Below are 115,343 nucleotides of genomic sequence, written 5' to 3'. Positions count from 1 at the left end.
ATCGCGTGATTACCATCTTCTAATCCTTATATTAATCGCTTATTAGAGTTCTAAATCGACCTTGTTCAAGAATATTTCTATATTTCTCGAAACTGCGGGTCATCACCTACGATCACAATGTCTAACATATACTTCCGATTTCTTTTATTATGCATATACCTACTGACGAAATAAATGTAGAGTCATTATTATCTTTTTCTTCCATTTTAAATAAACCCTATAGTTATATTTATATACGAGCATAATTATTAATGTCCGTATATTATATACTTATAAAAACACCCATTTATATGTGTTTTTATTATATGTTTATTATTTATTTATTATTTATTATTCATTATTCATTATTCATTATTCATTATTCATTATTAGGAGCGTACTCATCAATATATACGAACTACCGACGTTAAATAGTCAATTTAAATAAACACCTATAGTTATATTTATATACGAGCATAATTATTAATGCCCGTATATTATATACTTATAAAAACACCCATTTATATGTGTTTTTATTATATATTTATTATTTATTTATTATTAGGAGCGCACTCATCAATACATACGAACTACCGACGTTAAATAGTTAATTTAAATAAACACCTATAGTTATATTTATATACGAGCATGATTATTAATGTCCGTATATTATATACTTATAAAAACACCCATTTCTATGTGTTTTTATTATACATTTATTATTTATTTATTTATTTATTATTAGGAGCGCATTCATAAATATATACGAACTACCGACGTTAAATAGTTAATTTAAATAAACACCTATAGTTATATTTATATACGAGCATGATTATTAATGTCCGTATATTATATACTTATAAAAACACCCATTTCTATGTGTTTTTATTATACATTTATTATTTATTTGTTTATTTATTATTAGGAGCGCATTCATAAATATATACGAACTACCGACGTTAAATAGTTAATTTAAATAGATAACAAGAACTGACTAATTCTGCTTTGGTGTTTTATTATTATACATTTTATGATCTATATCGCGTAATAACGCCTGCAATGATATCGTTCTCTCACGCCTCAATGAGATACCAGAAGATACAGAGACATCAAGCTTTTCACCCGTTTCTTTAATACTGAAACTGAATCGCTGTAAACGCGTAAATGAGTCAGAGACTTCAGGTACTATTTTATTGAGGGTAAGTACAAACTCGTCCCCGCCAATACGATATGCTTTTCCTGGCCAATAACGTTGAATATACTGAGCAAGTGCGACAAGCACTAAGTCTCCTACATGATGACCATAATTATCGTTAATACTTTTGAAATTATTAATATCCATATAGACAAAAACACACTCACTTTTAACCCCAGATTTGAATCTACGAGTCAGTGCTCGTCGGTTACCTAGTTTAGATAACAAATCTGTCGTAGTTTGAATATATAAATAATAGGTAAATAAAAGTAAGAACATAACAACGCAAGTAAAAGAAACCTGAGTAAACCGAATATATTTTTTTTTCTGCTAACAAAGCAGATTTCCAATCAGGCTGTAATCCATGAAAATTGACTATGTACTTCACATTAACGAGAGGAAACGCTTCAGAAAACAGCATCGCGTAATCTTTCCCCAGCGCTGTACGTTGAAAGGCCATAGATACACCCGTGGAGATTTCGGTAGATATAGATTTAGCCTGAGATACAGGTAGAATTCTACGCTCTGTTGTCATTAATTTATTGAAATTACCTTCCCCTATTGGGACGTAATCTACATCTCCATTAAGTAAAGCTTCAACCATCTTATCTTGGCTTGAAAATCTAGATAAAGGTTTTTTAGGTAATCGCTGTGTAATAACATCGTCGAAGTAATCAGCCTCTACAAGGCCTATCCGCTCACCAACTAATTCAGATAGTTGTTGATATTGATTTGTCTTATAACCAGCACGACTGATCAATAGTAAATTAGGTTTATAATAGGGTTCACTAAAATAGAATTTTTCTTTACGAGAATCAGTAATAGTCATCGCCCCTAGCATATCAATTGATTTTTTATCTAAGTCGTTATAAATATCTGCCCAGGGTTCATCAACGCCATTCACTAATTGCGTTTAGCATATGTTTACCATTAGATTGTTAAATGACTAGGATCGTATTTATTACGATTAATTATTAAAGTCCTGATGCTATGTTGCTTACCAATGCCCCCACTAACGCGCGCATCAACAACAATAGCTATATCACCAAGTTGGTAATCTGGTATGCTCAATCACTGGGGCACCAAAGATCAGAGCAATGCAGATTACTGAAGAATTAGAACCCCATCGTCGTTCATTGTATTGCGGTAGCATAGGTTATTTATCGGCACATGGGCATATGGATACCAGTATTACTATCCGCACTCTATTGTGTGATAGCGGTGAGATATATTGTTGGGCTGGCGGTGGTATTGTCGCAGACTCGGTAGGCGAAGAGGAATATCAAGAAACATTCGATAAATTAGCAAAAATATTACCTATACTTTAGCTGATTAATGGTAACGCATTGAGAAACAACTAAATCATTGTTTTTCAATGTTTAATTTATTCCGCTCGTTATGCATATAGTTACATTTAACTGTACAAAGTCACCTGTTGACCGCCATTTAATCGCCGTTATCCAGACTATGAAAATGTTTAATACAAACGCTGTGCAGTAATATTTCAGTGCAGGGGTAGGAAGTATTTCATTCACATATTTCATTAACGTCTTCTATCTTATATTTCGACAGAATGTATGGCTTAGAGTTGAACTTTAAATGGTATAGCTCGCATTACAGAAATCTATTCCTATTACTTTCTAAATATTCCCAAGCACTATGGATAAATACAACGAACCCAGAAGTGCCGAGAATAAAACTGAAATCAGTTAGATACTCATCTAATTCTACATTGTAATAAATGCTAATTGCGATCATTAAAATGCATATGATAAATCTTATATAGTGTTTTGATATTTTCTCTAGTAGTGTAGTTATACAAACAAATGACACTATTAGAATAATTGCGTTTAGCATATGTTTACCATTAGATTGTTAAATGACTAGGATCGTATTTATTACGATTAATTATTAAAGTCCTGATGCTATGTTGCTTACCAATGCCCCCACTAACGCGCGCATCAACAACAATAGCTATATCACCAAGTTGGTAATCTGGCATGCTATCCAATATTTTATCGAAAACATAACCCTTAACAGCCAACCCAGCAGCCCCCCCCAGCCAGTTTATTATATGGATAGATTGGAGCGACAACCGCAGCTCCAATAATGTTAGATGTTGTTTTAGCTAATTTCGTATTTTTTTTATTTTCGGATTCAGTAGTTGCAGTATCCATCGGCTCATATAAAGCAATATTCAATTCGCAGCGCCTATTACCAGCCAACATTTGATTATATATTTTAATTGAGAACTCTGTCACATATTTATTTAATTCTGTATTTTTATGGAATAGTGCGGTTCTAATTTTAGATAATTCAATTGGTGTCGTGATATTGACATTCCAAAGTCGGCGCGTTCGTCCTTTGTATGTTATTAATTTAGATTCCATCATTATCACCTACAATTACAGTAAAAGAACAATGTTATCATGTCACTACAGTTATAAAGCATGAAATTAGAATGGTTTACGCTTATCTCTTTTCTACGTTATGCCAGTAAATGAACTTGTTCTAAGTCATATCTGGACAACACCTTTGTGCTGAACCTTACATTACATTTTAAACGGGGTTTAACATGGGTTGGGGGAACTACAAACTCGATTGAAAGCTGTTGTAATTTTTAGGCGGAATTACATAATCAGTAACAAAAAAAGTGCTTATTGCTACGCAATAATGACTTACATCACCGCCCTAAAGGACAGTGTTTTCGTCAAAGGTGATAAAAATGCAATAAGAAAATCCAGTCAACAGCAGAGATGAAATAGTTCAGATATTGGAAGCAGCAATTAACTCATAACAAGAAACCTCAACTTAGTATTTTTAATCGTGCTTAGCTTTTATTGAATTTATCAACCCTCGCGCCCCACCTACTGCGCTAATTATTAATGATTGAGCAATATAGCCTATACTTTAAATGAGGTATCTAGTATTTTAGTTAATGAACATAATAAATCAGTGAATAAACTAAAGTACATTATTTCAAGATTATAGTACTTCATTTCAACTTAATGAGTTGCAAGGACGCGTATGGATATTAATTCTTTAACTTCACGTTTTGTACTGTCGCCTAGCAGTAAATCGGTGAGTAAATTATCCAAAATGTTTACGCCTGCGGCCGTGCTATTTCCTATTGTCGAACGAGAGCAAGAACTAAACCTAATTCTAACTCGTCGTGCGTCACATCTGCGCCACCACAGTGGTCAAATAGCGCTGCCAGGCGGTAAAACAGAAAAAACTGATAGTTCATCCATCGCCACCGCATTACGTGAAACCCATGAAGAAATTGGTATTCCAGCCAATAAAATTACTATTTTGGGAACACTGCCTAGTCGACCAACGATTAGTCTCTATTATGTCACCCCAGTCGTTGCCTTGATCGACAGTGATTACCAATCCAAAATTGATCCCAATGAAGTCGATGAAATTTTTGAAGTGCCGTTATCTTTCCTGCTCGATGATGAAAATCATATTATCGAAAAGAGTTTATTTAAAGGTAAGTACCGTGAAGTGACTTTTATGCCTTGGGGTAAATATCCGATATGGGGTACAACAGCGGCAATAATTAAAGATTTTTCGAAACACATTAGTTCGAATTGAACGTTAAAACCACGCCGTGAAGCGTGATCCTAAATAAAAACTATAGCCAAGTCCGAGGTTCTGAAACAACATCAACTAACGCTTGTTGCGCTTCATTCTGCGGTTCTAGATCATCATAGTGCCAACTGGCAAGCGGAGGCATAGACATCAAAATAGACTTCGTTCTCCCCTTGCTTTGCAGACCAAAAATAGTGCCACGATCAACAATCAAATTAAATTCCGCATAACGGGTGCGACGGAATAATTGGAACTCGCGTTCTTGTTCTGTATACGGCTGATTTTTGCGTTTAGCAATAATTGGCGCATAAGCTTGTGTATAACCCTTAGCAACAGATTCAATAAAGCTTAAACTTTTCTCAATATCCCACTGATTCAGATCATCATAAATAATACCACCAATACCACGATACTCTTCACGGTGTGGCATATAGAAATATTCATCTGCATCTTGTTTAAACTGTGGGTACAGCTCATCACCAAATGGAGCGACAGCATCACGCGCCACGGTATGAAAATGACGAGCATCATCTGCGTACAAATGAATTGGCGTTAGATCAAAACCACCTCCCAACCACCAATGCTGTTGACCGTCATTATCAGTCACCATAAACATGCGTACATTGGCGTGACTTGTCGGTGCATGCGGGTTACGTGGATGAACCACTACCGACACGCCCATCGCTTGATATGACATACCTGTAAATTGCGGACGTTTAGCCGATGCAGCCGCCGGTAATTTATCACCGCTTACCATCGAAAAGTTTACACCCGCGCTTTCATATACTTCACCGTCGCGTAATACACAACTAGTGCCCTGACCAAGATGACTAGTCCAATGATCAGCGATAAACTCGCCGTTGGTTTCTTCAGCCTGAAAAGCCGTGATAATTGATTGTTGGATATTACGAAAAAATGATTCTAGGTCATTAATACTAACTGACATAACTACCTTGCTTATCACTTAAACAGCAAACATTGAGGCCGAATGCTATCTAAAAATATGATTAATAAAAATACACTCACACAGATGAGTATGAAAAGAAATCCAATTGCTTTAGCTTAAGGTTCATCCCTCAGCCAAAGCAATTGGAAATATTATGCAGAGATCTCAGCGTAGAGATCGCAAAATTGCAGTGTCACTTTATGCTTAGGCGCACAATTGATCAAGGGCTGAGAAATATTATGTGATTCTTTTACTTTCACGGAGCTGTGGATCAGGGTATTTAAAATCGGTAAATTTTCCGATCTTAATTCTGCAACCAGTTTTTTTGGTAAACTAGCTTGCCCTTGGTACTGGTTAACCACAATCCCTTCTACCCGTAATTTATCATTATGATCTTGTCGTGTTTCTTCAATATTGGCTAATAAACTATATAAACCACGACGTGAGAAATCATCACAATCGAAGGGAATTAAACAAGTATCCGCGGCAATCAAGGCCGACAAACTATAAAAGTTAAATGCTGGCGGTGTATCGATATAAATTTCATCGTAATCACGCCTTAATTTCACCATAGCATCACGCAATTTATAGATTTTATGTCGTTGTTCTAATTTAACAATCAATTCACCAAGCAATTCTGACGCTGGCATAATGGCAAGATTAGAAAATGCCGTCTGCGCGATAAAGTCATGATAAGGTCGCCCTTTCATAATAATATTTAATGTCTGCTCAAAAAACTCAGCAGCACTAAAATCAACCTTATAATCATTTCCTAATAAATAGGCACTGGTATTACATTGACTATCTAAATCGATAATAAGCGTACGCTTGCCTTCTGATGCAGCGATAGCAGCCAAATTACTACAGATCGTAGATTTACCTACGCCACCTTTTTGATTAAAAACAACACGGATCACGAGACACTCCCTTCTCTAATAATTATTTAATAGTTTAACTCTCTAACGTTGATTTACAGACTATCGACTCGACCTGATGTAACAGCAATAACTTCGCAAGTTCTTCTGGCGGTTCGATATCAGTAAATAGCTTATTAACTTGATTCACATTACCAATGTTAACCATAGCATTACGACCGAATTTTGTGTGATCAACAGGTAAAAATACCTCTTGTGAACATTCAATGATAGCTTGTGTCACGCGCACTTCTTGATAATCAAAGTCGAGTAATGAACCATCCATATCTAAACCACTGATAGTCACAATACCGAAATCCATTCTAAATTGCTTAATAAAGTCGACAGTTGCTTCACCAACAACACCTGCGTCTTTGTTACGCACTTCCCCACCAGCCACAATCACTCTAAAATCAGGTTTCTGCATCAAAATCGTCGCAACATTCAGGTTGTTGGTCACAATTCGTAAATTAGTATGGGTAAGTAATGCGTGCGCTAAGGCTTCCGATGTGGTGCCGATATCAATAAATAACGATGAACCATCAGGAATTCGCTCCGCCATCGCTTGTGCTATTTTCATTTTACCTTTAGCTGTTTTTTGTTTACGGTTAACGTATGAATCATTAACCACACTGCTTTCTAATAATGAAGCACCACCATGATGACGGCGAACCAAGTTTCTTTCAGCTAATTCATTTAAATCTCGGCGGATTGTTTGCGGGCTGACTGAAAAATGTTCAACTAAGACTTCAGTACTAACAAACCCTTCTTCTTTAACCAGCGAAATTATTTTTTGATGACGTGTATTTTGTCTCACATCTTTCTCCCTGCTACCCCTAATGTAATTATCGAAAGGGAGTTAAAATTTACACTTAGTTTATATCATATTTACACCCGTAAACCTGAAAAATAGCGTCAATAAACAAAGTTTAACCTCATTTTGAGATATACTAATGGCTGAACATCAATAATTTCAAGTTGCCATCAACAAGTTCAACATTGCAAGCAACGTCTATATTCAAGTAACTAAAATACAATGAGACTATAATAAATGGCTTCAGATCCCGATAAATTACTTAACAAGCATCCCGGATTAACCCATTCAGAACTCCAAAAAGTCACTTCTCATGTACAAAGAGAAAAAGACGAATGGTACCTCAATACAGTCATGATAGAAGGCCACAGCGTACCTTTCAAATTTAAACGCAAAAAGCCTTATAGATCATTAACCGGTGTATACGTCAATCTGACTTACTACCCTGAGGTCGAAGACGTCGCAGGATTCAAAATAGAAATTATGCATGTGGTCAGAATTAAAAAAACATAAGGTGTTTTTATGTAAGTATTGGTATGTATTTTTTTATATTGTGATTAGGCTTGTTGCAAGCATTTCAGCGAGTTACACTAGAGTAAATATTACTAAACTTAATGTATGATTCGAGGGAACGACCAGATGAGTAAATCTAAAATCATTGCAGGTATTGCAGCTGTCGGTATTATCTTTTATGCAACGGCCATTTATTGGAGCATTGAACCAGATAATTTCAGTCCAACACAAATCACGGAAGAGTTAACTAAAAACAATACTGATATTGCGGTAGGTTCTTACACCACCGCCACGCTGATTAAAACACTTCAAACATTAGATGACAAAAATGGCGGTTACCTCAGTAATTCAATATTACCACCTGCAGTTTTGATGGATAACATGCCATCATGGGAATATGGATTATTAGAGCAATCGCGTGATCTGATGTTAGTATTACGTCGTGACTTAAGCCGCTCACAAACGCAGTCAACTGAAAATAAAGACCTACAAAAAGCACACGGTTCGTTAAACGTTGGACATAAACGTTTATTCCCAACGAATGCCAATTCTGAATACAAAAAGACAATCGTTGAACTTCAAAAATACCTAGATAAATTAAATGATTCGCAATCACAAAATGCACAATTTTATGCGCGTGCAGATAACCTTGCTGAATGGTTTAAACAAGTAGAAAAGCGTCTTGGTTCATTATCACAACGTTTAAGTGCGTCAGTTGGTCAATACCGTATCAATACTGATTTATCGGGTGATCTTGGCGCTGAGCAATCCACACTCACAGAGTCAGGTTCTACCGTTAAAACACCATGGTTAGAAATCGATAATGTATTCTGGGAAGCACGTGGCTCTTCTTGGGCACTATATCACTATTTAAAAGCAGCACGTATTGACTTTAAAGGTGTACTCGAAAAGAAAAATGCCTTAGCAAGTGTTGATCAAATCATCCTTGAACTAGAAGCATCACTTCAGCCTGTAAACAGCCCTATGATTCTAAACGGCGCTGGTTTTGGGATGTTTGCTAACCACTCTCTGGTAATGGCAAACTACCTTTCTCGTGCTAATGCAGCCGTAATTGACCTACGCAGATTACTAGAACAAGGTTAATAACGAACTTTGAGTATCATTAAGCCTGTAACAGTGTTACGGGCTTTTTTGTGTCTGAGATTCATGACAAACTACAGATTCATAAACCATTTATTATGCGTTAAGCACAACGCAACGTGGAGATATCAGCAATGCAAACAGTATTAATTACCGGCGCTTCAACAGGGATCGGTTATCACGCTGCTGTCACCCTGAAAGCGGCAGGTTATCGTGTTTTTGCAACGGCGAGAAAGACGCAAGACGTGACGAGGTTAATTGCTCAAGGTTTTGAAAGTGTGCAACTGGACTTAAGTTCTACAGCCTCTATTACTGCTGCGGTCGCACATATAATCCAACTCACCGATGGCAAGATTGATGTGCTGTTTAATAACGGCGCTTATGGTCAACCTGGCGCTGTCGAAGATTTACCAACAGATGCGTTGCGTGTTCAATTTGAAACCAATGTCTTTGGCTGGCACGAGCTAACCACACAAATTATCCCATTAATGCGCGCCAATGGCCGCGGCCGCATTATTCAAAATAGCTCAGTTCTAGGTTTAGTGACGATGAAATATCGCGGGGCATACAACGCAAGTAAATTTGCGCTAGAAGGACTAACAGACACGTTAAGACTGGAGTTATTAGATTCCCCAATCAAGGTATCACTTATTGAACCCGGCCCTATTGTAAGCCAATTTAGAGCCAATGCATTGTCAGCCTTTCAAGCCAATATTGATATCGAAAATAGTATCCACAGTGCTGATTACCAACAACAAATTAGTCGGTTGGGTAAAAAAGACGTCAGCAACCAGTTTACTCTAGGCCCAGAAGCCGTCACCAAAGCACTTATTCATGCTATCGAAAGCAAAAATCCGAAAGTCCGTTATTACGTAACCTTTCCAACCTATTTATTTGCCTTGTTAAAACGTATTTTACCCTTTAGAGTATTAGATAAAATATTAGCTAAATCAGGCTAACATTCCCCTATTAATAGACTCAACCTTGGAGTTAACATGACAACTAGTTCAGCATATGAAGAGTTATCTAAGCACTTTAAAAAGATACATAACCTAAGCCACTTATCTTCTATTTGTGGTTGGGATCAAGCTGCTATGATGCCAGCAGGCGGTAATGAAGCACGCTCTGAAGCAATGGCCGAACTAGCCGTCATGATCCACCAGCAAAGTACCGCACCACAACTTGCCGGCTTAATTAACCAAGCACAAGCTGAAAACCTGTCAAGTGAGCAACAAGCCAGCTTGGCAGAGATCGACCGTAGCTGGCAGCAAGCTAACGTTGTACCGGAAGAACTTGTCTCGGCAAAATCGTTAGCAGGCTCTAAATGTGAACACGCTTGGCGTACCCAGCGTAAAGAAAATGATTGGGCAGGTTTTGCTAAAAATTTAAAAACAGTCGTTGAGCTGTCACGTGAAGAAGCCAGTATTCGCGGCCAAGCAAACAACTGTAGTAACTACGATGCCTTGATGGATTTGTACGAACCGGGCATGACTAGCGCCCAACTAGACCCTATTTTTGATGATGTGAAGTCATGGTTACCAGAATTAACGCTCGCTGCCCAGGAAAAACAACGCAGTGACAATGTCATTATGCCAACAGGACATTTCCCGATTGCATCTCAGCAACAGCTGGGATTAAAAACCATGCAGATCCTCGGCTTTGATTTTAACCATGGTCGTCTTGATGTATCAACTCATCCATTCTGCGGTGGTGTATCTTCAGATGTACGCATAACAACGCGATACGAAGAAGATGACTTTACCCAGAGTTTGATGGGCGTTGTCCATGAAACGGGCCACGCACGTTATGAGCAAGGTCTACCAAAAGCATTGAACCATCTACCAGTAGGCCAAGCGCGTTCGATGGGCATTCATGAAAGCCAAAGCCTGTTATTTGAAATGCAATTAGGTCGTAGTAAAGAGTTTTTAACCTTACTGACACCAGAAATACAGAAGGCTTTTTCAGGTACAGATAAGGCTATTTATAACCCGCTTAATCTAAGTCAGTGCTACACACGAGTGAAGCCAGATTTTATCCGTGTTGATGCAGATGAAGTCACTTATCCTGCACATGTGATGTTACGTTATGAAATCGAACAAGCACTGATGAATGGTGATATTGAAGTGGATGATATTCCAGAATTATGGGCCCTTAAAATGCAGCAATATCTTGGTGTAGATACCAAGGGTAATTACCGTAATGGCTGTATGCAAGATGTGCATTGGACAGATGGCAGCTTTGGTTACTTCCCATCTTATACCCTTGGCGCTATGTATGCTGCACAGTTTATGGCGACCATCAAACAACAGATGGATGTACCAGCAATCATTACTAGCGGTGATTTATCACCTATCTTTAATTGGCTTAAAACCAATATCTGGCAAAATGCATCACTATTAAGCACTAATGATTTAGTCAAACAAGCGACAGGGGAAACATTAAACCCGGCCCACTTTAAAGCCCATTTACAGGCCCGTTATTTGTAATACTCATTTAGTTTAAATGAATAAACGATCAAAAGGCCGTAACATTAAGTTACGGCCTTTTTAGTTTTACTTACCATCATCTAACAGTTTCAATGCTTTTCGGTAGCTATTTGGGGTCACGTGCTTATACGCTTTAAACTGGCGATTAAAGTTGGCTTGATTAAAATAACCTACTTTTTCCATGATTATATTTATTGGTAATTGAGTGTTAACGAGCAGTTCACAGGCAACATTTAACCTAATTTTCATCAAGTGTTGTGAAAAACTTTCTTTATAATGTTTGAAGAAAAACCGTCTAATCGTACTCTCGCTAACATATAAATGGCGCGCTAAGTCTGCTTGATAAATAGGACGCTGAAAATTTTTAAGAAGAAACGTTTCTGCCTTTCTAAGCTTATTTTCAACGTGATTATCCGGATCACCTTGAGCGGTCTTTCTCAATAACAATGGCGTTTGCTGTTCATCATCAATTAAAAGCGAAAAAACACGCATTAAAGTTGCTAATTGCTCAACGGGATTGAGCAATAACACGTCATCTAGCAACAAGAAAACTTGTTCTGCAGTCGTCTGTGAAAACTGTATGCCTTTTTGCGCTTCGCTTAAAACAGAACGTAATGGTTTGAGTTCGCTGCAGCAATAAATTAACTGTTCGATCCATTCTTTTTTAAACCATAACACGTGCGTTTCACAACGCTGCGATATCGACAGTTTATCAGAGCAAAATGCATGTGGGATACTTGGCGCTAATAATACCATGTGATTATGATCGATATCGCTGCAATAGTTTCCAATAAGACTTAGCCCATTAAAATTGCGGTGTATGGCAATTTCATATTCTTCATGTTGGTGCCAATCAAATTTTTTTACCTCTTCCAATACTTTCTTATACCGCCAAGACACTCCAATACGTTGCGGCACCTTCTCAATATATTCTTTCATATGCTTGTCCTATAGAACAATAATACTGATTAGTACTAATAAGTAATAATAACGTAACTAATGAGCGAATAGTATTGCTATGTGGATGGGTAACACTCATGTGCTGTCGCCAATAGAGTAAACTTGAAAGTAAGTGAACGACTCAACTGGAGATAATAATATGAATGCTTTAATAAACAGAATTAATCAACTAATTATCGAAAACCGTAGTGAATGGATTGGACTAATCACCTATGAATACGGTATTGACAGTAATGATGCTCTCAAGTATTACGGATACACATCAATAGAAGATTATAGCCAAGACTTGATAAAATACTTTTCTAATAAACAGCACTGATTTAATCGAACAAGCAACAGGGTGATTGCTCCCGCCTGTTGCTTTCAATTTTAAATTATTTAAGAATCGTCTTATACTATTTTAACCACCTAGTGTTGCAGTCATTCCCGAGGTAGTCAATTCTACTTGCCAACGCGCATCCTCCGCAGTGGTATTTCCACTTAATTGAATCGGATATAGCGGCGTTGTAACTTTGACTAACATCGCAGGAAAAATTACATTCGTCGCGGTATTCGTTAGCGTTTTTGCTAACGCATTAGCACTGAGTATTTCTGTTTTAAATTCAGTACCGTGAAAATCACGCACTTCCCAATCACGCTGTCCAACCCAAGAAATATTATTTTTTACATGAATAGCCATATTGTATTCCAATTAAAGAGTTAACGAATTTATATTACCTCTAAATTGCAGGCACCAAAACAAATCTAATGCGTTGATTTTAAAGGTAACATCAAAATGTCGCTGTCATGATGACTATCTTTACATATTGTCATTATGACTATAGACTGTCGATAAGACAGTATTCAATATGGCTGACATTATGCAAACTAGCACTAAAGACCTTATCCATATCGCCTTAGATTTAACAACCAATATCTCTAGTCAGGATCGTTTCGAACGCCTACTTACAACAATGCGTAGACTATTCAAGTGTGATGCATCTGCGCTATTAGAGTTTAAGGGACTGCATTTCAAACCCTTAGCAATTAATGGCCTTAATGCTGACGTATTGGGCAGACAATTCAATATCAGTGAACACCCTAGATTAGAAGCCATTGCCAGAGCTGGTGATGTGGTCAGGTTTCCTGCAGACAGTTCTCTACCCGATCCTTATGACGCCCTGATTACCTCACATGAAGGTAATTTGCATGTACATGCCTGTGTCGGATTACCCTTGATGGCAAATCAACGCCTGATTGGTGCCCTTACCCTCGATAGCTTTGATCCCCATCAGTTTGATAACTTCAGCAATGATGAACTACGTACGGTGAGTGCGCTTGCAGCCGCGACACTTAATATTGCATTATTGATGGATAAACTGGAAAAAGCGGCAGGCGATATGACAGAATCAGATCCCGCCAAACATCAACCCCAAAGTAACACTGAAATTATTGGTCAATCCGCGCAGATCCAAGCCTTAAAAAAAGAAATAAGCGTGGTTGCGAGCACCGATATGACCGCCTTGATCTTGGGAGAAACAGGAGTTGGTAAAGAATTAGTTGCCACCGCAATCCACCAGCAATCTTCTCGAGCCGACAAACCTCTGATATACCTTAACTGCGCAGCTTTACCAGAGTCTATTGCAGAAAGTGAACTATTTGGACATGTAAAAGGCGCATTTACCGGTGCGATAAGTAACCGCAGTGGTAAGTTTGAATTAGCAGATAAAGGCACCCTATTTCTTGATGAAATTGGTGAGTTAACCCTAACTTTACAAGCAAAATTATTGCGGGTATTGCAGTATGGTGACTTACAACGTATTGGTGATGACCGAAACTTAAAAGTCGATACGCGTATCATAGCGGCAACCAACAAAGATTTAAAAGAAGAAGTACTTGCAGGTCGTTTTAGAGCAGATCTTTATCATCGCCTTAGCGTATTTCCCATTACAGTATCACCGATGCGCGAACGTGGCGAAGACATTATATTATTGGCTGGTTTTTTCATTGAACGCTGTCGCAGCAAACTGCAATTAAGCCACCTTAGCTTAAGCTCCACCTGCCAAGCTATACTGATGAATTATCCATGGCCAGGTAATATCAGAGAACTTGAACACAGTGTTAATCGTGCAGCGATCCTCGCCAAAGCAGAAGCTACAGATGAATACGTAATACTGCAGCCCTCGCATTTTAAGCTTGAGCATGCACTCGTTGAAGTAACTGATATGATTGAGCAACCGACAATGTCCGCCGCCAACATACCCGTCGATAATTTACGTGACGCGACCGAGCAATTTCAACGACAGTTAATCAATAACGCCCTTAAACAAAATAACAATAACTGGGCTGCAACTGCACGCCAGCTTTCTGTCGATGTTGGTAACCTGCACCGATTAGCTAAGCGGATTGAATTGAAACAATAACAATTGAAAGAGTAAAATTACAAAAGTAAAAAGGCCGCACATTTATATTAATAAAGATGTGCGGCCTTTGTTTTATTCACTTTACCTAACTGATATAGATAACTATTTCATCGGTTGTGATATTTGCTGTAATGACATATCACCCGGTGCAATAGCCAGCGTCATCCTCGCAATTCCACTTTCTGAATTAAACCCACTAAGGTTTAGAACAACATCCAATTTTATCTGTTCTAAATTACTTAACTCAATATTCATACGGCCATCATCTAAAAATGTTAGCGGCCCTTGTAGATGAACATTTTCCAAAGGATAACTGTGCAGGTTATGTGTAACTAAGCCACCTAATACACTCATAAATGGATTATCCATATAGATATCTAAATCAATTTTGAAATTAAGTCTGTTCTCTTCTTCATTCCAAATAATATAACCCGTTGGAACTTCTGTTTTACCATTCACAACCGAATACTTAGGACGCATAATCATAGTGCCAGTTGGTACTTCAGATTCAATAAAACCAATATTAAAGAAACCAAGCATGGCTGCAACGTTTACATTTGAGGATATCAATTGCTCAGCATGGACTTTCACTGGGATTCGGTTATTTTCAGCATCGTATTCACCTACTTCCGTCGGCATAAAACCGCTGATGAAAGTTTTAGCATAATCATCACTACAAGTTTGATCTAACTCACAACCAACTGTGGCTCTAACTAACGCCCCACTCGTCCCCAGTAGAGATAATTTCGCAAAATTACCACTGACAACCTCTTCTTTTATATCATCCCAACGATAATCACGATTGGTATCCGATGTTGGCATCATTAATGGATTAAACACTAAGTTATCAGCAGGCGCAGCACGAAATGGCATTAACATATCTGGACCGCCAAGATCTTCATGGCTATCAGGCTTTAACAAGGTTGTTTGTAAAGGATAACCTTGCGTACTACACAATACCTCACCCGTTGAACAATCAACGCTACCTTTGGTTTCACCTTCCGCAGAAATTAAAGAATAACGATATACGTTGGAACCTTGATCCTGCCAGTTATCGCTTGGCGAGAAAGTTAATATTTTATTCTCATAATTGAGCACTCCAGGAACCGTTTCAATACAGTTACCAATACCATTAGGTTCAACAATTTCGACACGGAACGAACCAGTATTACACGTTTCGCCTAAACGTATACTGGCTTCATCCATTGACTGGCTGAACGCCACAAAAATACTGCGGTCTTCTTGTAAACTAAATATATTTAACTTTTGATCTGTCTCTAAACCACCAGCACAACGACCTGCAATATCAAGGCCTAAATCTGTATCTTCAAAAGCACATGAGTAACCCGGTACCATACCTTCGACTATTGGGGCTGTGTAGCGAGCCGTAACCTCGTCATGCTCTTCAAACTCTGTACCCTGCTCTTTATTTGGGGTAGCAAAGCTTTGCCGTACATAAGTACTATTACCCGCAAGATCTTTAATTACACCAGTAACGGTATAATCCGTTAATGGGATTAAGCTATCTGTAGGGTCAATTATAATAGAAGCACCATCCTGTGAAATAAATGTTTCCACAGCACTACCATTTTCATCTTTAAGAATAAGATTCTGTAATGATGCTAAATCTAGCGGTTCGTTATAGGTAATTGTTACATTGTCACCTAAACTAAAATGAGCTGTGTTCACATTAGGGTAAGTGGAATGAAATACCGGAGAGAGAGCATCAAAAGCGGCGGGCGGGGTCTCAACTTCAGTATACGACTCCATATGGAATGAGACTTGTGCATGTGCATTATCAACACCTAAAATTTTCAAATCAATTTCACTGATAGCATCAATGATCATCGTTGGGCCTTCCGTTCTGACGGTCCCCATCAATTCAAGATGCATAATATTCTGGCTTAATCCGCCATTAGCTTTACCATTAAGCTTGCCATTTTCAAGATAACCATCGGTGGTCATCGCGACATCCATAAATAGATGTAATTGTTTTGGCGCATACTTATTATCTGAACTGGTATTATTAATTAAATAACCCGTCGCATCAGAAATATTAGTCATGCGAATATTACCGGTATCGAAACCCGTTGGAAATTCCCCCCCCACTTTAACCGTCAGGTTAGAACTATTTAAAATAGAACCTTTACGGATTACAAGGGGTGCAGACTCATCGAAATTACCCAAGTTAGCGAGTTCAGTAATTAGATCAGAATCAACATAAGTGGTGTCATTAGTACCAATCAATACTGATTTAATGGTTACCGCATTAATGAGTTCACCAGAATAAGGTGACTCCTGATAACCATTATTCAAGGTCACATTCATTGGTTTAAATGCATGGTCGCCCGAATCTAATACCGTAAATGTTTTTTCTAGACCCGCAAAGCTATTCCCTACCTTATCTTTAACATCACTACTGACGATTAATTCATACGTCGCATCAGCATCAAGATCAACCGTAGGATCGAATGTGATATAACGGCCTTTGGCAATTAAATCACCGGAAACTTGCTCTGTCGAACCGATTTTTTGGAATTTAAATGAGTCACCAGTGATCAAGGTTTTAATATCAATTTCGTTGGTCATGCGGAGACGTAATGATGTAAACGTCGTAAAGGGCAAGTCATCCGTTGGATAAAAACCGTTAGTATCCAATGCAAAATTAGCTGAATCTTTACCTAATCGAGTCGTGAACGTCAATGGATCTTGCACCGTTCTTTCTACGGTTAATTCTTTATTACCCTCAGCTTCATTAATCAAGCCTATTTCATAAATAACGGTATACTGTTCGCCCGTTTTAAGTGCGCGTTTTGGCTTAAATGCCAAACCATTCGCTTTTGGGTTTTCAGGATCTGTCGCAAAACTACCTTCAGTCACTTCGACCGAGGCCACTTCAACCACATTACCATTACTGTCTATTAAGCTAAAATCTTGTGTCGAAAAGCTATCTAATGGATGAGAAAATGATAACAGTACAGAGGTATTAACCGCGACATCACCTTGACCATTCGATGGGTATGAATAGAATTCATGTGCATCAAATAAACTTTTAGCACGACGTTTTGCTAATTCATCCCGGCTTTCTTCTGCCGTTAAAATTGGTTCTTTCACTTTTTCATTATCTTGTGGTTCAAGTCCACAACCAGCAAGCATGACGGCCGAGGCAACGAGGCCCCCCTTCACAAAAGAGCTAAAAAAAGAATTTAAACGAAAGTTAACTGTTTTCATAAAGCCCCCTTAAAATTTAGTCGCGAATGAAAGTGAAATAGTTGACACTGTGCCTTCTAACTCAACTGAAGAAGTGTTTGCATTATCATGATGTGAGATAGTGTGGTCTGTTGGATCAAGTACTTGTAGCTGATACGCAAAATCAATCTGCCAAGGATAAGCCGTTAAACTAGTACCTTTATGGAAATAAGAAAAACCAGCACCGACCACTAATTTGTCGGCGCTTAAATAATTCACATCCAACGTTGCTTCATCTGTATCTAGCGGGGATTTTTCATAACTGGCACCCGCCATTAATTTAAATGTATCGTTAAAATTTAGCTCGATACCTGCGCGTGGAATAATGATATCTTCAAAGCCAACACTCGCTTGATCCTTTACTGTGTCTTCTAACATCAAGTCATTCAAACCTGACCAATTTTGCTGCTCAGCACTGAACGCTAAACTGACTATTCCTGCTTTAATACGTACACCTGCAGAAATAATGTCTGGCTGGTATGCATCATATGTTAATAGATTGATGGGTAAATCGGATACCGTTTGGGTTATTGTTGCGGCCGCTTTAATATTTGCTTGACCGTAACTTTCACCACGAAAAGCGGCTGCAAACGCAATACCATTACCCGCACAACTCTTATCACTGCCACATGCCATGCGTCCTAAATCCAAGGTAATTCCTGCAATAGGGGTAATAGCAGGCTCAGCTGCAACCGCGACACGTTCATTACCTGACGCGGTACCATCCAACTCACTTTCTAGACTCATATCAGCATCAGCATGCAATGATACTTGCGCACCAGCACCAATGGTTAAGCCAGGCATAATTTGAATTGAACCCGATGCAGCAACAAATAATGGCTTCTCACCATAATTGACTAACTGACCAGTCTCTGATGTTGCCGAACTAAACGCCATCATTTCAGTACCATAATTTTCGATACCAGCAATCAGACCAAAATAAATGGGGTAAGAAAAATTAAAAAGGTTGGTTATATTAACATTCATACCCGAGAGTATCGGCTGCGTTGCTTCATCAAATATTTGATCGCCAGCAGTAATGTCCGGAGTGGCTGATAATAAACCAACATACATCTCGCCTTGATCCGTCACAGCGAGTGCTGATGGATTGTAATATGCCGCTGATGACTGTGAATTAAATAAAGAAAAAGACTGTGCAGAAGCAATATCAACAGGTGATAAGCCAAACGTTGTACCTAAGTTACCTAAACTCGCTTGAGCGGTACCTGCTGTCAGTGCTAATGCCACGGATACAGAAAGTAGAGAGATATTGTTAGAAATTGTCTTCTTAGTCATTGTTGCTAACTCCATTTAGCGAAACTAAAATAAGTATCCTCTAGTGGCTCCAGCCACAACAACGGAATACAGTCAAATGGTTGAACATGCCCGAATGGACACGTTGTCATTTTTCTAACTGCAAATGTACATTGATTAGCCTATCAAATGTCAGTACCTAACTCGTGTTATTTAGTTATTCAGCGTGTAATCAGGAATAAGTACTAATTCAGCTCCCATGCTCACTGTTTTACATACTGGTACTCATATACTCCTCCTGCATATGAATCTAATTTTCTTAATAAAATAATCATTACATTTTTTAAATTGGTATTTAATTAATAAAATATAACTCTAGTTTTTAGCGGGTATCAGCAATGTTTCAAAAAATTGCAATAAATGCAGTAACTGTAATTTCTGCACCTTCATACCGTTAGGGTGTGCACGTTAATGCTTAGTGCACTACGGATAATCGATTCCTTACAATAATAAGCTCTCACTACTAAATCCTATCTATACAACTTAATTAATTATTTATTTATTATTAATTAAACAAAACCACTTAATAAATAAAAAGTAAACAAAACATTAATTTTCATTAAAACTTGCAATCTTTTAAATCAATAAACGCTAGCATTTACACGCATATGATCATGTGAATATATAAATAACCACAGGCGGACATGTTTACGCATATGTAAATGGATATACGTAAACATGTAAACAATAATACGTAAGCACGTGAAAAAAACGTATGTAAGCATTTGAATACGTGAACTCCTAAGCATTTATAGGTAGGTATGTGCACTATTACTTATCAATAAACATCGTTATTTAATAAACATCGTTATTTAATAAAAATATAATTATTTAGTAATGATTATTCTTTTAATTTCTATAAAATGTTCCCAAATAAAAAGACAAGGTGTCTTGCACATCTATAAGGATAATTATGAACTATTGTGAAACTGTGACTACAAGGTGTATGCAGATTGGTAATGTCGAACTAAACCTACGTTCAGGTTTGTATTGTGACGTCGACAATAAGTTAGATATATCAACATATAAAAAACTAGGTAAAAGAGAATTATTATTACTCGACTTTTTACTTAAAAGCCCTGCCAATATAATAGAAAAAGAGTTAATCGTAAAAGCAGTCTGGTCTAACCGAATAGTGACCGATAGTTCATTAAATGTAACGGTTCATAATTTAAGACAATTTATAAAGTCTGTATCAAGTAATATTATAATAAAAAACTTTTCAGGAGTCGGTTATGTCTTATATAAAAATACAGAATCATAACTCTGTTACCATAAAAAACATTAATAACAATTCCTCTGCAGATTTTACTTTACTTACTCAATCAATTATCAACCCAAAAAACAAGCAGGTATTTGCACTAGAAGTAACAACCAGTTTCAATCACAACTCTAAAAAAAATATCAACACAGAAGAATTTTTTAAAACTATATCAGATGATTTTGTAAAAGAGTTAATTCTAATACAAATTGAAGAATTAAATATGTGTGAATACAAATTAAATTCGGAACGAATTATAGCATCAATAAATTGTCCATTCAGTTTATTATTTGACAGTGTATTTGTTAAAGAAGTAGTTTCTTTAAGTAAAGTTCGATTTGCATTTGAAATCTGTAACTTTAAAAGTAACACAATAACCGACAGTGCAAAGAGATCTATTCGTATACTAAAATCACAAGGTCATGAGCTATGGTTGGATAACTTTATGTCTGAAGAAATACCTATTGATGCATTGCATATATTACGTTGGGATAGAGTTAAAATTGATAGAACATTTATTTATAAACATATGAATAATCATTCAATCGTTTCAGCTTTATATCATTTTGTATCTAAAAATTCATTTAAGAATTTGATCTTTGAAGGAATCGAATCTGATTACCAGCACGATCAAATTGCAAAGCTGGATTGTCTTTGCCAAGGGTTTCTCTATTGTAAACCTTTCAGCTTAGAAAACATCCAGGACCAACAATTTGAAGCACACCTCGCTTACCAATATGGATAAGAGCAAATTCTAACGTGATGAAAACCTATATGGCAATATGACTATAAAACCCAGCCAAAATCACTATCATCAATTTACTTAACTATCACTCTAATCTGCACTTCATACTCATTGTTTTACATATTAGTACTCATCGGATTAACCAGTATATGAGTACAACTTCCTCATCATTATTTGCGACCAATGGAGTTAATCTTTTGAATAAAATACTGAACGTAATCTAATCGAAAGACATTATTCCATTCGTTAATTATATCAATGAAATACAGCTCCCTTTACCAAAACACAGGGGGAAACACATTCTGGCTTATGAAAGAAAAATCCTTGAAAATAATCAACACCCAATGATAACAATACTTTGTGATCATCTTGTAATTCAACCCCCTCAACTAACACTTTTGAGCCATATCCTTTAAATGCATCAATAAGAGCTTTAAAGTTTATATAAGAGCCACTTGCCTTATGAGATAGAAAGAAATCTCGACTAATTTTTACGATTTCAGGGTGACACATCTTATAACGTTCAAAATCAGACGCTTCATCACCGTAGTCATCAAGTGCTAGAATGTAACCATATTCCGATATCAACTTTGCACCACGAGCCAACTTACCTTCACAAACAGCACTGCTCTCTGTCACTTCAGCGACAACATTAGTTAAAGGAATATCAAACTCTTTAAGCATTTTATTTACATTCACAATAATTCGAGGGAAGTCAGATAAGCGTTCAAAAAAATCTGGCGTCAAATTGAGAAATATTTTATGATATTTTTTAAAAAATTTAGATGAGCGATAACTACATAAATGTAAACGATTAATTAAAAATAATAAATCTTGTGATTCATCATTATTTTTCAAAATCGAAAAAAATACATCTGGTCGAACTACTAGCCCACTATCTCTTAAACATATTCGAGCTAAAGCTTCATACCCAATAATATTCCCATCAACATCTACAATCGCTTGAAAAGCACTTCTAATAATATAATGATGAAATATCAGGCAGTATGCTTCCTTTACATCACAAAAATAAATTTTCATCACAACCTCTTCGAGATATATAGTCGGTGCTATCAATACGATTAATTACCATCATAAAACATAACATCAATATTAAATAAAGTTAATTATAACCTTATTTAATATCCATAATCATAATAAATCTACATTTAACAAACTTATAATTATTTAATAAAAAAACAATAAACAGCCATATTATTTCACGTAAAATAATTCTGTAATTTATAAATTACAATACGTATAATCACATAAGAGATAACGCTATAATTACCAACTTACTTAATTAGGTTTCAGACTTTGAATTTAATAAATGAGAATATTAAGTAATGTACGTAACAGATTAATAACTTCCATGAAATGATAGTTATCAATCTAGTTTCCACTGAATATTGAAGGTATATTGAAGGTATATTGAAGATATATTTAGCTAAGAGTATTACTGTATAAACCATAGCCATAACCACTTACATTGACTAAACTGTAGTGATTATTTTCATCATATTTATCAAGTAGTTTCCTTAAGTTGAATATTGCAACATTTAAAGAACTTTCTGTTACAACACGATCTTTCCAGACTGAATTAATCAAGGTTATTTTACTCACAACATCGTTCTCATTATGAAGTAGAATATTTAAGGCATTTAGTTCTCTTTTACCCACACGTTCAGTTTTAAAATTTGGTTTTTGGTGCTTTATTAACCCATTTTTGAGGTTGATGTTAATATAACCAATATTAACTTCATTCTTTGCAATATTAACTTCATTCTTTGATATATACATTATTCGAACAATCTACACTTTTAATTTAACAACTTTAGGGTTAGCGACAAGCTAGTAAAGACATTACCTTATAAATTAGATAAGTAAAGTTTAAATTACCATTTCGGGCGTCTGTTTCCGCCATTTTTCATTTTATATTGAAATCCTATTCCATTCGAATAGTCTATATGAAGAGACATTTACTCACACAATAAATCTATTATAAACATGTTCCTAAGTGTTTACGTTACTATTTCCATGACTATTAATTAGTTATATCATATAACAAATAGTATCAAGCTCATGAACAATTGCGGATACAGATAGATATATTTGATTGACCGTTCGGCTCGGTAAGCGATTTAAATTATCCAGCATTACCTTTAATTCGGTAGGAGTCATACCTATCCACTGTGGAAGATCACACCAGCCTGTGACCAACCAACTCATATCAGCATCTAAAATGGAACATAATGCAGGAAATTGCATAATTGTTGGTAAAGACTTTCCTTTTCCCCAGTTGTAGACTGTTTTTTCAGAAACGCCACAAAATAATGAGATGTCTTTATTTGATAACCCTAATTCCAATTTTCGTATATTAAAGCGACCACTAAAAGTTAGATTTTCTTGCACCTCATGTTTAACTTCTTCCACATGATGAAATGGACTACTTGTCGTTACTCTATTCATAAAACACTTAAATTTATGTACTTTATGCGTTGGCTCTTTATCCACAAAGCAATTAAAATTGTGCTTTTTATGAGCGCTATTATTGATACTAAAATTTAATGTCATCGCCATTTCAAACACACTACGGAGAACGTCGCCACGGTTTTCAATATTGATATTACGAATAGAAACAAGAAACTCAAAAAAACCAATAGGAAAATCATCAACCCATTGATATTTGTCTATACGCCCAGTGACCAACCAAGCGACCTGTGAGTGAAGGATAAAACAAAGAGATGGAATATATCTAAACTCTGGTATGCTCTTGTTTTTACACCAGTTATAAACCGTGCGCTCTGTCACATTACAGCATTTCGCAATGTCATAATAACTACAGCCCACATCCCGGCATCTTAATGCAATCCTTTCTCCTATTGTTAAATGCTCAGCCAGAGTATGAAGTACTTTATTATTTTTTTTCATGAGGAGATAAATGACCAAAATATATGGATTAAACTAACTTCACATGATAATAGTGTAAGTAAAAGTAAAAGTATTGTAAGCAAACTTAAGCCTGTATAATAAAGCGTAAGCAAGTGTAAGCAAGTGTAAGCAAGTGCAAGGTGGCGCAAGCACTTCTATCGATGTTAATCAATAACCAATGATTTTATTAAAGAATACTGTTATTAAAAAAAAGAAAAGGGTGTTGGTAATATCGCTCTAGCTCCTACCTTCTTTACCGCATCAACCCGCTGAATAAAATCATCGATATTGGTCATCCGCACACCTTTAACCGGTTTATTCTGATTATCAGCACTATTATTATCAAAAAAGTCTTCCCAGTGCCCTAGCACAATTGTATTTGGCTGTGTCTGTTGCAAAATAGCGTCGGGATAATCATCAACTTGATGAAATGCAGCAACACATAGAATCGCCATATCGACCGCTTTAGTATCATTCATCATTGGCATTAACCCGTCCGGAGAGTTGCTTGCCGCATCTTGATAATGGATACGATAGGCTGGCTGCTGTTGACTATCTAAAAAGTCGATGACATAGGCATAGGTTTGCCCCTCCTTCCAACCATAAGCAGTACTGGGTAATTCCGTTAATGCATCTTCATAGGTACCAGACATCACTTTAATACCCATGAAATGTGGTGCATGATCTGATTTTATAGGCATAAAACGAATGGTGTTATTACGGTTATATATCCACCTACCCGGTTGTTCACCTTCTGCAGCATAATCCGTAATATCAAATAAACGCTCATCAGCGATAACGGCAGTAACAATATTCGTCATCGTCGTTGAACCAACAGCGGTTGTCGTCGGCATATGCTGTTGCATAATATAAGGCACATCCATCAAATGATCATAGTGCGCGTGACCGACTAAAATAAATTCGGCTTGCTTTGCCTCTACAGGTAATAATTCATCAATGAGAGCATAGTTTGATTCAATCGGTAATGGCAAAGACACATTAATTAAGCCCGGATTGGTAAACGAAGGTGCAGTCATAATGCTATCGTCGCCATATTGAAATAAGTACCCCCCGACACCGAGATATTGGATATCGAGCTTTTTATCGCCACTGACTAACGGTTGCTCATTTATATTTCGAAACGATAAATTATCATGTAGCAATAAATCATCCACAGACGTAGCACAACCAGATAGCAACCCCGCCATAACGCTGCTGAAAAAAACTTTCAATGTATAACCCTCCATAGCACCATCCAATAATGACCTGACCCCTTAAATATAACTTCATTAAAATAACAAATTACGCGATATCGAAAACAGTTAATGCGCGTTTAATCTCACACAGATATCAAAATAGTACTTTGTATTGACGTTAATCTAATTCTTTTCGCACATGTATAGTTAAAGTAACTTGGGTATAACCCTTTCGAACATTGTCATTTTTCGTCATTATTGATACCTAACTTGTCATTTTGTTGGCAGTAAAAAGCCTTTATTGGTTGCTTTAATAGAGTCATAGCTTGTTAAGCAGTCTTAATCAAAAGGAAACTGACCATGAAAAAATCGACCTTCGCAAAAACATTACTTATTACGTCAATGGCATTCACGAGCATCTCAGCAAATGCTGCAGAACAAGAACCTCTAACAGCATGGGAAAAAGCAGGTGTATTTTCATCCACCATAATCGTCGGCACCATTGCAGGTGGTCCAATTGGCTTAGTACTCGGTGTTGCAGCCGGAGATTGGATTAATAATACCTGGGACAAATCAATTGAATCTGATCAGCTTATTTCAGAAAACCAACAGATAACAGAGAATCTATTGGCAAGTGAATTGCAGAATAATCAGCTGCAGCAAGATGTATTAATTTTGGACCAACAGATCCAGAAAATAGCAGAAACAGACGAGTTAAACCAACAATTGGTATTGGATGCATTACAGTTAGACCTACTCTTTGCGGTCAATCAAAGCGTGATTGATATAACGAATCAAGCACGGTTAACACAAATAGCAGATTACTTAATAGAAAACCCAACAATAAGCATCGTTCTATCTGGTCACGCGGACCCAAGCGGACAAGAAGAACTGAACATTAATTTAGCACAGCAAAGAGCAGTAGCAGTTCATGATCAGCTTATCTCGTTAGGGGTAAACGAGAGCAATATCCAAGTACACTCTTTTGGTGCAGAATTAGCCAGTTCTGATCTAGGAGATCTTATTCAATATCCACGAGATCGCAAAGTGAGTATCGAATTTATCGATAACCTAAAAAACAATTTACATGATAGTGCTGCAGATGAAATGGCCATGCAATTCTAACAGTCCAATAATAGTCAGCTCCTTACAATGAGGGCTAGTAATGATTAGCTAGCCCATTACTCTTTTCAAACTTAAATGCACTTGTTTTATACTGAAATATTCTTGTCCTATACTGAAATGGTCATCGCAAAATATTTAAGTGATATTTTATGATCTAAGTAACAGTTTACTAGCCCCAAGTGAGTATATTTAATAGTGTATTTCACGACTATTTCGTTAGTCCCATCTTAACTAGGAGCCTCATCATGACCATTAACAATATTCTTTGCCCAACCGACTTTTCAGATATAGCGAATAAAGCAATAAGCTATGCGGCAGAAATGGCATTAAAATATGATGCTACCTTGCATTTAGTCAGTGTGATTAATGAGATCCATGGCTTTGATAGCTTTCAGGTTCTTGCCATCACCCCAAATGATATTCACGAACACATGCTAAAGATAACGCAAGAAAAACTCGATGAATTAACCATTGATATTAAGCCAAGCATACCGCTACATACTGCTGTATTAGAGGGACACCCAGCAACGGAGATTACGCAAGCTGCTGTTGATTTTGATTGTGATATGATCGTTATAGCAAGTCATGGTCGTACTGGGTTAGAGCATATCCTAATTGGCAGTGTCGCAGAATCTGTGACTCGCCATTCTCACTGCCCTGTCTTAATCGTGAAATAAAATAAACATGAACCCCATTAACTCAGATAATTTAATGGGGATTTTGATTAACTTAAATAACAACCTTACCTGCGATGATAGCTAAACGCGCTGCTGAAATAAGCGGCGCAGTGCCCGTTGCTACTTTTGTCGATAGTCGTTTGTAAATTGATGGGTAATTATTTGAAGTCAGGAACAAAGTTTGCCAATGTGTTGTAAGAAAATGCAGGAATAATCAATCGTCGCTGCCGTTTTCATTTATCACAGTAACTAGAAAATACACCATGAACCCCCAAATCTTCAAGCAGCCACGCTAAGCGCTCTAATAGTGTTACAAAAAGTCGCAACCATTAAAAATAGGTGAATTAAATAGGGTTAACTATTTGGAATTGCTATTTTTATCTTTAGTAAATTCACTAAACCAATTGGGTATTCGTTCTTCCAGCCAATATTTTGGATTTAAAATTGAGCCATATACAAAACCGACGTGCCCGCCATAGCGACTTAATTCGAATACTATATTTGCCGACATATCTTTTAGCTCTGGGATCACTTTTTTAGTTAAAAATGGATCATCTTCGGCATGAATAAATAATGTAGGCGTTTGGATCTTGTGTAAAAACTGCAAACTGCTGCATTGTCGATAATAATCCAGAGCATCTTTAAAACCATGTAGCGGCGCTGTCACACGATCATCAAATTCAACAAACGTATTTAATTTTTTGACTTGCTTGGTCGTCAAATTCAACGCTGTGCACATATCCAAATGCTCGAATTTACGTACTACACTGGCCTGCAGACGTTTAATCAATCGTCGTTGGTACGCTTTAGAAAAACCTTTTTTAATCCGCTCTGCACTTTCAGCTAACAATAATGGTGCAGATACAACAGATGCTGCTAATAATTGAGATTGCTTACCTGTTTGCGCCAAATAATGCGTTAACACACTACCTCCGAGCGAATACCCGACAGCAAATAACGGAGCATGAGGGTAGCGCTTAGCAATCAAACCAATGACATAACTTGCATCGCTTGTATCACCAGAATGATAAGCCCGTAATAAACGATTTGATTCTTCACTACAACCACGAAAGTGCATGACTAAACCAATCCAGCCAGCCGCACTGACCGCATGCATGATCCCTTTGACATAAGGCGACTCCACAGAGCCTTCAAGACCATGAAAAATAATAACAATCGGTTTATTACTTTCTACTGTTGGTAGAGCAGTCCAAGCAAGATCAAGAAAATCACCATCTTCAAGTTCTAATCTTTCACTAATTGTCGGAAACGTCAGATTTCGGCGGCTAATCGTCGGCAGCATTGTTTGTAAATGCGCATTACGAATCCACCACTGCGGCTGAAATTGGCTCGGTTGAAACATCTTTAAGTACCTTAAGTTAACCAATTGGTTGTTTAAACAACGCCTTGCATTTTATTGGATATTTTATAATAACACCACTAGGATATTTTATAATAACACTACACTCGTTTAATTGGGGTCCGCTTAGTAATTGATACCACCAAGGTTAATAATGTTGTAAACTGGAAATAATTTTACTTATAACCAGTGTCATTAATGAATTATATAGAACTTGAATCTTATTCTCGAAAATGGATATTTAATCATTCGTCGTTACCAGTTAATGCGGATGATTTAGCTAATATCAAGCCCTTTAGCAAAGCAAGGGCCGGTCAATTATGGAGCCAACTTATTAGCTCGCAATGTAACTTTACCGATCAGTTCAGTAAAGGCGACTGGCCACACGACCAAAATACTTGGTTGCAAGAAGTCGACTGGCAGCAAGCTTGGGACAATGATGATAGTAATGAATTACCTGAAGAAGTGCTCGCGCATTTAACTTGGGATGATAACAGTAAAGTTTATTTTTGTTATGAACGCTTTAATATGATTGAAACAAATTGGGGCACATTTAAACGTAACTGGAAAAACTTTTTGTTCTATGATGACGGTGCATTATTAATCTCGGCGAAACGTAAAGAAGCCCTTTCATTTAAAGAGAGCGGTACCGTATTAATTGGTACTCGGTCTCCTATCCAGCAAGCGAAATAAAGCGCCATTATGCATACTTCTTGTAGCTGTGGTTTAGCAATGCCCTTTAAAGATTGCTGCGGTAAATACATTTATGGTACCGCGATACCAGCAACCGCAGAGCAACTGATGCGTTCACGCTACAGTGCTTATGTAAACAATATCCCCGTTTTTTTAATGGCAACGCATCACCCTGACTTTATTGGCGATTTAAATGAAGACTTGATTGCAGAAACAGCCGAACATACCCAGTGGCTACGGTTAGAAATAATGATGAGCCAAGGTGATGAAGAAAGCGAAACAGGCATTGTCGAGTTCAAGGCGTGGTTTCAAGAAGGTGAAGAAGAAGCGTGTTTGCATGAACGCTCCAACTTCGTATTTCAAGACCAGCAGTGGTTTTATACCAATGGCGAATTAAACCCAGCGCCCCTAAAACAAGGCCGCAATGATCCTTGCTTATGTGGCAGTGGTAAAAAATATAAGAAGTGCTGTGGCTAGCCGTCATTGCTAAATACAATCAATATGGCTAACAGGCATACTAGAAATGAGTATTTCATTTAGTCATATAATATTAAACATCAAATAAAGTAGTAGATATTATGGAAAAGAAAATATTACTGGCCGATTGTCCCGATCAAAAAGGACTTATCTCGAAGATCACCAACATATGTTATAAACATCAGCTCAATATTGTCAATAACACCGAGTTTGTCGATAACACCCACAATCGATTTTTTATGCGTACCGAACTCGAAGGGATATTCAACGATGAAACCTTACTTGTCGACCTAGATAGCGCACTACCAACGGGGTCACGCCGTAAGCTCGTTTCTGCGGGTCGTAAACGTATCGTTATTTTAGTCACCAAAGAAGCGCATTGCCTTGGCGACATTTTAATGAAGAATTATTACGGCGGTTTGGATGTTGAGATCGCTGCTGTTGTAGGTAATTACGATAACCTTGCTGAATTAACAGAAAAATTTGATGTGCCTTATCACACAGTTTCTCATCTCGATATCACCCGAGAGGAACATGAACAACGTATCATTGACACAGTATCAAAATACCAGCCCGATTATGTGATTTTAGCTAAATACATGCGTATTCTAACGCCTAATTTTGTGGCTGCATTTGAAAACAAAATCATCAATATCCATCATTCATTTTTACCGGCTTTTATTGGCGCACAGCCATACAAACAAGCGTTCGAACGTGGTGTGAAAATTATTGGTGCAACAGCCCACTATGTAACAAACAACTTAGATGAAGGACCGATTATTTTACAAGACGTCATTCATGTAGATCATAAATACAGCGCCGAAGATATGGCGCGATCAGGCAAAGATGTAGAAAAATCAGTACTCAGTAAAGCATTACGTCTAGTGCTTGAAGAGCGCGTATTTATTTATGAAAACCGAACGGTGGTATTCTAGCTCACTTTCGATTCCATAAACTAGGGATGGATCCATAAATTATTTTGGGTCCATCCCGGCCTCCTTTCAGATATCCCTTTACAGCAATCACTAAATTGTTAATATTAATAGCTTATTCATCATTTAATGGCTCATTATGTTAACAATTATCTTTACGGCCTTACTCAGTAGCATCTTAACTGCACTTGCTTTTTTATATGTATTCAATAACGTAATTAAGCCCTATTTAGCCACACAAATCACCTTAATAAAAACAGAAGCAGAAGCTACGATCAGTCAAGCATCACCCCAAATAAGTAAAGACATTGCGGACGCTATCGAAGCCAAAATTGCAGAAATACAACCTGAATTAGAAGCGCATATAAAACAAGAATTAGATCAAATTATTGATGAGTTCTTACCCCAACTCAGTAAAGAAGTTGAAGATGGTGTCGATAATTCCTTTAAAAAGTTTATTCCGACCATGATGGGCTCAGCTGCAGCAATGCCGGCAGAAACGATTCTCAAAACGAGCTCGACATTACTCAGTACCGGTATTGGCATCTTACGAAGTGTCACTCCAGATATTAAAAAGTAGTCATTTTCAGTCATCATTGAATGATGCCGTCATTCATTGAGTCAAGAGTCTCATCACGTGATCCAGTTTGCATTTAAAAACGTCATATTTGCAACTGGATCGACCTGCCTATAAACAAAAGTAATGTAAACTGGATTTTTCATTACCGTAGTTTAATTAAATATGTTTCTAAACGAATTCTATTCTCAAAAAGACAGCTATTTTCGCTTTACTCAACAACAAGCTAGTCGATTTGCTAAAACTGTAGCTAACGATTATAACAAGATCCATGATGTGGATAATAAGCGCTTTTGTGTACCAGGTGATTTACTTTTTGCTGTTTCTTTGGCTAAGTTCGGCTTATCAGAAACGATGAAGATTAATTTTACCGGGATGGTAAAAAATGACGTAGATCTGCAATTTTCACCACTATTAAACAATAAAACAGCGATAGTGAATGCTGATGAACAGGCATTTATGGAGTTAGAGCTCGGCGGAAACACATCTTATGATGAAGAAATTATCAGTAAGATCATTAAAGAGTATGTGCAATTTTCAGGAAAGAATTTTCCTGACATAATGGTGCCGCTCATGCGCAGCGAAAATCTCATGTTTAACCCTGCTCGTGCATTAATTATGTATAAATGCATGCAAATAAACCTAACACGTGTCGACGTTAAAAGTATTGCGCTGAAGTTTGATGAAGCGATCATCAGCGTACAGGGTAAGCGTGCAACCGTCACCTTTAAATTTGATTTCTACGAAGGTGACGAAAAAGTCGGTACTGGCCAAAAAGAAATGCTATTAAGCGGCTTGATCCAATATGAAGAATCTGTAATGGATGGTGTCATTGCCGATTATCAAGCTGCAAAAACCAAGTACCTTTCTGCAGCAAGCTAGTCACCTATTTAATGTGGTCGAGCGGTAATACCGTTCGACTTAAAACATTACGTAACATAAAGCTCGATCTCACGCCCGTTACTCCTTTAATCCCCGTTAGTTTTCCTAACAGTAGCTCTTGGTAATGTTCCATATCTGGCACAATAACCTTTAATTGAAAATCAGCATCACTACCGGTAATAATACAGCACTCCATCACATCAGGAATAGCGGCGATCTCAGTTTCAAAATTCTCAAAGCGTTCAGGTGTATGTCGATCCATACTAATATGGATATAAGCCGTCAGCTTTAAACCAAGTTTAGCTTGGTTAAGCAAGGTGACATGTTTATCAATTAAGCCTAACTCTTCTAAATGCTTCACACGTCGGGAACAAGGCGACGCTGACAAGCCAATTTTATCCGCTAATTCTAAATTACTGATCCGGCCATTTTCTTGTATTAAATTAAGAATTAACTTATCTGTTCTGTCTAATTTCATTTTCATCACCCTATTTCATCTTTTACTTGTTTTGTATTACCTCTAAATTAAAAATAGAGACTACAAATAGCGCACGATAATACACCTAGGGTTAATTATTGCCAATTATCATTATTACTACAAATGTAATTGCTAAAAAACTCACTATTAGTGCAAACATCGCAACCACATTCCCCATCAACCTCGCTATACTAAACCCAGTTAAAGATAACGCCACAGCTGATTAGCAGACACCTTAACCCAGGTCGATGCGGTGATAGAAGTACCCTTCTTGCGACCAATCAGGCACAACTTCTTATCCAGGATAATCTTCACCACAAGTGACCGGCAATATTAACGCAAAAATAGGCATCCTAAACGGTGCCTTTTTTGTATCTAATTTTGACCTCTATTAGACCTTCAATGACAATTTAGCTACCACTTTCAAAGACTAGCCTCTATAATTGACAAAGTAATTTCAATTTCAATAACAGTCATTTCGCTATACCGCGTATAATAAAGCACTTTATCATTTCGTATTACGTACATTTCGCGACTCAGTCTGTATTAGCCAGTCACAAAACACAGGTAAATTTCAATGCATTATGCAAACATCACCGGTTGGGGTAAATGCCTACCTCCCGCAACGCTAACAAATCATGATCTCAGTACTTTCCTCGAGACTAATGACGAATGGATCCAATCACGCACAGGCATGCAAGAACGCCGTATCTCACATGTAAGTACATCAGAATTGGCCTATGTGGCTGCGTGCCAAGCTATTGCAGCTGCGGGTATTGATGCATCAGAGCTTGACGGTATTTTCTTTGCGACTTGTACTGCCGACTGCACACTGCCAAGTGCTGCATCAAAAGTACAAGCCAAGTTAGGCGCGACCAACGCAGCTGTATTTGATATGAATGCTGCGTGTACAGGTTTTGTTTATGGCTTAAGTACGGCAAATGCATTTATCCAAAGTGGTCAAATGAACAAAGTTTTAGTGATTGGTGCTGAACGTATCAGTTATTTCCTTGACTGGACAGAACGCAGCACCGCAGTACTGTTCGGTGACGGTGCTGGTGCCGTAATTCTAGAATCAAGTACTGAGAAGCAGGGTATTTTAAGTAATAAAATTGGCTGTGATGGCGATGCAGGCCATATTCTATCGGTTCCTAACTTTGGTACTGACAGAGCCCGTTTCAAGAATGTTGATGGTCTATTTGACTTCAATTTCGAGGGTAAAGAAATCTTTAAACGCGCCGTAACACGCATGGGTGAAGCATCTGCAATTGCGCTTGAAAAAGCACAAATGACACCAGAGGACGTTGATTTTATTATTCCTCACCAAGCTAACTTACGTATCATTGATTTCTTAGCGAAACGCATGGGCGCAAGTAAAGAAAAAGTCATGGTTAACGTGCATAAGTACGGTAACACTTCGTCTGCGACTGTACCGATTGCGCTTTGTGAAGCATTAGAAGAAGGCCGTATTAAGGCAGGAGATAATGTGCTACTTGCTGCATTTGGTGGTGGTCTAACTTGGGGTGCTACGATGATAAAATGGGGTGAACGAGTCACGCCTGTCGCAACATCAGAAGCGGCTCTACCTGAGTACAATGGTACCGCTTTGGATCTAATCCAAGATGCAATTAAAGGCTGCCAGGATGCTAAATTAGCCCGTGAATCACAAACCGATTAATATATAGCTAGCGCGTTGATGAATTAACTTATTAACTTGTTAAAAGAACAAAAAGCCAAGTGGATGAAAATCATACGCTTGGCTTTTTATATTGATGATATATAGTCAAACGACTTACATTCATATCTCTAGATTCGAGCTACTTACACTCACCTTCTGAATAACCACTAATGCTAGTATCTGCACATGCACCACACGCGTTACCGAATGTTTTCAATTCACCCGACGCAGTTGTACCACATACTGGGCGGTAATCCATCGTACACATTTGTGGACGTTCATCAGGGCAGCTATGACTGTAACTTGGTAATATAGGTAATGGTTTTGCTGTTTCAGCCGTGATTTCAGTGTTACTACACGCTGCGAGGCCAAATACCGTTAACGACAATAAAATAATTTTTTTCATTTTTATACCTGCTAATCGTTTATTATTGCTGCTTATTTATATCTACATTTATATCTACATTTATATCTACATTTATATCTACATTTATATCTACAATAGTGGATTAAATAAATAAAATAGGCTTTCCAAAAACCGTTGTACTCGACTTCGTTGTCGCCACTCGGTTAAACAAATTTTATGTGAGTGTGCTATATAAGATAGTTGTAATTGATAAAGTTCGGCAATAAAAGGGGATTGATCTATAAGTAATGTGACCTCAAAATTGAGCCAAAAACTACGCTTATCCAAGTTAACCGTCCCCACCAAACATAATTCATTATCCACAAGAATACTTTTGGTATGCAGCAGCCCATCCTGATATTGGTATATTTCAACACCGCAAGCTAACAATTCATCAAAAAAACCTTTACATGCATAATCCACCATACGAGAGTCATTTTTTTCTGGCAGAATAATTTGTACCTTAACACCACGCGCACTGGCCGTTTTAAGTGCCGCCTGTAACGCTTCATCAGGCACAAAGTAAGGGGTCGTTAGAATTAATGATTTTTGTGCTGAATAAATTGCTGAAACCAACACTTGATGAATATTATCATAATCAAAATAAGGACCTGATGGAATCACTTGTACTTGGCTGTTCTCTTCAAAGACCGAGCTTTCCTTGTACTTAGAAATAGTGCTATTAACTAAACTTTCTCCAGTTTCCATTTCCCAGTCCCATTCAAGTAATGAACCAGTAATAGGAATAATCGGCCCTTGCATACGGATCATAATATCAACCCACTCACCCACGCCGGCATTTTGTTTAAATACTTGAGGATCGATCAAGTTCATGCTCCCGGTGTAACCAACATTACTATCAATAGCAATGAGCTTGCGGTGCATACGTAAATCTTGACGATGGAAGAATATCCGCATTGGCCCTACAGGTAACACCTCGACAAGATGGATACCTGCTTGCTTAAAGCATTTAGGCCAATGGCTTTTGAAGAACGCAGAGCTACCTACAGAGTCGAGCATGACCCGACAATCAACACCTCGTTTTGCGGCATTAATCAATGCTAACGCCACCAGGTCAGCTTTACCACCAAGCGCCCATATATAAAACTCTATATACACGACGTTAATGGCACTATTAATGTCAGCCGTTATCTGCTCAAGAATACAGTGAGGACTGGTTAATAACGTCAATTTATTGCCTCTTACGCTAGGCATTTGAAAACGACTATAAATCAGTTCACGCAACGGAGTAACCAAGGCGCTGGTATGACTGCCTTTTTTAACTCGATAGGGTGCTGCGCACTGGTTAATTCGTTGCGTAAAAGGCCCTAACATCGCCTCCGCTCTTTGTACTCTTTTTTTGCCTAAATACAACTCACCAAAAATAACATACACAATAACGCCAGCAAACGGTAACGTGTAAATAACAGCTAACCACGCCAACGAAATACTCGCAGATCGCCGTTTAGTAATAACCCGAAATGACACTAATATAATGATTACTGCATGCAAAAAAACGAGCAACAAGGTAATAAAATTAGTGAACGAATCCCAGCTATACATTTTTATTTTCAATCCAGTTTTTCAAACGTTTCACATCATGCAGGTATTCGGTATTAATTTGTTCAACCCAATCATCGATATTCTCCCACCATGTAGGCTGCTCTGGTGATTGTGCTAATTGTGATACCTGCTGTATACGTACTAATCCAATCGAACCTGCCGCGCCTTTGATCTTATGTGCTTCATCAACAATCGCATCTTGGTCTCTGGCGGTTAAATTCGAGTTCAATATTGCTAAATAATGAGGCATTGTTTGTTCAAATAAACAAACACTTTGTAATAAAAGCTCCTTACCTAATGTATCAAGATATTGTTGTAATAAATCAATATCAAGATATTCTTCGAGCATTTCCCGCTCATCAGCGAGGGCGGCAGGTGTATAGTTAACCTTCGGTTTTTCACCTTGTTCGACACTGTGCAGTAAGCGCGTGATCACGCCAGTCACAGCGTTAATAGACAGCGGTTTACTTATTGCGTCGTCCATACCTTTCTCAATGTATTCTTGACGATTATTGATCACATTTGCAGTGAGCGCGATAACTGGAGGTAACTCCAACGCGGTATTTTCCCGTAATACTTTAATAATTTCAAATCCAGAAATATCAGGTAAATTAATATCAAGAAAAATTAAATCATAGGTGTTTTCTTCCGCCATTTGGATCGCACTGCGACCATCGACAGCAACTTCAACAGTATGGCCTAATTTATTTAATATCGCCGTACATACAGTAACATTCAGCTCGATATCTTCGACAAGTAATATCAACAGTTTAGTTTGCTCACTTTCAACAACCGAACTACTTTGTAAACTGTCCACCCCATCCACATCAAATTCAATCGTAAAACAAGCACCTTGACCTAGCTCACTGCTCACCCAAATATCGCCGCCCATCGCCGTCATGAGGCTTTTTGCGACAGACAATCCAATACCCGTTCCGGTTGCCCGTTTACTTCCCTGTTCCTGATAATACATCGCAAATATTTTATCTTGGCCTTCTGCCGAAATACCAATACCGGTATCCTCAACCTCAAAGGTCAAACCAATTTTATTATCTGCTTCCTCACTGGTAAACACCCGAATGCTCACTTCACCCGAATCGGTAAACTTCACCGCATTAGACACCAAGTTCCACAATACTTGACGCAATCGAGTGCCGTCAGCATTAATAAAGTCTGGGATATCACCAAATACATCAAACTCTAAAACCAAGCCTTTTTGCTCGGCTTGAAGCAGGGCTAGCGTTTTTATATCATTCAGAAAACTTCTAAATTCAATCGGTTGATTTACGATTTCAAACTTACGACGATCAAATTTGTCCAAATCAATAATATCATTAAAGATATTACCCATAGTTTGGGCACTCACATAGATCGTATTTAAATGCTGACGTTGCTCATCGTTAAGCGAACCATCAAGTAAAATCCGGCTTAAACCAACAACACCATTTAAAGGGGTACGTAATTCATGGCTAATGGTCGAAATAAATGTGGTTTTGTCGCGGCTGGCTTTCTCTAGCGCATCTTGGTATTTCTTACGTTCGGTAATATCGCGGCCATAACCAAGTACGCCGATATATTCATTTCGTTGCCCAAAAAAGGGCACTTTCCGCAATTCAAAGCAGGCCTTGTGACCATCAGGATATGTTAACCATTGTTCATAGGTTTCTGGTAATTGAGTGCTCAATACGGCTTTATCTGTTGCCGCGAACTTAGCCGCAATCTCAGTATCAAAAGCATCAAACGGCGTCAAACCAATAAGCTCTTTTTCAACTTTACCCGTTAACGCTTCCATCGATAAATTACAGCCAGAAAACTGCCCACGCTCATTACTGTAATAAACGAGATCGGGAGAACTATCAATGAATGACCGCACTAATGCCGAGCGTTCTTCGACAACTAATTGTGCTTGTTCACGCTGAAATACTTCATTCTCTAAGTCTTTGAAGGCTTGGTTTCTATCTGCTTCTGCTTTTTTACGTTCTTCAAACTCATCATTAAGTTCAATTAGATTAACTTGTAATTCTTGCTGAAGCTGCAAGTCTCGAGCGCGCACTTCTTGCAGTTTGTACACCATTTTACTCAGGCGTTTGCGCGAGTCCTCAAGTTGTTGCACGACAATCGAAAGGAAGAATACCACCCAAGGCGTCACGACACTCGCAAATAAAATTGCGGCATATAAATCGTCAAGTTTAACTTCTCCACGTAGGATATAATTAATACTTGCTTGTATCGTAATAGAAAAGAAAATAACCGTGGCGGCAGAAAAAATACTAAACCGAATAACACCTAACTTAGTAAGCATATCAACATAATATTGAGCCCAAGCTCTGATTTTCATCATGGTTTATCCATATAAAATTATCTAGAATATCCATAATATACGACAGGTTATACGCAAACCATAGAAAAATTAAGGTTTTAATAAATCAAAATCTAATTCCTGTATGTCATTATCATGACTTAACTCTTGATACACCGAATACTGATTTCGTCCATTTTCCTTCGCGATATATAATGCCTTATCCGCATTTTCAAGTAATTGTACTTCCGAACTTTCAGATACTGGGCACATAGTTGCAATACCGATACTCAGTGTGACATGTTTTGCCGCTTTAGAATAAGCATGCTCAATACCTAAACCTTCAACAGCAGTAATGATCTTACTGGCAAGGCGAGTTGCCCCCTCTTCATCGGTATTAGGCAAAATAACAGCAAACTCTTCACCACCATAACGCGCGACTAAATCAGCCCCACGATGTACTTGGTCATTCATCACTTGGGCTAACTCAGTCAATACAATATCGCCCATTGGATGACCGTAATTATCATTATATAACTTGAAACAATCGACATCGCAGAACAATAAAGACATCTGTTTCACTTCTCGATGATGAGTTGACCAATAATGCTGTAGTTTATTATCAAAGGTGCGTCGATTCGCCACTTTTGTCAGAGCATCCGTTGAACTCAGTTCATCGAATTTCTCAATGGCTTGCTCAAGATCATGCTCAATACGCTTACGTTCAGTTAAATCTCGATAGATAATTAAAATACCACTTTCACCGTTAGTATTATTTACATAGCGCTGCTTACATATTTCATACCAACGCGGGTTTTGCTCTGATAGATGCAACAACTCTTCATAGCGAACAGATTTACCATCCAGTAATAATTGGTTTTCTTGCTCAAACAGCCACGATCTTTTATCAATACTAATCAAGTTTTCTCTATCCATGCCAATCAAATCCGCATGTTTAACACCAACGACTTCACAATACCCTTCGTTCGCACCCACAAATTTTCCATTGCAATTCATAAACGCAACGGGATCGGGTGTCGCATTAATGACTGAGTTTAATAAGCTATTATTACGGCTAAGCTCAGCTTCTATACGTAAGTGTTCACTATTTTCATTAAGTAATCGCTCATTCAGTTCCATCACTTCCGTTCGGTCATTAGATACAGTTAAGATAGCGACCACTTTTTTGTGTTCATCATACAAAGGGGATTTAATGGTTTGTAATAACATATTATTATCATCGACTGTGCTCCATTCTTCATATTTTTCAACTTTACCCGTGAGGACCGTTTTCTCATAAGAATGAATTTGAGCCAGCTTGGAGGCGCTATAAAAATCGTGTTCAAAATGGCCATTCACTTGCTCTATTGATTGGTCGAATTGAGCTGCCCATGATGGTGAACAATTAAGAATTAATCCATCTAAGGTTTTAATATGAATAAAAGCCGAATTGGAGAGAAATAAGCTATTAATGATTTGACCATCCATATCCCAAGGCGAAATAGCAGAAGAGTTTGTACCAATATGATCGATCTGACACAACCAAGCCCGGCGACGTTGATATTTGATTTGTACCGCGCTAAAGCGTAACGTCTTTTTTAGCTGCTTAATATGGAAAACATCATTAGTGACCGTAGTCTCATCAACTCGGTGGGATAAACGCTCGAAGCAACATTGTGCAATAATATTACTGGTATTATTCTCTTGATCGAAGATAGTCGCGATTGCAGAATTAGAATAAAGTATCGTGCCTTTTTTAATATCAAGAACAAGAGTGGGCGTTGCAGAAAAGGTCAATAATGATTGGCAAGTCGTGAGTTTTCGCAATAGCGTTAAAATAACAAGGATGCTTATCAATAAGGTAGTGACAACCAACCAAAACGTCATACCGACCAAGGTACTTGTTGAAAGTCCAGTAATATCCTGCCACCAACTGAATATTTCAGTTATAAAAAATCGATAATTTAAATCCATATTTTACCTAAGATCCATCTCACACAGGTAAACCATACAACACCAAAATTAGATCTCTGTAAAGCAGTTATAATTAAAACTACAGCGACCACCCACTTTTGTTTTTAATACTTTAGTACCAAGCAGCATAAACCAAATAAATCAGTACATTACGATTAAACAGTAAGATAAATACTCAGTGACAAGATTAAAAACTATGAAAACAGAGGTAAAAAATTACACAATGTCATATTGCCAAAATAAAAACCCATTTATTAAGTAATCATCAGTATTTTGGCCAGTTTATTATCCAATATCAAAACAAATGGACCATTTACATGAAAAGGTGATAAGTAGCTCAGAATACATTTTTAGATTGACCTAAGTATTAATTCTGGTAAATTTGGCAGGTTAGCCAATTTTCGGCTTTTGGAAACTTTAACGATTTATCTATTTTTTTATGTATTTTGTACCCGTGAGTAGAAGCTCTATTGGGTGTACATAGTTTAGAATTTAGTAAATTGAATGCAAGGGAGAAGTGCAATGTCAGTCTATGACCCGTCGCTGGAAAAAGACAACTGTGGTTTTGGTTTAATTGCCCATCAAGAAGGTGAAGCTAGTCACAAGTTAGTTCGCGTCGCGATTTCATCATTAGACCGTATGCAACATAGGGGCGGTATTGCGGCAGATGGAAAAACAGGAGATGGCTGTGGTTTGCTAATGCAAAAGCCTGACGGGTTTTTCCGTGCTATTGCGGCAGAAAATGATTGGAATCTCGGAAGTAACTACGCCGTTGGTATGATGTTCTTAAATCAAGACACGGATAAATCAGCAGCAGCAAAACAAATCATTAAAGAAGAACTCGAGCGCGAAACACTGAATGTTGTTGGCTGGCGTGAAGTCCCTCTTGATACGAGCGTACTCGGTGAAATTGCAATGTCATCATTGCCACAAATTCAACAAATCTTTATCAATGCTCCCGCTGGTTGGGCACCTAAAGATATCGAGCGTCGTTTATATTTAACTAAACGTCGTATCGAAAAACGCATTACAGATGATAGCGATTTCTATATTGCCAGCTTGTCAAACCTAGTCACGATCTACAAAGGTTTGTGTATGGCGGGTGATCTGCCGAAGTTCTTCTTAGACCTTGCCGATCTTCGTATGCAATCTGCAATTTGTTTATTCCACCAACGATTCTCAACAAATACATCGCCAAAATGGCCGTTAGCACAACCATTCCGCTTTATGGCGCACAATGGTGAAATTAACACGATCGAAGGTAACCGAGAATGGGCTCGCGCACGGAGTTATAAATTTAGCTCGCCATTACTCCCTGATATGCACGACGCGGCACCGTTTGTTAATACCAAAGGTTCAGATTCATCATCAATGGATAACATGCTCGAACTCTTCTTAGCCGGTGGTATGGATATTTTCCGCGCTTTCCGTCTATTAGTGCCGCCAGCATGGCAGAATCATCCCAATATGGATGATGATCTACGCGCATTCTATGATTTTAACTCAATGCATATGGAACCTTGGGATGGCCCAGCGGGTATCGTACTAAGTGATGGTCGTTATGCAGCTTGTGGGCTAGACCGTAATGGTTTACGTCCAGCACGTTATGTACGCACAACAGATGGCTTCATAACCGTGGCCTCTGAAGTCGGTATATGGGATTACACTGCTGATGAAGTTATCGAAAAAGGCCGTGTAGGCCCAGGCGAATTATTAGTTATCGATACTGAAACAGGGAAATTATGGACCTCTTGGGACATTGACCAAGAATTAAAAGGCCGTAATCCTTACCGTGAATGGTTAACTAATAATTCAACGAGACTGACACCATTTGAAGTATTACCAAAAGAAGCAATTGGTATGCGAACTTTTAATGATGAACAATTAGCAACATATCAAAAACAATTTGATTATAGTAGAGAAGAGCTCGATCAGATTATTCGTGTTCTAGGTGAAAATGCGCAAGAAGCGACAGGCTCTATGGGTGATGACACTCCGATGGCTGTACTTTCAACTAAAACACGTTCGCTGTATGACTACTTCCGCCAAAAGTTCGCGCAAGTAACCAACCCGCCAATCGATCCATTACGTGAAAACCATGTCATGTCATTGGCAACTTGCATCGGTCGTGAGCACAATGTATTTAATGAAACAGATGGTCATGCGCACCGCGTACTATTTAATTCACCAATACTACTATTCTCAGATTTCAAGCAAGTCACAGAATTAAGTAACGAGTTCTATAAAACAGCAAAAATTAACCTCTGCTTTAACGGTCAAAATGAGACCTTAGGACGCGCGGTTGCACGTATTACTGCAGAAGCAGTTGAACTTGCTACTTCAGGCGCAGTGCTATTAGTACTAACAGACCGTACGTTAGCGAAAAATCAGCTACCTATTCCAGCAGCAATGGCTGTTGGTGCAGTACAAACAGCCTTGGTTGAAGCTAACTTACGCTGTGATACCAATATTGTTGTAGAAACAGCAAGTGCCCGTGATCCGCATCATTTCGCCGTATTACTTGGTTTTGGTGCAACGGCTGTTTACCCATATCTTGCTTATGAATCACTGCGTAAACTAGTTGAAATAGAGACCATCCCACAAGATATTGCAAAGACATTATTAAACTACCGTAATGGTATTAATAAAGGCCTGTACAAGATCATGTCGAAAATGGGTATTTCTACCATTGCCAGTTACCGTTGCTCACAACTGTTTGAAGCCGTAGGTTTAGCCGATGAAGTTATCGAGTTATGCTTTAAAGGCACAAGCAGCCGTATCAAAGGCGCTGACTTTAGCGATTTCCATATCGACCAACAGAAACTCAGTAAATTAGCATGGACAAAACGTAAACCGACCTCACAAGGCGGTCTACTGAAATATGTTCACGGTGGTGAATACCATGCTTATAATCCCGATGTTGTCAGTACATTACAAACAGCAGTACAAAGCGGTAAATATGAAGACTACAAGCAGTATTCAACAGAAGTAAATGAGCGCCCTATTGCAACCTTGCGTGATATGTTACAGCTGAAAAAATCAGAAAACCCAATTGCGATTGATGATGTTGAACATGAAGATAATCTGTATAAACGTTTTGATACCGCAGCAATGTCAATCGGTGCATTAAGCCCTGAAGCACATGAAGCACTTGCTATTGCGATGAACACCTTAGGTGGTAACTCTAACTCGGGTGAAGGCGGTGAAGACCCACGTCGTTTTGGTACTTTAAAAGTATCTAAAATTAAACAAATCGCGTCTGGCCGCTTTGGTGTAACACCGCATTACTTAATGAATGCAGAAATCATTCAAATTAAAGTAGCACAAGGTGCAAAACCAGGTGAAGGAGGCCAATTACCGGGACATAAAGTAACAACTGAAATTGCTAAACTACGTAATTCAGTACCCGGAGTCACCCTTATTTCACCACCACCGCATCATGATATTTATTCAATTGAAGATTTATCACAGCTGATTTTTGATATTAAACAGATCAACCCATCTGCATTAGTATCCGTTAAATTAGTATCTGAACCAGGTGTTGGTACGATTGCGACAGGTGTTGCAAAAGCGTATGCCGATTTAATTACCATTTCAGGTTATGACGGCGGTACAGCTGCAAGTCCGATTACCTCTGTTAAATATGCAGGTAGCCCTTGGGAGCTTGGCTTGGCAGAAACACAACAAGCATTAGTTGAAAATGGCTTACGTCATCGTATCCGCTTACAAGTCGATGGTGGCCTAAAAACCGGTCTCGATGTTGTTAAAGGTGCGATTCTTGGTGCCGAAAGCTTTGGCTTTGGTACTGGACCAATGGTGGCCTTAGGTTGTAAATTCCTGCGAATTTGTCACCTAAACAACTGCGCGACAGGTGTTGCAACACAAGACGACAAATTACGTCAAGATCACTTCCATGGTCTACCGGAAATGGTCATGAACTACTTCAAATTTATTGCTCAAGAAACCCGTGAAATAATGGCATCACTTGGCGTAACTCAGTTAACCGATTTAATTGGTCGTACTGATTTATTAGTGCAACTAGACGGGCTCACTGATAAACAACGTAAAATTGATTTATCTGGTATTACCTATAAACCAAAGCCAAAAGAAGGCTTAGGTATATATTGCCAAGCAACCAACGAACCGTATGATAAAGCAGAGCTTAACGAAGCTTTAATTGCGCATTACTTAGAATCAATCACTGAAAAATCAGGGTTATCAAGTAGCTTCCCAATTAAAAATACCGATCGTTCAGTTGGTGCCCGTCTGTCTGGTGAAATTGCAAAACAGCATGGTAACCAAGGTATGGCATCGGATCCTATCACAGTAAACTTTACAGGTACTGCCGGTCAAAGTTTTGGTGTATGGAATGCTGGCGGATTAAACCTTAATCTGACTGGCGATGCCAACGATTACGTAGGCAAAGGCATGACAGGTGGGCGTATTGTTATTCGCCCAGAACCTGGTTCAGCGTTTAAAACACACGAAGCGGTTATCGCAGGTAATACTTGTCTATATGGCGCATCAGGTGGCGAATTATACGCAGCAGGCTTAGCTGGCGAACGTTTCGCGGTACGTAACTCTGGTGCAAATGCTGTAATCGAAGGTATTGGTGACAACGGTTGTGAATACATGACGGGTGGTATTGTGACAGTCCTAGGTGATACGGGTGTTAACTTTGGTGCTGGTATGACAGGTGGTTTTGCTTATATTTATGACCTAAGTGGTCAATTAGCAAGTAAACTTAACAATGAACTAGTGGAGCAACATGCAGTAACGGATTACCCAATGCACGTTGAACACCTTCGCGGTATTATCATTGAACACCTTGCTCAAACATGTAGTCAACATGCGCAAGACCTGCTTAATGAATTCGATACGGTGATAAGAAAATTCTTTATTATCAAGCCTAAATCAGCTGATATGAACGCATTACTTGGCCATAAATCACGCTCTGCTGCAGAGCTACGTGTCCAGGCTCAATAGGAGGGATCATGAGTAATAATGTATTTCAATTTGTCGATGTACAACGCATTGATCCAGATAAAAAAGCGTTAAAGATCCGTAAAGTGGACTTTATCGAAATTTATAAACCGTTTACAGCGAACCAAGCAAAAATGCAAGCGGGTCGTTGTTTAGAATGTGGTAACCCATACTGTGAGTGGAAATGCCCTGTACATAACTACATTCCAAACTGGCTAAAATTGGTTGAAGAAGGTCGTATTATTGAAGCTGCAGAGCTTTGTCATGAAACCAACAGCTTACCTGAAGTTTGTGGTCGAGTTTGCCCACAAGATCGTTTATGCGAAGGTTCTTGTACACTAAATACAGATTTCGGTGCGGTTACTATTGGTAATGTTGAAAAATACATTACCGACGAAGCCTTTAAGATGGGCTGGCGCCCAGACATGTCTAAGGTTGTTCGCAATGATAAAAAAGTGGCTATTATCGGTGCGGGTCCAGCTGGTCTTGCCACTGCAGATATCTTAGTCCGTAATGGTGTAACACCCGTCGTTTATGACCGTAACCCAGAAATCGGTGGTCTATTAACGTTCGGTATTCCAGCATTTAAGCTTGATAAAAGTGTAATGACTCATCGCCGTGAAGTATTCACAGAAATGGGTATCGAATTTTGCCTTAACACTGAAATTGGTAAAGATATTCAATTCAGTCAATTAGTGGCAGAGTATGATGCTGTATTTGTTGGTGTTGGTACGTATAAATACATCAATGGTGGTTTTGACAACGGGGCTGCACAAGGTGTTTATGACGCCCTACCTTACCTGATTGCAAATACGAATAATGAACTCGGCTTTGAAAAAAGTGCTGATGAATTTATCAATTTAAAAGGTAAAACGGTCGTTGTCCTTGGTGGTGGTGATACGGCGATGGACTGTGTTCGAACTGCGGTTCGTCAAGGTGCTAAAAACGTTTATTGTGCTTATCGCCGAGACGAAATAAGCATGCCAGGTTCTAAGCGCGAAGTTAAAAATGCCAAAGAAGAAGGCGTTAAATTCTTATGGAATTTACAACCACTTGATATTGAAGTTGTTGGCGATAAAACCACAGGCGTTAAAATGGTGAAAACCCGTTTAGGTAAGCCAGATGAAAAAGGTCGTCGTCGTGCCGAACAAGTGATTGGTTCTGAGCACGTGCTAAAAGCCGATGCGGTTATTCAAGCATTTGGTTTCCAACCAAATCCGGCACAATGGTTATTGGATGAGGGTGTAACAACAAATAGCTGGAATGGCATTATTGCACCAGAACAAAGCGACTTCCCATTCCAAACCGCAAATCCGAAAATCTTTGCTGGCGGAGATGCTGTTCGAGGGTCAGATTTAGTCGTAACAGCGATTGATGAAGGTCGCCGTGCTGCCGAGGCAATACTCGACTACTTAGACGTTTAAAGATTAAAGAGTTAAACGCTTGAAATTACATATCTAATTAAAAACGCTAGCATTATTAATGTTGGCGTTTTTTTATTCTTTATTTTAAGCTATAAAAATCGACAATATATTTAATTATAGACTGATTTTTTATATTATATCCGTCACCTTAAAGACATCAATGGCTTAATATTAGGTAATAATGAATTCGCTTAACGCCCTCAGAACAACGAAATTAAAGTTGATTAGACTCAGAATCGCTTTCACTTTTTTAAGTATGCTAGTTAGCGTACCGAGCTTTGCTGCGCAAGAGATAATTTTAGGCGATTATATTAAAACAGAATCCCCCCACCCTGTTACCGAGCCGACGAGCATTGAGACCAATATCTCCGTGAATACAGACGCGGTTACCACCACTGAAAATAGTCAAGAAATCATCCTCGCGGATAGCTTAGGTACAGATGAAGACTGGGTCTGGTTAAAATCGGGAGAATTCTTAATTGGGAAAATTGAAGATCTCTATAATGACAAACTTGCTTTTGATAGCGATGACCTCGGCGATTTAAAAATTAAATGGAAAGACATTAGCCGTATTAATAGCCGCCAATTATTTACCATTTTAACCGTTAACGGGAGGGTTATCACAGGTACGATTGCACTTGAAAATGGTGTAATGACGATCAGTAACAATCGTCAACATAAAATTAATCAAAAAGACCTTATGACCCTGATCGCAGGCCCCGAAACCGGTACCAATATCTGGAAAGGTAAGGTAGCCTTAGGGGCAAACCTAAGCTCGGGTAATACCAATAAACTAGAATATAATACCAATGTTGAGTTTTCTCGTCACACCACAACATCACGAATTAAAACCTCATATACCGCGATCATTGGCGAGACCAATAATGTGCAAACCGATGAGAGCCATCGTTTCCTAATGACCTACGATGTTTATAGTGATAAAGATCTTTTTTTCCGACCAATTGATTTAAACTTATATCGCGATCCGCTACAAAATGTAAACAGCCAGATCGATCTCGGTATGGGTATCGGTTATCAATTTATTGACGACGGCGAGCAAGAGTTGGAAATGAACTTAGGTCCTTCTTATTTATATACGAAATATGAACATACTGATGCAGAACTCAATAAAAGTGATGCCAGCCTCGCTCTATCCTTCGGTCTCGATTATGAACGTGAAATACATGACAAGATTGATTTGGAATTAAGTTATAAATTGATGGCAACAGAATCTGACCTTGGTGGACTCCGACAAAATACGAAATTAAACTTTGATATTGAGCTCACTGATGTACTTGATTTCGAAATTACATTTCTCTGGGTCCGAATCAATAATCCCCCACCCGATATTGATGGCTCTCCATTAGAAAAAAATGACTTTCGACTTACGTTTGGCTTAGGTGTTTCTTTTAATTAATACCTTGGTGACCAATTCATACCGCAACAAAACTGTGCTAGCATTACATTTTTCGAGATAGATTAGAGACAACGATGAAAATTGGTATTATTGGTGCAATGGAGCAGGAAGTTGAGATCCTGCGCGAACAACTAGAAAACGTAACAACATTTACTCAAGCTGGCTGTGAATACTATAGCGGATCACTTGCAGGTCATGATGTAATTTTAAGTAAATCAGGTATTGGTAAAGTTGCTGCAGCTGTAGCGACAACATTACTGCTTGAACATTACAAACCTGATTACATTATCAATACCGGTTCCGCAGGCGGTTACGATAAAACGCTTAAAATTGGTGATGTAGTGATCTCAAGTGAAGTGCGTCACCACGACGTTGACTTAACTGTGTTTGGTTACGAAATAGGTCAATGTGCACAAAAACCTGCTGCTTATATCCCTGAGCCACGTCTTGTTGAAGCCGCTAAAAAAGCGATCTCAGCAGACAGCGACATTAAAACTATCGAAGGTTTAATTTGCACTGGTGATAGCTTCATGGCTGATCCGAAAAAAGTAGAAGAAGCACGTACTAACTTCCCTACAATGGCAGCAGTAGAAATGGAAGCAGCAGCAATTGCGCAAACATGTCACCAGTTTGACGTACCTTTTGTTGTGATCCGTTCATTATCAGATATTGCAGGTAAAGAATCTCCAACATCATTTGAAGAATACCTGGTTGTTGCCGCGAAGAACTCATCAGCAATGGTAGTAAACATGTTACACGAGTTAAAATAACATGAACTTGGTCATGGATTGGACCAGTTTGCAGTCAGTGTTTATATTGCTGACTGCAGTCGTCATCGCACGCTTACCACTCTGCCCACCTCACTTTCACCCTACGCAACTTTTAAACCTATTCTTTAACGCCATTGCGGATAAAGTAAATAATGCACAACGCAGCCACCAGCAACAATATATTGCAGGTAACCTTGCGCTCATCACCATGCTTGGATTTATCTTAATTATCGCAGCCGTCATTCAATTTATTGTGATTGAACCCATCTTATTTGAGTTCGTACTATTACTGTGTTTATTGCAATGGGAAAAAATAAATTTACCTGAAATTGATTTAGGTAACCTCGAAAAACAAACTATCATAAGCCAAATACAGCCTCGGACATTACGCGATTTAGACCCGTTATCCTTGCTCGGTTTGCATAAAGCCAGTATTGAAAACCTGTGTCTACGTAATAGCTATCAGTGGTTTGCCGTTATATTTTGGTATATCAGCGTTGGTATCTGGGCCGCGATTATTTATCGTGTAATTCAACTAATGGCACATAACTGGAATAGTAAACTAGCCGTTAATCGTCATTTTGGCCGCCCTGCAGCATTCTTACTACACTTACTTTCAGCGCCTAATCATATCATTCTCGGATGCACATTACGCAGCTTACAACGTGCGACAAGTCCGTTAGCAAATTTAAACAAACAGGCAAAGAAATGGCATCACTTTAGCAGCGGCTTTTTATTATCAAGTTTTGCCTATAGTCTCGCAATTCAATTAGGTGGCCCACGAAAATACCAAGGTACAATGTACCGGTTTAGTCAGCTTGGTCATACCGAACCCGCACAGCGCGATGATATCAACCGAGCACAACAAAAACTGACGTGGGCATTACTCGTCTGGTTAATTTTTATCAGCGCGATCTATCTGCTTATTTCAATTAGATAGTCTTACGATAGTCAATTTTACTTTCCAACATCATGAGAACTTATGTCTTTTTACGCACGGCTCATTACGCTAGTTATCATCCCACTTGTCGTATTATCATTACCGGTTCAAGCATTACCTTTACCAGAACAAGAAAAGTACCCACAGCGTATCGTATCGCTCTCACCACATACTACAGAGCTGGTTTTTGCCGCCGGTGCTGGTGATAGGCTGATCGGTGTCAGTGCTTACTCTGATTATCCTGAAGAGGCCAAAGCATTGCCCATTGTCGCTAGCTCGCAACAAATAAATATCGAAACGATACTCGCGCTTGAGCCCGATATGATTATTTACTGGCAACAAGGCAATTCAGCGGCCGATATCAACCGACTCAAAAAATTTGGGATCCCCGTCTATGCATCAAAAACGGGGGGATTAGCCGATGTTGCCACACAAATACAAAATCTTGGTGAAGTCTTTGGTACACAAGCGATTGCTAACCCAGTCAGCAATAGATACCTTAAAGCCTTAGATCAACTACGTGAAGATTATAAGAATAATCCCAAACAAGATCTGTTTTATCAAGTGTGGGCAACGCCATTAATGACAGTAGCCAGTGATCCTTGGTTACAAGAACAATTCGCCCTGTGTGGGTTTAATAATGTATTCAGTGACAGTCCTGTTCCCTATCCAGTGATCAACATTGAGCAAGTACTCGTGAAACAACCCGCGGTGATCATCGCAGGTACAGTCAACGACAGTGAATTACAACAGTGGCAAACTTGGAAAAGCATCCCTGCGGTTAAAGATGGTAATATATTTAGAATTAATCCAGATGTATCTCACCGTTTTTCTCCCCGCGTACTGACAGGAATAAAAACACTCTGTGATATAGCGCTTCAAGCGAAAAAATAATCCAAAATAAGCATGAATATTGCCATAATTCAAACAGCTAACTAAAATAGTAACAATACCAACTTTGGTATTGTTACTATTTTAATTCTTATCGATGGCAATCACTTATGGCACTGTTTACAACATTATTAATTGCACCATATCAACTAATAGCAAGCAACAGATGAGTGCGTGGGCATGGTTATATCGATTTTATGATATTTTCTGGCGTAAACGAATTTACTTGCTGATCCCAATATTAACGATGCCCCTGATTGGCTATCAAGTTGGCCGTAGTATTCCAGATAGCTATCACTCTCATACCACCATTTTACTGCAAGAACGCAACCTGCTAAATCCGTTCTTAGCCGAATTATCACTGCCCCTTAATATTCAGTCTCGATTTAAAACCATTAATATTCTCGCTAAACGTAAGTCAGTATTATTAGAGGTAGCAAGCCAAGTTGGGTTAATTAAATCAAGTGATTCAACAGAACAGCAGCAAGCAATCGTTGAGAAAATAAAAGCGTCATTAACGCTATTTCTCACGGGGACAGACTTAGTCACTATTGAAATGGTATGGCCGGATCCACAACAATTAAGCGTGATACTCGACGTGGTCAGTAATCAATTTATTTTACGATTAACTAAGCCCAACCAAGATGTCGCATTAAACAGTAAAATTTTTCTTGCTGAGCAACTAAAGCAACAACATAAAGTATTATTACGAGCTGAAAAATCCCTTTTTGACTATAAATTTAAACATGCCGACATCATTCCTGAGTTATATGCTGCCAGAGAGTCGGAACAGATTCACATCACAAGTACGATGAAAGATAAAGAGCAAGCATTAGCCTTGCTACAATCTAAGTTAACGCTATTAACAAAGAAACTAATCCTAACCAATCCCGCAGCTCAGTTTATTGATAATAAAATGAGACAGCTCGAAACATTAAAAATCCAACAATTAGCACATTACACAAAACAACACTCGCAAGTTAAGTCAACAAACCGACAGATATCTCGTCTACAAGAGCAAAGACAAGAACTCCAATCTAAAATACAAAACCAGCAAGCGCTAGATTTACTGTTAAACCGTATTACGCGACTTACACATCAAGCATTAACAACCCAGGTAACACCGTTATTACTGAATGAACTAGATGATTATGAGTACTATAGAAACACCATCATGAAAATAAAGTTAGAATTGAAAACATTAGAAAAGCAGCATGCATATTTCCAAAAAAATCAAAATAAGTATTCAATTGTTGAACAAGAGTTACTACAATTACAACGTAATTTCACGACAACAAACACGTTTTATCAGAATCTACTCACGCGCTATGAAATGGTATCAATTAGTTATGATCTCAGCGAATTTGAGTCGACAAATACAGTTAAAATAATTACACCGCCTTTCATTCCCGAACAAACGATAAATTTATCCCTGCCAATTTATATTTTGTTGGGATTATTACTCGGAATAATACAGGGGATAGCGATTAGCTTAACCCTGTCGATAACGCAAGATACCTTATGGCATGAAAGTCGAATAGCTCACGTAACGGGTTTAAAAACCATTACACGTCTCCCTTTAATTTCATCATCAGGTCGATAAGTGATCTGTAAAATCGTTTTACCTTTTCCTAACGGATCTTCAGATATAACAATGTGTGGTATCGCCATATACTTAGGGCTATATCCTTCAAATGGTAATTTATCTTTCACCAAAAGAACAAAATTACCAAAACCTATACGTTCATAATCAGGATAATAAGACTGATAAAATTCAAGTACAGAAGCAGCACTTGCATCCACACTATAACTGGCTAATGGTAAACTTTCTATACGATTAAGATGCAAACCTTCTGGGACAAAATTTTGTAATGCTGCGCCGTCATAAACGGGTAAGAAATGGGGTGGTAATCGGAAGTTTTTATCTTTATTTTCCATTTTATCCTGTCTGTCTTTATCAACAGCATCCGTTTTTTTAGTCTGATGGTTCTCTAAAGACGCCTCATCCGAGCCCTGAAGAATGCCTTCGTTATACAGATCTAATAATGCCTGTTGAAATACCCGCTTAATGACGTCAAATATAATCACATCGGGCTGTTTAGCGGCAATAGCATCCATCTCAGTGGCGATAGTTTTAACCCGAGATGAATTAACAAACTGCCTATAATGACGGAGATCATTACATTGACGACAAAAATTAGTCAGTAAATCCGCGGTGGTAATTGTAATCACATCTCCCTGTATATATTCAGGAAAGATAAATAAAGATTCGAGGTTCAAACCATTACTTGAAAAGAGTTCCAAATAATAGGCTTCAGTGCTATTCGCAATATCGCTGTTATTAAGGCATAACTGATTATTAACGATGGGCTGTGATAATATTTCATCCAGATAAATTGGTTTATTTTGTAAATAAGGTGACGTAAGTTTTACTAAAATAGCACAATTATTCGCTATCGCTAATGCCGGTAATAATGCTGTCATCATCACGATTATTTTAAGCAACTGCATTTGATATCCTTATCTTGCAATTATTTCAAACATGATCAAATTAGAGAAAACATCCATTTCAACTCTAAACTTATCGCTTTGTTAGTCGGTTTAATTTAACAGTAATTCACACTAATCTTAACGATCAAGGTCACTATATTAACAATCACTAAAAATAAACGCCTTAAAATGCATTATCAATAGTTGCATATTAAAATTAATACGCTATATTAAAATTAGAAAATCGAAACAGCCGACCACTTTATTGGTCAAGCAGGTGTGATACATCGTATTTGGCTTTTCAATGCCGGCGTGCTTGGTTATCTCACTCTAACTTAGGGTTAGCGCTTTAGAAAAACAGCATTCAGAATTACAAAAAAGCTCACTACTAGCAGTGAGCTTTTTTGTGTTTGTAGACTAATATCAATAACGAATATCGCTAATGACTGTTTACCATAGCAACAAGCCGTATAGACATACCGCTTAATTCATCACTGACTTGCAGCAACTCAGCAATACTCTTATTCATCGCTTTTACGCTCAACTCATTCGTCTTAGTGACCAAGGTTACTGTTTCACTTGCAGACAATACACCCGTAATATTTTCATTAGTATTCACAGCATTGCTTGTCACACATGTAATTTGACCACTCATATTCGTTACCGCATCAATAATTTCAGCGAATGTTTCAGCATTCGTTTCAACGGCTTCATAACCATTGTTTACATCGGATGAACTTTTTTCAATGAGCAGCTTAATTTCATTGGCTGATTCCGTACTACGTTTTGATAGATTACGCACTTCATCTGCCACAACCGCAAATCCACGGCCGAGTTCGCCCGCTCTCGCGGCTTCAATCGCGGCATTGAGCGCAAGTAGATTAGTTTGATTTGCGATGTCGGTGATCACCATGATTGCCTTTTCAATCGCGTCATTACTCTCTTTAATATCAGACATAGAAGTAATCGTGGCAGTCATCGCCACCGAACTATTATCTGCTTGGTCTTCAACACGTTGCGAATCATTACTTACCGTTTGAATTATATCACTGGCATCACCAACGAGTAATGCTGTATGTTGCAGTAATTCATTAATATGCCCAGTTGCTGATACCTGCTCTCCAACACCATCATCAATGTCTTTTGCGTATTTCGACATTTCTGTTAAATGGCTGGTTAAGTCATTTGATGTCTGCACCAATTGAGTAACAGTCTCACTCACTTGATTAAATAATTGCTGTAATTCTTCACGACTTTGCTCCGCAGCATGAGAGGCTGATTCGGCCGCTTCAAGCGCCGTATTATTACTAGTAATGGCCTTGTCACGTAACTTACTGTTGTAGTGGTTAGCGAACCAAATAGCCAAAGGTGGTAAAAGCAAAGCAGAATAATGCTCAACCTTGGCATCTTTGGCCGATAAAACCAATTGTGGTAGTTCATAACCCGTATAATCCATCACCACCATCACCACATAAACGGAGACCATGATCACCGACCAGAAAAAACCTGATTTCGCATTAATTAATAAATAAGCAAAAATCGTCATCGCAGCAACCCACATGATTGAATGAGAAGCAGCCCCGCCAGTTTGAAACATCAGATTGGATAAATGAATCATGCCACCAAACAGCATGACGTTACCCGCAACAATAGGATTAACAGCCAGTTTAACTAAGCTAATACTACCTAAGAAGCCGATCAGCATAATAACCGACGTCGTCACGAGCGCTGCCACCTCTAAATTGTTCCATTTGATCGCGCTATAGCCACCAACAATGATCCCGACTAAAGCAAAGGTGATCACCCCCATGCTTTTAATTTTATCATCGTCAGTCTGTTGTTCACGCAGCAGAAACTGGTAAAAGTGGCTTAAAAATGATGACATCTATAATCCTTTATTTAAATAACATAGAGTATGGGCATGGAGCATTTAAGAAACTAACATGCTTCATACTCTAACGCCATGCTACTATTACTAAAGTGTTATATTTGAAGGCGTTTAGTTAAAATACATCGCTGCCGACAATAATGCTTGCGTATAAGCATGTTGCGGTTGATTGAAGACCGATTCTGTTTCACCTTCTTCAACAACCTTACCCGCTTTCAACACTAATATACGATGACTCACAGCCCGTACAACACTTAAATCATGGGTGATAAATATATAACTTAATTGATGCTGCTGCTGTAATTGACACAATAAATCTAAGATCTGTTTTTGTACCGTCCGATCTAATGCAGATGTAGGCTCATCTAAAATTAATATTTTTGGCTTTAGTACTAAGGCACGTGCGATTGCAATACGTTGACGTTGTCCTCCCGAAAATTGATGCGGATAACGCGCTAAGGCATCCGCAGGTAGCGCAACATCAACTAAGGCTTGCTTAACCGCTATTTCTATTTCAGCATCGCTGTGCTTACCCTGCACCTCTAAACCCTCACTGATAATCTGACGTACCGACATACGCGGGCTTAAGCTACCAAACGGATCTTGAAAGACGATTTGTAACGACTGACGATAAACGCGCATAGCGGTCAAATTTAGTCTTTGCAGATTAGTACCATTAAAATAAATATCTCCTTCACTCTCAATCAACCTCAATAAACCGAGTACCAAGGTGCTTTTACCAGAACCACTTTCCCCAACAATACCAAGCGTTTCACCTTCATTTAATTGCAACGAGACACCGTCAACGGCTTTAACATGATCGTAAGTACGCTGCCAAAGCCCTTTTTTTAGTGGAAACCAAACTTTGAAATCTTTGATCTGTAATAACGGTTTTGTAGATATCAACGTAGGCATGTCACGTTGTGGTTCAGCATCCAACAAGGTTTTGGTATAAGTATGCCGAGGGTCTGAAAAAATACGTTCAACAGCACCCGTCTCCACAATTCTCCCCTGTTTCATCACTGCCACGTCATCGGCCAAATGTTTAACGATATTCAGATCATGGGTGATCATTAATATTGCCATTCCCAATTTAGCTTGTAATGATTTTAACAATTCCAAAATTTGTAATTGCACAGTAACATCGAGCGCGGTTGTCGGCTCATCTGCAATCAATAAATCTGGTTCATTCGCTAACGCCATGGCAATCATCACACGTTGACGCTGACCGCCCGATAATTCATGCGGATAAGCGTCTAATCGTTTTTTGGGTTCAGGTATCGCGACTAAATCGAGTAATTCAAGACAACGTAACTGGGCTGATTTTTTATTGAGACCCTGATGTAAGAAGAGTATTTCTGATATCTGTTTTTCAATAGTATGCAAAGGATTAAGCGAGGTCATTGGTTCTTGGAAGATCATACTGGCCATATTACCACGTAGCGATTGCATCACAGCCCGGTCTTTGCCTATGACTTCTTTACCCATCAACTTAATACTGCCCGCGGGATAGCTCGCCGCAGGAAACGGTAATAACTGCAGAATAGATAATGCAGTCACTGATTTACCTGAACCACTTTCACCCACCAGCGCAAATGTTTTACCTTTCTCAATATTAAACGAGACGTGCTCAACGACTTGTTGTTGACCAAAAGTAATCGATAAATCATTGACTTCAAGTACCAGCGGTTTCGCTTCAGCGTTATTCATCACGCTCCCTTACGAGGATCAAACGCATCACGCGCCGCCTCTCCAATAAAGACTAATAACACCAAAATTACCGACATAGACACAAACGCAGTAATCCCCAACCAAGGCGCTTGTAAATTATTTTTACCTTGCTTAATTAACTCACCTAACGAAGGTGACCCTACTTCTAAACCAAAACCAAGAAAATCTAACGAGGTTAATGTGGTCAATGCACCTGTGAAGATAAACGGCATAAAAGTCATCGTAGCCACCATGGCATTAGGCAGAATATGTTTAAACATAATCGCACGGTGAGATTGCCCCAGCGCTTTCGCTGCAATGACATATTCGAGATGACGACCACGTAAAAATTCGGCTCGAACCACATCCACCAATGCCATCCAGCTAAATAGCAGCATAATACCCAACAACCACCAAAAATTAGGTTGCACTAAACTGGCTAAAATAATTAACAAGAACAGCATAGGCAAGCCTGACCAGATCTCGATAAAACGCTGGCCATAAAGATCTATACGACCACCAAAGTAGCCTTGTGTCGCGCCCACGGCTACACCTATGATAGTGCTAAATATGGTCAGAGTGATCGCAAACAACACTGATATACGAAAGCCATAAATAAGGCGCGCCAATACATCACGACTTTGATCATCGGTGCCTAATAAATTTTGACTGTCCGGCGCAGATGGTGCGGGTACCGTTAAATTGTAATTAAACGTATCATAGCTAAACCGGATCAAAGGCCACCACATTTCTCCTTGTTCTAAAATAATCTCTTGAATATATTCATCACGATAATCTGCGGGAATATCGAGTTCACCACCAAATTCCAACTCGCTATAATTATATAAAATAGGTAAGTAATAACTTTCTTTATAGCGTACTAATAACGGCTTATCATTCGCAATAATATCGGCACATAAGCTCAATAAGAATAACCCACTGAACAACCATAGCGACCAATAACCACGTTTATTATGTTTAAAGGTTTGCCAACGATTTAGATTCACCGGATTTTGTTTAATGCGATGCCACGTTGCGATCCAGCCCATTATGATTGCGCCTCAAAATTAATTCGTGGGTCAATCAGCATATAAGTAACATCACTGATTAACTTAATAATCAGTCCCATTAGCGTAAAAATATACAAGGTACCAAACACCACCGGATAATCACGATTAATCACCGACTCAAAACCCAATAACCCAAGTCCATCTAACGAGAAAATAATTTCAATCATCAAGGATCCTGTAAAAAAAATACTGATCAGCGCTGCCGGTAATCCAGCTATAACTAATAACATCGCATTGCGAAATACATGTCCGTATAAGACCTTATTTTCGGTCAATCCTTTGGCTCTCGCCGTGACCACATATTGCTTATTAATTTCATCTAAAAATGTATTCTTGGTCAGCAAGGTTAAGGTCGCAAAACTGCTGATCACTGAGGCCACAATAGGTAAGGTTAAATGCCAGAAATAATCTTTAATTTGCTCGAAGGTCGTTAATTCATCGAAGTTAGCAGAAGTGAGCCCACGTAAAGGGAACCAATCAAAATAGCTGCCCCCCGCAAATACCACAATCAGTAATAGCGCAAACAAAAAGTTAGGTATCGCGAAACCAATCACCACTGCACTCGAACTCCACACATCAAATAATGAGCCGTGTGAGATGGCTTTCTTTATCCCCAAAGGTATCGAAATAAGATACACCAAGATCGTGGTCCACAAGCCTAATGAAATAGACACAGGTAACTTATCCAATACGAGATCAATAACAGAGCTATCGCGAAAAAAACTATCGCCAAAATCAAATCGTAAATAACTTTTAAGCATCAACCAATAGCGTTCATACAAAGGCTTATCAAATCCATATAACCGTTCTAACTCTTTTATATATTCAGGATCAATACCTTGTGCGCCACGATACTGGTTACCACTATCATGATTTAAATTAACTTTCACTTCCCCCTGACTATTACCGTCAACACGACTGGTTGCTGACGATTCTATTCCTTGTAATTTAGCTAACGACTGCTCAACAGGTCCACCCGGCGCCGCTTGGATGATAATAAAATTAAGAGTGATAATACCCAACAGTGTCGGGATCATTAACAAACAACGACGCAGTATATAGATCCACATTTACCTAGTTCCCTTTACTGCTAGCGCTGTCTTTTTGCCACCAGCTATCAATGGCTAAACCATACTTAGGTAACTGTGTCGGACGCTGTATTTGCTGCCAATATGCTACGCGGTAACTGCTAATGTGCCATTGTGGGATCACCAAATTTTTCCACAATAAAACCCGATCAAGCGCTTTCGTCGCAGTAATCAAACTGTCACGGTCAGCGGCATTAATTACCTTAGCCACCAACGCATCAACAACCGGATCTTGTAAGCCAATACGATTGAGCGTACCAGGTACATTGGCAAACTCGCTGCCCCACATACTTAGCTGTTCATTACCTGGAGAGAGGCTTTGTGCTTGTATCAAGGTATAGATATCAAAATCAAAATTATTCAATCGATTCACATACTGCGACACATCAACAATACGGATCTCAGAGGCGACACCGATACGTTGTAAATTTTTACGAAATGGCTGAATAATACGTTCAAATGATGGGCTATAAACCAAAAACTCCAAACTTAATTGTTTACCGCTAGCATCCACCATTTTACCTGATTTCAACGTCCAGCCTGCTTGCTTTAACAAGCGAATAGCTTGACGTTGTTGCCTGCGTACACGACCATCGCCTTTGGTTTTATCCAGTGTATACATTTGGGTGAATAACTCTGTAGGTAATTGTGCTTTAAAAGGCGTCAGCAGGGCCAACTCGTCCCCTTCAGGGATACCCCTTGCTGCGAGTTCTGAATTACTAAAAAAACTATCCGAGCGCTTATACGCACCATAAAATAACGTTCTATTTGTCCATTCAAAATCAAACATTAAGCCTAATGCTTTACGTACATTGGGATCTTTAAATTTGTCTTTACGTAAATTAAACCAAAATGCCTGCATACCTTGTGGATTATGATGTTTGATCTCTTCCTTGATAATGTTACCAGAAGTAAATTGCTTACCTTGATAACCCGTAGCCCACTGTTTAGAGATATTCTCAGCTCTAAAATCAACGTCACCGGCTTTAAATGCTTCAAAAGCAATACTGCCATCTTTGTAATAATCAAAAATAATATGTTTAAAGTTATAACGGCCGCGATTTACGGGTAAGTCTTTCGCCCAATAATTATCATTACGTAGATATTCAATACTACGACCCGCATCAAATGCCTTCATCGTATAAGGCCCAGAACCGAGTGGTACATTAAATGTCGCTTTCGCAAAATCTTTACCTTGCCAGTCTTTCTCAGAAAACACAGGTAATTTTGCCAATATTAAGGCTAACTCTTTATTCTTGCTGTCTTTTAAATTAAATTTAATAACGGATTTACTTTCGATTTCAACACTGGTGACGTCTTTGTATTGCGCGCGTAATTGCGGGACACCTTTCTCTATCAATATATCAAAGGTAAATTTCACATCCGCTGCGGTTAACTCAGACCCATCAGAAAATCGAGCCTTGGGGTTTAAATGAAAACGAACCCAACTACGATCTTCTGGCACTTCGATGTATTCAGCCACCAGACCATATAAAGTAAATGCTTCATCGCTGCTTTGCAGCATCAAGGTATCAAATAAATATCCGGTACCACTCCCCGAGACGCCTTTAACAATATAACCATTAAAGTTATCAAAACTGCCCATAGCAGCACGCCGTAACGTACCTTCGCGTGGCGCCGTTAAGTTAACATAATCGAAATGGGTAAAGTCTTTACCGTAAGCAGGCTCGCCATGCATTGCAATTGCAGAGCGTAGAGACGCGATCGTAACAGCGGTAGCGGTTTGAGTCGATAATGAAAAGATAAGAAATAATAATGCAGCACTAAACGATTTATTCATGGCTAGATCCCTTTGCCCGATAAAAGTAGTCATTCAATTTACTTACTAAAATAATAGCATTTAACTGTAACTAACAAGTATATAGATGCGAAAGAGACAAAAATGTTCACCTTATATCCATATTTATTACATTAGGGTTATAACCTACACGTTGTAAATGACACCAAGCTATCCTTGCAGGCGTCGAACATAAAGTGCAAGGTTTTCGCCAGTGAGTGGCTTACTCGCATAAAAACCTTGATAAAAACTGCATTGCTGGCGTTGTAAAAATTCAAGCTGCTGGCGGCTTTCAACCCCTTCAGCAGTCACATTAAAGCCCATGTGTTTTGCCATCGCCAATACGGCTTCCACAATCGCCATATCGGACACGTTATAAGGTATGCCTTGGATAAATGAGCGATCAATTTTCAGCTCATTCGCTGGCAAACGTTTTAAGTAACTTAACGACGAATAACCCACACCAAAATCATCCACGGCAAAGCTCACGCCAATATTTTTCAAATCGGTCATTTTACGGATAGCGTCTTCTGCATGTTCAATAACCACAGACTCGGTGATCTCTAAGTTGAGTTGCATCGGATCCATACCAGTCTCATCCAATACCGTCAATACTGAATCAACAAAGTTATTATCATGAAATTGTCGGGTGCTCACGTTCACAGATAATTGCGGTACATTAACGCCTTGTAATTGCCATTCAACAAATTGACCACACGCAGCCTGTAGTACCCATATACCGATATCAATAATAAGATCGGTTTCCTCGGCAATCGGAATAAATTCGGCAGGAGATATTTGCTGTTTACCGCCTAAATGCCAACGCACTAACGCTTCAACACCAATAATCTCGCCACTTTGCACCATATGTTGTGGTTGGTAATGCAAAAACAATTCATTCTTATCAATCGCACTTTTCAGGCAATTGTAAATATGCAAACGCTTATCTGCTTTACGCTGCATTTTCACATCAAAGAAAGTGACTTTTTTGCGGCCATTTGATTTAGCCTGATACATTGCCGTATCCGCTTGTTTTAACAAATCAGCCGTTTCTTGATCTTTACTTGGAAATAGCGTTACACCAATACTGGCTCCGATATACAAAGCTTGCCCCTTATATAAATAAGGCTGGGAAATGCGCTCGATTAATTGTTCAGCGAATAGATTGGCGTGTTGTTCGGCATGCATTGGATTTTCAGACAAATCAGGTAACAAGATAACAAACTCATCCCCTCCTAAGCGAGAAATTAAATCTTGATCTCGTTGTATTTCTCTTAATCGCTGAGCAACTTCGACTAATATTTCATCTCCAACGGCATGACCTAGCGAATCATTAATGGCTTTAAAATAATCCAAATCAATAAATAATAATGCACCAATAACCTGATTATTGATTGCAGCTTCATAATGCGTATCAATTTTTTGATTAAGTAAGCGACGATTAGCTAATCCTGTTAATGCATCAAAAAAGGCTAAACTGTGGAATTGTAGTTGCGATTGACTCGCCGTTTCGACCGATAATGCACACTGTAATTCGTTTTCCATTAACCGTAAATTACGTTGTACTAAAGTAGCAATAGATTGGCAAAAAGAGGTGATTAACGTTGACGTACTATCGCGAACTTGCAAGCCTTTAAAATTAATTGCACCAATTAATTTATCGCCTTTAAACAAGGGGGAAACCAAATTAACCAAACTAAATTCATTACTATTATCAATTGGTTGGGTGACTATTAAGCCGTTATTAAGTTGTGAGGCCTCAGCGATACTGAATCCTGTATCAAGGTCGAGTATTGATATATGGCGTGGTAATAATAGCATCACGCCAGCAAAAACGTCCGTAAATAAATGGATGTTTACATCGACAATATTTAATGTTTTTTGAGTTTCATTAACAAGGTTATCGACAAATAAAATAAACTCATCGTGACCACTCCAATCTATGACACTTAACTGTAATAACACGTGGTCAAGGTGTGTAGCATCTGCAACAAGCTCATCACGTAAAGTCGTCATATTACATTTATTAATCATAATATTGATATCAGTAATTATTTAATTTTATTGTCAATAGGACTAGGCATAATGCCTAAGCATGAAGTAGAAGACAACGAATTTAACATAAATGCTCATAAATGCTTAATACGTCACACTTTTAAGGGCTTTCAAAAACTAAATTATTAAATGTGATACAGATCACTTTATTTAAACCTGAAAGTCGTATTCTGAAGTTGAACCAATTAAGGGTATTACACAAGGAGATGTCTATGACATTTGAAATAACCAGTAAAGAAATTAAAGTTACGGCTCCTATGCACGAAAAACTTGCGATGAAATATGCGAAGTTAGAACGCTTCAATATTCCAATGATTAATCCGCACGTAACGATTACGAAAGACAAGAATAACGTTAAAAAAATTGAGGCTAGCATTCATCTTCCTCAAGGCCAATTACTCGCAGTTTCTGAAGGAGAAGATCTTTACGCTGCTATTACGATTTTAGGCCAAAAGCTAGAGCGTCAATTAAATAAATACAGCGAGAAACACTCCGCGCACAAAAGCGGTAAAGAGCAGTGTCGCGCAGGTGTAATTAGTGGTGAAGAACTCCCTGTTGAAAAAATTTCTGACGATGAGTTAGAGCTCGCAGAATATTAACACAAAGACCAAAATTTCCTGATTCTCTCTTTATTAGAGGAACAACAAATAAGCGCAGCATAGGACTGCGCTTTTTTATTTCTATAGTTTGCTCCAGACACCTTGACTTTGCCCCGCTAGATAAATAAATTAAACAATCAATTATAAATAAATGTGCACTATTAGGCATATATCCAAATAACCTTATAGAGTACGCACAAGGATCCTATTTCATGGCAGACCTCAACGATATTAGAACTCGCATTACCACGCTTGATAATAATTTATTAAAACTATTATCCGAACGCAGAGAATTAGCCATTGAAGTGGCAAAAAGCAAGCAATCGACGAGTAAACCAGTACGCGATCAAGATCGTGAGCAACAACTACTAGTGCGTTTAATTAATCAAGGTCGTGAACTTGGTCTAGATAGCAATTACATCATGAACATTTACCATACAGTTCTTGAAGATTCAGTACTATTACAGCAAGCTTTTTTACAAGAAATTAAAAATCCAAATGCCGCTGTATCAGTCGCACGCGTTGCTTTTCTAGGTGACAAAGGCTCTTATTCAAACCTCGCGTGTAAAAAATACTTTGCGCGTCAAGATGACCGCTTAGTAGAATTAGGCTTCCCGACATTCCAACAAATCATCACAGCTGTAGAAAAAGGTCAAGCTGACTACGGCATGCTACCTATTGAAAATACCTCTTCAGGCAGCATTAATGATGTTTACGATCTATTGCAACACACAACATTATCGATTATTGGTGAACTAACACAGCCAATTGAACACAGTTTAATCACTACTTGTGATACTGACTTGTCAAAAATTGAAACCATCTATGCCCATCCACAACCGTTTGCGCAGTGTTCATTGTTTTTAAGTGCACACCCACATATTAAAATTGAATTTGTGGACAGCTCATCAGCTGCAATGGCAAAAGTAAAAGAGCTTAACAGCGAAAATGTCGCTGCAATTGGCAGTATTACCGGTGGTGAACTGTACGGTTTACAACCTATTCGCACCGGTTTAGCAAATCAAACTGAAAACTACAGCCGCTTTATTGTTGTGGCACGCAAGCCCGTTGATGTTGCGGTACAAATACCAGCAAAAACCACTTTCACAATGTCTACAGGCCAACAAGCGGGTTGCTTAGTAGAAGCCTTGTTAGTATTACGCGAGCAAAACGTCAATATGACGAAATTAGAATCACGCCCTATCCAAGGTAACCCTTGGGAGGAAATGTTCTATATTGATGTCGCAGCTAATTTACAATCCGAAAAAATGCAAAATGTAATTAAACAACTTACCCGTATTACCAACCAGCTAAAAGTATTAGGCTGTTATCCGAGTGAAGATGTTACCGCTACAGATGTACCTGAAGAACTACTATAGTTTTATAAGTTCATGATTGTAATTTAAAAGGCACATAAAAAAAGAGCATCATCGAGATGCTCTTTTTATTTGCCTTCAAAAAGATTAATTAAACTATTACGTCATTATCTACCCAAAGAACTGGCGGTTATCGTTTGCTTGTAACAATAGGTTGCGGCTTTCTTGCAAGAATTGCGTTGAATAATCACCAAACCAATCTGATACCATTTCGAACGAACGGATGAAGCCCTCTTTATCATTACGCTCTAACATCTCGGCAGCTTGCATGAAACGCTCTGCATAACGGCGGATCATCGCCACATTATTCTCTGACGCTAAAATAATGTCTGCATATAACGTTGGGTCCTGTGCAAACAGACGTCCTACCATAGCTAATTCTAAACGATAAATTGGCGAACTCAGGTCCAGTAATTGCTGTAAATCTGGATTTTCTTCTGCCAAATGTGCGCCATATACAAACGTTGTAAAGTGACGTAAGGCTTGGATCAAAGTCATCGCTTCATCATGTTGCTTCGAATCAACATCATAAATACGCGCGCCCCAGATCTGCATTTGCTCTAACAGCCACTGGTATTGATCTTTACCACGGCCATCACAACACACAATAACTTGCTTCGCCAAATTACCAACATCAGGGCCAAACATCGGATGTAAACCGACAACAGGGCCTTCGTGCGCATTCAGCATCGATTGCAACGGCTTATTCTTGATACTGGTGAGATCAGCCAATACGCAACCTTTGGGTAAACGGCCTAACTTCGCAATAATAGTTTCTGTTAGATTAATGGGTACCGAGACAACCACAAGCCCTGCATTGGCAAATAAAGTGTCAGCATTATCCCAATCACCTTGCTCAAGAATATCAACCTGATAACCAGACAGACGGAACATACGCACAAACAGCATACCCAACTTACCCGCACCACCGATAACCACAATACGTCCCAAATCGGGCTTTACGGTTTTGAAACCTGAGTCTTTTTCAGATGCATACGACTCACGCATAACACGGCGTAATACATCTTCAATCAGATCTCCAGGCACACCTTTTTCTTCCGCTTCTTCACGTCGTTTTTCCAACATAGCGGTTTCACGTTCAGGTACATAAATAGGTAAGCCATGCTCACTTTTTATTTCACCGACTTCAGCCACTAACGCTAATCGTTGCGCTAATAAGTCAACCAACTGCTGGTCAACATCATCTATTTTATCTCTTAACTTACCTAACGGATCTAGTTCCACTGACCATGCACCTCATGACGTCCTTGTCGTACTATTTACTTAGATATGTACGACCTACAGACTATGTTCTTTTAGCTAAACAGCCACTTAATTCAATTGCTGTTTCACGTAATAATGTATCTGTCGTATCCCAGTCGATACATGCATCCGTCACCGAGACACCGTATACCATATCCTCAATCGGTTGTTCTGACGATTGATTACCACCCTTTAAGTGACTTTCAATCATGACACCGATAATCGACTTATTGCCTTCTTGGATCTGGTGAATCACATTTTTAGCCACTAATGGCTGTAATTCGTGGTTTTTATTTGAGTTAGCGTGACTGCAATCAACCATCAAGCTTGGGCGTAAACCCGCTTTGACCATGTCTTGCTCTGCTAATGCAACAGCAACTGAATCATAATTTGGTTGCTTACCACCACGTAAGATCACGTGACCATCAGGATTCCCCTGAGTTTGGAGTAATGCAACTTGACCGTCTTGATTAATACCCATAAAACGATGTGAATGTGACGCAGACTTCATTGCATTAATTGCGGTTGATAAGCTGCCATCAGTACCATTTTTAAAACCAACAGGCATTGAAAGGCCTGAAGCCATTTCACGGTGAGTTTGTGACTCAGTAGTACGTGCACCAATCGCAGACCAAGAAAATAGCTCAGCAAGGTATTGTGGACTAATCGGATCAAGTGCTTCTGTTGCTGTTGGGATCTCCATTTCAGCAAGCGTAATTAATAATTTACGCGCATTGATTAAACCCGTTTCAACATCAAATGAACCATCCATGTGTGGGTCATTAATTGCGCCTTTCCAGCCAACTGTTGTACGTGGTTTTTCAAAGTACACCCGCATCACGATATACAGCTGATCGCCTAATTCGTCATGCAGAGCTTTTAATTTGTGAGCATATTCTAACGCAGCTTTATCATCATGAATTGAGCAAGGACCACACACCACGAGTAAACGTTTATCTTTACCAGCGATAATATTAACAATCGTTTCACGAGCCGTTTGTATATAGCCAAGGGCATGATTCGAAATAGGTAATTTAACTTTTAACTCGGAAGGCGTCATCAATACTTGTTCAGAACAAATATGCACATTATTTAAAGTATCTTTTTCCATTACGTTGCTCATATATCCTATTTATTATATACAAATAACATACCGTAGCAGAATGTGATTGCAAGTAATATTTTTGTATACAAAACGTGATGAAAGCCTACATACTTTCGAATGAAGGCTGTGCTAAGATACAACTCAGAAATTACCGCTATTTCATTAAAGCTAAGATTCCCAAGCAGTCAGGTTTGCAGCAGTCTAGTTTTATAGTATTGACATTATAATCAATATTAATGATAGTGACGTAAGCCCTTACACCGATCAATAATATAATTGTGGAAATAAAATAATGAGTAACCAGTTAGAACAGCTAAGTAAATTAACCACTATTGTTGCAGATACAGGCGATGTGGACGCAATTAAATTATACAAGCCTCAAGATGCGACGACAAATCCATCACTTATCTTAAAAGCAGCTGCATTACCGGCTTATCAACCATTAGTAGCACAAGCAATTGCTTACGCTAAAGAAAATGCAACGCCAGAAACACAAGTAGCGCTTGCATGTGACAAACTTGCTGTATTAATTGGTAAAGAGATCTTAACGACAATTCCAGGTCGTATCTCGACAGAAGTTGACGCGCGTCTTTCTTATGACACTGAAGCAAGTGTGAAACAAGCGTTATTACTGATCGAATTATATAAAGCAGTAGGTATTGAAAAAGAAAACATCCTGATCAAATTAGCGTCGACTTGGGAAGGTATCCGCGCAGCAGAACAACTTGAAGCAATGGGCATCAACTGTAACTTAACGTTACTATTCTCTTTCGCACAAGCGCAAGCATGTGCTGAAGCAGGCGTATTCCTAATCTCTCCTTTCGTTGGCCGTATCATGGATTGGCACAAAGCGAAAACGGGCGAAACATATGAAGGCGCTAACGATCCAGGTGTTATCTCGGTAAGCACTATTTACAACTACTACAAAGCATCGGGTTATAACACGGTTGTTATGGGCGCAAGCTTCCGTAACACAGGTGAGATCCTAGCCCTTGCTGGTTGTGATCGTCTAACAATTGCACCACAGCTATTAGAAGAACTACAAAACTCTTCAGAGCCTGTAACACAAGCTCTATTCTCAGAAGTTGAACAAGTCGCACCAAAAGCGAAACTAACTGAAGCAGCATTCCGTTGGGATCACAGCCAAGATCCAATGGCAGTTGAAAAACTAGCTGAAGGTATTCGTAACTTCGCTATTGATCAAAACAAACTAGAAGCGATGATTGCTGACTTATTCTAATTTGAATACGCTTTTTAATTGCTAACAAAAACGGCCAACGCATTACTCGATAAAGAGTACTACGTTGGCCGTTTTTTATTTAGTCAGTCTAAAAAGTGATTATACTTTTGGCCAAGCTAATGTCTCAGGCTGTGCATAAGCAACTAATGCTTCTTTACATGCAGCAGTCTCAAACTCTTTACCACTGAATTCGTCAGCAACAAAACTAAAGTCTTCACCATCAAGGGTAAACTGTAAGCAATAAGCGTGTAAGTAAGCACGATCGTATTTCCAAGCATCAGCACTTTGATACAGCGGGTCACCGCAAATAGGGCTACCTAGGCTGTTTAATGCAACGCGTAACTGGTGCGTCTTACCTGTGTGTGGTTTTAATACCACTAAACGCTTGCCATCACCGATGCTTTGCGTGAAGAACTGCGTAACAGCAGGGCTAGTTAGCGTTTTAGTTAAACGCCACATGCTGCGACGTGAACGTTCCATATCGCCTTTCACTAAACCTTGTTTTTTCTTTGGCTTGCTATCGATAACACCCAAGTAATATTTTTGGATTTCGTGCAATTCAAATAACTTCGCTAATTTAGCAGCCGCTTCTGATGATTTAGCCAGTAACAACAACCCTGATGTCACTTTGTCTAGACGGTGTACTGGAAAAACTAATCTGCCAATATCCTTTCTGACGATAGAACAAATACCATCAACGCCGTCTTCATCATGAAAACCAATGCCCGCTGCTTTGTTGATAACCAAGAAATCGTTATTCTGAAATAAAATGCTATACATTAAAAAAACCGATGCTGAAAATGAGGCCGAAGTGTACCCTAAATAAGCAATATACCCAAGCTACTTAAAGATGCACAACCAGCAAACCGGATGAAGAGTATATTCAAAGCATCAAATAACTTGGGTATAAAAATCATATCCACCAGCAACTATTGACGTTAAGATAAGTAATAGCGCTAGGATAAGTAACATTAATAAAAGAGGAACTTACTTGTGTCAGAGATCAAAGCTGAAATTGATATTTACTATTGCCGACAGTGTAACTGGATGTTGCGCTCTACCTGGCTTACACAAGAACTCCTGCATACTTTTGGTGAAGAAATAAGTAAAATAAGCTTACACCCGGACACAGGCGGTCGCTTTGAGCTCCATTGCAACCAGCAACTGATTTGGGAACGTAAACAAGACGGCGGTTTCCCCGAAGCCAAAGTATTAAAACAACGAGTTCGTGATATTATCGCCCCAGAACGCGACCTCGGCCACAATGACCGAACGGTAATATAGTCAATGACAACATCAATAGTTTCCCCCCCATTGACTGAACTTGAATTAACAGGGCAAGTAGAAAGTCATGTGATTGAACTACCGTCACAACCTAATCTTATTCACCAGCAAGTATTAGCTGCATTTCAACAGTTACAAGCGCGGGCAAAACACGCTGGATTCAATCTCGATGTAGTATCGAGTTTTCGCTCTTTTGAACAACAACTGCATATTTGGAATAATAAATTTAGTGGCCTAAGACCCATTCTGGATAATGACAGTCAGCCATTAGATCCAACTATACTTAGTGAAGAAGAAAAAGTATTCGCTATATTACGTTGGTCGATGCTACCCGGCGCAAGTCGCCATCATTGGGGTACTGAAATAGATGTGTGTGACTACAGCGCGTTACCTCAGGGTTATCAATTACAACTGGTCCCACAAGAATATGACGAAGGGGGCTATTTAGCGTCGCTTTCTGCTTGGCTAGATGACAATATTGCCGACTGTGGTTTCTATCGCCCCTATCGACAAGATCTCGGCGGCGTATCACGCGAGCCTTGGCATTTAAGTTACTTACCCATAGCAGTAGAAGCACAAAAAGAATACACATTAGCGCTAGTCATCGACACTATCCGCAATGCGGATATTCATGGTAAAACAGCTATTTTAACGAATATAGAACGTATTTATACCCAGTACATAAGTAACGTTTCAGCACCCAATTGATATCGAGCAACAATGCTCAATTACGATTAGATAACGCTCGCATAACAACAGGAGGATTTATGGTTTGGCTCATTATTCTAGTGGCCTTAGGTTTTATTATAGGGTCGATCATGGCGTTAAAATATACCGCAAACATGAAAATGAAGATACCAGAAGAAATTGAACACCAATTTAACAAAAGCTTACACCTTGATGCTGGTGAAAACGCCAAAGCATTGGCGGATGATGAAGACGAGCAGCAAGAATATAACAATGAATACCGTAACGAATACGATAAAAAACCAATGCCAGATAACGACAAGAAAGACACAGACAAATAACATTCAATAACTGCTATGTCACGATTACCTATAACAACATCGTAATAAAAAGGGCCTATGTACTGATACATAGGCCCTTTTTTATTCAATGACTAACACGCAAGGTGTGTAAGTGCGATTATTCAGCCGCTTTCTCGGCACGTAATACATCTGCCGCGTCTTTCAAACTAATAAATAATTGGCTCATCACTTCAGCTGACAAAGGTTGCTTATCGTCACCAAAGAAAGCAATTGAAGTATGCCCATTAATTTCACCGACTTGAATGCGGTAATCATCTTCCGCTAATGTCACGCGTGTGATCTTATTGTCAATCCAATAATCATCAGTTTGTTCGTCAAAGCTTATTAACATCGTGGCTGCCAGTTTATCTTCATCTTCAACCGTCATCCCTACTTTGTTTAATACCATTGGTAATAATTTCCAAGCATCATCAAACGGAATATTCAATGTAATAACAGGGTGTTTCTGATCAACAAAATCAATTTTAAGTTTCGATGCTTTTTGTTGTTCAGTTTCTTTGTTTTTACCCTCAATACGGTCAATTTCGTAATAGATATTAAGTAGGTTTAACATTTGAACAGCAAAACGACGGCTATCGCCTTTACTTAATACATTATCAACCTTAGTTCCATCTAAACGTTCTTCATGGTCAATCAAGTCCACTTGCAGACCCACAGTACGTTTATTTACTCCCGTTAATAGCGTGAACTTATAACGTTGCTTTAATTCGTATTCAGATACTTCTCTAAATTCATCAAAAGTATCGTAGTTAATTAACCAATCCGTTTCTAGTGTATGATTCACGTCATCGAGTTTAGCAATAGCGACTTTTTTATCGGCTAAGAAATTCGCTAACAATGTCCAGACCTGCGCAGAAATATCATCTTGTGAACTACGGCTATTAAACCAAACCGTGACATTATCACTGCCTTCTTGAACACGTACTAATGGTGATAACGCCAATATTTGTACCGGAGAACGTACATCAACAGCCTTACCCATAGGGTAATCTTCAGTCCCTTCGGCTAATTCAGGCACATCAAAACGCTGTGTATACAAAGGCGTATCAAGTCCGTCTGCAATCACTAACTCTGGTTTGACTGTTTGATTTAAATATTCAAATTCTTGATTTGCTTGACGTCTTGTATCTGTTCCTGAACAAGCACTGACTAAAATAGCACACGCGATAACGCTATAACGCTTCGCGATAGTCAAGCGGTGACCTGTTGATGACATAGTCATAGTATTAATATTCCCTAATTCAAAAATTTATGCGTCCACTGCAAGCGCGAGTGCCGCACTCACTTGAGCATGATATTGCTGATCTAATTCAATTAATGGCAACCGTAAATTAGCCGTTGTCGTCAAAGATAACTGTTTGCACGCCCATTTTACCGGGATAGGGTTAGCTTCGACAAATAAATCTTGGTGTAAACGCATTAATTTATTATTAATTTCAGTCGCTTCTTCGCGCAGTCCCGCTAATGCAAACCCGCACATACGGCTCATGGCATCCGCAGCCACATTACTGGTAACAGAAATAACCCCGTTACCACCTTGCAACATAAACTCACAGCCCGTTGCATCATCCCCACTATATAGTAAAAAATCATCCGGTAGGAAAGGCTTAAGCTGAGTCAAACGCATTAAATCACCGGTAGCATCTTTGATACCTATAATAGCATTAAGTTCCGCTAATCTAATCACGATCTCATCACTAATGTCACAACCTGTACGACTCGGTACATTATACAAAATCTGAGGTAAATCACAGGCTTCTGTTATCGCTTTGTAATGCTGGTATAAGCCTTCTTGGGTTGGCTTATTATAATAAGGCGTGACACAAAGTCCGGCAGTGACGCCTAGTTTGTGTAATTCTTGACTTAATGTAATGGCGTTTCGGGTACTGTTTGACCCTGAACCAGCAATAATAGCGATACGACCTTGCGCCATGTCCAGTACTTCTTTAACCACGGAAAGGTGCTCATCCTGGGTAAATGTGCACGACTCGCCAGTGGTACCTAACACTGCAAGCGCTGAAGTATTGCTCTGGATATGATATTCAACTAAACCTTGTAAAGAGCAAAGATCGACGTCTCCGTTGTCGAGCATAGGAGTAATAAGTGCGACGATATTACCTGTTAACATATTGGCCTTGTGATAACTAACTATAAAACACGTGGCATAGTAATAGTACCAGTCGGTTGTCGCAAGCATATTTTGGCTATATGCCTGACAACATCAATATGCTGGTTGATAAGCTTACGGATTGTTGCATCTTGAAGTTGCTTGGGTATATCATGCTCTACTTGTTTACTTTAATTTATCAGGAAGAAAATGACGCAAAATTTAGTTATCACCGCCCTTGGCAGCAACAGTCCCGGTATCGTACATAAACTGATTGGACACGTAAGTAATTGCGGCTGTAATATCGTTGATAGCAAATTGGCTATTTTTGGTAATGAATTTACCTTAATGATGCTTCTGTCTGGCGAATGGAATGCTATGATCCAACTTGAATCAAGCTTGCCATTAAAGAGCCAAGAACTCGATTTAATCACCATGATGAAACGCACCGAGCATCACGAACCGATTAGTTACGCTCATACCATTGAGGTAGAAGTGACAATCCCTGATTCAACAGGTCTTATCGAACAGTTCACCTTATTCTTTACCAAGAATAATCTTAATTTAGCGGGATTACGCTCAGAAGTATTAAGCAGTGATAAAAGTTTGGACGTGTTAAAAGCTAATTTCACTTTAAATACTACACATGGCTGCGATCTTGTACAATTAGAAGCCGAACTTGCAAGTCTGTGCCTGTATTTAGATGCCGATTATCAATTCATTGTTGAAAGTAAAACAACAACATCTTAAACAAAAAACGCGGTTAATCGCCAATATACTAACCGCGCCTAATCTTATTATCTCAGACGGTACAACATATTAATTCATCGATGATGACAAGTTTAGATTCACGTCCCTTACTTCCAACTTCTTACGATTTTTACGTCTCAATATATACGGCATTAAGAACATATATATCCCGGTTATCCACAGCATCAGTAAAATCACTGCAGCAGGTAAAAATAGCCATAATTTGGCATGTTCATGAAAAAATGAACCATCGTGTAACGATTCAATTAAATCTGAACGTCGATATTCCACTTGCAATATCTTACCGCTGATATTATCAATTTGGATTTCAACTTTGTTTTTAGCCTTTACTTTCACAATCCCTTTAGAAGGCCTAACATCCATACGACTTACGTTTTTCCAACTCTGAATTTCGGCCTCAGGTACTGTGCTAGCGATATCTAATATTTGTTGAAAAGATAATTGCGGCACTTTGCCTTCCCCTTTCATGCTCGCGGGTTGAACCCAAGTGAATTCTTTTTTTACTTGCAGTAATAATCCACTAATCAGCACAACCAATATAGGCAGCGCGATAATTGCCGCTCCCCAATAGTGCGTTTTACGGTTGACCCGCTTCCAATTTACTTTTTTCATCATACTTCCTTGTCATCGAATCTAGGCCAAAAATGCCAAACAACAAGAAGTGTAATGATAAGCATTGCTATTTGCAACTGTAAGATAGGTATTATGAAAGACCAGTAGATACCACAACTAAAATAGATAAATCTACACAATTCGAACCTACCAAAACAAACAACTACCAAGTCCAGTTTAAATGTGAATATAAACTAATACATACTCTCAATACGAAATTTAGGCCTGCTTATTTTATCCACCAAAAAACTATTTCTTAAACCAGCCTAACCTTTAACTCCCAATTTATTATTCGTACGGCTAAAAATATTCAAAATATTCAAAATATGTGCAAGTTCCTCTTCATTAAGCGAGGAATCATAAACATAAAAATTCAGACTATGCTAATAGGTTGAAACCTTTACTCTCACACTTCTGTATGCTTCCGCGGCATCTAAAGTGAGATATGCCCAGCCTTTACTGGCATGCACTGTAATTTTTTCACGATTACCACTATTGGTTGAGAATTGTTGATAGCTATCTTTTGATGCCCAAGTAACGCCACTATAATAAAGATTTACATCACCTTCACCACCTTCAGTACTAAAAAACAACGTCGAATCATCTTCGACATAGTAAGCAAAGTACTCAGTATCTTCAGAGGTAACACAAACTGCTTGACCTGCCGTTAACGTGCCGTCAGCATCTTCGCTAGCGCTACAGGTGTTATTCGGTAACTGAGGTGCGATATTACTAACCAATAGTTTTATGTGGGAAAAATCGACTTCTCCTTTGACCGTCAAGTATACCCAACCCGCAGACACATCCGCTCTGATCAGCTCATAATTCCCTTGCTGTACTGACGATAAAGTATAATTGGTATCAGTTGCCCATGAGCTGTCATTAAAATAAAGATCAGCATTACCACTGCCACCCTGCGTAGACAAATACAGGGTGCCAGCTTCTTCTACATAAAAGTAATAATAAGCTAAATCAGTACCAGACAGACCACAGATAGGTGTATTAAGACTTAAAGCACCATTCGCTTGTTCAGGAGTAATACACGCGCCTATGCTATTACCACCATTATTGTTATTACCACCGCTATTACTATTGCCAACTTCCGTCAACCAATAACTAAAATCTGAATTATAAATGTCACCAATAGATAACATATAACTGGCGTAGTTACTGAAGTTACCTTGCCGTAATTCATTCAAAATATTGTTAACTTCCGCAGCATGTTTTTCAAACATATAACGAACGGCTAGATAACCACCACGGTAAACTCTTTCCTGACCACTGTTGTAATCATTCATAAATAATTCATTTAATTGATAATTATTGTTCTTACCAACTTCAATTGCATCACTATTATCATCACCGTGTGATATGTACTCCGCAAGGCCTTCAATCCACCAGATAGTCGATTCTTTTGTTGAGTCGTTAAAATCACCTTTAATATTGTAGCGCCCATCAAGATAATGAACATACTCATGCTTAAGGTTCCAAACTTCAAAGCGCTCAGTGATCCAATCCGCTTCATAGGCAATAAAACGTGCTTGATTATTAGCAGCAGAAGGGTCACCCTCCAGATACATGCCACCGTTATCAGTACTAATACCAAAAATAGTACCCGCGTACTGTTTATAATTAGCAGAATCATTAAAGATCACGACTTCCAGAGTCGAATTATGATCATCCGTCACTGGTTGATAACCCGTATTAAGTTTTGCGTGGAAGTAAATCTCTTCCTTCGCCATTTGTTCACACGATTGCTCCAACTCACTCTGAATCATAGACTGAGCACGGATCTGAACTGTCGGACTACATGTATAACTTATAGGAAGGACTTCTTGCTCTAATTGTTTTTCATAACCACAGATATTGTATTCTTCACAATTACTGTAATAGTCCACCATTTCTGCAGCTGCTAACCAGATACCGGTTCCCCGACCACTCATACTATAATCACGAAGTAATTCAAGTAAGTAAGGTTTTACCTTATTTTGTACTGAAGGCGCATAGTTAAGCATACGCCCCAGCTCTTTCGCTGCATTGTTGATTAAATACTCATTATCTGTACCGATAAGATAATCCTGCTTATCAATAAACACTTTGAGGGCATCAACAATACTATTATCTTTTGCAAGATGTTCAGAAAAATCATCTGCCCATTGGCCTCGCCATAGGATAGTAAATACCGAGTTAACCGACGCACTCATATTGCGTGAATCATTCCAGCTATTATCAAAACGTGCCAGCATATCTTTCACAATATAAATAAAATCGGCATTGTGACCAGAACTATCCACCAACGTTAATACTTCAGAAAGCACTCTGCCGTGTTCATCTGTTACATCAATAAAATGTTCATTTTTGAAAAATTCATCTAATGCGTTCAAAGACGACTGCTTCATCTCATCGGAGTAATCACCGACAGCATCTCGTTGATAATATTGAACGTAGTAACCGGCCCTTAAGAACATCACTAAATTAAGAATGTTATTATCGTTATTGCCCTTGTAACAGCTACTCGCTGAACGGAAAGAATTCATAATTGTGAGCATATTATTTTCATTAAAAATATTGGCTGCATCGGAGTCAGTTACAGAAAATTGTTTATTAATACAGTCGCTGGAAATCCCAGTCACGTAATCGCTCAAACTCCTGCCTGTTCGGCTGCTAAATTCAGTTACGGAACAACTTTCATTAATATTTGGTATTGCTGCATCCGACAACATAGTAAACCGCTTTAGGCGAGGATAGGTTGTCAGCTCAGGTAATGTCATTGGGGGACGTTCGGTTACATTCTGCATCTGTGACAACGGTGGATGCTGAGTATTGACTATAGATAATTGGCTTTTTGATGCTATACCGCCTGCCTGAGCAAATCCGATAGCCATCAAACCTACAACAATTAACAAGAAATATTTTTTCATTACAAACTCCATTTACAATGCTGTTAATTAAAAATAAAAAACCTTATAAATACAAAGCCTTATTATTAATACATTGTTATTTAGTGATGCGGTAGCGGTAAAATGCATCTCATAAAGAGCTCATACCACTTTGGAGGTGCAATTGGATTGGATTGGATTGGATTGGATTGGATTGGATTGGATTTTATAATTTTTTAGTTCATGAAACCTAACAAGTAGTTACATTACAAATAGAGTATGTTTTAAACACATAGTTATAGATCTAAACATTGAAGCTCCCCTACCTCGCTTCGCGCCCGACAAGTCGGGGAAGGAAGGGGATTCTTGTCGTCAACGGCTTAAGCATTGCAATATTAAATTGCGTTAGTCTTCCAAAACCTCTTACAAAGCGTTTAACGTGTCGGTACTACCTACCGCCACAAATGACTTAAGCGGCTAGCCTTAACCCTTCTCTGTGGATATTGATAGCCGCATTTTCGTCCCTGTCGTGTACTGCTCCGCACTTGCAAGTCCAATTTCTAATCTTTAAAGACCACTTGCCAGAATGCAGCAACCCGCACTCATTGCACATTTTACTTGACGGAAACCACTGGCTAATAGCTGATACTTTACGCCCGTACCAATCCGCTTTATATTCTAATTGTCTTACTATTTCACCGAAATTAGCATCGTGGATATGTTTAGATAGCTTACGGTTCTTAACCATATTTTTGACCTTCAACGACTCGATGCCTATCACTTGGTTTTCGTTTATAAGTGTCGACGTCATTTTATGGGTAAAGTCTTTACGGCAATTGGCTATCTTTTCGTGAATCTTAGCAAGGGCCAATTTTTGTTTATTGAAGTTATTAGAGCCTTTCTTCTTTTTGGCTAATTTGCGTGATGCCTTGGCGAGTTTCTTCGCGTATTTATTGGTTAATCGTGGGTTATTGAACTTTGTTCCATCCGAACAAATCGCTAAGTCTTTAATACCGACATCAACACCGACGGTCTTGTTCACGACTGGTAGCTGCTTAACATCTTCTTTTACAAGCATTGATACAAAATATTTACCTGATTTTGTCTTCGATACCGTTAATGAACTGGGTGTGCCAGTAAATGTACGTGACCATTTAATCTTTAATGCTTGCTTCATCTTGGCGAGTGTTAACGATTGCTTGTCCGCGCTCCATTTGAAGCCGTTACTCATATAGCTAGCAGATTGATTACCGTGTTTATGTTTAAACTTAGGGTAACCAAAACCTGATTTAAAAAATGACTTAAAGCCTTTATCGAGATGCTTTAGTGATTGTTGCAATGGCACGCTAGAAACATCTTTCAGCCATATAAAATCGGGATTCTTTTTTAGTTGAGTGAGGTTTTTACTCCAATCGTTATAATTGGTTTTATTACCCAATTCGTATTGCGCTTTAGAGAAGCCAAGCGCTGAATTGTAAGCGAAACGAACACAACCAAATGTATGAGCAAGTATTGTTACCTGCTCATTGTTTGGGTAGAACCTGTATTTATACGCAATAAGTTTCAATTTTCAGCACCTTACATAACTGTATTTATATACAGCACTAAGTTCTAAACGTAGACTCTATGTGAACATATGTCAATATTAATAACAAAACAAAGTGCTTATTGCTACGCAATAATGACTTACATCACCGCCCTAAAGGACAGTGTTTTTCGTCAAAGGTGATAAATATAATCTAAAACTTCACGCTTCTTAGGCCCCTGAATACGCCACTGCATCGCAAGACTGTCTGGGGATAATGCAAACGAGGCATCGTAATTATCAGCCGCGCATTGATGTGACTGACGCGTGACTAATTCTCCTTGGCCATTTTCAATAATATCAAACAAAAATACCGGTTTATCCCAGCCAAATCGTAAATGGGTTAAGCGAATATAGTCGCCCTCGAATTGCCACAAATATTGATTGTGCATGGGTACTTTACGATCGGCTGATACGTAATAATCGCCACGCTCGATAGTTTCAACAATAGCACCCGATTCAGGCTTGCTAGGTTCTGTTTCACCACTACTGCGGCGTTTAATTAAGCCCTGCCCTTCACCTTGCCAACCCGTAACGGATTCATTGTCAGCGTTAACTTTAAAACTAAACCGGTTCAAACGATTAAGCAGAGTCCACAATTGCGTCAATGTTTGCACTGTTACCTCATTAAATAATATTTATCACTGTTTTATTAATACGCTAATGTCGATTGCCAATAGCCCCTTGTCGAGATGCAAAAACTCCCGCACAATAGCCACATACGATTTATTAATAGTTAGGACTCATATTCATGCAAACTTTAAAGTCTGGTGATAAAGCACCATCGTTTACTCTGATCAACCAACATAATGAAAGCATTTCTCTTGATTCATTCGCAGGCAAAAAAGTCCTAGCTTATTTCTATCCAAAAGCAATGACACCGGGTTGTACAACACAAGCGCAAAAGATACGTGATCATATCACAGCATTAACGGCGTTAAATGTAGAAGTCGTTGGCATTAGTCCAGATGAAGTGGTTCGCCTAACTAAATTCAGTGTTCGTGATGAATTAAACTTTAGTCTACTTTCAGATCCAGACCATGCAGTCGCAGACGAGTTCGGCATCTGGGGCCTGAAAAAGTTCATGGGTAAAGAATTTGATGGTATTCACCGTCTGTCTTTCTTAATCGATGAACAAGGTGTTATTGAACATGTATTCACTTCAGCATCGCTAAAAGCTGTGCCATTAGAAGGTGACTACAGCAAATTTAAGACTAAAGACCATCACCAAGTAGTATTGGATTATTTAGCCGCTAAATAATCGGTTAATGACATGCCTACCATTTGTAGAACTATAAAAGACCTCCTGTAAGGAGGTCTTTTATTTACAGTTTCAATACAAATATTATGTACCGCCATCTGCTGAGCTATGACTTAAAGTAATAAAACCATAAACTTAGCCTTAGAATGAAAGGTTAAGTTTACTCATCAACCAGCCCACTTAGAAAAATAATCTTTATTCCTTGCCCTAAATTAAAATACCCATAGAATCAGCTGTATATTTTTAATTAACAATTAACAATTAACAATTAAAAATACATAACAGGAATGCACACGTTTTCAAGTCTATCTTGATAAATAGGGCTTCCTATAATACAAATACTATATTTCAGGAGAAGTCTGCGTGTTTAAATTTCTACTTCCAGTTTTAATATTGATATCTTGGTTCGCTCAAGCTGAAGACAACGAGGCTCTAACAGTTGACCGTGCAGTATCACAAAATATCCAACTCGCTTTCCCAAACGATTATAATGTTGACCCCAAAATAGGTGACTTCGAAATCGTTAACTATATACTCATGAGTAATGACGCTGGCGAACGCTGGGCTGTAATTACACTCACTAATTTATCATCCGGTAATCGAGAGTTTAATAATGAGCACTTAATCGCTTTATTTGCTGACGGTAGCCGCATGAGCCCACTTCAATATAAATTAAACTTTAGAGGTCGAGAAACTCAGTCAATTACAGTCTCATTTGGAGAACATAAATTTCCAATATTGAGTATTTCCTCAAGAAATTAAATATAAAAACCTAATCAACTAATCCATTACGCTTCAAGCCACGCCTGACATTTTTGCACAATTTACCAACGCGGTTTAATTCATCAAATGTCGGGGCTGTGCCCTGCTTAACTTGGTCTTCCCAATAGCAAAGTTCACTATCGACTAATTCTAATAATTTTTTCGGACAGCCTTCGCAAGAGTCACCACAAATACTGGCCTCTGGTGCATAGAAAGGAAAAACGCCACGCACTTCTTCAATAAGATTTATCATTGCTAGAGAGAGATTAGGTTTTTGACTCATAATTTTTACTCATAAAGAGACCGACTCAGAACAATAAGGGAAGTTTTAACTGAGAATATCGTGATTTTGGAGGCGTGATTATAGCGCCTCACCTCACAAGACAATTTGATATTAGTCACTTCTAGGAGGGAAACTCAATAACCACTATTAACCGCATATCAACCGAAACGTCAAGAAAAGAGTAAACCAGTCAATAGCCCTTTAAACGCTATTGACTGGTTATAATATTAAACTTCTGCAGCGATTCGTTTAGGCCACGCGTTAAATACAGCTTTCACTAAGGTCGCTAATGGGATAGCAAAAAACACGCCCCAGAACCCCCACAAACCACCAAATAATAATACCGACATAATAATCGCGATAGGGTGTAGGTTCACCGCTTCAGAGAACAATATTGGCACTAACAAATTGCCATCAAGAGCCTGAACAACCCCATAAGCAATCATCATATAAGTGAATTCGGGCGTTAATCCCCACTGGAATAAACCCACGACTATCACTGGAACGGTCACCACGGCAGCACCAATGTAAGGAATTAATACCGAGAAACCAACCAATACAGCGAGCAGCGCCGCATATTGTAAATCGGTAAAGAAGAACACCAACCAAGTGCTAAAACCAACAATGATAATTTCAAATACTTTACCACGAATATAATTGGCAATTTGACCATTCATTTCGGTCCAAACTTCCATCGCCAGCCGACGATTCTGCGGCAATATTTTCACTAAACTGTTCACCAAAACACGCTTATCTTTAAGCATAAAGAACACTAATAGCGGTACTAAAATTGAGTAAATCAAGATCGCGGCAAGATCAAATAACGACGCAAAAGAAGCGCTAACAATCGCTTCACCAGACCCGACGATATGTTCCTGCAAAGTCAGTAACGCCGCTTTGATTAATTCTTCGTTAAATACATCAGGATTTTCTTTCGGCAACATCAGTAAAAATTCCTGACCTTCCTTAAGCATCGTTGGCATCGCTTTAACCAGATTCACACCTTGATGCCATACAGTTGGTACCAAGCCCAATGTGAGCATCACCATCATGGTGACAAATAACATTAGAATGATCACCGTGGCCCAGGTTCTGGATAACCCTAAACGCATTAACTGCATTAATGGCCAATCCAGTAAATAAGCTAACACAACAGCGACTAAGAAAGGTGTAATTAACCCGCCAATAAAATAAATAACCGAAAAGCCAAATACTAACAGGAGAAATAAAGTAACGGCATGCGGGTCAGAAAAACGTTCCTGATACCAACGAGATACGACAGAGATCATAAATTATTATTGCCTTAAAATTGAGTATTGTGCTGTGTTAGGGATAAATGCGGCGTTAGCTTCGTCACCTTAATACGTAACATTAATGGCGAGTTTTCTAACTCAGCGACGTCTTGACCAATACTGATTAAAAATTTAGGTATATCTTGACGAGAACCAGGATCGGTCAGTAATACGATGATTTCGGTGCCAAGCTCAGCTTGCTTTAACCATAGCTTCACTTTAATAAGTGGTAAAGGGCAAGCGTGGCGACTTAAGTCCAATTGCTGCATTATCTTTACCTACCTTACCTAAAAGGCCAAACTAGAAATTTGCAGCCATTATCAACTGTTTTCAAGCTATACACAACCAGCTTACGCTTTGAATATGAACTAGATAGAAAACTGAATACAAAAAAGCGGTTAACCCGAAGGTTAGCCGCTTTTGCGCATTCAACAATCTAATTTAGCGAGGCTAATTTAACAATTAGAAGCTGTAACGTGCAGCTAGGTGGAAATCGTCATCCATACCTTTAATGCCATTAATTCGGTATTCTGCAACAGTACGGAAGCTTTTGTTGAAGTCATAACGGACACCGAATACGAGGTCATCAACAGAGTCTGCTTTAGCCGATGATTTTGTGTCTTCAGTTTCTTGTGCATTATACAAAATTTGCGCACGTAATTGTTTATTTATCTTGTATTCAGCCGTTAGTTCGTAACCAGTATGGTCTTCACCTTCAGCTAAGAATTCAGAACCTTGAGAGTACGTAGCAGCTAATTTAACAGGACCCGTATTATAGCTAGCACCCACTAAGAAGATTGATGCGTCATAATCATCAGTTGGTGAACTCGCGTTATAACCAGCTGCCAATGTCAGACCAAAATCAAGTTTATATGCCGCAGCTAAACCGTATGCAGCATCACTTTTAGCATCATCTTGGTTATCATCAAGGCGGTATGACGCATCTAATTGTAGTTCGCCAAATTTGTTGCTGTATTTTAATAGGCTGTTGTCACGGTTTGTACCATCGTGGTCTTTACCTACCCCCAGATTGCCACCATATGCATTGCTATAAGCCGTATCAGTAATGTCTGATACTAATGTAACCGCACCATATTGACGACCGAAGCTGAATGCACCGACGTCACTCTTAAGACCAATATACGCTAAGCGGGTTTTCGTTTTTTCTTGTTTCTCGCCATCCGCGAGATCCCACTGTAGTTCATAACGACCAAATGCCGATAGTGAGTCAGAAATGTCTGATTTTAATTTAGCGCCAATACGGATGTAAGAATCATTACCATAATTAGCATTTTTGTCTTCACCGCTAAAGTCATGACCTGCATAAGCACGACCGTAGACGTTAACTGATTGACCGTTATCCTTATAAACTTCAGCTGCGCCAACAGTTGATGCGAATAAGCTTGGTAATACAAGTGCAAATAATGCTTTTTTCATTTTGAATTCCATCCCATTAAAAAATATAAAAATTTTGTTGAGTAGTTACTTTAAATTTAAGTTAATTCTAAGGATGAAATATGACAAAGATATGTGATAAACATGAATGAAAAATGTAAGATAAATGACAGCTTTATTACGCATTACAACAACGTAAGTATTACGTATTACAACAAATTAAGTTTTTCTACTTATCAAAGGTAACCACACCATGCAGAACAACAGGCTCAAGTATTTCCTTATCATCAGCTCACTATTAATGTTTACCAATATTCTTGTGGGTACATTAGGTGCGCATCTATGGCACTCTCAACTGGTATTGAATAACGGTGTTGCCAATTTTGCGACGGCGAGAGACTATTTATTTATTCATACTTTAAGCCTGTTATTTTTGGCTTTATTGGATAATAAGTTTGTCGCGGGACGATTTAATTGGATCGCAGGACTACAACTTATAAGTATTATTACGTTCAGTGGCAGTTTAATCTTGTATGCATTAACGGGTGAGAAATGGCTAAGTAGTATCACGCCTTTCGGTGGCAGCGGCCTGATGTTGTCTTGGTTATTATTGGTTTGGCGCGCATTCAAGATTAAATAATTAATACTGTCGCTTCGTGAGCACGTAGATTCTTCACAAATATGATAGTTGATGCACACAACCCAACCGCCTAGCACACTTTAATGTTGAAAACTTTGACCTGAGCGAGTATATTCAACAAAAGTTATTCAAAAACACATTTTAAGGTAATTAATTATGATGGCATTAATCTTTGCCCTATACCTAGTGAGCATGCTGTTCGCATTAAAAGGGAAACGGGTATGGTCATTCTATGGATTTATATTTTCATTGCTCGTGAGCGCATTTTGGTTTTCACATCATGCAACTGACACGCTACAAATTTTACTTTAGGATCAATAATGACTAATAATCTATCTCGCCAGTTAAATGCCCTTGGTGCTATTGCATTGTCATTAGTACTTGGATTTGCATTTTATTCACAAATTGCAGAAAACATACTAGCTTGCCCTCTTTGTTTATTGCAACGTGTTGGCTTTATCGCTGTGTTATTCGGCTTATTATGTAATATAATTTTTGGCCCTCGAATGATACATTATAGCGCTATGCTTGCAGGTGCACTTTTAGGTGCAGCAGTCGCATTACGTCAAGTATCCCTACACGTAATTCCTGGTACACCACACTATGGTGCACCTTTCTTAGGCATACATTTTTATACTTGGGCATTTATTACTTTTGCTGTAATCATAGCAGGAACCGCTATAATGATGGCTTTCTCTGCTCAATATGAAAAAGTTAAATACGTACCTTTTTCAATGCAGACTGGTATAGCTAAAATAGCTATTATCGCAGTAATCCTCATAACAGCATCAAATATGCTAAATGCATTCGCCGAATGTGGTCCATACGAATGCCCAGGTGACCCTGTAAGTTACTGGCTATTCAGATAATAAAAAAGGGACTTAGGTCCCTTTTTTATTATCTAAATTTTAGATTGAGAAACTAGAACCACAACCACACGTTGTTGTTGCGTTCGGGTTGTTTACGAGGAAACGTGAACCTTCTAAGCCATCAATATAATCAACCGTACCGTCAACCAAATATTGTAGACTCATTGAGTCTACAACCATAGTCACACTGTTCTTTTCGATAACCGTATCACCAGGGTTGATCTTTTCATCAAAGGTAAAACCGTAAGAGAAACCAGAACATCCACCACCTGTAACGTATACGCGTAATTTAAGTGCTAAGTTTTCTTCTTCAGTGATCAATTCTTTTACTCTCGCTGCCGCTGCATCACTAAAGTGAATTGGCAAGGCCATATCGTCTGCACTTGCTTCCACTTCGACAGGTGTAACAGCTTGTTCAACAATATTATTATCAGCCTGAGTTGCACCAACGTCTGTAAATAGTTCCATATCTGCTCTCACTTAAACTCGATTTATACGTTCAATTATCTAATACCTGACTAATTCCGTCAACTATCGTTTCTTAATGCATTATACCTAGCGCTGTAATGCTAGGTGATTACCCAGAGATAGAGTCACTGGTTTGTAATACCGCACTCCAGTCAAAACTTTGTTTTAAGTTAACGCCAGAATTCCAACGATTACCCTTTACCTTACCCACAAATGCAACGCGCTCGGGTACAAACCCCAACGGAAACCTAATGGATCCTTCCACCACTTGGAAATAACGAAATGAGAAACTTAATTTTTGTTGTTTTTTATCCACTAATTCATTCCAACGGTACTCCACTGGTTCCCCATCTAGGCTACCGTAAAAAATTAAATCGGCAGAGGCTTTAATGTGGCGCTTTTTCTTTTGTACCTGCATTAATACAAGCTGCATAAAGTAATAATCTTCGCTGACTTCCGGAATAAATGTCAGGCTTTCTAATTTCACGCCATTAATGACGTCTTCCGGCGCCATGATTCGTCGATAAAAAACTAACTCACGCTTTAACTCAGCATTTTCATTAAATAGAATACGTTGCTGCTCGGTTAGTTGGTCCACTAATATTTGCGAGGTCTGTAGTTCAACTTCAACTTGTGCTTTGCTCTTACTCGTTTCCGCTAAGTCACTACTGAGTCGTAAAATTTCATCATCTTTCATGATTATGTTTGCTGCTGACTCCATGCCTTTTAAATAAGAAAAGCCATAACCTAATAATATAGCAAGCGCTAATAATACGATGTAACGTGGTTTAATAATCTTAAACATGTCAGCCTTTTTCGTGATGAAGCATAAAAATAAAGCGCCATTTTAACGATTATACTGACGAAAACAAAGGCAACTTAAGTGCAAGTCGCTAAAAATGTAAAAAAGCTACGCTTAAACCCCTGAACAGGTATAATAACTCCCTAAAATATTTCTACTATTTTTCTTACTATTTCTTACTATATTGTCTCTGACTGTAGATAAAAAGGATTTCAGATGTCTAAATCAAGCCAACTTTTCACGCAAGCTCAAGCTATTATTCCTGGTGGCGTTAACTCACCAGTGCGCGCATTCAATGGCGTTGGTGGTAGCCCACTCTTTATTCAACGTGCCGAAGGCGCGCGTATCTATGATGTAGACGGCAATGCCTATATTGATTATGTAGGTTCGTGGGGGCCGATGATTTTGGGTCATAACCATCCAGCAATCAAATCTGCTGTATTAGCGGCGGTTGAAAACGGATTAAGTTTTGGTGCACCAACCGAAATCGAAGTGATCATGGCACAGAAAGTACAAGCGATGGTGCCTTCTATGGCACAAATACGCATGGTTAGTTCAGGTACAGAAGCAACAATGAGTGCAATTCGCCTAGCGCGTGGTTACACAAATCGTGACAAAATCTTAAAATTTGAAGGTTGCTACCACGGCCATGCTGACTCACTACTGGTTAAAGCAGGTTCTGGCGCATTAACCTTAGGTCAACCAAGCTCACCAGGTATTCCAGCTGATTTTGCTAAGCATACACTGACAGCAACGTTCAATGATTTAGCATCGGTTGAATCACTATTCTCTGAATACCCAGAAGACATCTCTTGTATCATTGTAGAACCTGTTGCGGGTAACATGAACTGCATTCCACCACAAGCAGGTTTCCTACAAGGACTGCGTAGCATTTGTGATAAATACAATGCAGTGCTTATCTTTGATGAAGTAATGACAGGTTTCCGTGTTGCAACGGGCTGTGCACAAGCACACTACCAAGTAGAACCAGACCTAACGACATTAGGTAAAGTAATCGGCGGCGGCATGCCAGTTGGCGCGTTTGGCGGTAAACTTGAGATCATGCAACATATTGCCCCAACTGGTCCGGTATACCAAGCGGGTACATTGTCGGGTAACCCAATTGCAATGGCGGCAGGTCTTGCTGCATTAACCGAAATTGATAAGCCAGAAGTAGCTGCGCAATTAAGTGCTAGCACCAAACAATTAGCAGAAGGCCTAAAAGCGGCAGCTGCACGTCAAAACATCGCATTGGCTGTAAACTACGTTGGCGGTATGTTTGGTTTCTTCTTTACTGACCAAGCTGAAATCACTGGTTTTGAAGCTGTATGCAAGTGTGATGCGGAACGCTTCAAGAAATTTTTCCACTTAATGTTAGCAGAAGGTGTTTACCTTGCACCATCTTCATTTGAAGCCGGTTTCTTATCAACTGCGCATACCAGTGCCGATATTGAAGCAACAATTGAAGCGGCTGAACGTTGTTTTGCTAAACTAGCGTAACAATTCCGAACCTAAAAGCATGATAAAAGTACCATTTTTATCATTTTGTTAAGCCCTATTTTTAGGGCTTTTTTGTGTCTTTTTTTTACCAAGTAAAAGTACCAGCCAAAAACAAGTTAAGCTACTTTGGTTTAAATAACATAAATAGGTCATTAAACATGATAATTTAACTGTAAAATGTATAATAGCCTCCAAAAACAACTGCATGCAAACGGCTTTGTAAAGATTAATATTAGCGCTAAACTTTTTCCCCCACAGGCCGAAAGTATTAACTGCCAGTTAATAGTGTTAGGAAATAACTAGGTTTTGGCTAATACTTATTGACTAGGGACGCTTGCTGTTACTGTTGCGCGACAAATTACATAGATGAACATGGACTCATTATGAAAAAACAACTACTTGCACTAACTCTTCTTACCGGTTTTTCGAACGGCGCAGCTGCTGATATGCTTGGCACCTATTTTGGTGCTGACGTATGGCAATCAGGCGTTGACGGAACGATTACATATAAAAATAACTCTGCAGTTACTAGTTATGAAGATACTTACAACTACCGTATGTATGTGAAATTTGAACATCCAATTCCACTCATTCCAAATGCTGCAGTTAGTTTCTCAAATGTAGATGTTGAAGGTTCTTCAGCGGGTGAAAACATTAACCTTAAAACGATTGATTTCACTCTGTACTATGAATTCTTAGACAATGACATTGTGTCGCTAGATGCAGGTCTAACATGGCGTCAACTGGACGGTTCTTTCGAAAGTGGTTCGACGAAGGCGTCATTCTCAGGTCCATTACCTATGGGTTATGCTTACGCTGAAGTTGGCTTACCTATGTTCCCACTGAAAGCCTTTGCAATGGTGAATGCGATTGGTATTACAGGTGATGTTTACGGTGATGCTGAAGTTGGTTTATCTTTCATGCTAAACCCAGGTTATGTACTTGATTGGTCTATCCGTGCTGGTTACCGTATCCAACAACTTGATTTTAATGTTGATGACGTGAAAGCTGATGCAACCGTTGACGGTGTATTTGTTGGTTTTGAAGGTCACTTCTAAGTCGATTTAATACGACTGACAAACCCAGATAGATAACAAGGCGAAGTCTTTCTCTCTTACTCATCATAGTAATAGAAAGAGACCTCGCTTTTTATTATCTATGACGCCCTTAATTCCCAATGTTCATCAACAAAACAATAGCGCTGTAATAAATCAGTTACACTTGCTAATACAGGGCCAGAAGAACGACTTCGAGAGACTAAACATCCAATAGGTGTTAGCCAACCGTTGTACTCATGCGCAACAGGTAAAGAGACTATTTTCCCTTGTTGAATATTTTTCTTTACGAGTAACTCAGGTACATTTGCCCATCCAATACCATTATGCACTAGCTCTACAAGGGTTTGATGCGTATTTGCATACCAAATCATAGCGCTGATACCGTAACTAAACCAAAGCTCTTTTTGTTTAGCACTTCGATGTACGCATTGGCGATACCTTTTTAAATCAGAATCTTGCACTATAGGTAGCCTTGTCAATTCGTGATTTGGTGATGCGATCGTCAGAAATCGAGCTTGACCAAGCAGAAAGAAATCCATATCGACCTTCAATTCACTATCGGCATAGACAATACCCACTTGTGCTTTACCTTTTTGAACCAATTCTTCGACATCAAAGGTAGACGTCGTTATTATATCGAAATTAGTGATGGGAAATTGATCTGCAAGAGGGGTCAGTATTTGTAACAACTCACTATTCATTAAACTTTCATCTACCGCAATCACCAGCTCATGCTCATATTCTTTCGTTAAAGACTCAACTTTTTGGTCAAAATATTTCTGTTGGTGCAGTATTGATTTCGCAATCGGCAGTAGTGCCTTTCCGTTTTCAGTTAACACAGGTATATTCTTTTCACGATTGAACAATTCTTGATTAATTGTTATTTCTAAATTAGCAATCGCTTGGCTTACGCCTGACTGAGCACGTTTCAGTTTACGTGCCGCAGCCGAAAAAGACCCCTGTTCACATACTGTGACAAAAACGTTTAGTTGTTCAAAGCTGTACATAGTTACTCAATAACTGAAAATATTTGATTTAAGCTATCACTATTCGTGATGGCTGTTAACTTTTTTTATCTCTCTATCCTGTCATAATCGCCACTTCTATATATGTTAATAAGTATTTTAATAAGAGAGGTAGTTCATGGGAACGATAGAAAGAATCAGTCAAGCGGTGTTATTTGAAGTACTGGCTGTCACATTATCGATCATAGGTTTAGTCTTGTTCACAGATCATGATATTGGCTCATTATCAGAGACAATGATAGTTATCGCCAGCATCGCCATGGTCTGGAACTATTTATTCAATCGGTCTTTTGATCATTTTGTAAAGGGAAGCAAAGCTAAACGCTCATTCTCGTTGCGTATTGTTCACGTCATTTTATTTGAAGCAGGTTTATTATTTTTCACTATACCCGTTATGGCTTATATTTTAGACGTCAGCTTGTGGCAAGCCTTCGTCATGGATTTAGGCGTGACTATTTTTATTACTATCTATGCGTTTATGTTTAACTTGATTTACGATCACGCTAGAGTTTTTGTATTACAAAATAGAGTGGTAAATGCTTAAGCTTGGTTGCTGAATATGCAATTGGGCAGCCTAACATTGCCTCTAAATCATTGAGACTAGAGGCTACGAACGCTAATTCACCACTAAGCTATCTGCACTACGTAGTTTCATATAATCACCAAATACAGTTAATGCTCCACTCGAGCCAGTCAAGGTTGAGGTTTTATTATCATCACGTCCCACCCAAACAGTGACCACGTCACGATTATCTAAACCGACAAACCAACTGTCACGTAACTTATCCGTCGAACCGGTTTTACCTGCAAAGTTAATACCTGGAAATTGCCAGCGTAACCGTCGAGCAGTGCCTTTTTTCGCCACCAGCGTCATATTATAAATAGTCAGGTCTGTATCTTTACTAGCAAAACGGCGCTGACCTTTCAGGCTTTGCTGATAGACTAAATCACCGTCTTCATCGACCACCGCGACCAGACTTGTTAATTTATGATATTCCCCCGCTGTAGCAATCGTTTGATACATTTGTGATACTTGGAATGGTGACATATTTAATGCCCCCAATAGCATCGATGGATAGTGATTATCCACTTTCTCAACGCCTAGACGTTTTAAACTTTTAATTACATTATCCACACCCAGAGCCATGCCTAAATTAACAGTAGGTACGTTAAGCGATTGCATTAAGGCTTGGTATAACGGGACTTCTCCACGGTATTTACGATCATAATTTTTTGGCTGCCAGTTATTACCGTACTGGTTATTTAATCGCAGCGGTTTATCTTCTAGCGGTGAATTAAGATCATAACCCTTTTCAAATGCAGTTAAATAAATCGCGGGTTTCACCACAGAACCAATCGAACGAGAAGCATCCAGCGCACGGTTAAAACCGGCATATTGCGTGTTGCGGCCACCAACAATTGCGGTAACCCGACCATATTGACGGTCGGTCACCACCATGGCGGTTTCTAATCCGGAAATATTCCGTGCCTTTTCCAATCGAGGCAGACTTTCTGTGATAGCGGTTTCTGCCGCCCGTTGTGCAAGCGGGTCCAAACTGGTAAATATTTTTAACCCCGATTGATCATAAAGCGCATCACCAAACGTGGTTTTTAATTCACGGCGTAATAACGATAAAAACGCAGGTGCTTTCGTGGTACTCATGTGCCCACGCGGAATAATACCCAGCGGTCTCTTAATCGCGGCACGATATTCAGCGGTACTGATCTTGCCATTTTTGGATAATAAACGAATGATCATATCACGACGTTCAAGTGCACGTTCGGGGTAGCGCCACGGATCATAAAACGACGGTCCTTTAACAACGGCAACCAAAAACGCCATTTGGTCTATGCTCAATTCCGGTACTGGTCTGCCAAAATAAAAGTAGCTAGCTAAACCAAAACCATATACACCATCACTGTAGTTTTGACCTAAATAAACCTCGTTAAGGTAGCCGCTTAATACCACATCCTTACTTAAACGATAGTTAATCAATATTGCCATGTACGCTTCGTTAAATTTACGCCAATAACTGCGCTGACGGGTTAAGAAAAAGTTTTTAACTAACTGCTGAGTTAGCGTACTCCCTCCCTGTACAGTTCGTCCTGCATTCATATTGGCAAACACAGCACGGATAATAGCAACAGGCGATACGCCGTTATGATGGTAAAAGTTTCGATCTTCCACCAATAATAAGGTATCAATTAATAATTGTGGGTAATCTTGTAACTCAACCAAGATACGATCTTCTTGGTTCGGAGCTTGCAGTGTATCAAGCAGCATAGGATCAAGATTAACTGAATTAAGATATTTACCGGTATTCTGATCACGAATACTGACTAAGCGGTTATCAGCAAAGGTAAGAAACAATGCTTTATTAGGTTCAGTTCCATCAAGATAAGTAAAACTTCGACGCAGTAATTCGACTTTAGTCGCCGATATTGAGAATTGGCCGGCAGTACGTGGTTTTGTTACTTTTAAATAATTGAGTAAAACCAGTTCTTCGACCAATTTATCATGTGGTAAAAACATCCCTGGTTTTAGTTCTAAACTGCGTGCGTATATTTGCGCAGGGGTCTTCCAGATAGGGCCAGAAAATCGCGTTTGGATCTTACTGTCTAAATACATACCATAGAGAATAAAAAGAGCCGAAAAAGCCAAACTAAATTTAAACAGGAAAATGGCAATACTGCGAGTCCAAGTGCGACTTGTTACCTTTTTCGTTTTTCGCTTAGTGATTTTTTTTGCGGTAGATTTATTCGCTGATTTTCTTGCCGCTGGTTTTGCTGGTGTTTTTCGTTTGTTGACAGTTTTTTTTGTGTCATCACTTACGGGACGTTTAGCCAATGGAAAGGGTCCTAGAAATTGCATTAAATACAGTCTAATACGATTAGATAAAATAGCGTAAAAAAGAATCGTTAGTTTACCCTGTTCGCTCCCCCGAACTCAACTCTTACAGAAGGGTATTTTAACTACCTGATTATGTAGCAGCGAGTTTGATCCCAAGCCCCACAAAAACAGCGCCAACCGTCCGATTAAGCCACAGCGTAAAACTTTGGTTACCTTTTACTTTTTTGGTTAAACGATGAGCAACAAAGATATAACCGAGTTCCACCACAAATGCACCAATCACCACAATCAAACCCAATAACAATAATTGCGTTGAGATCGAACCATGCCCTTCACGCACAAACTGTGGTAAAAAAGCCATAAAAAAGATCGCAGCCTTGGGGTTGAGGACATCGATTAATACCCCTTGTTTGAATATTTTCCAATGCGACATTAGCGATGATGAGTCACCATCAGTATGGCCAGTGGCCGTTAATTCAATACCACCAGATGCAGTGAATGCCTGCCAAGCCAAATAAATAAGATAACCCACTCCAATGATTTTAATGAGCATAAAAGCATAAGCGGAAGAAACGATAATCGCAGATAAACCTAATGCTGCGGCAGCTACATGCACCAAAGCACCAGAACAAGCCCCAGCAGCGGCAACAACGCCCGTTTTACGACCATGGCTAACCGTCTTAGTCAGTACAAATATCAGGTCCGGTCCCGGTGTCATATTTAGTGCTAATGATGCGGTGAGAAACATTGCCCAATAACCAATATCCATCTGATCTTCCTTAATCCAAATTAACTGCCTTTACCATATATAATTCATTTTCAGCAAGGCCGTCAATCATCCCTTGTGGCTTTGATATTAATTGCTTAAAACCATTGTTTTTATAAAATACTATCGCGCTTTTATTGGCTATCATGACGGTTAATTCTAGTTGTTTTAATTTAGACAGACGTGCCCACGCTTCGACATGTGCCAATAATTTTCCGCCGAGCCCCAAACAGATGCTCGCTTGCTGAATACCAATAACCAAAGATGCGGTCTGACTATCACCACTAATATAACCTGTTATGCCTATCGCAAACCCGATCAGTTTATGATTATCTCGTTCTATGACATAAAGCACTTGGGTTGCTGAATTGATAAATAACGCCAGGTGCTCGCTGAGTTCAGTTGCACTATTTTTCTCACCCATGGCCATAAACGGCGTTTCGTTATTCAGTTGCGAAAATAACGCTGATAACGCGTGAGCATCCGTCACTTTGACTGGTCGAATGATTTCCATAAATATTCTCTAACCGAGTTGCAAATAATAGCGAGTGGTAATTGAAAATTAACAATAGCCACAAACTCGCGTATCATAGGTGTATCTAAAACCAGACGCTAGCAGTTACTCATCAATAACACAGCATCTGTCTGCCCCATATTGTACTGTAATATAACACCAAGGTTTATCAATGGTTTTCATCTCTAGCAATGTATCAATTCCCGATTCAGAAATTGATATTCAAGCCATCCGCGCACAAGGCGCCGGTGGTCAAAACGTCAATAAAGTATCAACAGCGATCCATTTACGTTTTGATATTAAGGCGTCTTCACTACCCGAATTTTATAAAGAGAGGTTATTAGCGTTAAGCGATCATCGCATTACCAAAGATGGTGTGATCATCATTAAATCGCAAGAATCGCGTAGTCAGGATTATAACAAACAGGTAGCATTTGAACGTTTAGTTGAATTGATTAAGCAAGCGACCGTGATCCAAAAGGCACGTCGTGCGACCAAGCCGAGTCGCAATGCCAAAAAGAAACGTATGGACACTAAAACTCAGCGTGGTAAAACCAAAAATATGCGCGGTAAAGTTAGCTTTTAGCTTGCTCCCAAGCTGCATGATAGCCATTTAACGCCAGTTTAAATGCCGCTTGTTGACGTTTATCAATTGCCGACGCAATAGGAATGTCCGCAGTCATCGCATTAACGGCACGGCCACGCATGTGTAGCTCGTAATGTAAATGAGGTCCAGTAACACGGCCACTATTACCCGATAACGCAATTTTTTGTCCACGTTTTATTCGTTGACCTTTTCTCACCAGTGCCTTACTTAAGTGTAAAAAACGAGTACGGAATGTTTGACCATTTGAGATTTCAATATACAGTCCTGCATACTTATGATTAACCACTCGCGACACAATACCATCACCCGTTGCATACACAGAGGTACCAATTGGCGTCGCAAAATCGGTACCGTTATGCGGACGTAATAAACCTGTCACGGGGTGTACACGCCTTGGATTGAAGCTTGATGATATACGATACTTACTGCTAACAGGGCGACGCACAAAAGCGCGTTCAATACTCAGACCTGCTTCGTCATAATAACTACCTTCATACAAATAGGCACTAATGTCACGATTACGATTATTAATACTTACCGCATCAATACGATTTTCACCTGTGAGTTGATCTCCAATATATTGACGAGACACTAAAACTTTAAAGGTATCTCCGCTGCGTAAATCTCGACTAAAATTAATTTTATCTTTTAATAACGTCGCAATGAATTGTGCTTCAAATAACGATAGTCCAGCTTGCTTTGCTGAACCAGAAAAGCTATTTTCAACGGTACCTATGTAACTATGGTCTCGCCATTCACCGTCAACATTTATCTCTTCAAACTCGAAACCGCTCTCACCTAAACGCTTATAAACGACTTGATGACCAAGACTTACTTGTAATTCCAAGCGCGTTAATTCGCCCTCAAACTCGGTGAATGCTAAGGTTTGTCCGGGTTTAATACTATCTAACGCCAGAACATTTAAGTCCACTTCCAATATTTGATATAAACTCGTTTGACTTAAATCTAACTGCTCAAAAATAGCCCCTAAAGTGTCACCCTTTTGGATCACGTAGTTAATGGTTTTTGGGTACGACTTTGCAAGATCCTCAGCGATTTCTGCAACGGCCGATTCAGTAATAGTCGCGTTAGCAGCGCTTGCTTCGTAAAGTGGTGAACGAGGATCATCAGTAAGTAACGAGTCCGCAGGCATCGCAGTCGCAGCGGGATCAAGTAATACTGCTTGTGGCGATGATTCAGATGGTAACTCAGCTATTTTGTCTTTCGATACATCCGAAATATCAGCGGTAACAGAATTAGCACTGACGCTGATATCATTACTGTCATCGACTTTATCTGTCACTGGTAATAACGCGACAATGAAAAGTAATACACTTGTTAATAACACCCACGTTAGCACTAACTGTAATTTATTTTTTTTAATTGACGACATTTAATGAATACCCAGTCTTCGTTCAAAATAGTAGTAATTAGCATAATAAGGCCGAAATGGTATAACACAACAAAACAAAGGCATAGTATAGATAACGTAAATATGTGTAAATCAGGCAAAAGTTTTAGTATCTAAAACTAACCAACAATCACATAACTCGGATCAATTTGAAAAATTACGAATACAATTAATACATTACCAGCAACCGTTAACCAAAAAATACGTTTGAAACTGATTTTACTTTTTTTATGAGAAAACAATTTTTGGCCGACGAGCGCACCAGGCCAACCTCCGAACAGCGCCAACAAGTGCAATGTACGCTCTGGTGTACGCCATCCCTGCCGTTTAGCCGCCCATTTATCTTTGCCATATACCAATAGGGTAATGATGCTCAATATTAAATAGCTGTAACCTAACCATACCAACATATTATTTACCTTAAATAAAAGTATCCTCAGATATAAAAACGGCAAGCGCGATGCTTGCCGTATTAATCTACCTAAATATAACGTCGACTACCAGTTATCGGTAGCCCATTGCAGTTGTTCATCAGTATCCATAAAGCTCCACGCTAATATACGACTGACTTTTTGACCTTGCGACATAGGGATCACGCGGATTTGTTTTGCACCTAACGTGTGTAAATGTTGTTCAAGCTCTTCGATATGCTCACCCTTTGAGATAAGACTTGTGAACCAACATACTTGTTCAGCGAAATCTTTACTTTCTTTCGCCATGTCTTTAACAAAGCGTAATTCGCCACCTTCACACCAAAGCTCAGTGTTCTGACCACCGAAATTCAACTTCGTGGTATTGGCTGGCGCAGCCTTACCTTTGTGCAGGTTGTTAATCTTACGCTCAGTACCTGCTGCCGCATCTTCCATTGATGCATGGAACGGCGGATTACAAACTGTCACCGCATATTTGTCGTTATATTTGATGACGCCTTTAAAGGTACTACCTGGCGTTTTTTTCAATACAATCTTAATCGCTTTATTTAAGCTTGGGTTTGCTTGCACGATCACATTCGCTGTTTTTGCTGCTACCGTATCAATATCAGTACCCACAAAACCCCAGCCATAGCTGCGATGACCAAGAATAGGATAAATACAGTTAGCGCCAGTACCAATGTCTAACGCTTTAACACGCTTACCTGTTGGTACGTCACCATTATTCATTTCTGCCAGTAGATCGGCAATATAGTGAATGTAATCCGCACGTCCAGGGATTGGCGGACATAAATAACCTGTTGGAATCTGCCAATTTGGTACTTGGTAAAAATGGGCCAATAATGCACTGTTCAAGCAAACGACGGCTTTATCATCACTAAAATCGACCGTTTCTTCTCCACGAGGATTTAGCGTTATGTACGCTTTTAACGCTGGGTATGTTTTAACTAAGGCTGTTAAATCATAACGTCCCTGATGTGGATTACGGGGATGCAATGTAGCGATTTTTTTAGTCATGATAAATCTTCTTTTATTTGTCTGAAACGAACTCTGCGAGATAATAGCAGATTACGAATAACTATTGCTGCTTTCCTACATATGTTTTTTAACACGTCGTGTCGGCATCGCTTCCAAAGGATTATCTGGCCAATAATGTTTCGGATACCGGCCTTTCATTTCTTTTTTAACCTCGGCATAACTGCCACTCCAAAAGCCCAATAAATCTTGGGTAATTTGTAACGGACGCATCGCTGGTGACAGTAATTCAATCACAATCGGCACCCGGCCATTGGCTACCGCAGGTTTATTGGCTTGACCAAACATCTCTTGAATACGCACGGGTAAACTCGGCGCGGCATTATCATTATAACGTAACTTAATTTTTGAACCTGTTGGCACTGTAAAATGAGTGGGTAACTCTTTATCCAAACGCTGCTGTAGCGACCACTCCAAACGTGATAACAACGCATCTGTTAACGGTATTTTTTTCATCTGCGCAGGCCCAGTTACGCCTGTTAAGTACGGCAGTAACCAGTTTTCTAGACCGTCAATTAAGGCTTCATCACTGTAATCAACAAAACCCACTTCCGCTAACCATAAATGCGCACAACGTAATCGGGTGAGCAATGCTTTACTTTGATCATTCCAAGGTAATACCGATAACCCGGCTTTGCGGATACCGGTCAGTACTGCCGTTTGTTTTTGTGCTGGCGTTATATCAGTTAATACTTGGCGAGATAATACCAACTTACCTAAACATTGACGCTGCTCGGCAATCAATTTTTGGGCTTTTAAATCCCATTGTACAAATGCTTGTGGCTTAAATAATTGCGGTAACCAAGTTTGTAACTCCGCTAAATCAACTTCACAAGCGTTATACACCATGGCATCGGCGCCTTGTTCGGTTAATGACAGGTCAGCGACAACGCATAATTCGGCACTGGCTAAACTGGCATCCGTCATCAATTTAACTCCGAGTCCGTTGCTTAACATATAACGCACGTCTTGCCCTCGTCCTGTATTATCACGACGCTGTGCGATACGGTCTGGATACGCTAACGCTAATAATAACCCGGCATAAGCATTCGTGTTTCGACACTGACTGCTGCTTCCCACAAAGCTAAAACGTTGTGCCCATTGCAGTGCTTGACGTTGTGCTTGTTTAAATTGCCCCGATGCCATTTGTTGCAATACAAAATCCAAATCAAGTGGTAAGCGTTCACTGCCTTCAAGTAATGCGATTAATCTACAGGCTAACCAACTAATACCCGGCAGTTCACTTTCCCACACTTTTGCCGTCAACAGCATATGTGCTAACCGTGGTGACATACCAAATTCAGCCAATGCTTGGCCATGTTGACTGCAACTCCCCGCATCTAGAGCGCCAAGTTCGGTTAATAACGATTCAGCATATTGCACATTTGCCAATGAAGGCTGATCGAGTAATGACAGTTCCGTAAAGCTATTGACCCCCCATACCTTAAGTTCTAAGCAGGTTGAAGTTAAATCAGCGGCAATAATTTCTGGTTCGATTTGTGCGTCTAAGCGGCTGTGATCTTCTTCACGCCATAAACGATAACAATGCCCTGCTTGTAAACGCCCCGCACGCCCTGCTCGCTGAGTTGCTGATGCTTGGCTTATGCGTCTGGTCTGCAATCTGCTGACCCCCGAGCGTGGGGAGAAGCTAACTCGGCGCTCAAGGCCAGAATCAATCACCACCGAAATACCTTCAATGGTTAATGAGGTTTCGGCTATATTGGTTGCCAATACAATCTTGCGTTGCCCTGCGGCGATAGGATTAATTGCTGCCTGTTGCTGCTGTTGCGTTAATTGACCATATAAGGGCAGTACTTGTAGATTCGCATTAACTAATTCTTGTAACTGTTGCTGGCAACGTTTAATTTCACTCACCCCAGGCAAAAATACCAGAATATTACCGCCCTGCTGCTGTAGCGCTAATTTAACCGTTGCGGTTATCGCGCCCGGCAACGCTTGTTTAATCGTACTACGCTGTAAGTTCATCGGGTGATAACTATAAGAAACAGGGAAACAACGCCCTTCTGCCGTCAATAGTTTCGCCTCTGGCAACATTTTCTGTAGCCCTTCGCTGTCGAGCGTTGCCGACATCACTAATAGATTTAAATCATCGCGTAAGCCTTGTTGCACTTCGAGCGCAAATGCTAAACCGATATCAGCATTGAGTGAGCGTTCGTGAAATTCATCAAATATAATGAGATCATAATCGCGGAGTTCCGGGTCTTGCTGGATCATCCTAGTTAAGATCCCTTCAGTTACCACTTCCAACCGTGTTGATTTCGACACTTTAGTATCACCACGCATACGATAACCAACATCTTCTCCGACTTTTTGTTGTAACTTAGAGGCCATAAATATAGCAATATTACGCGCAGCAAGACGCCTTGGTTCTAACATTAAAATTCGACCACTGAAGATATTCTCTTGCAGTAATTTAAGTGGTAATAAGGTTGATTTACCAGCACCTGGTGGTGCTTGCAAGATAACTTGATTAGATGATTTTAAGGCCGTAAATAAATCGGGTAATACGGTAGTGATCGGTAACGCTGCCACAAAGGCCTCTCAGAATAAAATAAATTAATCAGTAATCGTTCGATTTTACCCTAAAAACACCATTCATTAAATTTAAGTCTATTATTTATAAGCAATAGCAAAAGGAATTTACTATGCGCCTATCTACGTCACTTTTTTTATCCTTATTATTCACTCTCAGTTATAACCATACCGCAATGGCTCACATTGGCTTTTGGTCGGAAACATATACCATTACCCATCAACTCACCAATGGCGAAAGTATTGCCAGTGCCAAACAAATTATGCAAGAAAAAGCCCGTATCAAAGCTAGCTTTAATGTACGTAATTATCAATTCATGAACAAGCCCGTCAATCTGACTAACTACAAACAATACGTACCTATTATTCAAGCCACTTATATGAAAATCACGCCACAAAACAAACCGCAGATAGTCAAAGATAAAGATGTATATAAAGGTCAGATATTTGTAGTGCAGCAAATACGGGCAACATTCGATGAGCATTACATTGGCCAAAGCATCGCCACATTACGTAACAGTCCCAAGGTAGAAAAAAGTCTGATCACCCTAGATAACGAATTCGATAATAATTTAAAAAATTTAGGTGAGATCAAATTAGCCATTGCTGAACAACAAATATCAACGCAGCAAAGCGCACGATTAATACGCCAACAAGACCATCAAATCATGCAGCTTACATCGGTACTTGATGATGTAAAACGCCTGTTTTCAGCTCACGGTCATAGCCCGCAATTCAATCTAACCCAGTTATTAAAAGTACGGGATAGTATTGACGCAGAAGTCATTGACCCGATTCTCAATACCAAAGTACGAACACGCATCATCAATGTTGAAGAACTGGATAATGGCGATGTTAAAGTCCAAGTGCAAGTTGGCTGGACTCTCCCTATACACCATATGCGTATATTACATAAATATGTGCGTTCTGCCGATGCAACAGCCCCCGGTGGCAGCTCTACGTATTTAAAACTGTCCCGGTTTTATAACGAAAAAGAGCGTGCACCGTCGATACTGTCAGCTAACATCTATAATTACCTTGCCAGTCAAAAAATCTATTTTGATATTTCAATTGGTAGCCAGCATCAAATGTTAGGAGTGCTGTATCCTAATGGGGGGGATCTGATGAACAACTGTAATAACCCACTCGCTCGCGATGCTGACAGCCCAGCTAAAACCTCGATATGTATTGTCGAGCAAGTATTTAACGACCAACAGATTTTATCACAGCCCAATATCGCTAACCCGCTAACATTCACCCTCAATGCCAATGAGATTAATGGCCAACTGACCGTCAATGTAAAACAAATATGGCAAAAACCTGCGAGTGAAGAAGACAAACAGTGGCGACGAGATCTGTCTAAGTTCAACTAATTATCTTTCGACTGCGATAGGCAGCCATGATGTTGTAACCCTCTGGTTGCCTATGGCTTTCTTTTCCAAAAATTATTATGCTCTAGGCTGTTTTCCAACTAATGAGCTGATTATGCATTATCCGACGCCCTTACAGTCCGCCACGTTAATTAAACGCTACAAGCGATTTTTAGCCGATGTAATTCTTGAAAATGGTGAAGAAGTTACTATTCACTGTGCTAATACCGGAGCAATGACAGGCTGTGGTGACCCAGGCGATACCATCTGGTACTCAACCTCAGATAATCCAAAGCGTAAATATTCACGCTCTTGGGAGCTTACCGAAAAAGCCAATGGCGATTTGATTTGTATCAATACAGCCAGAGCCAACCAATTAGCCAAAGAAGCAATTCAATCGGCTGCTATATCACAGCTAACGGGCTACGAAAATCTGACCACCGAAGTAAAATACGGTAATGAAAATAGCCGGATTGATATTTTACTCGATGATACTAAACGCGGTAAATGCTATATCGAAGTGAAGAGTGCCAGCTTATTAGAGAATGGCTGTGGTTATTTTCCCGATACTGTCAGTGTCCGAGGACAAAAACACTTAAGAGAGCTGATGACTGTAAAGAAAAACGGACACCGAGCGGTATTATTATTTGTAATTCAGCACACCGGAATTAAGGCGCTAAAACCTGCTAAACACTTAGATAAAGACTATAGTAATCTTGTTAAGCAGGCAATTTACCAAGGAGTTGAAGTATTTGCATACGCGAGTACAATAGAAAAACACGAAATTACGTTGATAGAACAAATTTCATTCAACTGTGACTAATGTCACAGCAAAACTAACCCGAAAGAGGGTGTTGGTGAACAATTTACCAGTTTAGTTTGCGCAGTTTGTGTGTTTCTGGTATTTATACCGCCCATAAATATTGCTTAGCAGTGCTCTGTAATATTATGGCGTAATGCGGACTAGGAGAGATAGCATGCCTGAAGCGAAAAAATTACTCGGTGTTTTAGCCATCGCAGGTGTTGAAGCTTACCAAGAACAGCCTGGTGAAGAATACATGGGCGAGAAGCAACGCGAACACTTTAAAAACATTTTAAGTGCTTGGCGAAATGAACTACGTGAAGAAGTTGATCGCACAGTGGTTCATATGAAGGATGAAGCGTCAAACTTCCCAGATCCTGTAGATCGAGCAGCCCAGGAAGAAGAATTTAGCTTAGAACTTCGAGCACGTGATCGTGAACGTAAACTGATCAAAAAAATCGAAAAAACACTTCAATTAATTGAAAATGATGAATTCGGTTTTTGCGACACTTGTGGTATCGAAATTGGTATCCGTCGTTTAGAAGCACGACCAACTGCAGACCAATGTATTGACTGCAAAACGCTTGCTGAAATTAAAGAAAAGCAAATGGTTGGCTAATCAGTTTTCAACTGACATTATTTTATTGAGGGCTTATTAGCCCTCTTTCTATTTGTAGCCTTTTTTATTTAAAGAACCCTATTTATGTCTAATAGCTATGTAGGACGCTTTGCGCCCTCACCTTCAGGACCATTACATTTTGGTTCCCTGATCGCTGCTGTTGGCAGCTATTTACAAGCAAAATCTAACCAAGGTACTTGGTTAGTACGCATTGAAGATCTCGATCCCCCTAGAGAAATTACAGGGGCAGCAGCGAATATCTTAACAACACTCGATGCCTTTGGTTTACATTGGGATGGTGATGTTATCTATCAAAGCCAGCGCACTTCTGCTTATCAAGAAGCCATTGCCCAGCTTAACCAGCAAGGTTTAACTTACTACTGTCATTGCACCCGCAAACAGATCCAAGCACAAGGGGCCTTTTATCAAGGACACTGTAAGCACAAACAGCTTACTGCAGATAATGCCGCCTTGCGGGTAACGACAACAGTGCCAGTTAATCATTTTATGGATGAGTTACATGGTAAAATAGATATCGAGAAAGCACTCGCTGCAGAAGACTTTATTATTCATCGTAAAGATGGCTTTTTTGCTTATAATCTTGCCGTGGTCGTGGATGATATTTACCAAGGTATAACCCAAGTGGTGCGCGGCGCTGATTTAATTGAACCAACAGGGCGACAATTATACCTGTTTGAACAATTTTCCCAGCCAGCACCATCATATTTACATTTGCCTTTAGTCAGTAATGCCGATGGCTCTAAATTGAGTAAACAGAATCATGCGCCCGGCTTAGATATCAGTCAGGCTAAAGCCCTCTTAATTGATGCATTACGATTCTTAGCGCTACCCGTGTGTAACGAGCTTCAAGATCTATCTGTACCCCACCTATTACAATGGGGTGCAGAACATTGGTCCGTCAAAAACCTACCCAGACAGAAATCAATCGTATTAAGCCAATAAGGCAAGATTAATACTAAATTTCGTCAACAATCTTTGTCATTTTATCAATGCAGCGCTATTATATGGCGGCATAAATAATTCAACCTATTTTACTATTAATTCGAGGTGTACCATTTTCACTCAAATCACTAAATTCTGTAAAAATATACTAAGCAGAAAACAGATAGATCAAACATCAGATGTGAAAGAAACGGCCTCTGAAACAGCGTCAAAGACACGCAAAGATCGTGATGCACAGAGTAAAAAAACACCTGAAGATACTCATTCTAATACGTCTGTTGTGCCAGTAGTACAACAAGATGTACAGCATTTGGGATTAAATGAACTGAAACTGGAGAAGGGTCAACACCCTATAAACCATAACTTAATTAGTGAAAACGCCCTAAAAGTACTCTATCGTTTACACAAGTCGGGCTATCAAGCTTACCTTGTCGGTGGTGGTGTGCGTGATATTTTTATTGGTCAAGAGCCAAAAGATTTTGATATCGCGACCAATGCCGAGCCAGAACAAATCAAAAAATTATTCCATAACTGCCGTTTAGTTGGCCGTCGCTTTCGTCTTGCCCACATCTTATTTGGCCGTGACATGATCGAAGTTGCAACCTTCCGTGGTCATCACGTAGAAGAAAAAGAAAAAGAACAAAATCAACAAACATCAAAGCAGTCTGATGGTGGCATGTTGTTACGTGATAACGTCTACGGCACCATCAGTGAAGATGCTGAACGTCGTGACTTTACCGTTAATGCACTTTACTACAACATTGCCGACCGTGCTGTTTATGACTTTGCTGGCGGCCTTGCCGATTTACAAAGTAAACAACTACGTTTAATTGGTGATCCAGAGACTCGTTACCGTGAAGATCCAGTACGTATGTTACGTGCAGTGCGTTTTTCCGCAAAACTAGATATGCAGATCAGCCCAGATGCAGCGGAACCAATTAAACGCATGGCGAACTTACTACAAAGTATTCCCGCAGCCCGTTTATTTGAAGAAACATTAAAACTATTCTTAAATGGTCAGGGTTTAACAACTTATAAATTAATGAAAGAGCATGGCTTATTCCAACCATTGTTCCCGCTGGTTAGCAAGTATCAAAATGAAGACGGTTCAAGTAACTGTGATAAATTCATCCAAATTGCGTTAGAGAATACAGACCGTCGCATTAATGCTGGTAAGCGTGTAACGCCCGCTTATTTATATGCCGCAATGTTATGGTATCCACTGGAAGCGATGGCTGAAGAACGCGTTATTGACAGTGGTCTTAACTACAGCGATGCTTTGTTATTAGCAATGAATGACGCGCTGGATTCCCAAATTAAGAGTATTGCAATTCCACGTCGCTTTACTTCAACAATCCGTGATATTTGGCATTTACAAGGCCGTTTACCACGCCGCCAAGGCAAACGTGCAGAAAAAGCCTTCGAACACTTAAAATTCCGTGCAGGTTTTGATTTCTTAGAAATGCGCGCAGAAATCCAAGGTGGCGACTTAGTCGAAGTAACTCAATGGTGGCGCGATTACCAAACTGCGAATGCCACTGGCCGTCAGAACTTAATTAAAGAATTAAATGCACCTGTTGGTAAAAAAACACGTCCTCGTCGCGCTAAAAAGAAAAAACCTGTGAGCGACAGTGATGCTTAATAGTATGTCAACTCTAAAAAAACATGATATTAACAAGCAAGACTATACCCGCTGTTATATCGCGATCGGCAGTAATCTTGCCGATCCAGTAGCGCAAGCCAAAGAAGCGATAACAACGCTAGAAGCACTAACGGAAAGTCGTTTTATTTCGGTATCATCCCTGTATGCAAGTAAGCCAATGGGACCACAAGAACAACCTGATTATATTAATGCGGTTGCCTGTGTCGACACCCGTTTAGCGCCAATTGAATTACTTGATGCGCTACAGCAGATTGAAAATGAGCAAGGCCGTGTACGTAAAGAACATTGGGGAGCAAGAACCCTCGATTTAGATATCTTACTATACGGTGATTACATCATGAGTACACCCCGTTTAACCGTGCCGCATTACGGCATGAAAGAGCGTGAATTTGTACTCTACCCATTAGCAGAAATAGCACCACAATTACAATTACCTTGTGGTCAGGTATTGTCAGACTTACTTAAGGCCTGTCCGCGTAATGACTTAGCTATTTATCAAAACATAGAGTAATGTGAAGAAGGATTTATAATGAGTAAAGTTACCGTATCTAAACTGCTTAAAATGAAACAAGCAGGACAAAAGTTTGCCAGTATCACCGCTTATGATGCGAGTTTTTCTGCATTATTTGACGAAGCCGGAGTGCCAGTATTATTAGTTGGCGATTCGATGGGCATGGTACTGCAAGGCCACAATGATACGCTACCTGTTACTGTTACAGATATTGCTTATCATACCCGCTGTGTACGTGCAGGCGCGACCAACTCACTGGTTATCGCAGATATGCCATTTATGAGTTATGCCACCAAAGAACAGACCTTGACCAATGCGACAACCCTCATGCAAGCGGGTGCAAACATGGTTAAAGTTGAAGGTGGTGAATGGTTAGTTGAGAGTGTTGCGGCACTGACAGAACGCGGTATCCCAGTGTGCGGTCATCTTGGCTTAACACCACAATCAGTCCACGTTTTTGGCGGTTTTAAAGTACAAGGGCGAGCACAAGATAAAGCGGATGAAATGGTCGAACATGCACTTTCATTACAAGCTGCAGGCATCCAACTATTAGTTGTAGAGTGTATCCCTGCACCGTTAGCAAAACGTATTTCTGAAGCCTTAACTATCCCTGTCATTGGTATTGGCGCGGGTCGCGATACAGATGGTCAAATCTTAGTAATGCATGATGCATTCGGTATTTCGAAAGGCTTTGTACCTAAATTTTCAAAGAACTTTTTAGCTGAAACAGGCGATATGCGTAACGCGATCATCGCTTATATCGGCGAAGTTTCCGCACAGACTTTTCCTGCCGATGAGCACATGTTCTCATAATTCACATGCACTCTTGAATTAATAAAGGGGCTATAAGCAAATAGTTAAGATTTGCACGCCCCCTTTTTCAACATTCCCTACCAATTTTATTAGGTAATTAATATATGGATATTATTGCAAATATTGATGTTCTTAAAGAGCAGGTTATCGCTTGGCGCCGTCTTGGTCTATCCACCGCATTTGTGCCGACTATGGGTAACTTACATGATGGTCATTTAGCCCTTGTTAAAGAAGCGCAAAAATACGCTGACCGTGTTGTAGTCAGTATATTTGTTAATCCAATGCAGTTTAACCAAGCTGCCGATTTAGCCGCTTATCCTCGTACATTAGACCAAGATTGCCGCGCATTACAAAGTGTTGATACCGATTTAGTATTTACGCCAACACCTGAACTCATATACCCACACGGCTTAGCATCACAAACGTTCATTCAAGTACCAGGTATTTCTGAAGTACTTGAAGGCGCGCATCGTCCGGGTCATTTCAACGGTGTATCGACGATAGTGGCTAAACTATTTAATTTAGTACAACCTGATGTGGCTTTATTTGGTGAAAAAGATTTCCAACAATTGGCGTTAATTCGTCATATGGTCGACGATCTTGCAATGCCGATTCAAATTGTTGGCGTACCGACTGTACGTGAAGAGTCAGGCTTGGCGATGAGCTCTCGTAATGGTCTATTAACTGCTGAAGAACGTATTGTTGCACCACTCTTAGCCGATATAATGCAGACTATTGCAGATCAAGTTTCTGTTGATGAACAAGCAAACAAAGCATTAGTCACGCAAGCCACCGCACAGCTTAATGCAGCTGGTTTTAAGACCGACGCGATTGATATAGTTGATGCCGATACTTTAGCTAGTCTCACGACAAACAGTCAGCAAGCCGTTGTTTTAATGGCTGCATTCTTAGGAAAGGCACGTTTAATCGATAATAAAGTGATTAAATTACGCTAACGATTAGCGCAATTTTACCTAACAACTAGTACAATTGCGCTAATTAAACAAATACGCTACTATGGACGCCGGTACATATTTTGTACGGTATATATGTATACCTAAGTGACTCCAAGATGAACAATCAACACCTTGGGTATATTCATAAACTATTAATGGAATGGGTTTTAGAACAATGCAAACCACAATGCTAAAAGGTAAATTACACCAAGCGCGTGTAACACATGCAGAATTAAACTACGAAGGTTCATGCGCAATCGATCAAGATATGCTTGATGCGTCAGGGATCCTAGAGTATGAAGCAATCGATATCTATAACATTGATAATGGTGAGCGCTTTTCGACTTACGCTATCGCTGGTGAACGCGGTTCGAAAATCATTTCAGTGAACGGCGCAGCAGCACGTAAAGCCGCTGTCGGTGATCGCATCATTATCTGTGCATACGTACGTATGGACAATGAAGAAGCGAAACAACACAAACCTTCGCTTGTTTATCTTGATCAAGTTAATGACATCGTTCGTACAAGTAACGATATTCCAGTACAGGTTGCCTAGTTCGCAAACCGATACGGAATAGTGAAAAACCAGCGTCATGCTGGTTTTTTTGTGTCTATAATTTAGTCCCTATCACAACAAATAAAAAAGAGCACCTAAGCGCTCTTTTTCGTTACTCTAATTAAAAGTAGTGTGCCATCTGCACACGGTATTTAAATTAAAGCGCTTCTGCAGCTGCAACTACGTTTGCAACAGTAAAACCGAACATTTCAAACAGTTGCTCAGCAGGTGCTGATTCACCGAATGTAGTCATACCGATAATAGTACCGTTAAAACCAGTGTATTTGTGCCAGAAGTCAGCGATACCCGCTTCAACTGCAACACGTTTAACAACGTCAGACGGTAGAACAGATTCACGGTATGCAGCATCTTGCTTGTCAAATACGTCTGTAGCTGGCATAGATACAACACGTACCTTACGGCCTTTTGCAGTAAGTTCTGCAGCGGCTTTAGTACAAAGTTCAACTTCAGAACCTGTAGAGATAAGAATAAGTTCTGGTTTACCATCACAATCTACTAGCGTGTAACCACCTTTAGCAACGTTAGCTAACTGTGCATCAGTACGCGGCATAGGTGTTAGACCTTGGCGACTGAAGATTAATGCTGTAGGACCATCTTTACGTTCAATTGCGTGTTTCCAAGCAACTGCTGATTCAACAGAATCACATGGACGCCATGCGCTCATATTAGGCGTCATACGTAAGCTTGCAACTTGTTCTACTGGTTGGTGAGTAGGACCATCTTCACCTAAGCCAATTGAATCATGTGTGTAAACTTGAATGTTTTGCACTTTCATCAAAGCAGCCATACGCATTGCATTACGCGCATATTCCATGAACATTAAGAATGTAGCACCGTAAGCCGTGAAGCCACCGTGTAAAGACATACCATTAATGATTGCCGTCATACCGAACTCACGTACACCGTAATGCAGGTAGTTACCTGACGCATCATCTGCAGTGATTGCTTTAGTACCAGACCACATCGTTAAGTTAGATGGCGCTAAATCAGCAGAACCACCAAGTAACTCAGGTAACATTGCGCCGAATTCTTCAATACAGTTTTGTGATGCTTTACGTGTTGCTACTTTTGCAGAATCAGCTTGTAGCTGTTTGATGTAGTCAGACGTTTTAGCTTCCCAATCAGCTGGTAACTCGCCAGAAGTACGACGTGCGTATTCTGCTGCTAGTTCAGGGTATGCAGCTTCATATGCAGCAAATTTTTCATTCCATGCAGCTTCAGCTTGTGCGCCAGCTTCATTAGCATCCCATTCAGAATAGATATCTGCAGGAATTTCGAATGCAGGGTGTTTCCAACCTAATTTTTCGCGTGTAGCAATAATTTCTGCGTCACCTAGAGGAGCACCATGACAGTCATGCGTACCTTCTTTGTTTGGTGAACCGAAACCGATCACTGTTTTACAACAGATAAGGCTTGGACGTGATGTTTCAGCTTTAGATGCTTCGATTGCCGCTTGGATTTCATCACTGTTATGACCATCAACAGAAATGACATGCCAGCCATAAGCTTCAAAACGTTTCACTGTATCGTCAGTGAACCAGCCATCAACTTCACCGTCAATTGAAATACCATTGTCATCCCAGAATGCAACTAGTTTACCTAGGCCTAATGTGCCTGCAAGTGAACATGCTTCATGTGAGATACCTTCCATTAGACAGCCATCGCCTAAGAAAGAATAAGTGAAGTGATCAACAATTTCATGTTCTGGTTTGTTGAACTGCGCTGCTAATGTTTTTTCAGCAATTGCCATACCAACAGCGTTAGTAATACCTTGGCCTAGTGGACCAGTTGTCGTCTCAATACCAGGCGCGTAACCGTATTCTGGGTGACCAGGTGTTTTTGAATGTAATTGACGGAAGTTTTTCAATTCTTCAATTGGTAATGCATAGCCTGTTAGGTGTAGCAGTGAGTAAATAAGCATTGAGCCATGACCGTTTGAAAGAATAAAGCGATCACGGTCAACCCAGTTTGGATTTGCTGGGTTGTGGTTAAGGTTCTTACGCCATAATACTTCGGCAATATCTGCCATGCCCATTGGTGCGCCTGGATGGCCTGAATTTGCTTGTTGAACTGCGTCCATACTTAGGGCACGAATCGCGTTCGCTAGCTCTTGACGAGATGGCATAGTTTGCTCCTGCTGAGATTAATTTAAAATACTTTTAAGCTGTTATATTGTCATAAAATTATCTTATGTATAACAAGTTTTTTTAGTTTATTTAGATTTATCGAATTTTAGGTTCATGTCGGGATATTAACGTTCTAGACAAACCCAAACCACTTTCGAATGAAGGCATGTTAACACTCAAACGAACCTTATGCTGTGATTTTATTAACAAGAATGTGACCCTTGTACATAAATAATAATTTTTAATCGGCATTTTTTTTACGACATCTAACTAAAAAGAAATACTATCGAAGCTGTTTATTAGTTATACTGTTTTCGCATTCATTCTCCACAACGAACTTCGCAGAAAACGATCATAGATAACGCGAACGATGCTGTTATACGTCAGTAATTGCTATTACTCGATATGAGGTTATTTGCACTCTTTTCACTGTATCAAACGGCACATGAAAATGGCTAAATCGCCCAATTTAAAATTTTTCAAGACTGCACTGCGTAAGCATCGTACAAGTCCAAAATTACTTTCTGCCAAACACGACTACATTGTGCTGCCTATTATTTCTGCGCTTGTTGGCGGGATGACAGGCTTAATCATCGCCCTATTTGAAGCTGCGGTGCTATGGACTGACGCCCAACGATTACAAATGTTCAATCCTTTAGCACTGCCACCAAGCCTCAATATACTGTTAATCATGATACTCAGTGGTGCTATAGTTGGTTTTTCATTTTGGCTCACATTACGCTTCGCCCCCGAAGCATCTGGCAGTGGCATTACCCATATCGAAGGTGCACTTGATGGTATGTATGACATTCGCTGGCGTCGCTTATTACCGGTTAAATTTATAGCAGGTACATTAGCCGTTAGCTCAGGTATGATCTTTGGTCGTGCAGGTCCGTCGATTCAAATCGGCGGCACAATTGGGCGCATGTTTGCAGACACAGCAAAGCGTTATACCAATGCCACTCATATCCTTGTTGCAGCTGGTGCGGCGGCGGGACTCGCAGCCACATTTAATGCGCCACTTGCCGGAATTTTATTTGTTATTGAAGAAATGCGTCCCCATTTTCGCTACAACATGACATCGATAAAATGTGTGACTCTCGCAGCGGCAGTTGCCACCATAGTGATGCGCGCTTTTCATGGCCAAGAAGCCGTTATGCCAGTCATGCATTTTGACGTTCCACCGCTAACCTCGCTTTGGCTATTTCTTTTATTAGGGTCCATTTTTGGTGTCATTGGCGTGTATTTTAATCGCTGGATTATAAACAGTACAAAATTATTAAAACGTAAACAAAATAATAAAATGCACCGTATTATTCTTACTGGTGTATTCTTTGGTTGCCTGTTTGCCTTATTACAGTCATTTGCACCTGACACCGCTGGTAACGGTAGAGATTTAATGGTCAGAATGATTCAAGAGCCAACTACTTGGGCTATTTTAGTCGGCTTATTTGTGATCCGCCTATTCGGTACTATCGCTTGTTTTGCTTCGGGCGCACCTGGCGGTGTGTTTACCCCAATGTTAACGCTAGGTACTTTATTTGGCCTTGCTTATGGCGTTATTGCAGCCGAGCTATTTCCCAGCTTCGTAGCCGAACCAACGGTATACGCAATAGCAGGGATGGGGGCATTATTTGCCGCGACAGTGAGAGCGCCAGTGACAGGTATTGTATTAGTGGTTGAAATGACGGATAGCTATGAGTTGATTCTACCTTTACTCATCACTTGTCTTGGCGCAACGTTTGTCGCCCAAATAATCGGTGGTAAGCCGCTTTATGCCGAATTATTAAAGCTGTCATTACCTAAAGAAACTGTAGCAGAAGATAACGCTATAACAGCAACACGCTCTCCAACAAGTTAATGCCACATTTAAGCTAGAAATAAAAAAGCACCCTACTAGGTGCTTTTTCGTGATATTTACAAAGCCTCTAACGGCTTAGAATATCCATTTCAAACCAAATAGAAAGTCACTTGTTAGACGTTCTTTCGGCATATTTTTATACTCAACCGTTGTATGATTATACTCAGCAAAGAGACTTGCTGTTGGCATTAACTCGTAGTTAGCACGAAAGGCCCACTGCGTGTAATTTTCTGTGTCACCAAATGCGAGGATTTCAGGGCTGAAATGGAATCCAGCTTCTACACTAAACTCTTGAGTTAAACGTAAGCCACCTAAACCGCCAAATGCTAATGCATAACCATCACCATTATCGTTATCCATTCTTACGGCTTTCGCGCCAAGTTCAAAGAATGTTGAACCAACATCTTGAAACGCATAAAGGCCCGTATCTGCGGTATAACCATTGTCGATAGTCTGTAGGAAGTCACCTTTTAGCTTTAGCGCTTCTTTCATTTCAAGATCATAGCCCAAAATAATATTATCGTTATTGAAGGCAAGTGAGATGTTTGATGCTGCACTACTAAAGCTAGCCAGTAACCCGGCAGTGATAACTAATGATTTTTTCAATGACACTTTATTATTCCCAATGGCAAGAGTGGTAGTTACATTTAATGATAGTGAGCGAATAATTTCTCTCATTGAAAAAATCCCGTCACTTCATACTTTTAATACTTTCGTCCTATGCTACTTCATATTGACTATTTATTACATATATATACAAAAATTCTCTTTAAATAGTACTTTTAAACATATTTGCAAAATTAATATGATCTAAGGACTATCTTAATACAGGTAAAATAGTTTAGAATAGCCGTCTAGATGTTAAAACATCTACACATATGAACGTCATTACGTCGGTTGTATTTAAATTAAGAGAGAATTAAAACTATGGCTAAGCACTTGTTTACCTCTGAGTCAGTATCAGAAGGTCACCCTGATAAAATTGCAGACCAAATCTCCGATGCTGTACTTGATGCAATCATCGCTCAAGACCCAAAAGCACGAGTAGCCTGCGAGACTTATGTTAAAACAGGTATGGTGATGGTTGGTGGTGAAGTAACGACTGACGCTTGGGTTGATATCGAAGAAATCACCCGTAAAACAGTACGTGAAATCGGTTATATCAACTCAGAAATGGGTTTTGACGCCGACTCTTGTGCAGTATTAAACACAATTGGTAAACAATCTCCAGACATCAACCAAGGTGTTGACCGTGATGATCCACTAGAGCAAGGCGCTGGTGACCAAGGTCTAATGTTTGGTTATGCAAACAATGAAACTGAAGAATTAATGCCAGCTCCGATTACGTACTCACACAAGCTGGTTAAACGCCAAGCTGAAGTACGTAAAAGTGGCACGCTTCCTTGGTTACGCCCAGATGCAAAAAGCCAAATCACATTTGCTTATGATGATGGCAAAATTGTTGGTATCGATGCAGTTGTACTATCAACTCAACACTCTGAAGATATCAAACAAGCAGATTTAGTAGAAGCTGTGATGGAAACAATCATCAAGCCAGTACTACCTGAACAATGGTTAACTAAAGAAACTAAATTCTTCATTAACCCAACTGGTCGTTTCGTTATCGGTGGTCCAGTAGGTGACTGTGGTTTAACAGGCCGTAAAATCATCGTTGATACATACGGCGGTATGGCGCGTCACGGTGGTGGTGCATTCTCTGGTAAAGATCCATCAAAAGTTGACCGTAGTGCAGCATACGCAGCACGTTATGTAGCTAAAAATATCGTAGCAGCAGGTCTTGCTGACCGTTGTGAAATACAAGTTTCTTACGCGATCGGTGTTGCAGAACCAACGTCAATCTCTGTTGAAACATTCGGTACAGGTAAAGTAAGCGAAGAACTACTTGTTAAACTTGTTCGTGAACATTTCGAATTACGTCCACACGGTTTAATCGAAATGTTAGATCTTAAGCGCCCTATTTATCAAAATACAGCTGCTTATGGTCACTTCGGTCGTAGAGAGTTCTCTTGGGAAGCAACAGACAAAGCTGAAATCCTACGTGATGCAGCAGGTCTTTAGTCAACATTAGTTTTTAGCTAACGGTTGATTATAAAGAGGCGCTTTTGGTAACATAACCAGAGCGCCTTTTTTATAAATGATTTTGTAGATAATACTATGCTTAATGATTTACTCCTGCAACAAAATGTCAGCTCACATACCGTAGAACAATTAGTTTTAGATAAAATAGAAACCTGCTATCAACAAGCTGAGTTAAAGTTAAATAAAACATTCCCCCGACCAAGCATTAATTTCAAACAACGTGGTAAAGCAGCAGGTAGCGCTCGATTACAAATTAATGAATTACGTTTTAACTCTATCTTGTTACAAGAAAACCAACAGCATTTCATCGCACACACAGTGCCACATGAAGTTGCACACCTATT

General features: G+C 39.3%; 104 protein-coding genes and 1 pseudogene (2 of these 105 running past the window's edge). 52 read left to right on the top strand and 53 right to left on the bottom strand.

Going from position 1 to position 115,343, the window contains the following annotated elements:
* From HWV03_RS04495 to HWV03_RS22515, 3 genes are all read right to left on the bottom strand, one after another.
* Positions 1-16, bottom strand: partial view of an AzlC family ABC transporter permease gene (locus tag HWV03_RS04495; RefSeq protein WP_211678653.1) — the start only. 692 nt of this gene lie to the left of the window's left edge; only the first 16 of its 708 coding nucleotides appear in the window; it begins with the start codon at positions 14-16; its stop codon lies off the left edge, out of view.
* A 957-nt stretch (positions 17-973) separates the two neighbouring features.
* Positions 974-1,453, bottom strand: coding sequence for a GGDEF domain-containing protein (locus HWV03_RS22520; RefSeq protein WP_255547067.1), 480 nt, complete (start codon positions 1,451-1,453; stop codon positions 974-976).
* On the bottom strand, positions 1,392-2,078 hold the full coding sequence (locus tag HWV03_RS22515; protein WP_255547066.1) for a substrate-binding periplasmic protein: 687 nt from the start codon (positions 2,076-2,078) through the stop codon (positions 1,392-1,394). Before HWV03_RS22515 ends, HWV03_RS22520 begins: the two co-directional genes overlap by 62 nt.
* A 163-nt stretch (positions 2,079-2,241) precedes the next feature.
* Here HWV03_RS22515 and HWV03_RS04485 point away from each other — a divergent pair.
* Positions 2,242-2,502, top strand: a pseudogene (locus HWV03_RS04485) (chorismate-binding protein); the annotation flags it as partial.
* Between the two features lie 705 nt (positions 2,503-3,207).
* On the opposite strand, the gene HWV03_RS04480 reads toward HWV03_RS04485, so the two are convergent.
* Positions 3,208-3,567, bottom strand: a complete 360-nt coding sequence (locus tag HWV03_RS04480) for a hypothetical protein (RefSeq protein ID WP_211678651.1) — start codon at positions 3,565-3,567, stop codon at positions 3,208-3,210.
* A gap of 634 nt (positions 3,568-4,201) precedes the next feature.
* Here HWV03_RS04480 and HWV03_RS04475 point away from each other — a divergent pair.
* Positions 4,202-4,771, top strand: coding sequence for a CoA pyrophosphatase (locus HWV03_RS04475; protein ID WP_211678649.1), 570 nt, complete (start codon positions 4,202-4,204; stop codon positions 4,769-4,771).
* A 40-nt stretch (positions 4,772-4,811) separates the two neighbouring features.
* Here HWV03_RS04475 and hemF read toward each other — a convergent pair whose 3' ends face one another.
* The 3 genes from hemF to HWV03_RS04460 all read right to left on the bottom strand — a co-directional run bounded on the left by hemF (position 4,812) and on the right by HWV03_RS04460 (position 7,445).
* Positions 4,812-5,714 (bottom strand): oxygen-dependent coproporphyrinogen oxidase, encoded by a 903-nt coding sequence (gene hemF, locus HWV03_RS04470; RefSeq protein ID WP_211678648.1) that lies wholly within the window; start codon positions 5,712-5,714, stop codon positions 4,812-4,814.
* Positions 5,715-5,866: 152 nt separating this feature from the next.
* A complete protein-coding gene (locus tag HWV03_RS04465) occupies positions 5,867-6,631 on the bottom strand; it encodes a ParA family protein (RefSeq protein ID WP_211678646.1) in 765 nt (254 codons plus the stop codon).
* A gap of 34 nt (positions 6,632-6,665) precedes the next feature.
* On the bottom strand, positions 6,666-7,445 hold the full coding sequence (locus HWV03_RS04460) for a DeoR/GlpR family transcriptional regulator (RefSeq protein ID WP_211674263.1): 780 nt from the start codon (positions 7,443-7,445) through the stop codon (positions 6,666-6,668).
* Positions 7,446-7,679: 234 nt separating this feature from the next.
* Here HWV03_RS04460 and HWV03_RS04455 point away from each other — a divergent pair, with 234 nt between their 5' ends.
* From HWV03_RS04455 to HWV03_RS04440, 4 genes are all read left to right on the top strand, one after another.
* Positions 7,680-7,955, top strand: coding sequence for a hypothetical protein (locus HWV03_RS04455; RefSeq protein WP_211674262.1), 276 nt, complete (start codon positions 7,680-7,682; stop codon positions 7,953-7,955).
* Positions 7,956-8,081: 126 nt separating this feature from the next.
* Positions 8,082-9,059, top strand: coding sequence for a DUF2333 family protein (locus HWV03_RS04450; RefSeq protein ID WP_211678644.1), 978 nt, complete (start codon positions 8,082-8,084; stop codon positions 9,057-9,059).
* 131 nt (positions 9,060-9,190) lie between these two features.
* Positions 9,191-10,015 (top strand): SDR family oxidoreductase, encoded by an 825-nt coding sequence (locus HWV03_RS04445; protein ID WP_211678643.1) that lies wholly within the window; start codon positions 9,191-9,193, stop codon positions 10,013-10,015.
* 36 nt (positions 10,016-10,051) lie between these two features.
* Positions 10,052-11,542, top strand: a complete 1,491-nt coding sequence (locus HWV03_RS04440; protein ID WP_211678641.1) for a carboxypeptidase M32 — start codon at positions 10,052-10,054, stop codon at positions 11,540-11,542.
* Between the two features lie 66 nt (positions 11,543-11,608).
* Here the strand turns inward: HWV03_RS04440 and HWV03_RS04435 are convergent, their stop codons facing one another.
* Together HWV03_RS04435 and HWV03_RS22720 are read right to left on the bottom strand one after the other, a co-directional pair.
* The gene (locus HWV03_RS04435; protein WP_211678639.1) at positions 11,609-12,481 is read right to left on the bottom strand and encodes a helix-turn-helix domain-containing protein; all 873 of its coding nucleotides are present in this window, start codon (positions 12,479-12,481) and stop codon (positions 11,609-11,611) included.
* A 421-nt stretch (positions 12,482-12,902) separates the two neighbouring features.
* Positions 12,903-13,025 carry a hypothetical protein gene (locus HWV03_RS22720; RefSeq protein ID WP_446724900.1) on the bottom strand — a complete coding sequence of 41 codons (123 nt, stop codon included), beginning with the start codon at positions 13,023-13,025 and terminating at the stop codon, positions 12,903-12,905.
* A gap of 337 nt (positions 13,026-13,362) precedes the next feature.
* Between HWV03_RS22720 and norR the strand changes: the two genes are divergently transcribed.
* Positions 13,363-14,904, top strand: a complete 1,542-nt coding sequence (gene norR / locus HWV03_RS04425; RefSeq protein WP_211678637.1) for a nitric oxide reductase transcriptional regulator NorR — start codon at positions 13,363-13,365, stop codon at positions 14,902-14,904.
* 102 nt (positions 14,905-15,006) lie between these two features.
* Here the strand turns inward: norR and HWV03_RS04420 are convergent, their stop codons facing one another.
* Both HWV03_RS04420 and HWV03_RS04415 read right to left on the bottom strand, forming a co-directional pair.
* Positions 15,007-18,135: an Ig-like domain-containing protein gene (locus HWV03_RS04420; RefSeq protein WP_211678636.1), complete on the bottom strand. Its 3,129-nt coding sequence runs from the start codon at positions 18,133-18,135 to the stop codon at positions 15,007-15,009.
* A 9-nt stretch (positions 18,136-18,144) separates the two neighbouring features.
* Entirely contained in the window at positions 18,145-19,449 is a 1,305-nt protein-coding gene (locus HWV03_RS04415; RefSeq protein WP_255547065.1) for an OmpP1/FadL family transporter, read from the bottom strand.
* A gap of 931 nt (positions 19,450-20,380) precedes the next feature.
* Here HWV03_RS04415 and HWV03_RS22715 point away from each other — a divergent pair.
* Complete coding sequence (locus HWV03_RS22715) at positions 20,381-20,731, top strand: winged helix-turn-helix domain-containing protein (protein WP_211678633.1); 351 nt, start codon at positions 20,381-20,383, stop codon at positions 20,729-20,731.
* Complete coding sequence (locus tag HWV03_RS04405) at positions 20,703-21,473, top strand: EAL domain-containing protein (protein WP_211678631.1); 771 nt, start codon at positions 20,703-20,705, stop codon at positions 21,471-21,473. The genes HWV03_RS22715 and HWV03_RS04405 overlap by 29 nt, the downstream gene beginning before the upstream one ends.
* A 255-nt stretch (positions 21,474-21,728) precedes the next feature.
* Here HWV03_RS04405 and HWV03_RS04400 read toward each other — a convergent pair whose 3' ends face one another.
* The 4 genes from HWV03_RS04400 to HWV03_RS04385 all read right to left on the bottom strand — a co-directional run bounded on the left by HWV03_RS04400 (position 21,729) and on the right by HWV03_RS04385 (position 25,636).
* On the bottom strand, positions 21,729-22,514 hold the full coding sequence (locus HWV03_RS04400; RefSeq protein ID WP_211678629.1) for an EAL domain-containing protein: 786 nt from the start codon (positions 22,512-22,514) through the stop codon (positions 21,729-21,731).
* Between the two features lie 402 nt (positions 22,515-22,916).
* Entirely contained in the window at positions 22,917-23,273 is a 357-nt protein-coding gene (locus HWV03_RS04395; protein ID WP_211678628.1) for a winged helix-turn-helix domain-containing protein, read from the bottom strand.
* A gap of 252 nt (positions 23,274-23,525) precedes the next feature.
* Positions 23,526-24,404, bottom strand: a complete 879-nt coding sequence (locus HWV03_RS04390; RefSeq protein WP_211678627.1) for a helix-turn-helix domain-containing protein — start codon at positions 24,402-24,404, stop codon at positions 23,526-23,528.
* A gap of 203 nt (positions 24,405-24,607) precedes the next feature.
* Entirely contained in the window at positions 24,608-25,636 is a 1,029-nt protein-coding gene (locus tag HWV03_RS04385; protein ID WP_255547064.1) for an MBL fold metallo-hydrolase, read from the bottom strand.
* A gap of 324 nt (positions 25,637-25,960) precedes the next feature.
* Between HWV03_RS04385 and HWV03_RS04380 the strand changes: the two genes are divergently transcribed.
* Together HWV03_RS04380 and HWV03_RS04375 are read left to right on the top strand one after the other, a co-directional pair.
* Positions 25,961-26,725 (top strand): OmpA family protein, encoded by a 765-nt coding sequence (locus HWV03_RS04380; protein WP_211678625.1) that lies wholly within the window; start codon positions 25,961-25,963, stop codon positions 26,723-26,725.
* 245 nt (positions 26,726-26,970) lie between these two features.
* Positions 26,971-27,402 carry a universal stress protein gene (locus tag HWV03_RS04375; protein ID WP_211678624.1) on the top strand — a complete coding sequence of 144 codons (432 nt, stop codon included), beginning with the start codon at positions 26,971-26,973 and terminating at the stop codon, positions 27,400-27,402.
* 358 nt (positions 27,403-27,760) lie between these two features.
* On the opposite strand, the gene HWV03_RS04370 is transcribed toward HWV03_RS04375, so the two are convergent.
* Positions 27,761-28,765, bottom strand: coding sequence for a hydrolase (locus HWV03_RS04370; RefSeq protein WP_211678623.1), 1,005 nt, complete (start codon positions 28,763-28,765; stop codon positions 27,761-27,763).
* A gap of 195 nt (positions 28,766-28,960) precedes the next feature.
* On the opposite strand from HWV03_RS04370, the gene HWV03_RS04365 reads away from it, so the two are divergent.
* The 5 genes from HWV03_RS04365 to HWV03_RS04345 all read left to right on the top strand — a co-directional run bounded on the left by HWV03_RS04365 (position 28,961) and on the right by HWV03_RS04345 (position 32,323).
* Positions 28,961-29,455, top strand: a complete 495-nt coding sequence (locus tag HWV03_RS04365) for a DUF2947 domain-containing protein (RefSeq protein ID WP_211674244.1) — start codon at positions 28,961-28,963, stop codon at positions 29,453-29,455.
* Between the two features lie 9 nt (positions 29,456-29,464).
* Complete coding sequence (locus HWV03_RS04360; RefSeq protein ID WP_211678622.1) at positions 29,465-29,932, top strand: YchJ family protein; 468 nt, start codon at positions 29,465-29,467, stop codon at positions 29,930-29,932.
* Between the two features lie 101 nt (positions 29,933-30,033).
* A complete protein-coding gene (gene purU, locus HWV03_RS04355; RefSeq protein ID WP_211678621.1) occupies positions 30,034-30,867 on the top strand; it encodes a formyltetrahydrofolate deformylase in 834 nt (277 codons plus the stop codon).
* Positions 30,868-31,003: 136 nt separating this feature from the next.
* Positions 31,004-31,444: a hypothetical protein gene (locus HWV03_RS04350; RefSeq protein ID WP_211678620.1), complete on the top strand. Its 441-nt coding sequence runs from the start codon at positions 31,004-31,006 to the stop codon at positions 31,442-31,444.
* Positions 31,445-31,606: 162 nt separating this feature from the next.
* Positions 31,607-32,323, top strand: coding sequence for a DUF3581 family protein (locus HWV03_RS04345; RefSeq protein WP_211678619.1), 717 nt, complete (start codon positions 31,607-31,609; stop codon positions 32,321-32,323).
* A gap of 4 nt (positions 32,324-32,327) precedes the next feature.
* Here HWV03_RS04345 and HWV03_RS04340 read toward each other — a convergent pair whose 3' ends face one another.
* A complete protein-coding gene (locus HWV03_RS04340) occupies positions 32,328-32,801 on the bottom strand; it encodes an Lrp/AsnC family transcriptional regulator (RefSeq protein WP_211674239.1) in 474 nt (157 codons plus the stop codon).
* Positions 32,802-33,378: 577 nt separating this feature from the next.
* Between HWV03_RS04340 and HWV03_RS04335 the strand changes: the two genes are divergently transcribed.
* On the top strand, positions 33,379-34,479 hold the full coding sequence (locus HWV03_RS04335; protein WP_211678618.1) for a ketoacyl-ACP synthase III: 1,101 nt from the start codon (positions 33,379-33,381) through the stop codon (positions 34,477-34,479).
* 139 nt (positions 34,480-34,618) lie between these two features.
* Here the strand turns inward: HWV03_RS04335 and HWV03_RS04330 are convergent, their stop codons facing one another.
* The 4 genes from HWV03_RS04330 to HWV03_RS04315 all read right to left on the bottom strand — a co-directional run bounded on the left by HWV03_RS04330 (position 34,619) and on the right by HWV03_RS04315 (position 40,721).
* A complete protein-coding gene (locus HWV03_RS04330) occupies positions 34,619-34,885 on the bottom strand; it encodes a hypothetical protein (RefSeq protein ID WP_211678617.1) in 267 nt (88 codons plus the stop codon).
* A gap of 90 nt (positions 34,886-34,975) precedes the next feature.
* Positions 34,976-36,448, bottom strand: a complete 1,473-nt coding sequence (gene cls, locus HWV03_RS04325; protein ID WP_211678616.1) for a cardiolipin synthase — start codon at positions 36,446-36,448, stop codon at positions 34,976-34,978.
* The gene (gene arcB / locus HWV03_RS04320) at positions 36,441-38,789 is read right to left on the bottom strand and encodes an aerobic respiration two-component sensor histidine kinase ArcB (protein WP_211678615.1); all 2,349 of its coding nucleotides are present in this window, start codon (positions 38,787-38,789) and stop codon (positions 36,441-36,443) included. Before arcB ends, cls begins: the two co-directional genes overlap by 8 nt.
* Before the next feature lie 69 nt (positions 38,790-38,858).
* Positions 38,859-40,721: a sensor domain-containing diguanylate cyclase gene (locus tag HWV03_RS04315; protein ID WP_211678614.1), complete on the bottom strand. Its 1,863-nt coding sequence runs from the start codon at positions 40,719-40,721 to the stop codon at positions 38,859-38,861.
* Between the two features lie 522 nt (positions 40,722-41,243).
* Here HWV03_RS04315 and gltB point away from each other — a divergent pair.
* The 7 genes from gltB (at position 41,244) to HWV03_RS04280 (ending at position 52,749) form a co-directional block, all read left to right on the top strand.
* Complete coding sequence (gene gltB, locus HWV03_RS04310; RefSeq protein ID WP_211678613.1) at positions 41,244-45,707, top strand: glutamate synthase large subunit; 4,464 nt, start codon at positions 41,244-41,246, stop codon at positions 45,705-45,707.
* 8 nt (positions 45,708-45,715) lie between these two features.
* Complete coding sequence (locus HWV03_RS04305) at positions 45,716-47,128, top strand: FAD-dependent oxidoreductase (protein WP_211678612.1); 1,413 nt, start codon at positions 45,716-45,718, stop codon at positions 47,126-47,128.
* A gap of 220 nt (positions 47,129-47,348) precedes the next feature.
* Complete coding sequence (locus HWV03_RS04300; RefSeq protein ID WP_255547063.1) at positions 47,349-48,545, top strand: DUF481 domain-containing protein; 1,197 nt, start codon at positions 47,349-47,351, stop codon at positions 48,543-48,545.
* Between the two features lie 74 nt (positions 48,546-48,619).
* Positions 48,620-49,315, top strand: coding sequence for a 5'-methylthioadenosine/S-adenosylhomocysteine nucleosidase (gene mtnN / locus HWV03_RS04295; RefSeq protein ID WP_211678610.1), 696 nt, complete (start codon positions 48,620-48,622; stop codon positions 49,313-49,315).
* Between the two features lie 13 nt (positions 49,316-49,328).
* Positions 49,329-50,255: a cobalamin biosynthesis protein CobD/CbiB gene (locus HWV03_RS04290; RefSeq protein ID WP_255547062.1), complete on the top strand. Its 927-nt coding sequence runs from the start codon at positions 49,329-49,331 to the stop codon at positions 50,253-50,255.
* Positions 50,256-50,297: 42 nt separating this feature from the next.
* Positions 50,298-51,149 (top strand): cobalamin-binding protein, encoded by an 852-nt coding sequence (locus HWV03_RS04285; RefSeq protein ID WP_211678608.1) that lies wholly within the window; start codon positions 50,298-50,300, stop codon positions 51,147-51,149.
* A gap of 163 nt (positions 51,150-51,312) precedes the next feature.
* Positions 51,313-52,749 carry a GumC family protein gene (locus tag HWV03_RS04280; protein ID WP_211678607.1) on the top strand — a complete coding sequence of 479 codons (1,437 nt, stop codon included), beginning with the start codon at positions 51,313-51,315 and terminating at the stop codon, positions 52,747-52,749.
* Here the strand turns inward: HWV03_RS04280 and HWV03_RS04275 are convergent.
* The 7 genes from HWV03_RS04275 to HWV03_RS04245 all read right to left on the bottom strand — a co-directional run bounded on the left by HWV03_RS04275 (position 52,689) and on the right by HWV03_RS04245 (position 63,206).
* Positions 52,689-53,657, bottom strand: a complete 969-nt coding sequence (locus tag HWV03_RS04275) for a hypothetical protein (RefSeq protein ID WP_211678606.1) — start codon at positions 53,655-53,657, stop codon at positions 52,689-52,691. The genes HWV03_RS04280 and HWV03_RS04275 overlap by 61 nt on opposite strands.
* Positions 53,658-54,075: 418 nt before the next feature.
* Positions 54,076-55,521, bottom strand: a complete 1,446-nt coding sequence (locus HWV03_RS04270; RefSeq protein WP_211678605.1) for a methyl-accepting chemotaxis protein — start codon at positions 55,519-55,521, stop codon at positions 54,076-54,078.
* A 114-nt stretch (positions 55,522-55,635) separates the two neighbouring features.
* The gene (locus tag HWV03_RS04265) at positions 55,636-57,234 is read right to left on the bottom strand and encodes an ABC transporter ATP-binding protein (RefSeq protein WP_211678604.1); all 1,599 of its coding nucleotides are present in this window, start codon (positions 57,232-57,234) and stop codon (positions 55,636-55,638) included.
* Positions 57,234-58,283 (bottom strand): ABC transporter permease, encoded by a 1,050-nt coding sequence (locus tag HWV03_RS04260; protein WP_211678603.1) that lies wholly within the window; start codon positions 58,281-58,283, stop codon positions 57,234-57,236. Before HWV03_RS04260 ends, HWV03_RS04265 begins: the two co-directional genes overlap by 1 nt.
* Positions 58,283-59,374 carry a microcin C ABC transporter permease YejB gene (locus tag HWV03_RS04255; protein WP_211678602.1) on the bottom strand — a complete coding sequence of 364 codons (1,092 nt, stop codon included), beginning with the start codon at positions 59,372-59,374 and terminating at the stop codon, positions 58,283-58,285. Before HWV03_RS04255 ends, HWV03_RS04260 begins: the two co-directional genes overlap by 1 nt.
* A 4-nt stretch (positions 59,375-59,378) precedes the next feature.
* Positions 59,379-61,193 carry an extracellular solute-binding protein gene (locus HWV03_RS04250; protein WP_211678601.1) on the bottom strand — a complete coding sequence of 605 codons (1,815 nt, stop codon included), beginning with the start codon at positions 61,191-61,193 and terminating at the stop codon, positions 59,379-59,381.
* A gap of 168 nt (positions 61,194-61,361) precedes the next feature.
* The gene (locus tag HWV03_RS04245; RefSeq protein WP_255547061.1) at positions 61,362-63,206 is read right to left on the bottom strand and encodes a putative bifunctional diguanylate cyclase/phosphodiesterase; all 1,845 of its coding nucleotides are present in this window, start codon (positions 63,204-63,206) and stop codon (positions 61,362-61,364) included.
* 251 nt (positions 63,207-63,457) lie between these two features.
* Between HWV03_RS04245 and hpf the strand changes: the two genes are divergently transcribed.
* Positions 63,458-63,844 carry a ribosome hibernation-promoting factor, HPF/YfiA family gene (gene hpf, locus HWV03_RS04240; RefSeq protein ID WP_211678599.1) on the top strand — a complete coding sequence of 129 codons (387 nt, stop codon included), beginning with the start codon at positions 63,458-63,460 and terminating at the stop codon, positions 63,842-63,844.
* 212 nt (positions 63,845-64,056) lie between these two features.
* Positions 64,057-65,223 (top strand): chorismate mutase, encoded by a 1,167-nt coding sequence (locus tag HWV03_RS04235; RefSeq protein WP_211678598.1) that lies wholly within the window; start codon positions 64,057-64,059, stop codon positions 65,221-65,223.
* 108 nt (positions 65,224-65,331) lie between these two features.
* On the opposite strand, the gene tyrA is transcribed toward HWV03_RS04235, so the two are convergent.
* On the bottom strand, positions 65,332-66,465 hold the full coding sequence (tyrA, locus tag HWV03_RS04230; RefSeq protein ID WP_211678597.1) for a bifunctional chorismate mutase/prephenate dehydrogenase: 1,134 nt from the start codon (positions 66,463-66,465) through the stop codon (positions 65,332-65,334).
* Between the two features lie 61 nt (positions 66,466-66,526).
* Positions 66,527-67,594 (bottom strand): 3-deoxy-7-phosphoheptulonate synthase, encoded by a 1,068-nt coding sequence (locus HWV03_RS04225; RefSeq protein ID WP_211674220.1) that lies wholly within the window; start codon positions 67,592-67,594, stop codon positions 66,527-66,529.
* A gap of 286 nt (positions 67,595-67,880) precedes the next feature.
* Between HWV03_RS04225 and tal the strand changes: the two genes are divergently transcribed.
* Positions 67,881-68,828, top strand: a complete 948-nt coding sequence (gene tal / locus HWV03_RS04220; protein ID WP_211678596.1) for a transaldolase — start codon at positions 67,881-67,883, stop codon at positions 68,826-68,828.
* A 99-nt stretch (positions 68,829-68,927) separates the two neighbouring features.
* Here tal and HWV03_RS04215 read toward each other — a convergent pair whose 3' ends face one another.
* Positions 68,928-69,608, bottom strand: a complete 681-nt coding sequence (locus HWV03_RS04215; RefSeq protein WP_067039690.1) for a TIGR01621 family pseudouridine synthase — start codon at positions 69,606-69,608, stop codon at positions 68,928-68,930.
* 213 nt (positions 69,609-69,821) lie between these two features.
* Between HWV03_RS04215 and HWV03_RS04210 the strand changes: the two genes are divergently transcribed.
* From HWV03_RS04210 to HWV03_RS04200, 3 genes are read left to right on the top strand one after another with little or no spacing between them, the layout of a single operon-like run.
* Complete coding sequence (locus HWV03_RS04210) at positions 69,822-70,112, top strand: SelT/SelW/SelH family protein (RefSeq protein ID WP_211678595.1); 291 nt, start codon at positions 69,822-69,824, stop codon at positions 70,110-70,112.
* A gap of 3 nt (positions 70,113-70,115) precedes the next feature.
* On the top strand, positions 70,116-70,820 hold the full coding sequence (locus HWV03_RS04205; RefSeq protein WP_211678594.1) for a M15 family metallopeptidase: 705 nt from the start codon (positions 70,116-70,118) through the stop codon (positions 70,818-70,820).
* A gap of 59 nt (positions 70,821-70,879) precedes the next feature.
* Entirely contained in the window at positions 70,880-71,140 is a 261-nt protein-coding gene (locus HWV03_RS04200) for a DUF2897 family protein (protein WP_211678593.1), read from the top strand.
* A 118-nt stretch (positions 71,141-71,258) separates the two neighbouring features.
* Here HWV03_RS04200 and bamC read toward each other — a convergent pair whose 3' ends face one another.
* Both bamC and dapA read right to left on the bottom strand, forming a co-directional pair.
* Positions 71,259-72,383, bottom strand: coding sequence for an outer membrane protein assembly factor BamC (bamC, locus tag HWV03_RS04195; protein WP_211678592.1), 1,125 nt, complete (start codon positions 72,381-72,383; stop codon positions 71,259-71,261).
* 27 nt (positions 72,384-72,410) lie between these two features.
* Complete coding sequence (dapA, locus tag HWV03_RS04190) at positions 72,411-73,289, bottom strand: 4-hydroxy-tetrahydrodipicolinate synthase (RefSeq protein WP_211678591.1); 879 nt, start codon at positions 73,287-73,289, stop codon at positions 72,411-72,413.
* 189 nt (positions 73,290-73,478) lie between these two features.
* Between dapA and HWV03_RS04185 the strand changes: the two genes are divergently transcribed.
* Positions 73,479-74,018: a glycine cleavage system protein R gene (locus tag HWV03_RS04185; RefSeq protein WP_211678590.1), complete on the top strand. Its 540-nt coding sequence runs from the start codon at positions 73,479-73,481 to the stop codon at positions 74,016-74,018.
* A 69-nt stretch (positions 74,019-74,087) separates the two neighbouring features.
* Here the strand turns inward: HWV03_RS04185 and HWV03_RS04180 are convergent, their stop codons facing one another.
* The 4 genes from HWV03_RS04180 to HWV03_RS04165 form a co-directional block, all read right to left on the bottom strand.
* Entirely contained in the window at positions 74,088-74,651 is a 564-nt protein-coding gene (locus tag HWV03_RS04180) for a PepSY domain-containing protein (protein ID WP_211678589.1), read from the bottom strand.
* Positions 74,652-75,034: 383 nt separating this feature from the next.
* Positions 75,035-77,572 carry a M9 family metallopeptidase gene (locus HWV03_RS04175; protein WP_211678588.1) on the bottom strand — a complete coding sequence of 846 codons (2,538 nt, stop codon included), beginning with the start codon at positions 77,570-77,572 and terminating at the stop codon, positions 75,035-75,037.
* A gap of 427 nt (positions 77,573-77,999) precedes the next feature.
* Positions 78,000-79,097, bottom strand: a complete 1,098-nt coding sequence (locus HWV03_RS04170; protein ID WP_211676069.1) for an RNA-guided endonuclease TnpB family protein — start codon at positions 79,095-79,097, stop codon at positions 78,000-78,002.
* Between the two features lie 152 nt (positions 79,098-79,249).
* Positions 79,250-79,732 (bottom strand): DUF6314 family protein, encoded by a 483-nt coding sequence (locus HWV03_RS04165; protein WP_211678587.1) that lies wholly within the window; start codon positions 79,730-79,732, stop codon positions 79,250-79,252.
* Between the two features lie 134 nt (positions 79,733-79,866).
* On the opposite strand from HWV03_RS04165, the gene bcp reads away from it, so the two are divergent.
* Entirely contained in the window at positions 79,867-80,376 is a 510-nt protein-coding gene (gene bcp, locus HWV03_RS04160; RefSeq protein WP_211674209.1) for a thioredoxin-dependent thiol peroxidase, read from the top strand.
* 363 nt (positions 80,377-80,739) lie between these two features.
* Positions 80,740-81,138 (top strand): hypothetical protein, encoded by a 399-nt coding sequence (locus HWV03_RS04155; RefSeq protein WP_211678586.1) that lies wholly within the window; start codon positions 80,740-80,742, stop codon positions 81,136-81,138.
* A gap of 10 nt (positions 81,139-81,148) precedes the next feature.
* On the opposite strand, the gene HWV03_RS04150 is transcribed toward HWV03_RS04155, so the two are convergent.
* The 4 genes from HWV03_RS04150 to HWV03_RS04135 form a co-directional block, all read right to left on the bottom strand.
* Positions 81,149-81,421 carry a hypothetical protein gene (locus HWV03_RS04150; protein WP_211678585.1) on the bottom strand — a complete coding sequence of 91 codons (273 nt, stop codon included), beginning with the start codon at positions 81,419-81,421 and terminating at the stop codon, positions 81,149-81,151.
* Between the two features lie 227 nt (positions 81,422-81,648).
* Positions 81,649-82,710, bottom strand: a complete 1,062-nt coding sequence (locus HWV03_RS04145; protein WP_211678584.1) for an AI-2E family transporter — start codon at positions 82,708-82,710, stop codon at positions 81,649-81,651.
* Positions 82,711-82,724: 14 nt separating this feature from the next.
* Positions 82,725-82,982, bottom strand: coding sequence for a sulfurtransferase TusA family protein (locus tag HWV03_RS04140; protein ID WP_211678583.1), 258 nt, complete (start codon positions 82,980-82,982; stop codon positions 82,725-82,727).
* A gap of 193 nt (positions 82,983-83,175) precedes the next feature.
* Positions 83,176-84,150 carry a porin gene (locus HWV03_RS04135; protein ID WP_211678582.1) on the bottom strand — a complete coding sequence of 325 codons (975 nt, stop codon included), beginning with the start codon at positions 84,148-84,150 and terminating at the stop codon, positions 83,176-83,178.
* Between the two features lie 211 nt (positions 84,151-84,361).
* Here HWV03_RS04135 and HWV03_RS04130 point away from each other — a divergent pair, with 211 nt between their 5' ends.
* The 3 genes from HWV03_RS04130 to HWV03_RS04125 all read left to right on the top strand — a co-directional run bounded on the left by HWV03_RS04130 (position 84,362) and on the right by HWV03_RS04125 (position 85,617).
* Positions 84,362-84,748 carry a DUF423 domain-containing protein gene (locus tag HWV03_RS04130; protein WP_211678581.1) on the top strand — a complete coding sequence of 129 codons (387 nt, stop codon included), beginning with the start codon at positions 84,362-84,364 and terminating at the stop codon, positions 84,746-84,748.
* 156 nt (positions 84,749-84,904) lie between these two features.
* Positions 84,905-85,060 carry a DUF5993 family protein gene (locus tag HWV03_RS22495; protein ID WP_221343602.1) on the top strand — a complete coding sequence of 52 codons (156 nt, stop codon included), beginning with the start codon at positions 84,905-84,907 and terminating at the stop codon, positions 85,058-85,060.
* 8 nt (positions 85,061-85,068) lie between these two features.
* Positions 85,069-85,617, top strand: coding sequence for a disulfide bond formation protein B (locus HWV03_RS04125; protein WP_211674198.1), 549 nt, complete (start codon positions 85,069-85,071; stop codon positions 85,615-85,617).
* A gap of 39 nt (positions 85,618-85,656) precedes the next feature.
* Here HWV03_RS04125 and erpA read toward each other — a convergent pair whose 3' ends face one another.
* Both erpA and HWV03_RS04115 read right to left on the bottom strand, forming a co-directional pair.
* Entirely contained in the window at positions 85,657-85,989 is a 333-nt protein-coding gene (gene erpA, locus HWV03_RS04120) for an iron-sulfur cluster insertion protein ErpA (protein ID WP_211680003.1), read from the bottom strand.
* Positions 85,990-86,194: 205 nt separating this feature from the next.
* Complete coding sequence (locus HWV03_RS04115; protein WP_211678580.1) at positions 86,195-86,890, bottom strand: DUF6776 family protein; 696 nt, start codon at positions 86,888-86,890, stop codon at positions 86,195-86,197.
* A 213-nt stretch (positions 86,891-87,103) separates the two neighbouring features.
* On the opposite strand from HWV03_RS04115, the gene hemL reads away from it, so the two are divergent.
* Together hemL and HWV03_RS04105 are read left to right on the top strand one after the other, a co-directional pair.
* Complete coding sequence (gene hemL, locus HWV03_RS04110) at positions 87,104-88,387, top strand: glutamate-1-semialdehyde 2,1-aminomutase (RefSeq protein WP_211678579.1); 1,284 nt, start codon at positions 87,104-87,106, stop codon at positions 88,385-88,387.
* A gap of 383 nt (positions 88,388-88,770) precedes the next feature.
* Positions 88,771-89,445, top strand: a complete 675-nt coding sequence (locus tag HWV03_RS04105; protein WP_211678578.1) for a TIGR04219 family outer membrane beta-barrel protein — start codon at positions 88,771-88,773, stop codon at positions 89,443-89,445.
* A gap of 98 nt (positions 89,446-89,543) precedes the next feature.
* Here HWV03_RS04105 and HWV03_RS04100 read toward each other — a convergent pair whose 3' ends face one another.
* Complete coding sequence (locus HWV03_RS04100) at positions 89,544-90,452, bottom strand: LysR family transcriptional regulator (protein ID WP_211678577.1); 909 nt, start codon at positions 90,450-90,452, stop codon at positions 89,544-89,546.
* A gap of 136 nt (positions 90,453-90,588) precedes the next feature.
* Here HWV03_RS04100 and HWV03_RS04095 point away from each other — a divergent pair, with 136 nt between their 5' ends.
* Complete coding sequence (locus tag HWV03_RS04095) at positions 90,589-91,014, top strand: PACE efflux transporter (RefSeq protein WP_211678576.1); 426 nt, start codon at positions 90,589-90,591, stop codon at positions 91,012-91,014.
* A gap of 72 nt (positions 91,015-91,086) precedes the next feature.
* On the opposite strand, the gene mrcB is transcribed toward HWV03_RS04095, so the two are convergent.
* The 3 genes from mrcB to HWV03_RS04080 all read right to left on the bottom strand — a co-directional run bounded on the left by mrcB (position 91,087) and on the right by HWV03_RS04080 (position 94,601).
* The gene (gene mrcB / locus HWV03_RS04090) at positions 91,087-93,318 is read right to left on the bottom strand and encodes a penicillin-binding protein 1B (protein ID WP_211678575.1); all 2,232 of its coding nucleotides are present in this window, start codon (positions 93,316-93,318) and stop codon (positions 91,087-91,089) included.
* 133 nt (positions 93,319-93,451) lie between these two features.
* Positions 93,452-94,090: a LysE family translocator gene (locus tag HWV03_RS04085; protein WP_211678574.1), complete on the bottom strand. Its 639-nt coding sequence runs from the start codon at positions 94,088-94,090 to the stop codon at positions 93,452-93,454.
* Positions 94,091-94,100: 10 nt separating this feature from the next.
* Positions 94,101-94,601 carry a GNAT family N-acetyltransferase gene (locus HWV03_RS04080; RefSeq protein WP_211678573.1) on the bottom strand — a complete coding sequence of 167 codons (501 nt, stop codon included), beginning with the start codon at positions 94,599-94,601 and terminating at the stop codon, positions 94,101-94,103.
* Between the two features lie 172 nt (positions 94,602-94,773).
* Between HWV03_RS04080 and arfB the strand changes: the two genes are divergently transcribed.
* Positions 94,774-95,187: an alternative ribosome rescue aminoacyl-tRNA hydrolase ArfB gene (gene arfB, locus HWV03_RS04075; protein WP_045111564.1), complete on the top strand. Its 414-nt coding sequence runs from the start codon at positions 94,774-94,776 to the stop codon at positions 95,185-95,187.
* On the opposite strand, the gene HWV03_RS04070 is transcribed toward arfB, so the two are convergent.
* The 4 genes from HWV03_RS04070 to hrpB all read right to left on the bottom strand — a co-directional run bounded on the left by HWV03_RS04070 (position 95,177) and on the right by hrpB (position 100,638).
* Complete coding sequence (locus HWV03_RS04070; RefSeq protein ID WP_211678572.1) at positions 95,177-96,601, bottom strand: peptidoglycan DD-metalloendopeptidase family protein; 1,425 nt, start codon at positions 96,599-96,601, stop codon at positions 95,177-95,179. The genes arfB and HWV03_RS04070 overlap by 11 nt on opposite strands.
* Before the next feature lie 137 nt (positions 96,602-96,738).
* The gene (locus tag HWV03_RS04065; RefSeq protein WP_211678571.1) at positions 96,739-97,029 is read right to left on the bottom strand and encodes a DUF1294 domain-containing protein; all 291 of its coding nucleotides are present in this window, start codon (positions 97,027-97,029) and stop codon (positions 96,739-96,741) included.
* An 87-nt stretch (positions 97,030-97,116) separates the two neighbouring features.
* Entirely contained in the window at positions 97,117-98,067 is a 951-nt protein-coding gene (gene rlmF, locus HWV03_RS04060) for a 23S rRNA (adenine(1618)-N(6))-methyltransferase RlmF (RefSeq protein ID WP_211678570.1), read from the bottom strand.
* Positions 98,068-98,142: 75 nt separating this feature from the next.
* On the bottom strand, positions 98,143-100,638 hold the full coding sequence (gene hrpB / locus HWV03_RS04055; protein ID WP_211678569.1) for an ATP-dependent helicase HrpB: 2,496 nt from the start codon (positions 100,636-100,638) through the stop codon (positions 98,143-98,145).
* 113 nt (positions 100,639-100,751) lie between these two features.
* Between hrpB and HWV03_RS04050 the strand changes: the two genes are divergently transcribed.
* From HWV03_RS04050 to panD, 9 genes are all read left to right on the top strand, one after another.
* On the top strand, positions 100,752-102,011 hold the full coding sequence (locus HWV03_RS04050) for a sugar fermentation stimulation protein (protein WP_211678568.1): 1,260 nt from the start codon (positions 100,752-100,754) through the stop codon (positions 102,009-102,011).
* 112 nt (positions 102,012-102,123) lie between these two features.
* Positions 102,124-102,831, top strand: a complete 708-nt coding sequence (sfsA, locus tag HWV03_RS04045; protein WP_211678567.1) for a DNA/RNA nuclease SfsA — start codon at positions 102,124-102,126, stop codon at positions 102,829-102,831.
* Between the two features lie 154 nt (positions 102,832-102,985).
* A complete protein-coding gene (gene dksA / locus HWV03_RS04040) occupies positions 102,986-103,429 on the top strand; it encodes an RNA polymerase-binding protein DksA (protein WP_211678566.1) in 444 nt (147 codons plus the stop codon).
* A gap of 84 nt (positions 103,430-103,513) precedes the next feature.
* Positions 103,514-104,392: a tRNA glutamyl-Q(34) synthetase GluQRS gene (gluQRS, locus tag HWV03_RS04035; protein ID WP_211678565.1), complete on the top strand. Its 879-nt coding sequence runs from the start codon at positions 103,514-103,516 to the stop codon at positions 104,390-104,392.
* A gap of 181 nt (positions 104,393-104,573) precedes the next feature.
* Positions 104,574-106,034 (top strand): polynucleotide adenylyltransferase PcnB, encoded by a 1,461-nt coding sequence (gene pcnB, locus HWV03_RS04030; protein ID WP_211678564.1) that lies wholly within the window; start codon positions 104,574-104,576, stop codon positions 106,032-106,034.
* A 4-nt stretch (positions 106,035-106,038) separates the two neighbouring features.
* Complete coding sequence (gene folK / locus HWV03_RS04025; protein WP_371816349.1) at positions 106,039-106,566, top strand: 2-amino-4-hydroxy-6-hydroxymethyldihydropteridine diphosphokinase; 528 nt, start codon at positions 106,039-106,041, stop codon at positions 106,564-106,566.
* 18 nt (positions 106,567-106,584) lie between these two features.
* Positions 106,585-107,379: a 3-methyl-2-oxobutanoate hydroxymethyltransferase gene (panB, locus tag HWV03_RS04020; protein WP_211678563.1), complete on the top strand. Its 795-nt coding sequence runs from the start codon at positions 106,585-106,587 to the stop codon at positions 107,377-107,379.
* A gap of 104 nt (positions 107,380-107,483) precedes the next feature.
* Positions 107,484-108,335: a pantoate--beta-alanine ligase gene (panC, locus tag HWV03_RS04015; RefSeq protein ID WP_211678562.1), complete on the top strand. Its 852-nt coding sequence runs from the start codon at positions 107,484-107,486 to the stop codon at positions 108,333-108,335.
* 175 nt (positions 108,336-108,510) lie between these two features.
* Entirely contained in the window at positions 108,511-108,891 is a 381-nt protein-coding gene (gene panD, locus HWV03_RS04010) for an aspartate 1-decarboxylase (RefSeq protein WP_067039560.1), read from the top strand.
* 157 nt (positions 108,892-109,048) lie between these two features.
* Here the strand turns inward: panD and tkt are convergent, their stop codons facing one another.
* Positions 109,049-111,037, bottom strand: coding sequence for a transketolase (tkt, locus tag HWV03_RS04005; RefSeq protein ID WP_075532598.1), 1,989 nt, complete (start codon positions 111,035-111,037; stop codon positions 109,049-109,051).
* 452 nt (positions 111,038-111,489) lie between these two features.
* Between tkt and clcA the strand changes: the two genes are divergently transcribed.
* Positions 111,490-112,899 carry a H(+)/Cl(-) exchange transporter ClcA gene (gene clcA / locus HWV03_RS04000; RefSeq protein ID WP_211678561.1) on the top strand — a complete coding sequence of 470 codons (1,410 nt, stop codon included), beginning with the start codon at positions 111,490-111,492 and terminating at the stop codon, positions 112,897-112,899.
* Between the two features lie 75 nt (positions 112,900-112,974).
* On the opposite strand, the gene HWV03_RS03995 is transcribed toward clcA, so the two are convergent.
* Positions 112,975-113,577, bottom strand: coding sequence for a YfaZ family outer membrane protein (locus tag HWV03_RS03995; protein ID WP_255547058.1), 603 nt, complete (start codon positions 113,575-113,577; stop codon positions 112,975-112,977).
* A 249-nt stretch (positions 113,578-113,826) separates the two neighbouring features.
* Between HWV03_RS03995 and metK the strand changes: the two genes are divergently transcribed.
* Together metK and HWV03_RS03985 are read left to right on the top strand one after the other, a co-directional pair.
* Entirely contained in the window at positions 113,827-114,978 is a 1,152-nt protein-coding gene (gene metK / locus HWV03_RS03990; RefSeq protein ID WP_211678560.1) for a methionine adenosyltransferase, read from the top strand.
* Positions 114,979-115,074: 96 nt separating this feature from the next.
* Positions 115,075-115,343, top strand: partial view of a SprT family zinc-dependent metalloprotease gene (locus HWV03_RS03985; protein ID WP_211678559.1) — the 5' portion only. Its footprint extends 265 nt past the window's final position; 269 of the gene's 534 nt are visible here — the first part of the coding sequence; the start codon lies at positions 115,075-115,077; the stop codon falls past the right edge of the window.

Source organism: Moritella sp. 36, from assembly GCF_018219415.1.
Taxonomy (GTDB): domain Bacteria; phylum Pseudomonadota; class Gammaproteobacteria; order Enterobacterales; family Moritellaceae; genus Moritella.
Note: the sequence above shows the minus strand (reverse complement) of the source record. Positions and strands in the feature narration are given on the sequence as shown.

Bases quoted from the DNA above. Each gene is read 5' to 3' on its own strand.
- HWV03_RS04390 (WP_211678627.1), bottom strand. From the start codon at position 24,404: ATGAAAAAAAATAATAAAGTACTTCATACTCTGGCTGAGCATTTAACA.
- metK (WP_211678560.1), top strand. From the start codon at position 113,827: ATGGCTAAGCACTTGTTTACCTCTGAGTCAGTATCAGAAGGTCACCCT.
- HWV03_RS04400 (WP_211678629.1), bottom strand. From the start codon at position 22,514: ATGAAAATTTATTTTTGTGATGTAAAGGAAGCATACTGCCTGATATTT.
- HWV03_RS04095 (WP_211678576.1), top strand. From the start codon at position 90,589: ATGGGAACGATAGAAAGAATCAGTCAAGCGGTGTTATTTGAAGTACTG.
- HWV03_RS04215 (WP_067039690.1), bottom strand. From the start codon at position 69,608: ATGTATAGCATTTTATTTCAGAATAACGATTTCTTGGTTATCAACAAA.
- HWV03_RS04185 (WP_211678590.1), top strand. From the start codon at position 73,479: ATGACGCAAAATTTAGTTATCACCGCCCTTGGCAGCAACAGTCCCGGT.
- HWV03_RS04420 (WP_211678636.1), bottom strand. From the start codon at position 18,135: ATGAAAACAGTTAACTTTCGTTTAAATTCTTTTTTTAGCTCTTTTGTG.
- HWV03_RS04350 (WP_211678620.1), top strand. From the start codon at position 31,004: ATGTTAACAATTATCTTTACGGCCTTACTCAGTAGCATCTTAACTGCA.
- HWV03_RS04395 (WP_211678628.1), bottom strand. From the start codon at position 23,273: ATGTATATATCAAAGAATGAAGTTAATATTGCAAAGAATGAAGTTAAT.
- HWV03_RS04050 (WP_211678568.1), top strand. From the start codon at position 100,752: ATGCGCCTATCTACGTCACTTTTTTTATCCTTATTATTCACTCTCAGT.
- HWV03_RS04150 (WP_211678585.1), bottom strand. From the start codon at position 81,421: ATGAGTCAAAAACCTAATCTCTCTCTAGCAATGATAAATCTTATTGAA.
- HWV03_RS04375 (WP_211678624.1), top strand. From the start codon at position 26,971: ATGACCATTAACAATATTCTTTGCCCAACCGACTTTTCAGATATAGCG.
- arfB (WP_045111564.1), top strand. From the start codon at position 94,774: ATGGTTTTCATCTCTAGCAATGTATCAATTCCCGATTCAGAAATTGAT.
- HWV03_RS04380 (WP_211678625.1), top strand. From the start codon at position 25,961: ATGAAAAAATCGACCTTCGCAAAAACATTACTTATTACGTCAATGGCA.
- norR (WP_211678637.1), top strand. From the start codon at position 13,363: ATGCAAACTAGCACTAAAGACCTTATCCATATCGCCTTAGATTTAACA.
- HWV03_RS04205 (WP_211678594.1), top strand. From the start codon at position 70,116: ATGACAACATCAATAGTTTCCCCCCCATTGACTGAACTTGAATTAACA.
- folK (WP_371816349.1), top strand. From the start codon at position 106,039: ATGTCAACTCTAAAAAAACATGATATTAACAAGCAAGACTATACCCGC.
- HWV03_RS04140 (WP_211678583.1), bottom strand. From the start codon at position 82,982: ATGCAGCAATTGGACTTAAGTCGCCACGCTTGCCCTTTACCACTTATT.
- HWV03_RS04065 (WP_211678571.1), bottom strand. From the start codon at position 97,029: ATGTTGGTATGGTTAGGTTACAGCTATTTAATATTGAGCATCATTACC.
- erpA (WP_211680003.1), bottom strand. From the start codon at position 85,989: ATGGCCTTGCCAATTCACTTTAGTGATGCAGCGGCAGCGAGAGTAAAA.
- HWV03_RS04405 (WP_211678631.1), top strand. From the start codon at position 20,703: ATGTCTTATATAAAAATACAGAATCATAACTCTGTTACCATAAAAAAC.
- HWV03_RS04175 (WP_211678588.1), bottom strand. From the start codon at position 77,572: ATGAAAAAATATTTCTTGTTAATTGTTGTAGGTTTGATGGCTATCGGA.
- HWV03_RS04335 (WP_211678618.1), top strand. From the start codon at position 33,379: ATGCATTATGCAAACATCACCGGTTGGGGTAAATGCCTACCTCCCGCA.
- rlmF (WP_211678570.1), bottom strand. From the start codon at position 98,067: ATGACTAAAAAAATCGCTACATTGCATCCCCGTAATCCACATCAGGGA.
- HWV03_RS04135 (WP_211678582.1), bottom strand. From the start codon at position 84,150: ATGAAAAAAGCATTATTTGCACTTGTATTACCAAGCTTATTCGCATCA.
- hemF (WP_211678648.1), bottom strand. From the start codon at position 5,714: ATGTCAGTTAGTATTAATGACCTAGAATCATTTTTTCGTAATATCCAA.
- HWV03_RS03995 (WP_255547058.1), bottom strand. From the start codon at position 113,577: ATGAGAGAAATTATTCGCTCACTATCATTAAATGTAACTACCACTCTT.
- hemL (WP_211678579.1), top strand. From the start codon at position 87,104: ATGTCTAAATCAAGCCAACTTTTCACGCAAGCTCAAGCTATTATTCCT.
- HWV03_RS04345 (WP_211678619.1), top strand. From the start codon at position 31,607: ATGTTTCTAAACGAATTCTATTCTCAAAAAGACAGCTATTTTCGCTTT.
- HWV03_RS04450 (WP_211678644.1), top strand. From the start codon at position 8,082: ATGAGTAAATCTAAAATCATTGCAGGTATTGCAGCTGTCGGTATTATC.
- gluQRS (WP_211678565.1), top strand. From the start codon at position 103,514: ATGTCTAATAGCTATGTAGGACGCTTTGCGCCCTCACCTTCAGGACCA.
- HWV03_RS04080 (WP_211678573.1), bottom strand. From the start codon at position 94,601: ATGGAAATCATTCGACCAGTCAAAGTGACGGATGCTCACGCGTTATCA.
- HWV03_RS04415 (WP_255547065.1), bottom strand. From the start codon at position 19,449: ATGACTAAGAAGACAATTTCTAACAATATCTCTCTACTTTCTGTATCC.
- HWV03_RS04340 (WP_211674239.1), bottom strand. From the start codon at position 32,801: ATGAAATTAGACAGAACAGATAAGTTAATTCTTAATTTAATACAAGAA.
- dapA (WP_211678591.1), bottom strand. From the start codon at position 73,289: ATGTTAACAGGTAATATCGTCGCACTTATTACTCCTATGCTCGACAAC.
- HWV03_RS04370 (WP_211678623.1), bottom strand. From the start codon at position 28,765: ATGTTTCAACCGAGCCAATTTCAGCCGCAGTGGTGGATTCGTAATGCG.
- HWV03_RS04305 (WP_211678612.1), top strand. From the start codon at position 45,716: ATGAGTAATAATGTATTTCAATTTGTCGATGTACAACGCATTGATCCA.
- HWV03_RS04435 (WP_211678639.1), bottom strand. From the start codon at position 12,481: ATGAAAGAATATATTGAGAAGGTGCCGCAACGTATTGGAGTGTCTTGG.
- HWV03_RS04100 (WP_211678577.1), bottom strand. From the start codon at position 90,452: ATGTACAGCTTTGAACAACTAAACGTTTTTGTCACAGTATGTGAACAG.
- HWV03_RS04445 (WP_211678643.1), top strand. From the start codon at position 9,191: ATGCAAACAGTATTAATTACCGGCGCTTCAACAGGGATCGGTTATCAC.
- HWV03_RS22715 (WP_211678633.1), top strand. From the start codon at position 20,381: ATGAACTATTGTGAAACTGTGACTACAAGGTGTATGCAGATTGGTAAT.
- HWV03_RS04275 (WP_211678606.1), bottom strand. From the start codon at position 53,657: ATGCAGTTGCTTAAAATAATCGTGATGATGACAGCATTATTACCGGCA.
- purU (WP_211678621.1), top strand. From the start codon at position 30,034: ATGGAAAAGAAAATATTACTGGCCGATTGTCCCGATCAAAAAGGACTT.
- HWV03_RS04455 (WP_211674262.1), top strand. From the start codon at position 7,680: ATGGCTTCAGATCCCGATAAATTACTTAACAAGCATCCCGGATTAACC.
- HWV03_RS04105 (WP_211678578.1), top strand. From the start codon at position 88,771: ATGAAAAAACAACTACTTGCACTAACTCTTCTTACCGGTTTTTCGAAC.
- clcA (WP_211678561.1), top strand. From the start codon at position 111,490: ATGGCTAAATCGCCCAATTTAAAATTTTTCAAGACTGCACTGCGTAAG.
- HWV03_RS04475 (WP_211678649.1), top strand. From the start codon at position 4,202: ATGGATATTAATTCTTTAACTTCACGTTTTGTACTGTCGCCTAGCAGT.
- HWV03_RS04270 (WP_211678605.1), bottom strand. From the start codon at position 55,521: ATGTCATCATTTTTAAGCCACTTTTACCAGTTTCTGCTGCGTGAACAA.
- HWV03_RS04115 (WP_211678580.1), bottom strand. From the start codon at position 86,890: ATGTTTAAGATTATTAAACCACGTTACATCGTATTATTAGCGCTTGCT.
- HWV03_RS04255 (WP_211678602.1), bottom strand. From the start codon at position 59,374: ATGTGGATCTATATACTGCGTCGTTGTTTGTTAATGATCCCGACACTG.
- HWV03_RS04070 (WP_211678572.1), bottom strand. From the start codon at position 96,601: ATGTCGTCAATTAAAAAAAATAAATTACAGTTAGTGCTAACGTGGGTG.
- HWV03_RS04145 (WP_211678584.1), bottom strand. From the start codon at position 82,710: ATGATCTCTGTCGTATCTCGTTGGTATCAGGAACGTTTTTCTGACCCG.
- HWV03_RS04360 (WP_211678622.1), top strand. From the start codon at position 29,465: ATGCATACTTCTTGTAGCTGTGGTTTAGCAATGCCCTTTAAAGATTGC.
- HWV03_RS04440 (WP_211678641.1), top strand. From the start codon at position 10,052: ATGACAACTAGTTCAGCATATGAAGAGTTATCTAAGCACTTTAAAAAG.
- arcB (WP_211678615.1), bottom strand. From the start codon at position 38,789: ATGATGAAAATCAGAGCTTGGGCTCAATATTATGTTGATATGCTTACT.
- HWV03_RS04280 (WP_211678607.1), top strand. From the start codon at position 51,313: ATGAGTGCGTGGGCATGGTTATATCGATTTTATGATATTTTCTGGCGT.
- bcp (WP_211674209.1), top strand. From the start codon at position 79,867: ATGCAAACTTTAAAGTCTGGTGATAAAGCACCATCGTTTACTCTGATC.
- HWV03_RS04085 (WP_211678574.1), bottom strand. From the start codon at position 94,090: ATGGATATTGGTTATTGGGCAATGTTTCTCACCGCATCATTAGCACTA.
- dksA (WP_211678566.1), top strand. From the start codon at position 102,986: ATGCCTGAAGCGAAAAAATTACTCGGTGTTTTAGCCATCGCAGGTGTT.
- HWV03_RS04200 (WP_211678593.1), top strand. From the start codon at position 70,880: ATGGTTTGGCTCATTATTCTAGTGGCCTTAGGTTTTATTATAGGGTCG.
- HWV03_RS22720 (WP_446724900.1), bottom strand. From the start codon at position 13,025: ATGTTAGTCAAAGTTACAACGCCGCTATATCCGATTCAATTAAGTGGA.
- panB (WP_211678563.1), top strand. From the start codon at position 106,585: ATGAGTAAAGTTACCGTATCTAAACTGCTTAAAATGAAACAAGCAGGA.
- HWV03_RS04365 (WP_211674244.1), top strand. From the start codon at position 28,961: ATGAATTATATAGAACTTGAATCTTATTCTCGAAAATGGATATTTAAT.
- HWV03_RS04125 (WP_211674198.1), top strand. From the start codon at position 85,069: ATGACTAATAATCTATCTCGCCAGTTAAATGCCCTTGGTGCTATTGCA.
- HWV03_RS04290 (WP_255547062.1), top strand. From the start codon at position 49,329: ATGGATTGGACCAGTTTGCAGTCAGTGTTTATATTGCTGACTGCAGTC.
- panD (WP_067039560.1), top strand. From the start codon at position 108,511: ATGCAAACCACAATGCTAAAAGGTAAATTACACCAAGCGCGTGTAACA.
- panC (WP_211678562.1), top strand. From the start codon at position 107,484: ATGGATATTATTGCAAATATTGATGTTCTTAAAGAGCAGGTTATCGCT.
- HWV03_RS04245 (WP_255547061.1), bottom strand. From the start codon at position 63,206: ATGACGACTTTACGTGATGAGCTTGTTGCAGATGCTACACACCTTGAC.
- HWV03_RS04130 (WP_211678581.1), top strand. From the start codon at position 84,362: ATGCAGAACAACAGGCTCAAGTATTTCCTTATCATCAGCTCACTATTA.
- HWV03_RS22520 (WP_255547067.1), bottom strand. From the start codon at position 1,453: ATGTTCTTACTTTTATTTACCTATTATTTATATATTCAAACTACGACA.
- gltB (WP_211678613.1), top strand. From the start codon at position 41,244: ATGTCAGTCTATGACCCGTCGCTGGAAAAAGACAACTGTGGTTTTGGT.
- HWV03_RS04330 (WP_211678617.1), bottom strand. From the start codon at position 34,885: ATGAAAAAAATTATTTTATTGTCGTTAACGGTATTTGGCCTCGCAGCG.
- sfsA (WP_211678567.1), top strand. From the start codon at position 102,124: ATGCATTATCCGACGCCCTTACAGTCCGCCACGTTAATTAAACGCTAC.
- HWV03_RS04315 (WP_211678614.1), bottom strand. From the start codon at position 40,721: ATGGATTTAAATTATCGATTTTTTATAACTGAAATATTCAGTTGGTGG.
- cls (WP_211678616.1), bottom strand. From the start codon at position 36,448: ATGTATAGCTGGGATTCGTTCACTAATTTTATTACCTTGTTGCTCGTT.
- tal (WP_211678596.1), top strand. From the start codon at position 67,881: ATGAGTAACCAGTTAGAACAGCTAAGTAAATTAACCACTATTGTTGCA.
- HWV03_RS04260 (WP_211678603.1), bottom strand. From the start codon at position 58,283: ATGGGCTGGATCGCAACGTGGCATCGCATTAAACAAAATCCGGTGAAT.
- HWV03_RS04235 (WP_211678598.1), top strand. From the start codon at position 64,057: ATGGCAGACCTCAACGATATTAGAACTCGCATTACCACGCTTGATAAT.
- bamC (WP_211678592.1), bottom strand. From the start codon at position 72,383: ATGACTATGTCATCAACAGGTCACCGCTTGACTATCGCGAAGCGTTAT.
- HWV03_RS04225 (WP_211674220.1), bottom strand. From the start codon at position 67,594: ATGGAAAAAGATACTTTAAATAATGTGCATATTTGTTCTGAACAAGTA.
- hpf (WP_211678599.1), top strand. From the start codon at position 63,458: ATGACATTTGAAATAACCAGTAAAGAAATTAAAGTTACGGCTCCTATG.
- HWV03_RS04480 (WP_211678651.1), bottom strand. From the start codon at position 3,567: ATGATGGAATCTAAATTAATAACATACAAAGGACGAACGCGCCGACTT.
- HWV03_RS22495 (WP_221343602.1), top strand. From the start codon at position 84,905: ATGATGGCATTAATCTTTGCCCTATACCTAGTGAGCATGCTGTTCGCA.
- tkt (WP_075532598.1), bottom strand. From the start codon at position 111,037: ATGCCATCTCGTCAAGAGCTAGCGAACGCGATTCGTGCCCTAAGTATG.
- HWV03_RS04285 (WP_211678608.1), top strand. From the start codon at position 50,298: ATGTCTTTTTACGCACGGCTCATTACGCTAGTTATCATCCCACTTGTC.
- HWV03_RS04180 (WP_211678589.1), bottom strand. From the start codon at position 74,651: ATGAAAAAAGTAAATTGGAAGCGGGTCAACCGTAAAACGCACTATTGG.
- mtnN (WP_211678610.1), top strand. From the start codon at position 48,620: ATGAAAATTGGTATTATTGGTGCAATGGAGCAGGAAGTTGAGATCCTG.
- HWV03_RS04265 (WP_211678604.1), bottom strand. From the start codon at position 57,234: ATGAATAACGCTGAAGCGAAACCGCTGGTACTTGAAGTCAATGATTTA.
- HWV03_RS04250 (WP_211678601.1), bottom strand. From the start codon at position 61,193: ATGAATAAATCGTTTAGTGCTGCATTATTATTTCTTATCTTTTCATTA.